This is a genomic window from Pedococcus soli, from assembly GCF_054782575.1.
Genome location: NZ_BAAGSF010000003.1, coordinates 467421 through 580356, shown reverse-complemented (window position 1 = coordinate 580356; position 112936 = coordinate 467421). Strand labels below are relative to the sequence as shown.

112 protein-coding genes and 1 pseudogene (2 of these 113 only partly in view) are annotated in these 112936 nt (G+C 71.9%); 27 read left to right on the top strand and 86 right to left on the bottom strand.

Annotated features, from left to right (window positions below; all coding sequences use genetic code 11):
• Positions 1 to 780 carry the beginning of a TIGR03960 family B12-binding radical SAM protein gene (locus tag ACYVKF_RS05790; RefSeq protein WP_460965464.1) on the bottom strand. 1224 nt of this gene lie to the left of the window's left edge, so only the first 780 of its 2004 coding nucleotides appear in the window; the start codon lies at positions 778 to 780; its stop codon lies beyond the left edge, outside the window.
• Between the two features lie 58 nt (positions 781 to 838).
• On the opposite strand from ACYVKF_RS05790, the gene ACYVKF_RS05785 reads away from it, so the two are divergent.
• From ACYVKF_RS05785 to ACYVKF_RS05775, 3 genes are all read left to right on the top strand, one after another.
• A complete protein-coding gene (locus ACYVKF_RS05785) occupies positions 839 to 1402 on the top strand; it encodes an SRPBCC family protein (protein WP_460965462.1) in 564 nt (187 codons plus the stop codon).
• A gap of 78 nt (positions 1403 to 1480) precedes the next feature.
• Complete coding sequence (locus ACYVKF_RS05780; RefSeq protein WP_255353202.1) at positions 1481 to 1609, top strand: hypothetical protein; 129 nt, start codon at positions 1481 to 1483, stop codon at positions 1607 to 1609.
• 44 nt (positions 1610 to 1653) lie between these two features.
• On the top strand, positions 1654 to 2247 hold the full coding sequence (locus ACYVKF_RS05775; RefSeq protein ID WP_460965460.1) for a protein-L-isoaspartate O-methyltransferase family protein: 594 nt from the start codon (positions 1654 to 1656) through the stop codon (positions 2245 to 2247).
• A gap of 124 nt (positions 2248 to 2371) precedes the next feature.
• Here ACYVKF_RS05775 and ACYVKF_RS05770 read toward each other — a convergent pair whose 3' ends face one another.
• The 9 genes from ACYVKF_RS05770 to rimP all read right to left on the bottom strand — a co-directional run bounded on the left by ACYVKF_RS05770 (position 2372) and on the right by rimP (position 13264).
• The gene (locus ACYVKF_RS05770) at positions 2372 to 4234 is read right to left on the bottom strand and encodes an AMP-dependent synthetase/ligase (RefSeq protein ID WP_056918164.1); all 1863 of its coding nucleotides are present in this window, start codon (positions 4232 to 4234) and stop codon (positions 2372 to 2374) included.
• A 109-nt stretch (positions 4235 to 4343) separates the two neighbouring features.
• Positions 4344 to 5522, bottom strand: coding sequence for a rod shape-determining protein RodA (rodA, locus tag ACYVKF_RS05765; protein ID WP_460965458.1), 1179 nt, complete (start codon positions 5520 to 5522; stop codon positions 4344 to 4346).
• Complete coding sequence (locus ACYVKF_RS05760) at positions 5486 to 6448, bottom strand: bifunctional riboflavin kinase/FAD synthetase (RefSeq protein ID WP_056918439.1); 963 nt, start codon at positions 6446 to 6448, stop codon at positions 5486 to 5488. Before ACYVKF_RS05760 ends, rodA begins: the two co-directional genes overlap by 37 nt.
• A gap of 10 nt (positions 6449 to 6458) precedes the next feature.
• Positions 6459 to 7373: a tRNA pseudouridine(55) synthase TruB gene (gene truB / locus ACYVKF_RS05755; protein ID WP_460965456.1), complete on the bottom strand. Its 915-nt coding sequence runs from the start codon at positions 7371 to 7373 to the stop codon at positions 6459 to 6461.
• The gene (gene rbfA / locus ACYVKF_RS05750) at positions 7360 to 7869 is read right to left on the bottom strand and encodes a 30S ribosome-binding factor RbfA (RefSeq protein ID WP_056915070.1); all 510 of its coding nucleotides are present in this window, start codon (positions 7867 to 7869) and stop codon (positions 7360 to 7362) included. The genes truB and rbfA overlap by 14 nt, the downstream gene beginning before the upstream one ends.
• A gap of 182 nt (positions 7870 to 8051) precedes the next feature.
• Complete coding sequence (gene infB / locus ACYVKF_RS05745; protein ID WP_460965454.1) at positions 8052 to 10964, bottom strand: translation initiation factor IF-2; 2913 nt, start codon at positions 10962 to 10964, stop codon at positions 8052 to 8054.
• Positions 10965 to 11118: 154 nt separating this feature from the next.
• Positions 11119 to 11358: a YlxR family protein gene (locus ACYVKF_RS05740; protein ID WP_235529087.1), complete on the bottom strand. Its 240-nt coding sequence runs from the start codon at positions 11356 to 11358 to the stop codon at positions 11119 to 11121.
• A gap of 137 nt (positions 11359 to 11495) precedes the next feature.
• Positions 11496 to 12656 carry a transcription termination factor NusA gene (gene nusA, locus ACYVKF_RS05735; protein WP_460965452.1) on the bottom strand — a complete coding sequence of 387 codons (1161 nt, stop codon included), beginning with the start codon at positions 12654 to 12656 and terminating at the stop codon, positions 11496 to 11498.
• Between the two features lie 2 nt (positions 12657 to 12658).
• On the bottom strand, positions 12659 to 13264 hold the full coding sequence (gene rimP / locus ACYVKF_RS05730) for a ribosome maturation factor RimP (RefSeq protein ID WP_460965450.1): 606 nt from the start codon (positions 13262 to 13264) through the stop codon (positions 12659 to 12661).
• 102 nt (positions 13265 to 13366) lie between these two features.
• Between rimP and ACYVKF_RS05725 the strand changes: the two genes are divergently transcribed.
• The 3 genes from ACYVKF_RS05725 (at position 13367) to ACYVKF_RS05715 (ending at position 16328) form a co-directional block, all read left to right on the top strand.
• Positions 13367 to 14389 carry a DUF4439 domain-containing protein gene (locus ACYVKF_RS05725; protein ID WP_460965449.1) on the top strand — a complete coding sequence of 341 codons (1023 nt, stop codon included), beginning with the start codon at positions 13367 to 13369 and terminating at the stop codon, positions 14387 to 14389.
• On the top strand, positions 14386 to 15345 hold the full coding sequence (locus tag ACYVKF_RS05720) for an aminoglycoside phosphotransferase family protein (RefSeq protein ID WP_460965447.1): 960 nt from the start codon (positions 14386 to 14388) through the stop codon (positions 15343 to 15345). Before ACYVKF_RS05725 ends, ACYVKF_RS05720 begins: the two co-directional genes overlap by 4 nt.
• A gap of 104 nt (positions 15346 to 15449) precedes the next feature.
• Positions 15450 to 16328, top strand: coding sequence for an LLM class F420-dependent oxidoreductase (locus ACYVKF_RS05715; RefSeq protein WP_460965445.1), 879 nt, complete (start codon positions 15450 to 15452; stop codon positions 16326 to 16328).
• A 7-nt stretch (positions 16329 to 16335) separates the two neighbouring features.
• On the opposite strand, the gene ACYVKF_RS05710 is transcribed toward ACYVKF_RS05715, so the two are convergent.
• Positions 16336 to 17031 (bottom strand): response regulator, encoded by a 696-nt coding sequence (locus ACYVKF_RS05710; protein WP_460965443.1) that lies wholly within the window; start codon positions 17029 to 17031, stop codon positions 16336 to 16338.
• Positions 17024 to 18601, bottom strand: coding sequence for a sensor histidine kinase (locus tag ACYVKF_RS05705; RefSeq protein WP_460965441.1), 1578 nt, complete (start codon positions 18599 to 18601; stop codon positions 17024 to 17026). Before ACYVKF_RS05705 ends, ACYVKF_RS05710 begins: the two co-directional genes overlap by 8 nt.
• Positions 18602 to 18813: 212 nt before the next feature.
• On the opposite strand from ACYVKF_RS05705, the gene ACYVKF_RS05700 reads away from it, so the two are divergent.
• Positions 18814 to 20181 (top strand): cation:dicarboxylate symporter family transporter, encoded by a 1368-nt coding sequence (locus ACYVKF_RS05700; protein WP_056915077.1) that lies wholly within the window; start codon positions 18814 to 18816, stop codon positions 20179 to 20181.
• 156 nt (positions 20182 to 20337) lie between these two features.
• Here ACYVKF_RS05700 and ACYVKF_RS05695 read toward each other — a convergent pair whose 3' ends face one another.
• Together ACYVKF_RS05695 and ACYVKF_RS05690 are read right to left on the bottom strand one after the other, a co-directional pair.
• A complete protein-coding gene (locus tag ACYVKF_RS05695) occupies positions 20338 to 21123 on the bottom strand; it encodes a YqjF family protein (protein WP_460965439.1) in 786 nt (261 codons plus the stop codon).
• Positions 21120 to 22364 (bottom strand): FAD-dependent oxidoreductase, encoded by a 1245-nt coding sequence (locus ACYVKF_RS05690; protein WP_460965437.1) that lies wholly within the window; start codon positions 22362 to 22364, stop codon positions 21120 to 21122. The genes ACYVKF_RS05695 and ACYVKF_RS05690 overlap by 4 nt, the downstream gene beginning before the upstream one ends.
• A gap of 69 nt (positions 22365 to 22433) precedes the next feature.
• Between ACYVKF_RS05690 and ACYVKF_RS05685 the strand changes: the two genes are divergently transcribed.
• Positions 22434 to 23036: a GNAT family N-acetyltransferase gene (locus tag ACYVKF_RS05685; RefSeq protein ID WP_460965435.1), complete on the top strand. Its 603-nt coding sequence runs from the start codon at positions 22434 to 22436 to the stop codon at positions 23034 to 23036.
• On the opposite strand, the gene ACYVKF_RS05680 is transcribed toward ACYVKF_RS05685, so the two are convergent.
• Entirely contained in the window at positions 23027 to 24163 is a 1137-nt protein-coding gene (locus ACYVKF_RS05680) for an FG-GAP-like repeat-containing protein (protein WP_460965433.1), read from the bottom strand. The genes ACYVKF_RS05685 and ACYVKF_RS05680 overlap by 10 nt on opposite strands.
• A gap of 166 nt (positions 24164 to 24329) precedes the next feature.
• On the opposite strand from ACYVKF_RS05680, the gene ACYVKF_RS05675 reads away from it, so the two are divergent.
• Positions 24330 to 26303 (top strand): thioredoxin domain-containing protein, encoded by a 1974-nt coding sequence (locus tag ACYVKF_RS05675; RefSeq protein ID WP_460965431.1) that lies wholly within the window; start codon positions 24330 to 24332, stop codon positions 26301 to 26303.
• Here the strand turns inward: ACYVKF_RS05675 and ACYVKF_RS05670 are convergent.
• The 4 genes from ACYVKF_RS05670 to ACYVKF_RS05655 are packed head-to-tail and all read right to left on the bottom strand — an operon-like array spanning position 26284 to position 29757.
• Positions 26284 to 26901 carry a histone deacetylase gene (locus ACYVKF_RS05670; protein ID WP_460965429.1) on the bottom strand — a complete coding sequence of 206 codons (618 nt, stop codon included), beginning with the start codon at positions 26899 to 26901 and terminating at the stop codon, positions 26284 to 26286. The genes ACYVKF_RS05675 and ACYVKF_RS05670 overlap by 20 nt on opposite strands.
• A 42-nt stretch (positions 26902 to 26943) precedes the next feature.
• Positions 26944 to 27744 (bottom strand): FAD:protein FMN transferase, encoded by an 801-nt coding sequence (locus ACYVKF_RS05665; RefSeq protein ID WP_460965427.1) that lies wholly within the window; start codon positions 27742 to 27744, stop codon positions 26944 to 26946.
• Positions 27741 to 28313: an FMN-binding protein gene (locus ACYVKF_RS05660; protein WP_460965425.1), complete on the bottom strand. Its 573-nt coding sequence runs from the start codon at positions 28311 to 28313 to the stop codon at positions 27741 to 27743. The genes ACYVKF_RS05665 and ACYVKF_RS05660 overlap by 4 nt, the downstream gene beginning before the upstream one ends.
• Positions 28314 to 28323: 10 nt before the next feature.
• Positions 28324 to 29757 (bottom strand): ferredoxin reductase family protein, encoded by a 1434-nt coding sequence (locus ACYVKF_RS05655; protein WP_460965423.1) that lies wholly within the window; start codon positions 29755 to 29757, stop codon positions 28324 to 28326.
• 120 nt (positions 29758 to 29877) lie between these two features.
• Between ACYVKF_RS05655 and ACYVKF_RS05650 the strand changes: the two genes are divergently transcribed.
• Positions 29878 to 30405 (top strand): TIGR03086 family metal-binding protein, encoded by a 528-nt coding sequence (locus tag ACYVKF_RS05650; protein WP_460965421.1) that lies wholly within the window; start codon positions 29878 to 29880, stop codon positions 30403 to 30405.
• Between the two features lie 95 nt (positions 30406 to 30500).
• Here ACYVKF_RS05650 and ACYVKF_RS05645 read toward each other — a convergent pair whose 3' ends face one another.
• The 4 genes from ACYVKF_RS05645 to ACYVKF_RS05630 are packed head-to-tail and all read right to left on the bottom strand — an operon-like array spanning position 30501 to position 34503.
• Positions 30501 to 31181 (bottom strand): nucleoside/nucleotide kinase family protein, encoded by a 681-nt coding sequence (locus ACYVKF_RS05645; RefSeq protein WP_056915086.1) that lies wholly within the window; start codon positions 31179 to 31181, stop codon positions 30501 to 30503.
• A complete protein-coding gene (locus tag ACYVKF_RS05640; protein WP_056915087.1) occupies positions 31178 to 31960 on the bottom strand; it encodes a sulfite exporter TauE/SafE family protein in 783 nt (260 codons plus the stop codon). The genes ACYVKF_RS05645 and ACYVKF_RS05640 overlap by 4 nt, the downstream gene beginning before the upstream one ends.
• The gene (locus tag ACYVKF_RS05635) at positions 31961 to 32719 is read right to left on the bottom strand and encodes an HAD family hydrolase (protein ID WP_460965418.1); all 759 of its coding nucleotides are present in this window, start codon (positions 32717 to 32719) and stop codon (positions 31961 to 31963) included. It abuts the gene before it with no gap.
• Positions 32719 to 34503, bottom strand: coding sequence for a proline--tRNA ligase (locus ACYVKF_RS05630; RefSeq protein WP_056918180.1), 1785 nt, complete (start codon positions 34501 to 34503; stop codon positions 32719 to 32721). Before ACYVKF_RS05630 ends, ACYVKF_RS05635 begins: the two co-directional genes overlap by 1 nt.
• Positions 34504 to 34622: 119 nt before the next feature.
• Here ACYVKF_RS05630 and ACYVKF_RS05625 point away from each other — a divergent pair, with 119 nt between their 5' ends.
• Positions 34623 to 35258, top strand: coding sequence for a pyridoxamine 5'-phosphate oxidase family protein (locus ACYVKF_RS05625; protein WP_460965416.1), 636 nt, complete (start codon positions 34623 to 34625; stop codon positions 35256 to 35258).
• A 13-nt stretch (positions 35259 to 35271) separates the two neighbouring features.
• Here ACYVKF_RS05625 and ACYVKF_RS05620 read toward each other — a convergent pair whose 3' ends face one another.
• From ACYVKF_RS05620 to ispG, 7 genes are all read right to left on the bottom strand, one after another.
• Entirely contained in the window at positions 35272 to 35688 is a 417-nt protein-coding gene (locus tag ACYVKF_RS05620; RefSeq protein WP_056915091.1) for a DoxX family protein, read from the bottom strand.
• Positions 35685 to 35936: a hypothetical protein gene (locus ACYVKF_RS05615; RefSeq protein ID WP_460965414.1), complete on the bottom strand. Its 252-nt coding sequence runs from the start codon at positions 35934 to 35936 to the stop codon at positions 35685 to 35687. The genes ACYVKF_RS05620 and ACYVKF_RS05615 overlap by 4 nt, the downstream gene beginning before the upstream one ends.
• Positions 35936 to 36781 (bottom strand): GNAT family N-acetyltransferase, encoded by an 846-nt coding sequence (locus tag ACYVKF_RS05610; protein WP_056915093.1) that lies wholly within the window; start codon positions 36779 to 36781, stop codon positions 35936 to 35938. Before ACYVKF_RS05610 ends, ACYVKF_RS05615 begins: the two co-directional genes overlap by 1 nt.
• Before the next feature lie 66 nt (positions 36782 to 36847).
• The gene (locus ACYVKF_RS05605) at positions 36848 to 37606 is read right to left on the bottom strand and encodes an amino acid ABC transporter ATP-binding protein (RefSeq protein WP_460965412.1); all 759 of its coding nucleotides are present in this window, start codon (positions 37604 to 37606) and stop codon (positions 36848 to 36850) included.
• Positions 37603 to 38391: an amino acid ABC transporter permease gene (locus ACYVKF_RS05600; protein ID WP_056915095.1), complete on the bottom strand. Its 789-nt coding sequence runs from the start codon at positions 38389 to 38391 to the stop codon at positions 37603 to 37605. Before ACYVKF_RS05600 ends, ACYVKF_RS05605 begins: the two co-directional genes overlap by 4 nt.
• Positions 38392 to 38430: 39 nt before the next feature.
• On the bottom strand, positions 38431 to 39267 hold the full coding sequence (locus ACYVKF_RS05595; RefSeq protein WP_056915096.1) for an ABC transporter substrate-binding protein: 837 nt from the start codon (positions 39265 to 39267) through the stop codon (positions 38431 to 38433).
• A 303-nt stretch (positions 39268 to 39570) separates the two neighbouring features.
• Positions 39571 to 40731, bottom strand: a complete 1161-nt coding sequence (gene ispG, locus ACYVKF_RS05590) for a flavodoxin-dependent (E)-4-hydroxy-3-methylbut-2-enyl-diphosphate synthase (RefSeq protein ID WP_056915097.1) — start codon at positions 40729 to 40731, stop codon at positions 39571 to 39573.
• A gap of 68 nt (positions 40732 to 40799) precedes the next feature.
• Here ispG and ACYVKF_RS05585 point away from each other — a divergent pair, with 68 nt between their 5' ends.
• Positions 40800 to 41741, top strand: a complete 942-nt coding sequence (locus ACYVKF_RS05585; RefSeq protein WP_460965408.1) for a hypothetical protein — start codon at positions 40800 to 40802, stop codon at positions 41739 to 41741.
• Here the strand turns inward: ACYVKF_RS05585 and ACYVKF_RS05580 are convergent.
• The 13 genes from ACYVKF_RS05580 to ACYVKF_RS05520 form a co-directional block, all read right to left on the bottom strand.
• Positions 41738 to 43105, bottom strand: coding sequence for a M50 family metallopeptidase (locus ACYVKF_RS05580; protein ID WP_460965406.1), 1368 nt, complete (start codon positions 43103 to 43105; stop codon positions 41738 to 41740). The two genes, ACYVKF_RS05585 and ACYVKF_RS05580, sit on opposite strands and share 4 nt — an antisense overlap.
• Complete coding sequence (dxr, locus tag ACYVKF_RS05575) at positions 43102 to 44364, bottom strand: 1-deoxy-D-xylulose-5-phosphate reductoisomerase (protein WP_460965404.1); 1263 nt, start codon at positions 44362 to 44364, stop codon at positions 43102 to 43104. Before dxr ends, ACYVKF_RS05580 begins: the two co-directional genes overlap by 4 nt.
• A gap of 31 nt (positions 44365 to 44395) precedes the next feature.
• The gene (locus ACYVKF_RS05570) at positions 44396 to 45049 is read right to left on the bottom strand and encodes a Pr6Pr family membrane protein (protein WP_460965402.1); all 654 of its coding nucleotides are present in this window, start codon (positions 45047 to 45049) and stop codon (positions 44396 to 44398) included.
• A gap of 37 nt (positions 45050 to 45086) precedes the next feature.
• Complete coding sequence (locus ACYVKF_RS05565) at positions 45087 to 46157, bottom strand: DnaB-like helicase C-terminal domain-containing protein (protein WP_056918186.1); 1071 nt, start codon at positions 46155 to 46157, stop codon at positions 45087 to 45089.
• An 84-nt stretch (positions 46158 to 46241) separates the two neighbouring features.
• Complete coding sequence (locus tag ACYVKF_RS05560) at positions 46242 to 47702, bottom strand: NAD-dependent succinate-semialdehyde dehydrogenase (RefSeq protein WP_056915103.1); 1461 nt, start codon at positions 47700 to 47702, stop codon at positions 46242 to 46244.
• Positions 47702 to 48808 carry an agmatinase gene (speB, locus tag ACYVKF_RS05555; protein WP_082552837.1) on the bottom strand — a complete coding sequence of 369 codons (1107 nt, stop codon included), beginning with the start codon at positions 48806 to 48808 and terminating at the stop codon, positions 47702 to 47704. The genes ACYVKF_RS05560 and speB overlap by 1 nt, the downstream gene beginning before the upstream one ends.
• A complete protein-coding gene (locus ACYVKF_RS05550) occupies positions 48805 to 49860 on the bottom strand; it encodes a hypothetical protein (RefSeq protein ID WP_460965399.1) in 1056 nt (351 codons plus the stop codon). The genes speB and ACYVKF_RS05550 overlap by 4 nt, the downstream gene beginning before the upstream one ends.
• A gap of 41 nt (positions 49861 to 49901) precedes the next feature.
• Positions 49902 to 51179 carry a saccharopine dehydrogenase family protein gene (locus ACYVKF_RS05545; RefSeq protein ID WP_460965397.1) on the bottom strand — a complete coding sequence of 426 codons (1278 nt, stop codon included), beginning with the start codon at positions 51177 to 51179 and terminating at the stop codon, positions 49902 to 49904.
• A 28-nt stretch (positions 51180 to 51207) separates the two neighbouring features.
• Complete coding sequence (locus ACYVKF_RS05540; RefSeq protein ID WP_082552918.1) at positions 51208 to 51981, bottom strand: ABC transporter permease; 774 nt, start codon at positions 51979 to 51981, stop codon at positions 51208 to 51210.
• A gap of 113 nt (positions 51982 to 52094) precedes the next feature.
• Positions 52095 to 53012: an ABC transporter permease gene (locus tag ACYVKF_RS05535; protein WP_082552838.1), complete on the bottom strand. Its 918-nt coding sequence runs from the start codon at positions 53010 to 53012 to the stop codon at positions 52095 to 52097.
• Positions 53009 to 54157, bottom strand: a complete 1149-nt coding sequence (locus ACYVKF_RS05530; protein WP_460965394.1) for an ABC transporter ATP-binding protein — start codon at positions 54155 to 54157, stop codon at positions 53009 to 53011. Before ACYVKF_RS05530 ends, ACYVKF_RS05535 begins: the two co-directional genes overlap by 4 nt.
• Positions 54157 to 55404 (bottom strand): ABC transporter substrate-binding protein, encoded by a 1248-nt coding sequence (locus ACYVKF_RS05525; RefSeq protein WP_460965392.1) that lies wholly within the window; start codon positions 55402 to 55404, stop codon positions 54157 to 54159. The genes ACYVKF_RS05530 and ACYVKF_RS05525 overlap by 1 nt, the downstream gene beginning before the upstream one ends.
• Before the next feature lie 61 nt (positions 55405 to 55465).
• Entirely contained in the window at positions 55466 to 56950 is a 1485-nt protein-coding gene (locus tag ACYVKF_RS05520; protein ID WP_460965390.1) for a gamma-aminobutyraldehyde dehydrogenase, read from the bottom strand.
• A 179-nt stretch (positions 56951 to 57129) separates the two neighbouring features.
• Between ACYVKF_RS05520 and ACYVKF_RS05515 the strand changes: the two genes are divergently transcribed.
• From ACYVKF_RS05515 to ACYVKF_RS05500, 4 genes are read left to right on the top strand one after another with little or no spacing between them, the layout of a single operon-like run.
• Complete coding sequence (locus ACYVKF_RS05515) at positions 57130 to 57606, top strand: Lrp/AsnC family transcriptional regulator (RefSeq protein ID WP_200947704.1); 477 nt, start codon at positions 57130 to 57132, stop codon at positions 57604 to 57606.
• Positions 57603 to 59000: an aspartate aminotransferase family protein gene (locus ACYVKF_RS05510; protein ID WP_460965388.1), complete on the top strand. Its 1398-nt coding sequence runs from the start codon at positions 57603 to 57605 to the stop codon at positions 58998 to 59000. The genes ACYVKF_RS05515 and ACYVKF_RS05510 overlap by 4 nt, the downstream gene beginning before the upstream one ends.
• Before the next feature lie 13 nt (positions 59001 to 59013).
• Positions 59014 to 60441: an NAD(P)/FAD-dependent oxidoreductase gene (locus tag ACYVKF_RS05505; protein WP_460965386.1), complete on the top strand. Its 1428-nt coding sequence runs from the start codon at positions 59014 to 59016 to the stop codon at positions 60439 to 60441.
• Between the two features lie 47 nt (positions 60442 to 60488).
• Positions 60489 to 60878: a pyridoxamine 5'-phosphate oxidase family protein gene (locus tag ACYVKF_RS05500; RefSeq protein ID WP_460965384.1), complete on the top strand. Its 390-nt coding sequence runs from the start codon at positions 60489 to 60491 to the stop codon at positions 60876 to 60878.
• A gap of 16 nt (positions 60879 to 60894) precedes the next feature.
• Here the strand turns inward: ACYVKF_RS05500 and ACYVKF_RS05495 are convergent, their stop codons facing one another.
• Entirely contained in the window at positions 60895 to 61893 is a 999-nt protein-coding gene (locus ACYVKF_RS05495) for a phosphotransferase (protein WP_460965381.1), read from the bottom strand.
• A 41-nt stretch (positions 61894 to 61934) separates the two neighbouring features.
• On the opposite strand from ACYVKF_RS05495, the gene ACYVKF_RS05490 reads away from it, so the two are divergent.
• Genes ACYVKF_RS05490 through ACYVKF_RS05475 form a run of 4 tightly spaced genes read left to right on the top strand, consistent with a single transcriptional unit; the run spans position 61935 to position 64811 of the window.
• The gene (locus ACYVKF_RS05490; protein ID WP_460965379.1) at positions 61935 to 63071 is read left to right on the top strand and encodes an LOG family protein; all 1137 of its coding nucleotides are present in this window, start codon (positions 61935 to 61937) and stop codon (positions 63069 to 63071) included.
• Positions 63068 to 63904, top strand: a complete 837-nt coding sequence (locus tag ACYVKF_RS05485) for a YndJ family protein (RefSeq protein WP_460965377.1) — start codon at positions 63068 to 63070, stop codon at positions 63902 to 63904. The genes ACYVKF_RS05490 and ACYVKF_RS05485 overlap by 4 nt, the downstream gene beginning before the upstream one ends.
• Positions 63901 to 64425 carry a DUF1990 family protein gene (locus ACYVKF_RS05480; RefSeq protein ID WP_460965375.1) on the top strand — a complete coding sequence of 175 codons (525 nt, stop codon included), beginning with the start codon at positions 63901 to 63903 and terminating at the stop codon, positions 64423 to 64425. Before ACYVKF_RS05485 ends, ACYVKF_RS05480 begins: the two co-directional genes overlap by 4 nt.
• A complete protein-coding gene (locus tag ACYVKF_RS05475) occupies positions 64422 to 64811 on the top strand; it encodes a VOC family protein (protein WP_460965373.1) in 390 nt (129 codons plus the stop codon). Before ACYVKF_RS05480 ends, ACYVKF_RS05475 begins: the two co-directional genes overlap by 4 nt.
• A gap of 230 nt (positions 64812 to 65041) precedes the next feature.
• Here the strand turns inward: ACYVKF_RS05475 and purU are convergent, their stop codons facing one another.
• Genes purU through rlmN form a run of 3 tightly spaced genes read right to left on the bottom strand, consistent with a single transcriptional unit; the run spans position 65042 to position 68422 of the window.
• Positions 65042 to 65914, bottom strand: a complete 873-nt coding sequence (gene purU / locus ACYVKF_RS05470; RefSeq protein ID WP_460965548.1) for a formyltetrahydrofolate deformylase — start codon at positions 65912 to 65914, stop codon at positions 65042 to 65044.
• Between the two features lie 21 nt (positions 65915 to 65935).
• Positions 65936 to 67159, bottom strand: a complete 1224-nt coding sequence (locus tag ACYVKF_RS05465) for a monooxygenase (RefSeq protein WP_460965546.1) — start codon at positions 67157 to 67159, stop codon at positions 65936 to 65938.
• 48 nt (positions 67160 to 67207) lie between these two features.
• Positions 67208 to 68422 carry a 23S rRNA (adenine(2503)-C(2))-methyltransferase RlmN gene (gene rlmN / locus ACYVKF_RS05460; protein WP_056915118.1) on the bottom strand — a complete coding sequence of 405 codons (1215 nt, stop codon included), beginning with the start codon at positions 68420 to 68422 and terminating at the stop codon, positions 67208 to 67210.
• 94 nt (positions 68423 to 68516) lie between these two features.
• Between rlmN and ACYVKF_RS05455 the strand changes: the two genes are divergently transcribed.
• Positions 68517 to 69500, top strand: coding sequence for a hypothetical protein (locus ACYVKF_RS05455; protein ID WP_460965371.1), 984 nt, complete (start codon positions 68517 to 68519; stop codon positions 69498 to 69500).
• Between the two features lie 27 nt (positions 69501 to 69527).
• Here ACYVKF_RS05455 and ACYVKF_RS05450 read toward each other — a convergent pair whose 3' ends face one another.
• The 3 genes from ACYVKF_RS05450 to pyrH all read right to left on the bottom strand — a co-directional run bounded on the left by ACYVKF_RS05450 (position 69528) and on the right by pyrH (position 71838).
• A complete protein-coding gene (locus ACYVKF_RS05450; RefSeq protein WP_082552919.1) occupies positions 69528 to 70421 on the bottom strand; it encodes a phosphatidate cytidylyltransferase in 894 nt (297 codons plus the stop codon).
• A 44-nt stretch (positions 70422 to 70465) separates the two neighbouring features.
• Complete coding sequence (gene frr / locus ACYVKF_RS05445; RefSeq protein WP_056915120.1) at positions 70466 to 71023, bottom strand: ribosome recycling factor; 558 nt, start codon at positions 71021 to 71023, stop codon at positions 70466 to 70468.
• An 89-nt stretch (positions 71024 to 71112) separates the two neighbouring features.
• Positions 71113 to 71838: a UMP kinase gene (gene pyrH / locus ACYVKF_RS05440; protein ID WP_056917191.1), complete on the bottom strand. Its 726-nt coding sequence runs from the start codon at positions 71836 to 71838 to the stop codon at positions 71113 to 71115.
• A 221-nt stretch (positions 71839 to 72059) separates the two neighbouring features.
• Here pyrH and ACYVKF_RS05435 point away from each other — a divergent pair, with 221 nt between their 5' ends.
• Together ACYVKF_RS05435 and ACYVKF_RS05430 are read left to right on the top strand one after the other, a co-directional pair.
• Entirely contained in the window at positions 72060 to 74021 is a 1962-nt protein-coding gene (locus tag ACYVKF_RS05435; RefSeq protein WP_460965368.1) for a M13 family metallopeptidase, read from the top strand.
• Positions 74022 to 74115: 94 nt separating this feature from the next.
• Positions 74116 to 74616, top strand: coding sequence for an antibiotic biosynthesis monooxygenase (locus ACYVKF_RS05430; protein WP_460965366.1), 501 nt, complete (start codon positions 74116 to 74118; stop codon positions 74614 to 74616).
• A gap of 310 nt (positions 74617 to 74926) precedes the next feature.
• Here ACYVKF_RS05430 and tsf read toward each other — a convergent pair whose 3' ends face one another.
• The gene (gene tsf, locus ACYVKF_RS05425; protein WP_056918195.1) at positions 74927 to 75757 is read right to left on the bottom strand and encodes a translation elongation factor Ts; all 831 of its coding nucleotides are present in this window, start codon (positions 75755 to 75757) and stop codon (positions 74927 to 74929) included.
• A 51-nt stretch (positions 75758 to 75808) separates the two neighbouring features.
• Positions 75809 to 76771 (bottom strand): 30S ribosomal protein S2, encoded by a 963-nt coding sequence (gene rpsB / locus ACYVKF_RS05420; RefSeq protein ID WP_056915124.1) that lies wholly within the window; start codon positions 76769 to 76771, stop codon positions 75809 to 75811.
• A gap of 428 nt (positions 76772 to 77199) precedes the next feature.
• Here rpsB and ACYVKF_RS05415 point away from each other — a divergent pair, with 428 nt between their 5' ends.
• On the top strand, positions 77200 to 78405 hold the full coding sequence (locus ACYVKF_RS05415) for an MFS transporter (RefSeq protein WP_460965364.1): 1206 nt from the start codon (positions 77200 to 77202) through the stop codon (positions 78403 to 78405).
• 6 nt (positions 78406 to 78411) lie between these two features.
• Here the strand turns inward: ACYVKF_RS05415 and ACYVKF_RS05410 are convergent, their stop codons facing one another.
• On the bottom strand, positions 78412 to 78777 hold the full coding sequence (locus tag ACYVKF_RS05410; protein WP_460965362.1) for an SET domain-containing protein-lysine N-methyltransferase: 366 nt from the start codon (positions 78775 to 78777) through the stop codon (positions 78412 to 78414).
• Positions 78778 to 78835: 58 nt separating this feature from the next.
• Here ACYVKF_RS05410 and ACYVKF_RS05405 point away from each other — a divergent pair, with 58 nt between their 5' ends.
• Positions 78836 to 79996, top strand: coding sequence for a pyridoxal phosphate-dependent aminotransferase (locus ACYVKF_RS05405; protein WP_460965360.1), 1161 nt, complete (start codon positions 78836 to 78838; stop codon positions 79994 to 79996).
• A gap of 239 nt (positions 79997 to 80235) precedes the next feature.
• Positions 80236 to 80850 carry a M23 family metallopeptidase gene (locus ACYVKF_RS05400; protein WP_460965358.1) on the top strand — a complete coding sequence of 205 codons (615 nt, stop codon included), beginning with the start codon at positions 80236 to 80238 and terminating at the stop codon, positions 80848 to 80850.
• A 19-nt stretch (positions 80851 to 80869) separates the two neighbouring features.
• Here ACYVKF_RS05400 and ACYVKF_RS05395 read toward each other — a convergent pair whose 3' ends face one another.
• The 10 genes from ACYVKF_RS05395 to rplS form a co-directional block, all read right to left on the bottom strand.
• A complete protein-coding gene (locus ACYVKF_RS05395; protein ID WP_056915127.1) occupies positions 80870 to 81703 on the bottom strand; it encodes a DUF3152 domain-containing protein in 834 nt (277 codons plus the stop codon).
• Positions 81704 to 81860: 157 nt separating this feature from the next.
• Positions 81861 to 82796, bottom strand: coding sequence for a tyrosine recombinase XerC (locus ACYVKF_RS05390; RefSeq protein ID WP_235529051.1), 936 nt, complete (start codon positions 82794 to 82796; stop codon positions 81861 to 81863).
• Positions 82797 to 82858: 62 nt separating this feature from the next.
• Positions 82859 to 83977 carry a DNA-processing protein DprA gene (gene dprA / locus ACYVKF_RS05385; protein ID WP_460965356.1) on the bottom strand — a complete coding sequence of 373 codons (1119 nt, stop codon included), beginning with the start codon at positions 83975 to 83977 and terminating at the stop codon, positions 82859 to 82861.
• Complete coding sequence (locus tag ACYVKF_RS05380) at positions 83974 to 85512, bottom strand: YifB family Mg chelatase-like AAA ATPase (protein ID WP_460965354.1); 1539 nt, start codon at positions 85510 to 85512, stop codon at positions 83974 to 83976. The genes dprA and ACYVKF_RS05380 overlap by 4 nt, the downstream gene beginning before the upstream one ends.
• Positions 85509 to 85895, bottom strand: coding sequence for a YraN family protein (locus ACYVKF_RS05375; protein ID WP_056915141.1), 387 nt, complete (start codon positions 85893 to 85895; stop codon positions 85509 to 85511). The genes ACYVKF_RS05380 and ACYVKF_RS05375 overlap by 4 nt, the downstream gene beginning before the upstream one ends.
• A 105-nt stretch (positions 85896 to 86000) precedes the next feature.
• Positions 86001 to 86318 carry a DUF2469 domain-containing protein gene (locus ACYVKF_RS05370; protein ID WP_056883649.1) on the bottom strand — a complete coding sequence of 106 codons (318 nt, stop codon included), beginning with the start codon at positions 86316 to 86318 and terminating at the stop codon, positions 86001 to 86003.
• Entirely contained in the window at positions 86315 to 87130 is an 816-nt protein-coding gene (locus ACYVKF_RS05365; RefSeq protein WP_460965351.1) for a ribonuclease HII, read from the bottom strand. The genes ACYVKF_RS05370 and ACYVKF_RS05365 overlap by 4 nt, the downstream gene beginning before the upstream one ends.
• 3 nt (positions 87131 to 87133) lie before the next feature.
• Positions 87134 to 88411, bottom strand: a complete 1278-nt coding sequence (lepB, locus tag ACYVKF_RS05360; RefSeq protein ID WP_460965349.1) for a signal peptidase I — start codon at positions 88409 to 88411, stop codon at positions 87134 to 87136.
• The gene (lepB, locus tag ACYVKF_RS05355; protein ID WP_235529053.1) at positions 88408 to 89136 is read right to left on the bottom strand and encodes a signal peptidase I; all 729 of its coding nucleotides are present in this window, start codon (positions 89134 to 89136) and stop codon (positions 88408 to 88410) included. The genes lepB (ACYVKF_RS05360) and lepB (ACYVKF_RS05355) overlap by 4 nt, the downstream gene beginning before the upstream one ends.
• Before the next feature lie 135 nt (positions 89137 to 89271).
• Entirely contained in the window at positions 89272 to 89631 is a 360-nt protein-coding gene (gene rplS, locus ACYVKF_RS05350; protein WP_056915142.1) for a 50S ribosomal protein L19, read from the bottom strand.
• 238 nt (positions 89632 to 89869) lie between these two features.
• Between rplS and ACYVKF_RS05345 the strand changes: the two genes are divergently transcribed.
• Positions 89870 to 90628, top strand: coding sequence for an ABC transporter permease (locus ACYVKF_RS05345; RefSeq protein ID WP_056917195.1), 759 nt, complete (start codon positions 89870 to 89872; stop codon positions 90626 to 90628).
• Here the strand turns inward: ACYVKF_RS05345 and trmD are convergent.
• From trmD to ACYVKF_RS05230, 23 genes and pseudogenes are all read right to left on the bottom strand, one after another.
• The gene (gene trmD, locus ACYVKF_RS05340; RefSeq protein ID WP_460965346.1) at positions 90611 to 91870 is read right to left on the bottom strand and encodes a tRNA (guanosine(37)-N1)-methyltransferase TrmD; all 1260 of its coding nucleotides are present in this window, start codon (positions 91868 to 91870) and stop codon (positions 90611 to 90613) included. The genes ACYVKF_RS05345 and trmD overlap by 18 nt on opposite strands.
• A gap of 10 nt (positions 91871 to 91880) precedes the next feature.
• Positions 91881 to 92429: a ribosome maturation factor RimM gene (rimM, locus tag ACYVKF_RS05335; protein WP_056915144.1), complete on the bottom strand. Its 549-nt coding sequence runs from the start codon at positions 92427 to 92429 to the stop codon at positions 91881 to 91883.
• 94 nt (positions 92430 to 92523) lie between these two features.
• Positions 92524 to 92766 (bottom strand): RNA-binding protein, encoded by a 243-nt coding sequence (locus ACYVKF_RS05330; protein WP_056915145.1) that lies wholly within the window; start codon positions 92764 to 92766, stop codon positions 92524 to 92526.
• A 2-nt stretch (positions 92767 to 92768) separates the two neighbouring features.
• Positions 92769 to 93290, bottom strand: coding sequence for a 30S ribosomal protein S16 (gene rpsP / locus ACYVKF_RS05325; RefSeq protein WP_056915146.1), 522 nt, complete (start codon positions 93288 to 93290; stop codon positions 92769 to 92771).
• A gap of 218 nt (positions 93291 to 93508) precedes the next feature.
• The gene (locus ACYVKF_RS05320; RefSeq protein ID WP_460965343.1) at positions 93509 to 95062 is read right to left on the bottom strand and encodes an SDR family NAD(P)-dependent oxidoreductase; all 1554 of its coding nucleotides are present in this window, start codon (positions 95060 to 95062) and stop codon (positions 93509 to 93511) included.
• On the bottom strand, positions 95059 to 95523 hold the full coding sequence (locus ACYVKF_RS05315; protein WP_460965341.1) for an RrF2 family transcriptional regulator: 465 nt from the start codon (positions 95521 to 95523) through the stop codon (positions 95059 to 95061). The genes ACYVKF_RS05320 and ACYVKF_RS05315 overlap by 4 nt, the downstream gene beginning before the upstream one ends.
• A gap of 56 nt (positions 95524 to 95579) precedes the next feature.
• The gene (locus tag ACYVKF_RS05310) at positions 95580 to 95906 is read right to left on the bottom strand and encodes a TOBE-like domain-containing protein (protein WP_460965544.1); all 327 of its coding nucleotides are present in this window, start codon (positions 95904 to 95906) and stop codon (positions 95580 to 95582) included.
• 30 nt (positions 95907 to 95936) lie between these two features.
• Positions 95937 to 96590, bottom strand: a pseudogene (locus ACYVKF_RS05305) (sulfate/molybdate ABC transporter ATP-binding protein); the annotation flags it as partial.
• The gene (gene cysW / locus ACYVKF_RS05300) at positions 96587 to 97396 is read right to left on the bottom strand and encodes a sulfate ABC transporter permease subunit CysW (RefSeq protein ID WP_056918201.1); all 810 of its coding nucleotides are present in this window, start codon (positions 97394 to 97396) and stop codon (positions 96587 to 96589) included. The gene cysW and the pseudogene ACYVKF_RS05305, both read right to left, overlap by 4 nt.
• Positions 97393 to 98283: a sulfate ABC transporter permease subunit CysT gene (gene cysT, locus ACYVKF_RS05295; RefSeq protein WP_460965338.1), complete on the bottom strand. Its 891-nt coding sequence runs from the start codon at positions 98281 to 98283 to the stop codon at positions 97393 to 97395. Before cysT ends, cysW begins: the two co-directional genes overlap by 4 nt.
• Before the next feature lie 3 nt (positions 98284 to 98286).
• Positions 98287 to 99321 carry a sulfate ABC transporter substrate-binding protein gene (locus tag ACYVKF_RS05290; RefSeq protein WP_460965336.1) on the bottom strand — a complete coding sequence of 345 codons (1035 nt, stop codon included), beginning with the start codon at positions 99319 to 99321 and terminating at the stop codon, positions 98287 to 98289.
• A gap of 351 nt (positions 99322 to 99672) precedes the next feature.
• Positions 99673 to 100758, bottom strand: coding sequence for an amidohydrolase family protein (locus ACYVKF_RS05285; protein ID WP_460965334.1), 1086 nt, complete (start codon positions 100756 to 100758; stop codon positions 99673 to 99675).
• A 75-nt stretch (positions 100759 to 100833) separates the two neighbouring features.
• Complete coding sequence (locus ACYVKF_RS05280; protein ID WP_460965332.1) at positions 100834 to 101685, bottom strand: alpha/beta fold hydrolase; 852 nt, start codon at positions 101683 to 101685, stop codon at positions 100834 to 100836.
• Positions 101682 to 103289: a signal recognition particle protein gene (gene ffh, locus ACYVKF_RS05275; RefSeq protein ID WP_056915153.1), complete on the bottom strand. Its 1608-nt coding sequence runs from the start codon at positions 103287 to 103289 to the stop codon at positions 101682 to 101684. Before ffh ends, ACYVKF_RS05280 begins: the two co-directional genes overlap by 4 nt.
• A 54-nt stretch (positions 103290 to 103343) precedes the next feature.
• Positions 103344 to 105722: a [protein-PII] uridylyltransferase gene (locus tag ACYVKF_RS05270; RefSeq protein WP_056918205.1), complete on the bottom strand. Its 2379-nt coding sequence runs from the start codon at positions 105720 to 105722 to the stop codon at positions 103344 to 103346.
• 178 nt (positions 105723 to 105900) lie between these two features.
• Complete coding sequence (locus tag ACYVKF_RS05265; RefSeq protein WP_056915154.1) at positions 105901 to 106239, bottom strand: P-II family nitrogen regulator; 339 nt, start codon at positions 106237 to 106239, stop codon at positions 105901 to 105903.
• Positions 106236 to 107684 (bottom strand): ammonium transporter, encoded by a 1449-nt coding sequence (locus ACYVKF_RS05260; protein WP_056915155.1) that lies wholly within the window; start codon positions 107682 to 107684, stop codon positions 106236 to 106238. The genes ACYVKF_RS05265 and ACYVKF_RS05260 overlap by 4 nt, the downstream gene beginning before the upstream one ends.
• A 123-nt stretch (positions 107685 to 107807) precedes the next feature.
• Positions 107808 to 108449 carry a maleylpyruvate isomerase N-terminal domain-containing protein gene (locus tag ACYVKF_RS05255; RefSeq protein WP_460965329.1) on the bottom strand — a complete coding sequence of 214 codons (642 nt, stop codon included), beginning with the start codon at positions 108447 to 108449 and terminating at the stop codon, positions 107808 to 107810.
• A 38-nt stretch (positions 108450 to 108487) separates the two neighbouring features.
• Entirely contained in the window at positions 108488 to 109360 is an 873-nt protein-coding gene (locus ACYVKF_RS05250; RefSeq protein ID WP_460965327.1) for a hypothetical protein, read from the bottom strand.
• Entirely contained in the window at positions 109357 to 109818 is a 462-nt protein-coding gene (locus ACYVKF_RS05245; protein ID WP_157598332.1) for a hypothetical protein, read from the bottom strand. Before ACYVKF_RS05245 ends, ACYVKF_RS05250 begins: the two co-directional genes overlap by 4 nt.
• A 135-nt stretch (positions 109819 to 109953) precedes the next feature.
• Positions 109954 to 111063, bottom strand: coding sequence for a hypothetical protein (locus ACYVKF_RS05240; protein WP_460965324.1), 1110 nt, complete (start codon positions 111061 to 111063; stop codon positions 109954 to 109956).
• Between the two features lie 2 nt (positions 111064 to 111065).
• Positions 111066 to 112295 (bottom strand): signal recognition particle-docking protein FtsY, encoded by a 1230-nt coding sequence (gene ftsY, locus ACYVKF_RS05235; RefSeq protein ID WP_460965322.1) that lies wholly within the window; start codon positions 112293 to 112295, stop codon positions 111066 to 111068.
• A 119-nt stretch (positions 112296 to 112414) separates the two neighbouring features.
• Positions 112415 to 112936, bottom strand: partial view of a WD40/YVTN/BNR-like repeat-containing protein gene (locus ACYVKF_RS05230; RefSeq protein ID WP_460965320.1) — the 3' portion only. Its footprint extends 2166 nt past the window's final position; only the last 522 of its 2688 coding nucleotides appear in the window; the start codon falls outside the window, past its right edge; its stop codon occupies positions 112415 to 112417.

Sequence of the window (112936 nt, the reverse complement as noted above, 5' to 3'; positions counted from 1 at the left end):
GTCAAGGTCCATGACGGTGTGCTTCGACACCCGCCACGGGACACCGGTCGCGTCGGCCGACGGGGCGACGCGCTGGATGCGGCCGTCGGGCAGGTAGGACACGTCGTACAGCGACGGGACGTACACACCGCCGGTCCGGGCCAGGCGCAGCAGCAGCTCCCGGCGACCACCCGGCATACCCTGCGCCTTCCAGGCGCCGATCAGGTCGGTGACCGCGAGCACCGCCTCCTCGCCGTCACCGACGATGGCGGCGTCGACGAAGTCGGCGATCGGCTCGGGGTTGAACGCGGCATGGCCGCCGGCGATGACCAGCGGGTCCTCGTCGGTGCGGTCGACCGCGTGCAGGGGGATGCCCGCGAGGTCGAGTGCCGTGAGCATGTTGGTGTAGCCGAGCTCGGTCGAGAACGACATGCCCAGCACGTCGAAGTCGCGGATGCTGCGGTGGGCGTCCACGGTGAACTGGGGCACGCCCTGCTCACGCATGAGGGCCTCGAGGTCCGGCCACACGGCATACGTGCGCTCGGCGAGGGCGTCCGTCCGCTCGTTGAGCACCTCGTACAGGATCATGACGCCCTGGTTGGGCACCCCGACCTCGTACGCGTCGGGGTACATGAGGGCCCAGCGCGTGGTCAGGGCTTCACCGCCGGGCCCGAAACCGCCGCAGTCCCAGTCCTTGACGGTGGAGTTCAGCTCGCCCCCGACGTACTGGATGGGCTTGCTGACCTGCTCGAGCAGCGGCTCGAGGCGGGCGAAGACTGAGGTGCCTGAGGTGTCGGTCATGGTGTGACAAGGGTAACCGCGCAGGCCGCCACCACCGAAAACGACGAGACTCGGGGGCATGGCACCGCCCCCGACCCCCGGTCCCCTCCCCGGCCTCCCCCCCGCCTGGGGTGTGACGGAGCAGGAGTGGGCCACCCCGCTGCCGTGCGACGAGGGCACCGGGCCGGGCTGGGTGCGGCTGATGCGCGGGGTGTCCTCCTCGGCGCCCCCGGAGGCCGTCTGGCCCTGGCTGTGCATGATGCGGGTCGCGCCCTACTCCTACGACTGGGTCGACAACCTCGGTCGCCGGAGCCCGCGCACCCTCGACCCGGCGCTCACCGCGCTGCGCCCCGGGCAGGTCGTGGCGACGGTGTTCACGCTCGAGTCCTTCGTCCCCGGTCAGAGCCTCACGATGACGATGCGCACGGGGCGCGCCACGTCCGCGTTCGGAGACGTGCGGGCCACGTATGCCGTGTGGCCGGCTCCCGGCGGAGGCAGCCGCATCGTGGGCGTCATGCACTGCGCACCGCGGCACTCGGCCCTACGGCGGGTCAGTGGGGTGGCCCTCGACTGGGGCGACCTGGTCATGATGCGCAAGCAGCTGCGGACGTTCGCCGCGTTGGCCGAGGGCGCGACCGGCTGAGGAGGTGGGTTCCGGGGACGCGTCCGGCGTCGCACCGGTCTCAGGGTCTTCTCAGCGCCGGAACCTAACCTGTCGCCCATGCGCGCCTCGACGGTCCGGCTGGTGGCAGCCTTTGCCCTGCTCTTCGTGGTCGCGCTCGCGACCCACACGATCGGCCCCGGGCCGGACGGGCCGAGCCCGACCAGCCACCACGCCGCCCGACGGTGACCTGAGCCGACCCGCACCGAGCCACCTCGTCGCATACTGGAGGGGTGGCGAGCGCGCACGAGCGCGTCGCGGCTGCGCTGGAGGCGATGCCGCGGGCCCGGTTCCTGCCCCGTGACCAGGTGGCCCGTGCCGGGCAGGACACACCGCTGCCCATCGGTCACGGTCAGACCAACAGCCAGCCGACCACGGTCCGCCAGGTGCTCGAGCTCCTCGACGTCCACGAGGGCGACACCGTCCTCGACGTGGGTTCCGGCTCGGGGTGGACCACGGCCCTCCTGGCGCACCTGACCGGCCCGACCGGCTCGGTCGTGGGCGTGGAGCGGGTGCCTGCCCTCGTGACCGTGGGTGCGGCACATCTGGCCGACGCGGGCGTGCCCTGGGCGCGTGTGGAGCCCGCCGCGCCCGGTGTCCTGGGACGCCCCTCAGAGGGCCCCTACGACCGGATCCTCGTGTCGGCGCAGGCCAGCCGGTTGCCCCACGACCTCGTCGCCCAGCTCGCCCCTGAAGGCGTCCTCGTCGTCCCCGTGCGTGGCCGCATGCTCCGTGTGCGCGCCATCGGCGCGGACCTGGTCGTCGAGGAGCACGGCTGGTACCGCTTCGTGCCGCTCGTCGAGGACCGCGCCCCCACCAGCCGCTGAGAGCGCCACCGCCGGGCGGCGTGCGTCGGGCCACGCCGGTCAGCCCGTGCACGCGCGACGCCCCGTCCACCCAGGGGTGGACGGGGCGTCGGCAGAGGGGCCTACCTCGCAGGGACGGGCGGGCTCAACCGGTGTAGTGCGCGTCGAGCACCGTCTGGTACTTCTCGCTGACCGCCTTGCGGCGCAGCTTCAGGCTGGGCGTGAGGTCGCCGTCCTCGATCGTCAGGTCGTGGTCGAGGATCGTGAACTTCTTGATCTGCTCCCAGCGGTTGAGGTTCACGTTGAGGGTGTCGACGTAGACCTGCACCATGTTGTGCGCCTCCTTCGACGTCACGATCTGCCGGTACGACCCGGAGACGCCGTGGTTGGCGGCCCAGTCCTGGATGGCCTCGGGGTCCAGCGTGACCAGTGCGGTGACGAAGTTGTGGTCGGCGCCGTAGACCATGAACTGGCTGACGTAGGGGCAGATGCCCTTGAAGGTCGACTCGATCATCGACGGCGCGACGTACTTGCCGCTCGAGGTCTTGAAGAAGTCCTTCTTGCGGTCGGTGATCTTGAGGTAGCCGCGGTCGTCGAGCTCCCCGATGTCACCGGTGTGCAGCCAGCCGTCGGCGTCCTTGGTCTCCGCCGTCTCGTCGGGCTTGTTGTGGTAGCCCTGCATGACGCCGGGGCCGCGCAGCAGGACCTCGCCGTCCTCGGCGATCCTCGCCTCCGTACCGGGCAGGGCCCAGCCCACGGTGCCGATCTCGTTGGAGGACGGGCGGTTCACGAAGGAGGCGGCACTCGTCTCGGTGAGCCCGTACCCCTCGAGGATGGTCAGCCCGATCGAGTCGAACCAGTTCGCGATGTCGTGGTTGAGGGCCGCGGACCCCGAGATGAAGAACCGGATGCGCCCACCGAACCGGCTGCGCACCTTGTGCAGCACCAGCTTGTCGGCCAGCGCCAGCTTGCTCGCGAGCATGCCGGTCGGCTTCTCCCCACGGGCCCGCATGGCGGCGACGTCGCGCCCCACGCTCACCGACCAGACGAACAGCTTCTCCTTGAGCCCACCCTCCTTGGCCATCATCGTCGTGATCCGGCCGTAGGCCTTCTCGAAGATCCGGGGGGCGGCACCCATGAACGTCGGCTGCACCACGGCGAGGTTGTCGACGATCTTGTCGACCCGACCGTCGATCGCGGTCGGGAAGCCGACCTGCAGCGGCAGCGTCAGCAGGACCTTGCCGAAGACGTGGGCCAGCGGAAGCCAGAGGTACTGCAGGTCGTCGCTGCGCAGGATGCCGATGGCGTCCACGGCGGCGGCCTCGTAGACCCAGGCGTCGTGGGTGAGGCGCACGCCCTTGGGGCGACCGGTGGTACCCGAGGTGTAGATGATCGTGGCCAGCTGGTCCGGGTGCAGCGCGTCGATGCGGTCGTCGACGACGGAGGGGTTCGTGGCGAGCAGCCCGACACCCATCTCCTCCAGCTCGTCGAGACCGATCACCCAGTCACCGTCCGGGGTGCCGGTGAACGTCACCACCCGGGCGACGTCCGGCATGTCGACCCGCCGGTCGCGCAGCTTGGCCACCTGCTCGTCGTCCTCGGCGAAGACGACCAGGCTGCCGGAGTTCGCCGCGATGTACGAGACGTCGGGCGCGATCGTCGTGGGGTAGATCGTCGTGGTGGCACCGCCGGCGCACATGACCGCGAGGTCGGTCAGGGCCCACTCGTAGCGGGTGGAGGAGGCGATCGCGACCCGGTCCTCGGGGCTGACACCGAGGGCGATGAGCCCGGCGGCCAGGCGGTAGGCACGCTCGCGGACCTCGGTCCAGGTCACCGACTTCCACGTCTGCGTCCGCCCTCCCTCGGCGAAGCGGAACGCCTCCGCATCCGGGCTCTTCGCGACGCGGTCACGGAACAGGTGGGCGACGCTCTGGGCGCGACCCTCGATGACGGCGGTGTTCACGTGCTCGTCCAGGGCGGTGGTGCGGTGCTGCGTGTTGGTCGGCATGACCTTCCTCGGCTCGGCGGGGTGGGTTGCCGTGGATAGTGCCACGCCACTTCACCGAGTGGGGCCGATCAGGCGCGATTGTGCCCGAATGGCCACCGCGGCCCGGTGGTCACCGGGGGCGGCTGGACAGGTGCACGTTGTTGACCAGCCCGATCGCCAACCAGCAGGCGAACATGGACGAACCGCCATACGAGAGGAACGGCAGGGGCAACCCGGTGACCGGGGTGAGGCCGAGGTTCATGCCGACGTTCTCGAACACCTGGAAGAGCAGCCAGGTCGCCACGCCGATCGCCATCAGCCGGCCGAAGGCGTCCTGGGCACGGGTCGCCACGAGGACCGCGCGCAGGACGACGAACCCGAGCAGCACGAGCAGCCCGGCCGCCCCCACGAAGCCGAGCTCTTCCCCCGCGACGGAGAACACGAAGTCGGTCTGCTGGAACGGGATGAACCCACCCTGGGTCTGGTGCCCCTCGAACAGCCCCTGCCCCTGCCAGCCGCCCGAACCGATCGCGATCCGCACCTGACGGGTCTGGTACCCGATCCCCTGGGGGTCGGCCTGGGGGTCGACGAAGGCGGTCAGGCGGTCGCGCTGGTACGCGCTGAGCACGGGTGTCGTGAGCGCCACCACGACCGCCGCCGCGACCAGACCGACCGCCAGGGCCAGCCACCGCTTCGGGGTGCCGGCGACGGCGACCACACCGAGGGCCAGCGCCGCGAGGACGAGGGCCGAGCCGAGGTCGGGTTGGAGCAGCACGAGCCCCACGGGGACGGCGGCCACGGCCACCGCCACGAGCAGGTCGCGGACGGTCGGCTCGGCGCCGCGGTCGAGGCGCTCACCGAGGATGATGGCCAGGCCCAGGCAGAGCGCCGCCTTGGCGAACTCCGACGGCTGCACGGAGAACCCGCCCGGCAGCAGGATCCACGAGTGCGACCCGTTCACCGTCGACCCCACCGGGGTGAGGACGAGCAGCAGCCCCCCGACCGACACGAGGTAGAGCAGGGGGGCCAGCGCGCGCAGCAGCTGGTGCCCCATCCGGGTCACCAGGGCCGCGATGGTCAGGCCCACCGCCGTGGTGAACAGGTGCCGGACCAGGTATGCCGCCCCGGCCTCCTGCCGGGTCGCGGACCACACGAGCAGGGCCCCCACGAGTGACAGCCCCAGGGCGGCGATGACCAGGCCCCAGTCGCTGCGGGCCCACAGCGAGGCTCCCCCGCTGGCCCTCGACCAGAACCCGCCCCGGCGGGAGGCGGTCAGGACGGGACGATCGAGGCCAGGACCTGTCGGCACTTCTCGATGTCCCCGGCCATGGCCTCCAGCAGCTCCTCGATGGACTCGAAGCGCAGCGTCGGGCGGATGTGCTCCACGAACTCCACGGTGACCTGCTCGTCGTAGAGGTCGAGGTCGGTGCGGTCGAGGACGTAGGCCTCGACCGTGCGGACGGTGCCGTCGAAGGTCGGGTTGGTGCCGACCGAGACGGCGCACGGCAGGGTGCGCTCGGGGTCCTGGGTGGCCAACCCGGTGCGGGTCAGCCAGCCGGCGTAGACGCCGTCCGCGGGGACGAGGCCGAGCGAGTCGTCGGACAGGTTCGCGGTCGGGTACCCGAGCTCGCGGCCACGGTGCGCGCCGTGGACCACGGTGCCGGTCATCCGGTGCGGTCGACCGAGGATCCCGGCAGCGGCCGCGACCTCACCGGCCGCCAGGTGGCGGCGCACGGCCGAGGACGACCAGCGCTCCCCCTCGCCGAGGTCGTCGAGGACGACGACGTCGAAGCCGTGGGTGGCGCCGAGCTCGCGCAGGGTGCCGACGTCGCCGGTGTAGCCGCGGCCGAACCCACGCGCGTCGGCGCCGACGACGAGCGCGGCGACACCGAGGGTGTCGACGAACGTGCGGACGATGAACTCCTCCGCGGTCTGCTCGGCGAACTCACGGGTGAAGTCGAGCACCAGCAGGCCGTCGAGCCCGGTCTCCGCGAGGAGCTCGTCGCGCAGCCGGCCGGGGGCGATGAGCTCCAGCCCACCCTCGGGGTGGAAGATCTCGGCCGGGTGGGGGTCGAAGGTGACGGCCACGCTCGGCAGGCCGCGGCGCGTCCCCTCCTCGACCAGCCGGCTCAGCACGGCGCGGTGACCGAGGTGGACCCCGTCGAAGTTGCCGAAGGTCGCCACGCTGCGTCGCAGCGAGTCAGGGGTCTGGGCGGGGTCGGTCCAGCGGTGCACGGAGGACACTCTACGAACCCGCGGGGGCGAACACGACGTGCGACCTGGCTTTGTGACCGGACTCATCGAGCATCGCGACCAGGGTGCCGTCGGGGGCGAAGGCCGCCACGGGCTCGGTGCGGCCCGGCTCGGCGGAGTCGATGCGCTGGCCGAAGCCGATCGTGCGCGCCTGCTCCTCGCTCAGCTCGCGCACGGCGAACTGCGCGCGAGCAGCGTCGGCGAGCACCGTGACCGGCACCTCCTCGGGCGAGTCGAGCCGGCCGAGGTCCTCCAGGGTGTGGGCCCGGTCCAGGGTGAACGCCCCGACGCGCGTGCGGCGCAGGGCGGTGAGGTGGCCCCCGACACCGAGGGCGACACCGAGGTCGCGGGCGAGTGCGCGCACATAGGTGCCCGAGCTCACCGTCACCTCCACGTCGACGTCGAGCACGGGTGTGCCGTCGGCGTCGGCGGTACGGGTCGCGACCACCACGAACCGGCTGACCGTCGCCGGTCGGGCGGGGAGCTGGACGTCCTCGCCGGCGCGGACGCGGTGGTAGGACCGCTGGCCGTCGACCTTGATGGCCGAGACGCTGCTCGGCACCTGCTGGATGTCTCCCGTGAGCTGGGCGACCGCGGCCCCCAGCGCCTCCGGGGTGACGCCGTCGGCCGCGGCCGAGGTGGTGACCTCGCCCTCGGCGTCGTCGGTGATCGTGGCCTGTCCGAGCCGGATGGTGGCGGTGTAGTCCTTGTCGCAGCCGACGAGGAAGGTCAGCAGCTTGGTCGCCCGGCCGATGCCGAGGACGAGGACGCCTGTGGCCATCGGGTCGAGGGTCCCGGCGTGACCGACCTTGCGGGTGCCGCACAGGCGTCGGCCGCGGCCCACGACGTCGTGGCTGGTCCAGCCGGCGGGCTTGTCGACGACCAGGAGGCCGTCAGGCGCGGGCATCCGACGCCGTGCCGTCCTCGGTCAGACCGCCCGTGTCGCTGTCGTCGCTGTCGGCCTCGTCGCCCACGGGAGCGTCGTCCTCGTCCTTGCGGTACGGGTCGGCCTCCCCCGCGTACGTCGCACCGGCAGCGGCAGCCGCCACGGCGGCGTCGCGCTCCTTGGCCTCGCGCAGCAGCTCCTCGAGGTGCGAGGCGGTCTCCGGGATGGCGTCGGCGAAGAAGTCCAGGCTCGGCGTCAGGCGGATCTTGATCTGCTGGCCGACGAACGAGCGCAGCCGGCCCTTGTTCTTCTCGAGCAGGGCCGCGGTCCGTGCGCGCTGGGCCTCGTCACCGAAGACGGTGTAGAAGACCGATGCGTGCTGGAGGTCACCGGTGACTCGGACGTCGGTGATGGTGATGAAACCGAGGTCGGGGTCCTTGACGATCGACACGACGTTGGCCGCGATGAGGACCTTGATGCGGTCGGCGATCTTGCGGGCGCGTCCGGTGTCAGCCACGAGCGGTCTCCTTGCTGGGAATCGGTGGGGCGGAGGCGAAGCTGGATGGTGGCGCGCCGCACCGCGAGAGAGCTTGTGAGAGGTGCAAGCGCCATCATCCAGCGAAGCCGCGGGCGACGTCACCGTCGCCCAGCGAGGCCGGGGGCGACCGTTGGGCCGCCCCCGGCTCACGCTGCATACGATCAGGCGCGCGGCTTCTCGCGCATCTCGTACGTGGCGATGAGGTCGCCGAGCTGGAGGTCGTTGTACGACCCCAGGTTGATACCGCACTCGAAGCCCTCGCGGACCTCGGTGACGTCGTCCTTGAACCGGCGCAGGCCGGCGATCTCGACGTTCTCAGAGACGACGACGCCGTTGCGGGTGATCCGGGCGCGGGTGCCGCGCTTGATCTCGCCGCTGCGGACGATCGATCCGGCGATGTTGCCGAACTTGCTGGAGCGGAAGATCTCGCGGATCTCGGCGGTGCCGAGCTCCACCTCCTCGAACTCCGGCTTGAGCATGCCCTTGAGCGCTGCCTCGATCTCCTCGATGGCCTGGTAGATCACCGAGTAGTAGCGGATCTCGACGCCCTCGCGCTCGGCGTAGTCAGCGTTCTGGCCCTCGGCCCGGACGTTGTAGCCGATGATGATGGCGTCGGACGCCATCGCGAGGTTGATGTTGTTCATCGTGATCGCACCGACGCCGCGGTCGATGATCCGCAGGTCGACCTCGTCGCCCACGTCGATCTGCAGGAGCGCGTCCTCGAGCGCCTCGACAGAACCGGACACGTCGCCCTTGAGGATGAGGTTGAGCGTCTCGACCTTGCCGGCCGCGAGCGCCTCGTTGAGGTCCTCGAGGGAGATGCGCTTGCGGGCCTTGGCCAGGGAGGCCTGGCGGTCGGCAGCTTCGCGCCGCTCGGCGATCTGACGGGCCGTGCGGTCGTCCGGGGCCACCACGAAGGTGTCACCGGCGCGCGGGACCGAGGACAGACCGAGCACCTGCACGGGACGGGACGGACCCGCCTCCTTGAGGTTGTTGCCGTGCTCGTCGAGCATCGCGCGGACGCGGCCGTAGGCCGAACCCGTGACGATGGCGTCACCGACGTGCAGGGTGCCGGCCTGGACCAGCACCGTGGCCGTGGCGCCACGGCCACGGTCGAGGTTGGCCTCGATCGCGACACCGCGGGCGTCGCGGTCGGCGTTGGCGCGCAGGTCGAGCGCGGCGTCGGCGGTGAGCAGGACGGCCTCGAGGAGGGCGTCGATGTTCTGCCCGGCCTTGGCCGACACGTCGACGAACATCGTCTCGCCGCCGTACTCCTCGGCCACCAGGTTGTACTCGGTGAGCTGCTGGCGGACCTTGGACGGGTTCGCACCCTCGACGTCGATCTTGTTCACCGCGACCACGATCGGGACGTCCGCAGCCTGGGCGTGGTTGAGCGCCTCGATGGTCTGCGGCATCACGCCGTCGTCGGCCGCGACCACGAGGATCGCGATGTCGGTGACCTTCGCACCACGGGCACGCATGGCGGTGAACGCCTCGTGACCCGGGGTGTCGATGAAGGTGATCGGACGGTCGACGCCCTCGTGCATCTTGTGCACCTGGTAGGCACCGATGTGCTGCGTGATGCCACCGGACTCGCCACCGGCGACGTCCTCGTTGCGGATGGCGTCGAGCAGGCGGGTCTTTCCGTGGTCGACGTGACCCATGACGGTCACGACCGGCGGACGGGCCTCGAGGTCCTCGTCGTCCTCACCCTCGATACCCGTCTCCAGGTCGATGTTGAAGGCGTCGAAGAGCTCCTTCTCCTCCTCCTCGGGGGAGACGACCTCGATGTTGTAGCCGAGCTCGACACCGAGCAGCTTGAAGGTGTCCTCGTCCAGCGACTGGGTGGCCGTGGCCATCTCGCCGAGGTGGAAGAGCACCGTCACCAGCGCGCCGGGGTTGGCGTTGATCTTGTCGGCGAAGTCGCTGAGCGACGAGCCGCGACGGACCCGGATGAGGGTCGTGCCGTTGCCTCGGGGCACGCTGACGCCACCGAGCGACGGCGCCTGCATCTGCTCGAACTCCTGGCGCTTCGCACGCTTGGACTTGCGGCCACGGACCGGACGACCGCCACCGCGACCGAACGCACCCGCGGTCGAGCCGCGACCTGCGCCACCGCGGAAGCCACCGCCACCGGGGCGACCGGCGAAACCGCCGCCACCTGCACCGGCACCGGGACCACCGGGGCCACGACCAGCGGCACCGGGACCACCGGGGCCACGGGCGCCGCCACGGGCGGGACGCTCACCGGGACGACCGACCGCACTGCGGTCGGGCATCATGCCCGGGCTCGGACGGGGACCGCCGGGACGGGGTCCGCCCGGGCCGGCGGTGCCGCCGGGACGCGGACCGGCAGCGCCAGCGCCGCCGGGGCGGCTCTGCGGGCGCGGCATGCCCTGCGACGGGGCGAACGGGTTGTTGCCGGGACGCGTGGACTCGCGCGGGCCACCCTCGCGGGTGCCGCCCTCACGAGTGCCGCCGTCACGACCGGTGCGCATGCCCTGGCTGGGCGCGAACGGGTTGTTGCCGGGGCGCGGGGCACCCGGGCGGGGGGCGGACGACTGGCCACCGGGACGCGGCGCGGAGCCGGGGCGGGGTGCCGACGGGGCGCCACCCTGCCTGTCGCTGTCGCGGGCGGACTGCACGTCGGCCTTGGCAGCCGGCGCCGCGGGGGCCGCCGGGGCCGGAGCCGCGGGGGTCGCCTTGGCGGCCGGAGCTGCCGGCGCGGGGGCCTGGGCAGCAGGTGCGGCAGCCGGGGCCGGTGCGGCGGGAGCTGCGGGAGCAGCCTGTGCCGCCGGGGCGGCGGGCTCGGCAGGAGCCTGCTTCGCCGGGGCCGGCGGGGTGGGGGCTGCCGGAGCGGCAGGTGCGGCAGCAGCCGGCTTGGCCGGTGCAGCCTTGGCGGCCGGGGACTTCTTGTCCTCCGGGAAGGTCTCCGTCGCCTTGCGGACGACGGGGGCCTCGATGGTCGAGCTGGCGGTCTTGACGTACTCGCCGATGCTGTTGAGGTGGGCGATCAGCGTCTTGCTGTCGGTGCCGAGCTCTTTGGCGAGCGCGCTTACACGGACCTTGGCCACGTTTCTCCTGTTCCTGGTCCGTGCCAGGACAGGCGCGGACCGTCGTTACTGCTGGGGGGAGCTCATTGCTGAGTTCTCATCGGGTGCTCATCAGCGGTCAAACCCACTCTCTGTTACGAGTCATGGTCGGTTCCCATAGCGATGGACGGTTGGTTCAAAGGGTGTTCGACGGCTGGTCTGGACCTCGGTCGTCGACCAACCCTCGAACGTGTGCTGCGACGGCTTCGGGGCCGGCCGTGGCGCCGACACGCAGCGCTCGACCGAACGCCCGTCGGCGTAGGGCCTGCTCGAGGCAGTCGCCCGTGGGGTGCAGCCATGCGCCACGCCCCGGCAGGCGGCGCCACGGATCCGGCACCAACCGGGTCTCCCCGGCCTCGTCCTTCTCCGCGACCACTCGCAGGAGTGCCGACCAGCTATCCGTCCCGCGGCACCCCACACACGTCCGGACGGGAGTCCGGGGCGTCGTGCGGGTGGTGTCGTCCTGTGCTGCGGGCTGGGGTCCAGTCCGGTCGGTCACCACCAGTCTATCCCCTACCGGCGCCCGGGTGCGTCATCCGGACCGCGGCGAGGGGCCCCGGAGCCCCCTCGCGGAGCACCGCCACCAGCGGTCCCAGCGGCACCACCAGCCCCGGTGGTGCCGTCTGCCTGGGTGTCGGGACGGATGTCGATGCGCCAGCCGGTGAGCTTGGCGGCGAGCCGGGCGTTCTGGCCCTCCTTGCCGATGGCCAGGGAGAGCTGGTAGTCGGGGACGATGACGCGGGCCGACCGCAGCTGCGGGTCGACGATCTCGACCGACTCGACCCGCGAGGGCGACAGGGCCGCCGCGACGAACGTCCGGGCGTCGTCGGAGTAGTCGACGATGTCGATCTTCTCGCCGTGCAGCTCGGTCATCACCGCGCGCACCCGGGCGCCCATGGGGCCGATGCAGGCACCCTTGGCGTTGAGCCCGGCGACCTTGGAGTGGACGGCGATCTTCGTGCGGTGCCCCGCCTCGCGGGCCAGCGCCGCGATCTCGACGGAGCCGTCGGCGATCTCGGGCACCTCGAGCGCGAACAGCTTGCGCACGAGGTTGGGGTGGGTGCGGGACAGACCGATCTGTGGGCCCTTGGGGCCGCGGCGCACCGAGACCACGAAGCAGCGCAGGCGCTCGCCGTGCACGTACTTCTCGCCCGGCACCTGCTCGGACAGGGGCAGGATCCCCTCGACGGTGCCGAAGTCCACGGTGACGTGGCGCGGGTCCGGGCTCTGCTGGATGACGCCGGCGACGACGTCGCCCTCGCGGCCCTTGAAGTCGCCCATGATGGCGTCGTCCTCGAGGTCGCGCAGTCGCTGCACGATGACCTGGCGGGCCGTGGCGGCGGCGATGCGACCGAACCCCGTGGGGGTGTCGTCGAACTCGGGACCGAACTCGCGGACCGGTCGCTCGGGTGCGCGGACGGGTGCCGTGGCCTCGGCGTCGTCGCCAGGCTCCTCGACGGGCGGCTCCACCGGCTCGGGGGCGGGCAGCTCCTCCTTGGCCCAGACGACGACGTGACCGGTCTTGCGGTCCAGCTCGACGCGGGCGTTGCGGTAGGAGTCGTCAGTGCGGTGGTAGGCCACCAGCAGGGCCTGCTCGATCGCGGGGATGAGGATGTCGAGGGAGATGTCGCGCTCGCGCTCGAGCGCCCTCAGGGCAGCAAGGTCGATGTCCATGGTCAGTTCTCCTCGGTGTCGTCGTCGATGTCGTCGCCGTCGGCGAGGTCGTCGTCGTGCTGGTCGTCGTGCAGGTCACCGGCCAGGTCCTCACCGGTACCCGCGGGGCGCGAGAACTCGACCTCGACCACGGCCCGGGCGATCGCGGCATACGCGAGCTCGACGGTCCGGGCGGGGGTCTTCTTCGCGGCGGGCACCTCGACGGTGACCACGTCCGGCCCGGCGCTGACGACGCGGCCGGTCACGGCCGGGCCCTCGAGCGGGGTGAGGGTGACCAGCCGGGTGACGTTGCGGCGGAAGTGGCGCGGCTCGGTGAGCGGTCGGTCCACCCCGGGCGAGGTGACCTCGAGGGTGTACGGCTGCTCCCCCATCGCGTCGGTCTCGTCGAGAGCTTCGCTCACCGCACGGGTCGCGTCGGCGACCTCGTCGAGGGTGAGGGGGGCGGTGACGGTCGTGGTGGCGTCGGCCGACTCGGGCAGGGCCCGGTCGATCCAGATGCGGACGAGCCGGCGCTTCCCGGCCGGCGTCACGGCGACGTCCTCCACGAGCAGCCCGAGGGCCGCGAGGGGCCCGTCGACTGCGGGACGAATCTGGTCCTTGACGCTCAACTGACTCGTCCTCTCTGAAGTTTGGTGGTCGTGCGGGGCCCACTCTATCCACGCCGGGAGCGGCACGCATGCCAGCGCCGACCCACGTGGCAGGATCGGCGCATGCCCGAGGACCGCACCGGTGTGCCGCCGTTCCCGACCCGGCACCTGACCCGGCGCACAGTCCTCGGCGCGGGCCTGCAGGTCGGGGGCGCGGCCGTCCTCGCGGCATCCCTGGCAGGGTGCGGGATCCGGCTCGAGGACGACGCCCCGCGGCTCCCAGGGCTGCCCACCCGGCAGCCCGTCGCCGGCGAGTCCTTCCTCCTGCTCCTGCGCCAGCACTGCACCGACCTCGCGGCCGAGGCCGAGGCCCTCGGCGGTCCTGCCAAGGCCCTTCCGGCACGGCTCGCCGTGCTGCACCGTCAGCAGGCCGCCGTCCTGGAGAGCGAGCTGCGGCGCCTCGGGGTGCCCCGCACCGTCCTGGACGCACCCGTGGCGACGGCCACCCCGGGAGCCACCGGGACCACCTCCACGGCGCCTGCCACGACCGCCACCGGTGCGGGCGCGGCCGGGCCCGCCACGCTCGCGGCCTCGGAGGCCACCGACCTCGGGCCCTCCGCCATCGCCGCCCTCGCCCGGGTCGTGCCCGGGACCGTGCCCCTGGCCGGTTCGGTGCTCGCCCAGCGGGCCGCCGCAGCCACGCTGCTCGGCCAGCCGGCGACCTGGCCCGACCCGACGTGGTCCGAACCGTCGCTGGCGGCGTCCTACCTCGACAGCACCCGCGCCGCGGCCTACGCCTTCGAGGTCGTGGCCGCACAGTCTCCCGAGGGCGCCCAGCACACCCTGGCCCTGACCACCCTCGGCGCGTTGAGGGCCAGGGCCAGCCAGCAGGAGTCCCTCGCCGGCGACGCCGCGACACCACCCGCCCTCGGGTACCCCCTGCCGTTCACCGTGACGACCCCCGCAACGGCCCGAGCCCTGGCCGTCCGGGTGCTGACCGACCTCCGCGCAGCCGTGGCCCGCGAGCTGGGCTCCGCGGGCGGGGACGTCGGACCGCTCGGCGCGGTCGTGCAGTGGCTGGCCGACACCGAGGTGCTCGCCTCCCGCTGGGGGGTCGCGCTCGCACCCTTCCCCGGCCTGACGTGAGCCCGGGCCGCCCGCTCCGCACGGAGGACGCCGGGGCCCTGGTGCCGGCCGGGTTCCGGACCTCTGTCGGGCAGTTCTCCGCCCAGGACGGAGGCGTCCGCGGTCCGTCGGGCGCGGACTGGGCCGACCGCCTCCCCCGCCTGCTCGCCGACGTCCTCGCCGACTGGGACCTCGAGCTCGCCGGCGAACCGAGGACGGGCTGGACCGCCCTGGTCGTGCCCGTCCGCCGCGACGGCGTGCCGCTCGCCCTCAAGCTGGTCTGGCCGCACATCGAGGCACGGGACGAACCCCTGGTCCTGCGCCACTGGGACGGCCGCGGGGCGGTACGCCTCGTCGCCGCCGACCCCGGTCGCGGCGCACTCCTGCTCGAGGCCCTCGACGCCACCCGTGACCTCGAGTCCGTCGAGGTCGACACCGCCTGCGCCGTGGCGGGCGGGGTGCTCGCGCAGCTGCACCGGCCGGCCCCGGCGGGGCTGCGGTCCCTGTCGGACTTCGCCCGTGACCAGATAAGCAAGCTCGAGGCCGCACAGGGGCTGCTGCCGCGCCGGATGGTCGAACGCACGGCTGGCCTCGTGCGCGAGCTCACCTCCGAATCCGCCTGCGACGCAACGCTCGTGCACACCGACCTGCACTACCGCAACGTCCTGCACAGCCTCCCCGGCTCCGACCGTCCCGACTGGCTGGCCATCGACCCGCACCCCATGGCGGGCCACCCGGGGTTCGAGGTCCAGCCCCTGCTGCGCAACCGCGTCGACGAGCTGGGGACCGGGTCGACGTTCCGCTATCTCGTCCGTCGTCGCCTCGAGATCGTCTGCGAGGTCGCCGGGATCGACGAGGACGAGGCCCTGGCCTGGACGTACGTGCACACCGCCATGGAGGCTCGCTGGGCGGCGGGTGGTGACGACACCCGCGGGGTGTCGTTCAACATCGCCCTGCTCAAGGCGCTCGACGGCTGACGCCCGCGGCGCCCAGCCGTGCCTCATCGCCCAGCCCGCGACGGTGTGCCGCAGGGCCCGGTCCCCGACGAGCAGATCGTGGGTGGGCGTTGCAGACTGCAAGCATGCGCTTCGGATTCCACTTCCTCGACTTCACCCTCCCTGACGGCCCGGCGTCCTACGCCCCGGCCCTGCGCTCGACCGCGGCTGCCGCCGAGGCCGCCGGCGCCTCCTGGTTCACCGTGATGGACCACTACTTCCAGATGGAGTTCTTCCGGACGGCCCACGACCCGATGCTCGAGGCCTACGCCACCCTCGGCTTCCTCGCAGGCGTCACCGAGAAGGTCAAGCTCGGCACCGTGGTGACGGGTGTGACCTACCGCCACCCGGGGCTGCTCGCCAAGATCGGGACGACCCTCGACGTGCTCAGTGGCGGCAGGGCCTTCATGGGCATCGGTGCTGCCTGGTACGAGCGCGAGCACAAGGCCCTCGGCGTTCCCTACCCGCCGTTGGCGGAGCGGTTCGAGCGGCTCGAGGAGGCCCTGCAGATCATCCGCCAGATGTGGAGCGAGGACGAGGGCCCGTTCGAGGGCAAGCACTACCAGCTCGCCGAGACCATCAACGTCCCTGCGAACCTCAGTCGCCCGCACCCGCCCATCGTCATCGGCGGCAGCGGCGAGAAGAAGACGCTGCGCCTCGTCGCCCAGTACGCCGACGCCACCAACCTCATCGTCTCCGGGACCGAGGAGCTGGCCCACAAGCTCGACGTCCTGCGCCGCCACTGCGACGACCTCGGCCGCGACTACGACTCGATCGAGAAGACCGTCATGGGCCCGCAGGGCGACCCGCTCGACGACGTCGACGGCTTCCTGCGGCTGGCCCAGGAGTATGCCGACCTGGGCGTCCAGCACATCCACCTGCGGGCGATGGCCCCCGACCCCGCGGCCGCCGTGACGGCGTTCGGCGAGCGGGTGGCGCCGCGTCTGGTGGAGATCGGCGGCTGACGCCCGGTCACCCGACCCAGCGGTACTCGACCTCGGGACGACCCTGTCCGACGTAGCGGGACCGTCGTGCGACGACCCTTGTCTCGCAGAGGAACTCGGCATACCTGCGAGCGGTGACGCGACTGACGCCGAGCTCCGTACCGAGCTCGGTCGCCGACCACCCGGAGTCCGCAGCCGCGTCGCGCAGGGCGCGGGTCACCCGGCCGAGCAGGTCCTCGCTCATCCCCTTCGGCAGGGACGTCCGCGTGGTCGGCCGGGCGCCGGCGAGGAGCTCGTCGACCTCGGCCTGGCTGTCCACGCGGTCGGTGGCGGGGAGCTGGCGCCGGTACGCGGCATACGCCTCGAGCCGGTCGCGCAGGGTGGCGAACACGAACGGCTTGAGCAGGTACTGCACCACGCCCAACGACACCGCACCCCGCACGACCTCGAGGTCGCGCGCCGAGGTGACGGCGATGACGTCCGCCCGGTGACCGGCGGCGCGCATCGCCCGGATCACGTCGAGACCGTGACCGTCGGGCAGGTTCATGTCGAGCAGGACCACGTCCACGGCCCCGTTCTGGAGCGCCCGCAGGGCCGCCTTCGCGGTGCCGGCGGTCGCCACCACCTCGAACCCGTCGACGCGCCCCACGTATGCCGCGTGGGCCTCGAGCGCGACCGGCTCATCCTCGACGACGAGGACCCGGAGGGCGGTCGCGTCAGGCACCTGCGCCACCGGTGAGGGGAAGGCGGACCGTGAACACCGCGCCGGGGCCGCCGTCGACGGACAGCGATCCGCCGAGCCGGCCCACCACCTGGGCCACGAGGGCCAGGCCGATGCCGCGACGGCCTTCGCCGCCCTGGTCCTTGGTCGAGACCCCGCGCTCGAACGCCCTCGCCACGGCGCCGGGCGGCAGCCCGGGGCCGGTGTCGGCGACCGTGAGGACCAGGTCGCTCCCGTCGCGCCTCGTGTCGACCCGCACCTGCCGCTCGCCGGGGTGACCCGTCACGGCGTCGAAGGCGTTGTCGATGAGGTTGCCGACGATGGTCACGACGTCGCGCGCGGGGAGCGCGTCGACCGGCCACACCGCTCCCTCGTCGATGCGCAGGTCGATGCCGCGCTCCCCCGCCTCGGCCGCCTTGCCGAGCAGCAGGGCCGACAGGGCCGGCTCCTCGATGCCGGCGACCACCCGGTCGGTCAGCAGCTGGGACAGCTCGAGCTCCTCGGTCGCGAACGCCAGCGCTCGCTCGGGGTGGCCCAGCTCGATGAGGGAGACGATGGTGTGCAACCGGTTGGCCGACTCGTGCGCCTGCGACCGCAGCGCCTCCGTCAGCCCTCGCGCCGAGTCGAGCTCGCCGGTCAGGTGCTCGAGGTCGGTCCGGTCCCGGAGCGTGGCGACCTGGCCGAGCACCCGTCCCTCCCAGCGCGCCGGCGCCGTGTTGAGCACGAGGACGCGGGCCGCCGTCACGTGCAGCTCGTCGCCGCGGGGGGTCTCGTCCGTCAGCGCTGCCACGAGCGGCTCGGACAGGTCGAGCTCGTCCACCCGTCGCCCCACCGCACCGTCACCGAGGCCGAGCAGCCGGACCGCCTCGTCGTTGACCAGCCGCAGGCGGCCGTCCCGGTCGATCAGCAGCAGGCCCTCCGTGACCGCGTGCAGGACCGCGTCGTAGTACTCGACCATCTCCCGCAGCTGCCGCTCCCCGAGCCCGTGGGTCTGCCGTCGGACCCGGCGGGCCACGAGCGCCGTGGCCAGGCCGGTGAGGACGGCGGCGGCCACACCGGCAGCGAGCAGGGCGACCAGCTGGCCCTCCAACCGCTGGCTCACCACGGCGTTGCGGATGCCGACCGCGACCAGGCCGACGACGGGCGCGTCGGGAGCATCGCTCGCGCGCACCGCGACGACCGCGCGCCGTGAGGCTCCGAGCGACCCGGTGTAGTCCTCGACCACCGTGCCACCCGCCTGGGCGTCCTCGATGTGACCGACGAACTTCTTCCCGATGAGCGACGTGTCCGGATGGGAGTAACGAATTCCGTTGGGGCTCATGATGACGACGAAGTCGGTCTCGGTCCGGCGGCGGACGTCCTCGGCGAACGGCTGCAGCACACCAGCCCGGTCGTGGTCCTCCACGGCGGCGACGACGTCCGGGCTGCTGGCGACCGTCCGCGCCACTGCGAGTGCGCGCGCCGTCGCCTCTTGCGTGCCCGCCCGCCGTGCCTGCGCGAACGCGGCGCCGGTGCCGATGCCCACCACGAGCAGCGCCACGAGCACCTGCAGGGCGAACGTCTGACCTGCCACGCTCCAGCGCGCCGGTGAGCTGGCCCACCGCCGCCGGCTCAGCGCCATACCCGCGCCGTCGGGTGACCGAGGCGCCGGCCCGCCGGGGCGACACGTCGGAACTCAATGAACACAAGGGTGACCCTAGTCACTCCGCTCGGCATACTCGTGCGGAGTTCACCGCGCCGGGCACCCCCGGGACGGAGCCCGACCACGAGTCCACTGGAGTACACGTGAGCACCGCAGCCGACAACGCCGTCGACCGTCCGGCACCACGCCGCGACAGGACGCACTTCCTCTACATCGCCGTTCTCATCGCCATGGGCCTCGGCATCGCCGTCGGTGTCCTGTTCCCCGACTTCGGCGTGAGCCTGAAGTGGCTGGGCACGGCCTTCGTCAACCTCATCAAGATGATGATCAGCCCGATCATCTTCTGCACCATCGTCCTCGGCATCGGCTCGGTCCGCCGAGCGGCCCAGGTGGGCAAGGTCGGCGGGCTCGCCCTCGGCTACTTCCTCACCATGTCGACCGTCGCCCTGGCCATCGGCCTCGTCGTCGGAAACATCATCCAGCCCGGCGCCGGCCTCAACCTCACCAAGGAGCTGGCCGCCACCGGCCAGAAGCAGGCTGCCGGCGGCAGCGAGTCGACCACGGAGTTCGTCCTCGGGCTCATCCCCGACACCCTGGTCTCGTCCCTGACGTCCGGGTCGGTCCTGCAGACGCTCCTCGTCGCGCTGCTCGTGGGGTTCGCCCTGCAGAAGATGGGTCGGGCCGGTGAGCCGATCCTCGGCGGCATCAAGCACCTCGAGAAGCTCGTGTTCCGGCTCATGTCGATGATCATGTACGTCGCGCCGATCGGTGCGTTCGGCGCGATGGCGGCGGTCGTCGGTGCCACCGGACTGGACGCCCTCAAGAGCCTGGGCCTGCTCATGGTCGCGTTCTACATCACCTGCGCGCTGTTCGTGTTCGTGGTCCTCGGCGGCATCCTCAAGGTCGTCACGGGCGTCAACGTCTTCTCGCTGCTGAAGTACCTCGCCCGCGAGTTCCTGCTCATCCTGTCGACCTCGTCGTCGGAGTCGGCCCTGCCGCGCCTCATCGCCAAGATGGAGCACCTCGGTGTCAGCCGGCCCGTCGTCGGCATCACCGTCCCCACGGGGTACTCGTTCAACCTCGACGGCACGGCGATCTACCTGACGATGGCCTCGCTGTTCATCGCGGAGGCCCTGGACAAGCCGTTCTCCATCGGTGAGCAGATCTCGTTGCTGGTCTTCATGATCATCGCCTCCAAGGGCGCCGCGGGTGTCTCGGGCGCCGGCCTGGCGACGCTGGCCGGTGGCCTGCAGTCGCACCGCCCCGACCTGGTCGACGGCGTCGGCTTCATCGTCGGCATCGACCGCCTCATGAGCGAGGCCCGCGCGCTCACCAACTTCGCCGGCAACTCGATCGCGACGGTCCTCATCGGCCACTGGGTCGGCGAGCTCGACCGGGCCCAGCTCGACCGGGTGCTCGCCGGCGACGCGCCGTTCGACGAGGCCACCATGGTCGACGACCACGAACCCGACCGGGTCGGTGACCCCGACTCGGTGACCGCCGGCCACTAGCCTCCGACCGCCGTAGGGCGACGCAGGGCGGGTCGCTCGGGCGAGCAGGGCGGTCCTCGCTGAATCCGTCACGAATCGCCCTCGCCCGGCCCGGAACAGGGCCATCGTCGACCGATCTGACACGAATGGACCCCGTCGCCACGGGGTCCATTCGTGTCAGAGGCGTTGCGGGAAACCGAAGGTCGTGCGGACACCTTCGGAGAACAGCACGCTGGCCGGTGGCGTCGTGCGTGCGAACGTCCCCAGGCCGGCAGCCGCCACGAGGTCGTCGTCGAGCTCGAGCACCTCGGCCGACCGCAACGGCCAGGGCCCGTGCGTGTTGGGGACCCAGAGCGACCGGCCGGCCACCGCCGTGTGCAGCCCGAACCTCGCCGTGAGGAAGAGGTCGAGCGGAGCGGGTTCGGCGACGGGCTCCCCCACGCGGATGCTGATCCGCGCGCGGGGTCGTCCCGCCCGCCCTACCTGCCCGCGGGTGCCGGGAGTGGCGCGTGTCGCCCGACGCGTCGTGTACGTCAGCACCCGGGCGCCCGCCGCGTCCATGTCGTCGCGCACCCGCATGGAGGCCCACTGGTACGGCACGTTGAACCCGAGTCGGGCCCCGAGGACGACGAGCAGCCGGGACGCCTCGAGCGACAGGAACACGACCCCGTGGCGCCCGGCGTCGTCGACGGAGTACACCCGCACGTTCGTCTCGGGGAACGTCCCGAGCCACGGCACCGGACCGCCACGCAGCACCCCCGCATCCACCATCCGGAACGGGATCAGCCCTACCCAGGCCGACCCGTCGAAGACGTCGGGGCGCACGCCCCTGGGCAGCAGCGGGGCGAGCAGCGCCGGCTCCACCGGCCAGTGGACGAAGGCGATGTCGCGCCACCACTGGCTCATGATCTGGGTCGTCGGCAAGGGCGGCCCCTGCGGGTCCAGGACCGGTCCGCCGCTCATGACGACGCCCCGGGATCAACGCCGAGGTGGGCCGCGACGGCCCGTGCCGCGCGACGACCGGACACCAGGGCCCCCTGGATCGACGAGGTGTCGCGGTGGTCCCCCGCGACGAACCGTCCCCCACCCAGGGCCACCGGCCGGCGCACCACGAGGGGCGGCGGCACGCACGGCAGCGCAGCGCGGACATCGTTTCGTACCAACAGGTCCCATCGTTCGGCGGAGGTCGACCAGAGCCGCCCCAGCTCGCGCCGGACCAGGGTCACGTCGTCCGGTGCGGCCCCCAGCGTGGTCGCCTGGACGAGCCGCCGACCCGGTGGCGCGTAGGACGGCGCCGCGTCGGAGACGACGGCCGTGTTGACGATCGGACCCCTGGCGCCGTCGACGCGCAACCAACGGCTGGTCGGCGCAGGGTCGGTCGTGGAGAACCACCAGGTGCGCAACGCGTTCGTGGGGGCGACCTCGACCACACCGAGGTCGGCCGCCGCCACCACGTCGGTCGCGACGACGACGGCCCTCGCCGGGACCTCTCCGTCGCTCGTGAGGACGACCGTCCCGGCGCCGAGCGTGGCCCGGGTTCCCAGCCTGACCGGGCGCCGCAGCCGCGCCGCCAGCTGGGCGGGCAGCGCGCGCATCCCGTCCCCGGGGAGCCCGGGGGTCCCGAGCAGGAACGACCGCAGCAGCAGCCGCACGAAGGTCGCGGACGTCACCCCCCGGTCGTCGCCGAGCACCCCCGCGAGGAACGGTTCGAGCACCTCGCGGCGCAGCGGCCCGTGCACCCCCGCCGAGTCCAGCGACGCCGCGAGCGAGGCGTCCGGACCGTCGAGGAGCCGGCGGACCGGTCCGAGCGACGGCGCCGCCCACCGGGCCAGGGCGGTGAGCTCGCGCGGTGTCAACAGGCCCGACGCGAGGGTCCTGGGCAGGGCCCGGGGTTCACGGCGAGGGTCGGCCAGCAGGGCGGTCACGCTCCGACCGTCACCGCGAGGGTGCCGCACCTCGACCCCGGCGCCGAACGGCTGCAGGGCCAGGGCGTCCACGTCCACGAGCCGCCGCACGACCGGGTACGCCGGGTTGAGCAGCTGGAACCCGACGTCGCACAGGTGGCCGTCCACGACCTCGGTCCGGACCCGCCCACCGACCTCCTCGGCCGCTTCGAGCACGAGGACGTCGAGCCCTCGTTCTTCAAGCGAGACCGCGCAGGCCAGCCCGGCCAGTCCCGCACCCACCACCACGACGTCATGCATGGACTCACCGTGTCACGCGCGCGGCCGCGCTGCCCACGTGAGTGACGCACGCGTCATACGGTGGGGCCCATGGCCGACCCGACCACGACTGCCACCACACCCACCGAGCTGCACACCGACCGCCTCGTCCTGCGCGAGTGGCGCGCCGAGGACCGCGCACCGTTCGCCGCGCTCAACGACGACCCGGCCGTCATGGAGCACTTCCCCGAGCACCTCACGCGGGCGGCGAGCGACGCGATGGCGGACCGCATCGAAGCAGCCCTGACGCAGCACGGATGGGGCCTGTGGGCGACGGAGGTGGCGGAGACCGGGGAGTTCATCGGCTTCGTGGGGTTGTCGATCCCGCGGTTCGAGGAGCACTTTACCCCGTGCGTCGAGATCGGCTGGCGCCTCGCGCGGTCGTCGTGGGGTCGTGGCTACGCCCCGGAGGGTGCGCGCGCGGCCCTCGCCCACGCGTTCGGCCCGCTGGGCCTCCGCGAGGTGGTCGCCATGACCATCCCCGCCAACGACCGCTCCCAGTCCGTCATGCGCAAGATCGGTATGGCGCGGGACGAGTCCGCGGACTTCGACCACCCCCTGATCCCCGAGGGTGACCCGACCCGCCGCCACGTCCTCTACCGGATCAGCCGCGACCAGTGGCTGGCCCAGCAGGCTGGTTCGGCTCAGAAGTAGCGCCGCCACCCCGTCCCGACGACCTTCGGCGAACGCACGTGGCCCCTGCCGTCGCCGGCGTAGACCCGCAGCGTCCCGTCGTTCGTGACGCCGAGGAGGTCGGCCCGACCGTCGCCGGTGAAGTCGCCGACAGGTCCCACCATGGCCAGACCGGCCCAGCCGGTGCCGACCTTCGTTCGGGCACCGCGGAAGCCGCCTCTGCCGTTGCCGGGGTACAGCCACAGCGCACCGGAACGGTCGACGGCCAGCACGTCCCGGGTGCGGTCGCCGTTGAAGTCAGCGGTGGCGAACATGCCCACGAAGCTCCCCCAGCCGGTCCCGATCCGGCGTCCGGCGGCGACCTTGCCGTGACCGTTCCCGGCATAGAGGTTGAGCTCGCCCTTCGCGTTGACGGCGAGGACGTCGGAGCGGCCGTCGCCCGAGAAGTCACCGCCACCCGTGATGAACCGCATGCCGCCCCAGCCCTTCCCGACGAGGATGGGGTCGGTGAGGAAGCCCTGGTACCCGCCGAGGTAGAGGGTGAGCCGTCCACCGTTGTCGGTCAGGAGGTCGGGCCGCCCGTCGCCGTTCATGTCGCCAGCGGGGAGGACGCGGCTCGCCGGGACGACGTCCGCGACAGGGTGTCCCCCGCCCGAGATGCCGCCCCTGCCATTCCCCCAGTAGGCCCGGGTGTGCTCGATGGTCCGGTCGAAGGCGACGAGGTCGCCGTGGCCGTCCTTGCTGAGGTCACCCACCCCGATGACCGAGGCGGTCAGCAGCGGGGTGGTGGTGAACGTCGCTGCCGGGCCCGGTCCGGCAGCGCTCAGGGCTCGGACGGAGACCGTGTACGTCCTCCCTGCATCGAGCCCGTCGATGATCCCGGTGTAGATGTTGACCCCCGTGAGCTCCTTCACGTGGTGACCCGGCTCGGCGACGATCTCGTACCCGGTGATCTCGCCGATGTCGGGCGAGGAGCCGAACGAGATCCTGGCACCGTGCGGCCACGGCCTGCTCGTGATCGACGGTGCCTGCGGCACGTGACCGGACGTGACGCCCGCCTCTGCAGGCGCGGCGACCACGACCCCTCCCACCGTTGCCAGTGCGGCGACGAACGCGCCGACGTACCTGCCACTCCCGAGATGCACCATGAGATCCCCACCGTCCTCTGTGTCGTCCGGGCGGATCGTAGAACTCCAAGTGCACTCCCCGGCCCCGATCCGGCGGAACTGCGTGCACACGCAACACCACCGGGCTCGTCCGCCGTAGGGGGGGACGCTCGTACCCCGCCCGGCCGCGCCGCATACGGTGGTGGGCATGGCCAACCGCCTCGCGAACTCGACCTCCCCGTACCTCCTCCAGCACCAGGACAACCCCGTCGACTGGCAGGAGTGGGGTCCGGACGCCTTCGCCGAGGCCCGTCGCCGCGACGTGCCGGTCCTGCTCTCGGTCGGGTATGCCGCCTGCCACTGGTGCCACGTGATGGCCCACGAGTCGTTCGAGGACGAGGACGTGGCCCGGGTGGTCAACGCCGACTACGTCGCCATCAAGGTCGACCGTGAGGAACGCCCTGACATCGACGCCGTCTACATGGCCGCGACGACCGCCCTGACGGGCCAGGGCGGATGGCCGATGACGTGCCTGCTCACACCGGACGGCGACCCCTTCTTCGCCGGGACCTACTTCCCGAGGCCGCAGTTCCTGCAGCTGCTCGCGGGCGCCACGGCGGCCTGGACCGACCAACGTGCCAGGGTCCTCGAGAGCGGGAGCCACATCGCCGAGACCCTGCGCGGTCTCTCCGCCCCCACGACGCCGCACGCTCTCGGTGCCGACGTCCTCGACGCCGCCGTCGACACCCTGCGGGGCCAGTTCGACCACGGCGCAGCAGGTTTCGGTGGCGCACCGAAGTTCCCGCCGTCGATGGTGCTGGAGTTCCTGCTGCGCAACCATGCCCGGACCGGCGACGACGATGCCTTCGCCATGGCCTCCCGCACCTGTCACGCGATGGCCCGCGGCGGGATGTACGACCAGCTCGGAGGCGGCTTCGCGCGCTACTCCGTGGACGCCCGGTGGGTGGTCCCCCACTTCGAGAAGATGCTCTACGACAACGCCCAGCTGCTTCGGGTCTACACGCACCTGTTCCGCAGCACCGGTGACGCCCTCGCCCGCCGGGTCGTCGTGGAGACCGCGGAGTTCCTGCTGCGCGACCTCCGCACGGAGCAGGGCGGGTTCGCGTCGGCGCTGGATGCCGACACCGACGGGGTGGAGGGGCTGACGTACGCGTGGACCCCTGCCCAGCTCGTCGAGGTGCTGGGCCACGAGGACGGGACCCGGGCTGCGGCGCTGCTGTCCGTCACGGCCCGGGGCACGTTCGAGCACGGCTCGTCCACGCTGCAGCTGTTGACCGACCCCGACGACGCGTCCTGGTGGGCGGCAGCGCGCGCTCGCCTGCTCGAGGCGCGCGACCGGCGACCGCAGCCGGCTCGCGACGACAAGGTGGTCACGTCATGGAACGGCCTGGCCATCGCGGCCCTGGCCGACGCCGGTGCCCTGCTCGACGAACCGGCGATGCTGGCCGCGGCCGAGGTCTGCGCCGAGTTCGTCGTGGGAACCCACGTCGTGGAGGGGCGACTGCGCCGAGCCTCCCGGGACGGCGTGGTCGGGGGCGCGGCCGGTGTCGCCGACGACTACGGCAACCTCGCCGAGGGCCTGCTCGCGCTGCACCAGGCGACCGGGCGCGCCCGGTGGCTCGAGGTCGCCCGGACGTTGCTGCGGACGGCGACCGAACGTTTCACCGCCGAGGACGGCGGCTTCCACGACACGGCCGACGACGCGGAGGCGTTGTTCACCCGCCCGCGCAGCGCCGCCGACAACGCCGAGCCGTCAGGGCAGTCCGCCCTCGCGGGTGCCCTGCTGACCTGCTCAGCCCTCGTCGGTGACAGCGGGATGCGTGAACGTGCCGAGGCTGCGCTCGGGGCGTCCGGGCAGCTCGCGGCCCGCGACCCCCGCTTCGGCGGCTGGGCCCTCGCCGTCGCCGAGGCATCCCTGGCCGGACCGCTCCAGGTGGCCGTCGTCGGCAGCGGCCCGGACGCGGCAGCCCTGGCGGCGACGGTGCGCCGGTCCACGTCGCCCGGCCTCGTGACCGTCGCTGGTCAGCCAGACGCCGACGGGATACCGCTGCTTGCCGAGCGGCCCCTCGTCGGTGGCCGCTCGGCGGCCTACGTCTGTCGCGGGTTCGTCTGCGACGCGCCGGTGACGGACGTCGACGCCCTCACCGCAGCGCTGCGCTGACCACCGCCAGGAGCTGCGCCGCGTCCCAGCCCAGCTCGGCGCCGGGGCGCGCCGTGAGGTAGTCCGTGATGGCGTGCGCACCGAGGCCGTGGCTCTCCCGCAGGCCACGGGCGATCATCTCGACGTATGGCCGGGTGGGCGTGTTGCGTTGCAGCGAAACAGGATCCGGCGTGGTGAACGTCAGGACGGGGTGGCCGTCGAGCTCCCCGACGAGGTGAAGGGACTCGTAGCGGCCGGGACCCAGGTCGTGACGTGACTCGTCCAGCACGGTCGTGAGGTCGAGGTCCTCCCCCGGCTCGCGGTGCATCTCCTGGGCGGCGACGTCGGCGAACTGCTGCTCGGTCAGGAGGTACGCCCGGGCGAGCGCCGTCCCGGTCGCGGTCGCGTCGTAGAAGGCGATGCCTCCACCCCAGGTGGGCGACTCCCAGGCGAAGAACACCTCCCCGGGAAGGGTCATCGGACGGTCGTCCGCCGGGGCGGTCGTGTCGCGAGCGCCCGGGTAGGTCCGCGTCGCACCGGGTGGCCGACCCCCCTGCAGGTAGCAGAGGAACCGGTCGCGGGCGAGGTTGCTGCCGTAGCTCGCGTACCAGACCTGCACGCGGACCACTGTGCCAGAGGGGTCGCCGGACCACGCCCGCGCTCAGAGGACGAACGTTCGGTACTGCGGGTCGTTCACGGCCAGCGCCTCGCGCCCCGCCACGGGGTCGACGAACAGGGCCGTGGCCCAGACGTCGGCCCACAGCAGGCTCGGACCCCACACGGTCGCCGAACCCGTGCGCTCGACGGCTCCGCCCGAACGCGGGTCGGCGATGTGCGCCCCGCGGGCCGCCGTGCCCGAGGTGGCCAGTCCACCCGTGTCCAGGTCCAGGGTGGCGGCCACGGTGCCCGGCCGCGCAGGGTCCTCGATGCCGACGCGCCAGGTGGACGGCCTGGTGTCCCGGCCCGCGCCCGCGACCAGGTCGCCACCGGCGTTGAGGCAGAACGAGATCCCGGGCACGTTGGCCAGGTGCGCAGCCGCCTTCTCCACCGCCCACCCCTTGACGAGGCCGGTCGGGTCGTAGCCCCCGGCGCCGGGGTAGGACGCCGTGAACAGGCCCGCGGTCCGGCGCTGCGCCTCAGCACACAGGAGCGCGACCTCCTCGTGCCACGGGTGCGCCAGGGCACCGTCGAGCTCGCCACGGCGCAGGCGCATCAGCTCGCTGTCGGCACGCCAGGTGCTGAACAGGGCGTCGACCTTCTGCAGGGTCGACCACACCTGGCCGACCGCCGCCTCGACCTCGGGCGTGTCGACCCTCCCCCGCACGTGCGCCGACACCGACAGGCCCATGACCTGGGTGACGAACGCCCGGCGAGGGAGCGCGGCGTCCGAGCCCGACCGCGTGGGCGGCTCCGAGGTCGCCCCGGTGGCGCCGCCGGGCCGCTCCAACGTCGGGGCGCTCACAGGTGGGCCTGGTCGATGGCGGACTGCAGCGACTGGATGTAGCCGTCGGAGGTGTAGGTCGCACCGGACACCACGTCGATGGTCGAGCTCTGGGACGCGACGGCCTCCCGGTTGAGGATCGGCACGGCGTAGGAGTTGATCTCCTGGTCGCGGTGGTCGTTCCACGGGACCTGCAGCACGGCAGAGGCCGTGATCTTGCCGCCCTTCACGGTGATCTGGACCTGGACGTCGCCGTACCGCGTGCTGACCGCGTCACCGGCGTACGTCTTCGCGGCCGAGGACGACGAGCTGGACGACGAGCCGGTCGGCGAGGACGACGAGCTGGAGGAGCTCGGGGTCGAGGTGTCGCTCGGGGTGTCCGACGCGGTGCCGGAGGACCCGGAGGAGGTCGAGTCGCCGCCGTCGGTCGAGGTCGTCGTCTCCGGGGTGGGGACGGCTGCCGGCGTGGCCGCCTGGGCGATGACGGGGGCTCCCACCGTCGAGCCCTTGCTGGAGGTCGACGTGTGGTAGCTGAACAGCAGGACCAGCGTGGTGAGGGTGGACAGGCTCCACAGGGTGATGCGTCGCACTTCAGGTCTCCTAGTACTCGAACAGCTCGAGGTGGATGTGGTCGGACGGGACACCGCAGTCGAGGGCGGCGTTGCGAGCCGCGTCCATCCACTTCGGTGCGCCGCAGAGGAAGATGTCGCGCTCCGCCACGTCCGGGACGAGCTGGCTCAGTGCCTGCGCGTCGCTGAGGTGGGCCGCGGAGGCCGGCAGCCAGGAGTCTCGACCCAGGACGCGAGCGCCCTCGACGGTGACGTACCGAGCACCCTTCTCGCGAGCCAGCTCGAACAGCTCGGCGGCGAAGACGAACTGGTCACGGCTGTGGGCCCGGTGCACGACGACGACGTCGCCGGGGTCCTGCTCGAGACCCTCGAGCAGGGCGCGGATCGGGGTGATGCCGATCCCCGCGCCCATGAGCAGGACCTTGCGGCGGGTGCGCACCCCCGGGTGCAGGCGCCCGTACGGTCCCTCGATGAGCACCCGGGTGCCGGGCGCCATCGTGGCCAGGCGGGCGGTGCCGTCGCCGACCTCGGCCGCCGTGATCCTCAGGGACCGGCCGTCGGGGGCCGCGGACAGGGAGTAGGGGTGGGCGCGGCTCCAGCCCGGACCGTCGAGGAAGCGCCACTGGAGGAACTGCCCGGGCTCCACGTCGAGCTTCTCGACGCCGCGGCCGGTGACGACCACGGAGGTGACCCCCGGCCCCTCGTCGACGACCGAGTCGACCCGCAGCGGGGCCCGCAGCGAGCGCCAGGCGGGCACGCCGATCCGGTAGCCGAGGACGGCCGCCGCGCACACGGCATACAGGGTCCACCAGAAGACCGTCGAGGCGGTGGAGGCCAGGAACTCCCGCCCGGTCCACAGCTGGTGCGGCAGGGCGAGGCCCGCGCCGAGGTAGCCGTAGAGGTGGATGAGGTGCCACGACTCGTAGCGCAGCCGGCGCCGGGCCCTGCGCACCGAGGTCACGACGACCATGCACAGCGCGATGGTGCCGGCCGTGGCCAGGAGCATGCCCGGGTAGTGCAGCACCAGGTCGACGAGCGTCCCCCAGATCCCCGTGGGGGTCCCGGCGGCGTAGCCGAGGGTGATGAGCACGATGTGCGCCCACAGCAGGTTGAACGACGTGAACCCGACCAGCCGGTGCGTCCTCGCGAGCTCGTCCTGGCCCCACGCCTGCTCGAACCACGGCACCCGTGCCATGAGGAAGACCTGCACGAGCAGCAGCGCCGAGGCGATGAGTCCGGTGAGTCGGCCGGTGCTGGTGAGGGCCCCCGCGACCGAACCGAGGTCCTGGATGCCGCCGTTGGCGACCCAGAGCGCGGTCACCCACAGCAGCACGAGCCAGAAGGCGGCCGCCGAGGCGTCGCGCCACCAGCGCGGGACGGTCCGGACCGCACGGCTCCGGTATGCCGCCGGGGCGGCCGGGGAGGGGGCGGGCGCCATGGGGGCCGGCACGTCGATCGTGGTCACAGGAGAACTGTGCGGCCGAAGTCTAGGAGTTTGCTGTGGACAGCCCGTGACGTCGGTTTGGCTTTCCCGACCTGCCCGAAAGGTCTTGTCTGGACGGAGTTGGAGTGGTTGCGTGGCGGGATGGACACCTCACGAGACGACCTCTCGACCCTGGACCGTGGCCTCACCCAGCTCGGCACCCTCGTGGAGTCGGTGCAACCTGCCGACCTCGACCGGCCGACGCCCTGCTCCGACTGGACCGTGCGCGAGCTGCTCGGCCACGTCGTCCAGGGACCGGCCAACTTCGCGACCTCGGTGCGCGGCGGCAAGCCGGACTGGTCCGCCGGGAGCGAGCTGCCCGACGACTGGGCCGACACCTTCCGCACGCACGCCGACGACCTCCGCGCCGCCTGGGACGAGAACCCCGACGCCGAGGGTGGAGCGGGATTCCAGACCGCCGAGCTGGCCGTGCACGCCTGGGACCTGGCGACCGCCCTGGGCAAGGACAGCGGTGAGCTCGACGCCGGGGTGGCCGAGGCCGGGTACGCGACGATGTCGCAGGCCCTCACGCCAGAAGCCCGGGGCCAGGCCTTCCGGCCCGAGCAGGACGCCCCGGAGGACGCCGGCCCGTACGAGCGATTGGCCGCGTTCGCCGGCCGCTCCGTCTGATCCCGCAGTCCTTGAGTGGTCCGACCGGTCCTGGCCCGCCGGACCACTCAACGACCGGAGCGCGCGACGGGAGGGCGCGGACGGGGCGGGTGCGGTCAGTCGACCACGAGGCCGTCGACGACGACCACGTCGGCCCGGTCGCGCCCGGTGACGACGAGCCGGGCGTTGGCCTCGTCGGACCGGTCGACCCACGCCTCGGCGTCGTCGACCTCACGCCCGGTGAGGACGTGCCGGTCGACCAGGCGGGCCCGCCGCTGCTCGGCCGCCAGGTCGCAGAACCACACCTCGTCGAGCTCGGCGCGGACCGTCGGCCAGCCACCGTCGGGCAGCAGCAGGTAGTTGCCCTCGGTGAGGACGAGGTCGGCGCCCACGGGGACCTCGATCGAGTCGGGCTCCGGTTCGCCGACACCGTGGTCGAAGCTCGGGGCCCACAGCGCCGCTCGCGGGGTGGCCCGGGCGGTGGTGAGGGTCGCGGCATACGCCTCCACGTCGAAGGTGTCCGGGGCGCCCTTGCGGTGCCGGCGCCCCAGGCGGTCCAGCTCCGCGTTGGGCAGGTGGTAGCCGTCCATCGGCACGTGGGCGACACGTCCCGCAAGGCGAGGGTCAGCCGCGGCAGCAGCGAGCACAGCGAGGACGAGCGTGGTCTTGCCCGCGCCGGGCGCCCCGCTGATGCCCAGGACCCGTCGGCGTCCCTCGAGGGTGGCGGCCTCCACGAGGACGGCGCAGCGGTCGAGCAGCCGGGGGTCCGGGCGCAGCACCGGTCCCGCGGCCGTCATGCCCACACCCCCAGCACCGAGCCGCCGATCCGGACGATGAACGCGACGAGGACGACGACGAAGACCACGCGCACGAACCTACTCCCCCGGGCGACGGCGGTCCTGGCCCCGACGTACCCCCCGACGATGTTGGCGACCGCCATGACGGCACCGATGGTCCACATGACGTGCCCGCCGGGGACGAAGACCGTCAGCGCCCCGAGGTTGGTGGCGAAGTTGGCGATCTTGGCCTTGGCGCTGGCCTCGAGGAACGCGTACCCCATCAGGCCGACGAGGGCGAAGACGAGGAACGACCCGGTGCCCGGCCCCAGCGCGCCGTCGTAGACGCCGATGACGAAACCGGTGAGCATCGCGACCACGGTGTGGCGGTGGCCGTCGAACCGCAGCGCCGTCTCGTGCCCGAGGCGCGGTTTGGCGACGGTGTAGGCACCGACGACCACGAGCATGACCAGGATGACCGGGTTGAACGCCGCCTTGGGGATGTGCAGCCCGAGGAGCGCCCCGCCGACCGCCCCGACGTACGCGACCGCTGCCATGGGCAGGGCCGTGCGCAGGTCGGGACGGACCCTGCGCCAGTAGGTGATCGAGCTCGTGGTGGTGCCGAAGATCCCGGCGATCTTGTTGGTCGCCAGCAGCTGCGCCGGGGTCGCCGACGGGAAGCCGAGGAGCAGGGCCGGGAGCTGCACGAGCCCACCGCCGCCCACCACGGCGTCGACCCACCCCGCGCCGAACCCCGCCAGGGCCATCAGCAGGACCGTGGTCAGGTCGAGGTCGGGCACCTACCGACCCAGCCAGCCGTCGACGATGTCCAGGATGTCGAGCAGCTCGTAGGCCTCGGCGTCGGGCGTGACGTCGACCGTGACCCGCTGGCTCTCCGGGATGTCGCTGTGCGGCACCCAGATCGCGCGCATGCCGACCTGCTGGGGGCCGTGCACGTCCTCGTACGGCCGGTCGCCGACGTAGACCGCTGCCTGCGGCTCGACACCGACCGCGGCGCAGGCGGCGAGGAACGCCTCGGGGTGCGGCTTCACGACGTGGATCTCGGAGGAGTACACGTCACCGTCGACGAGGTCCAGGACGCCGTCGCGCTGGAACACCTCGCGGTGGTAGGCCCGCGTCCAGATCGTGTTGGACAGCACGCCCACCTTGAGCCCGCGGTCGTGCAGCCCCTCCCAGAGCGGGCGGACCTGTGGGTCCGTGTGGGTGTGCGGCTCCCAGAACCTCCGGTATGCCGCCAGCGCCAGGTGGTGCCGGTCGTGCTCGGCGTCCACCCCCGCGTCCGCGAGGATCTGCTCGATCGACGCGCTCTCGTGGCTCTCGCGTCCCCGGGACCACGCGCGCTCCTCGGCGGCGTGGATCCGCATCGCGAGCGAGTCGGCCTCGGCAAGGTCGTCGGCCGGCATGTCGGGATCCTCGACGGGCAGGCCGTGGACCTCGCGCGCGAAGACCCGCCACTGCTTCGGCAGGTCGACATCGTGCCAGGGCGTCAACGTGCCGCCCCAGTCGAAGATGACCGCCTGCAGGGGCACAGCCCCCATCAGCCGGCCGAGCCGTTCACCGCGGCCAGGACCGCTGCGACGACGCCGTCGACCGGGACCTCGGTGCGCTCCCCGGTGGCGCGGTCCTTGACCTCGACGATGCCGTTCTCGAGCGACTTGCCGACGACCACGATGGTCGGGATGCCGATGAGCTCGGAGTCCTTGAACCGCACGCCGGGGCTGACCTTCTGCCGGTCGTCGAACAGCACCGTCAGGCCCGCGGCCTCGAGCTCGCGGACGAGCTCCTCGGACTTCGTGAAGACCTCGGGGTCGCGGTTCATGTCCTTGCCCGCGGCGACCAGGTGGACGTCGGCGGGGGCGATCTCGCGCGGCCAGCGCAGGCCGAGCTCGTCGTGGTTGCCCTCCGCGACGCAGGCCACCGCCCGCGAGACCCCGACGCCGTAGGAACCCATGATGACCGTCTGGAGCTTGCCGTTCTGGTCCAGCACCTTGAGGTCGAGGGCCTCGGCGTACTTCGTGCCGAGCTGGAAGATGTGGCCCATCTCGATGCCGCGGGCCGACTCGAGGTCGTGGCCGCACGAGGGGCAGGCGTCGCCGGGGCGGACGTCGGCCGCCTCGATCGTGCCGTCGGCGGTGAAGTCGCGGCCGGCGACGAGGTCGATGACGTGCTTGCCGGGGACGTCGGCACCGGTCACCCAGCGGGTGCCCTCGACGACGCGGGGGTCGAGCAGGTAGCGGATCCTCGACGACGACTCGGAGCCGAGGGCGCCCGGCCCGATGTAGCCCTTGGCGAGGGCGGGGTTGGCCGCGAAGTCCTTCTCCTCGAACGCCTCCACCTCGGCGGGCTCGACCTGGGCGCCCAGGCGCTTCTCGTCGATCTCGCGGTCGCCGGGCACCCCGATGGCGAGGGGCTCGCGGGTGCCGTCGGGGTGCACGAGCACGACGAGGACGTTCTTCAGGGTGTCGCTCGCGGCCCAAGGACGGTCCTCCCGGGGGAAGGCCGCGTTGAGGTGGTCGACCAGGGTCTCGATGGTCGGGGTGTCGGGGGTGTCCTCGGCGTGCGCGGCAGGCGCGTCGTCGTAGGGCAACGCGTCGGGGACGGGCACCTGCACGGCCTCGACGTTCGCGGCATACCCGCAGTTGCGGCAGTGGACGTAGGTGTCCTCGCCGTTCTCCGCGGTGGCGAGGAACTCCTCGCTCTTGGACCCGCCCATGGCGCCGGCCATCGCCTGGACGATGACGTAGTGGAAGCCGAGCCGGTTGAAGATGCGGACGTATGCGTCACGGTGCAGCTGGTAGCTCTTGTCGAGCCCGGCCACGTCGATGTCGAACGAGTAGGAGTCCTTCATGATGAACTCGCGGCCGCGCAGGATGCCGGCGCGCGGACGCGCCTCGTCGCGGTACTTCGTCTGGATCTGGTAGATCGACAGGGGCAGGTCCTTGTAGGACGAGTAGAGGTCCTTCACCGTGAGGGTGAACATCTCCTCGTGCGTCGGGCCGAGCAGGTAGTCGGCACCCTTGCGGTCCTGGAGGCGGAAGATGTTGTCGCCGTACTCGGTCCAGCGCCCGGACGCCTCGAAGGGCTCCTTGGGCAGCAGGGCGGGGAAGAGCAGCTCCTGGGAGCCGATCGCGTCCATCTCCTCGCGGACGATCTTCTCGACCTTGCGCAGGACCTTCAGGCCGAGCGGCAGCCAGGTGTAGATGCCGGGGCTGACGCGGCGGATGTAGCCGGCCCGGACGAGCAGCCGGTGGCTCGGCACCTCGGCATCGGCCGGGTCCTCGCGAAGGGTTCGCAGGAACAGGGTCGACATGCGCAGTGCCACTTCGGACTCCTCAGGTGGTGGACAACCACCAGAGGATATCGGTGCGTGTGCCGCGGGCTCACCCCAGTTGTGCCGGCGGAGGGCCGCACGGGTCCGGACGGCGCTGGCACACTGGCGGCATGAGCTCCGACGCCACCGTGGACGACCACCGGATCGAGACCGCCGACCAGCTGCGGGAGCTCGTCGGCGACCCGCTCCCCCGGGTGCGGGACAAGGTCAGGACGTCGCTGCACGAGCTCGACCGGGACTGGATCGCCGCGTCACCGTTCTGCGTCGTGTCGACCTCGGACGCCCGGGGACGGTGCGACTCCTCGCCGAAGGGCGACCCGGCGGGGTTCGTCAAGGTCCTCGACGACACGACGCTCGCCGTCCCCGAGCGAAAGGGCAACAAGCGGGTCGACGGATACCTCAACGTCCTGGAGAACCCGCACGCCGGCCTGATCTTCCTCGTCCCCGGCCGCGGTGACACGCTGCGTGTCAACGGCCGCGCCCGGCTGGTCTCCGACGCCCCGTGGTTCGACGACATGGAGGTCAAGGGCCACCGCCCCGTGCTGGCACTCGTCCTCGACGTGGAGGAGGTCTTCTTCCACTGCGCCAAGGCGTTCATGCGCAGCAAGCTGTGGCACCCGGCGACCTGGGACCCGATGGCCGTCGGCTCCCGGCCGGAGATCGCCAAGGCCCTGGAACGACCGGAGGACTCGGTCGAGGAGCTCGAGAGGTACTACGGCGAGCAGTACTCGACCGGCCTGTACTGACCGGCACGCCTCGTCAGCGGCCGGCGGCCCGGAGGGCGGTGCGGATCAGCGGGAGCTGGAGCGGCAGCCGCGCCACGGTGCCGGCGAACATCGCCCTGGCCCCGGTGGTCTGCCGGCGCTGGGCGCGCTTGCCGTGGTTGACGCTCATCTGGACGTTGCCCGGCAGGATCGCCACCAGCAGGGCGGCGCTCCCCCAGCCGGCGAGGCGACGGGTCCGCGGGTGGAGCAGGCCGGCGGCACAGACGAGCTCGGCGACACCGGACGCGTAGACCAGCTCGCGTCGTCGCGGGAGCGAGTTCGGCACGAGCGGCTCGAACACCTCCGGCTTGGTCAGGTGGGTCACCCCCGACGTGAGGAACAGCGCCGCCAGCCCGGCGACATCCTTGCTCAGGGGCGGGGTGGTGTCGCGAACGGCGCGCAGGGAGGTCATGGGTCCATCCTGTCCGGCTCGGCCACCCGGTGCGCGGCGAGGTACCGCAGCCGGGCCCGCAGCGCCAGGGCGAAGGTGACCCCACCGAGGGCGACCAGCACGAGGCCGACCCAGAGCCAGGTGCGCCCCTCGGGCTGCACCCCGGGCACGAGCGCGACGAACAGGCCGAAGGCGAGCACGGAGCCGGTGAGCCACAGCAGGGCGTTGCCCGCGGCCGGGTCGTCCTCCCGGGGCGCGTCCTTCTGCATCAGAGCAGGACGGTCGAGAACGAACCGACGTCCTCGAAGCCGACCTTCGTGTAGGTCGCACGCGCGCTGGTGTTGAAGTCGTTGACGTACAACGTGACCCACTTGGCCCGCGTGGCCATCACCTGCTCGACGACGGACGCCATGAGCGGCACGGCCAGCCCCTGCCCGCGCAGGTGCGGTGCCAGCCACACGCCCTGCAGCTGGGCGCACCCGAGGGCCACCGACCCGACGTCGGCCTTGAAGATGACGGCACCGTCCTCGACGACGACGAAGGTGTGGCCCCGGTCGATGAGGGCCAGAAGCGCAGTCCGGTATGCCGCGCCGGACCCCGAGTAGGGCGGGTAGCCGATCTCCCCCTCGAACATGTGCGCCGCGGCCGGCATCACGAGGTCGACCTCGTCGGTCGTCGCGGGGCGCACGCGCGGGTCGAGGTCGACCCCGAGGGACGACGGCAGGTCCATCGCGCTCATGAGGGGCTGGTCGGCACGCACCGCGCGCGCGGGACCCCACGCAGGGGCGAGGTGGCGCCACAGCTCGGCCACCTGGTCGGCCGGGCCGAGGATCGACGCGCAGTGCCGTCGCCAGCGACGGACCCGGTCGGCGAAGAAGGCGATGTCGGCCTCGTCGGCCTCGACGGGGACGAGGTTGGCGCTGGACCAGCACAGCGACTGCAGGCGTCCGTCGACGCGGTGCCCGAGGACGGTTCCCGGCTGCGTCGTCAGCACCCCTTCGAGCAGGCGGGCGGCGACGAAGACGTTGGCCGGGAGGTTGCGGGCGCACACCTCGAGGGCGTCGTCGCGGTCCGCCGCCGTCAGGGCGTGGACCGGGTTCCGGGTGCGCAGCACGCAGTCAGCCTAGGCCGTGCGTGACGTCTGCGCGCCGCTATCGACCGACGACGCGGGCAGGACGGCTCACAGCACCTGGGAGAGGAACCGTCGGAGCCGGTCGCTGCGGGCGTCCTCGAACACCGTGTCGGGCGAACCCGACTCGACGACGACACCCCGGTCCATGAACAGCACCTGGTCCGCCACCGAACGGGCGAACCCCATCTCGTGCGTCACGACGAGCATCGTCATGCCCCCGGAGGCGAGGTCGGCCATGGTCGCGAGGACCCCCTTGACCAGCTCTGGGTCGAGGGCCGAGGTGGCCTCGTCGAAGAGCATCACCTGGGGCTGCATCGCGAGCGCCCTGGCGATGGCGACGCGCTGCTGCTGGCCTCCCGACAGGGTCCCGGGCCGGACGTCGGCCTTGTGCCGCAGTCCGACCCGGTCGAGCTGGGCGAACGCCTGCTCGACCGCCTCGTCCTTCGAGAGGCCGCGGAGGCGGGTGAGCCCCAGGGTGATGTTGTCGCGGACCGTCTTGTGCGGGAACAGGTTGAAGTGCTGGAACACCATGCCCACCCGTTGCCTCAGCTGGTCGGGGTCGTCGGCGAGCACGCTGCGGTCCTCGAGGAGGACGTCACCGGAGTCGGGTTCCAGCAACCTGTTCACGACGCGCAGCAGCGTCGACTTGCCGGATCCCGACGGCCCGATGACACAGGTCGTCGAGGCCGCAGGAACCGCGAGGGTGACGCCACGCAGGACGTGGTTGGTGCCGAACGACAGGTGGACGTCGCGCGTGGCGACCGACACCCCGGTGGTGGCCGTGGGCGGTGCGGCGGTGGTGCTCATCGGTGGCCTTCCTGGGCGAGGGCGAGGGACGGGGCGGCCGGGTCGGTGGGTTCGTCCTCGACGCGCTCCGCGCCGTCGGCGCGACGGCCGTCGCGCAGCCGGCGGTCGATGGCGTTGACGACGTGGGTGAGCGGCACCGTGATGAGCAGGTAGAACAACCCGGCCAGCAGGAGCGCCGACTCGTTGCCGGTGTTGGCGGCGGCGTCCTGGCCGATCCGGAACAGGTCGCGCTGGCTGGCGAGCAGCCCGAGGAAGTAGACGAGCGACGACTCCTTGATCAGCGCGATGAACTGGTTGACCAGGGCGGGCAGCACCCGCCGGATCCCCTGCGGGATGACCACCAGCCGCATGCCGCTCGGGCGTGAGAAGCCGAGCGCGCGGGCGGCCTCGAGCTGTCCTGCGTCGACGCTCTGGATGCCGGAGCGGAAGATCTCACCGATGTAGGCGCTGGCGATGAGCGAGAGCGCGAGGATGCCGAGCGGGTACGGGTTCGGGCCCCAGATCTGCAGCCCGACCGGCGACAGGCCGACGCCGATCAGCAGGATCGTCACCGCGGCGGGGAGGCCGCGGAAGACGTCGGTGTAGACCCGCGCCGGCCAGCGCAGCCAACGGCTGCCGGACAGGCCGGCGACGGCCAGGACCATGCCGACGACGGTCCCGATGACCGCCGAGGTGAGGGCCAGGATCAGGGTGTTGGGCAGTCCGACCTTGATCAGCTCGGGCAGGGCAGTGCGCATGGCGTCGACGTCGAAGAACGTCTGCCACAGGGTGCTCAGGACATCCATCCCTGGCCCTCCTCTCGGTGGTGGTGGTGGTGGTGCTCGTTACCGGGCAGCGCCGATGGCGACCGAGCCGCTGCCCGGCGTGAAGTCGGCCGGGATCTCGCGGCTGGGGTAGTACTGCTTCTGCAGCTTGGCCCAGGTGCCGTCGGCGATGACCTCGTCGAGGGCCTTGTCGACGGCCTTGCGCAGGGCGTCGTTCTGCTGGTTCACGGCGAACGCCGTGCCACCCGGGTCGAGCTGCTTGGCGACGGCGAGCACCTTGCCACCGGAGTCGGTGGCCGTCTTCTCGCCGATCTCCGCGGGGGTCACCCACGCGTCGGCCGTACCCGCCTTGAGCTGGTTGAGGGCGGCGTTGTAGTCGGGCACCCGCACGGGGTCGAGGTTCTCGCGCGTGGCGAAGTCGTCCTGGACGGTGCCCTGCACGACGACGACCCGCTTGCCGGACAGCTGGTCGAACGACGTGATCGGCGAGCCCTTCGGGACGTCGAGCCCGAGGAAGCCGAAGTCGTACTTGTTGGAGAACGCCACGGTCTTCTTGCGCGCCTCGGTGATGCTGATCGAGGACGACCCGAGGTCGTACTTGCCGGTCTTGACCTGGGCGAGCAGCGAGCTGAACTCGGTGCCGACGAACTGGACCTTGAGGCCGAGCTTGGCGGCCACGGCCGAGAGGAGGTCGTTGTCGAACCCGGTGAACTTGCCGTCCTTGAGGAAGACGTTCGGCGGGGCGTCGGTCAGCGTGCCGACGCGCAGCGTGCCGGGCTGCTGGAGCTTGTAGGGGTTGGACTCGGCGGAGCTGCTGCTGCCCCCACCGCACGCGGCGAGGGAGAGAGCGAGCGCTGCGGAGGTGGCGAGGACGAGGGCGCGACGGCGCACGGACATGGTGATCGGTTCCTAGGGTCGTGAGGGCTGGGCAGGGTCGGCGCTGACCCGGGCGCGGGCATGACGGAACCCGCGCGGTGCTGGTGTGTCGGAAGGACGTTGACGAGGGGGCGGGCCGCACGCGGGCGCCGGGCAGGCGCCATACGGGTGCGGCTAGGGACAGGCCCGACGGGCCGGGCGGACACCGGGGACCGGTGCCGTGCGGCCGCTCAACGTGAACACATCAGAAAGTTATCCCACCCATAACTTCGGGTGATAACCGGGGTGACTCTTCGCCCACGATGTGGGACGGGGCTGGACAGGTCAGCCGACGGTGACGCTGGGGGCCCCGGCACTGGCCTCGTCGACGGGCTCGCCCATCTCCTCGGCGATGCGCATGGCCTCCTCGATGAGGGTCTCCACGATCTGGCTCTCGGGCACGGTCTTGACGACCTCACCCTTGACGAAGATCTGGCCCTTGCCGTTGCCGGAGGCGACGCCGAGGTCGGCCTCGCGGGCCTCACCGGGGCCGTTGACGACACAGCCCATGACGGCCACGCGCAGCGGCACGGTCATGCCCTCGAGGCCGGCCGTGACCTCGTCGGCGAGCTTGTAGACGTCCACCTGGGCCCGGCCGCACGACGGGCACGAGACGATCTCGAGCTTGCGGGGCTTGAGGTTGAGCGACTGGAGGATCTGGTTGCCGACCTTGACCTCCTCGACGGGAGGAGCCGACAGGGAGACCCGGATGGTGTCGCCGATGCCCTTGGACAGGAGCGCCCCGAACGCGGTCGCCGACTTGATCGTGCCCTGGAACGCCGGGCCCGCCTCCGTGACGCCGAGGTGCAGCGGCCAGTCGCCCCGCTCGGACAGCATCTCGTAGGCCTTGACCATGACGACCGGGTCGTTGTGCTTCACCGAGATCTTGAAGTCGTGGAAGTCGTGCTCCTCGAAGAGCGACGCCTCCCAGACGGCCGACTCGACGAGCGCCTCGGCGGTGGCCTTGCCGTACTTCTCGAGCAGGCGCGGGTCGAGCGATCCGGCGTTGACCCCGATGCGGATCGAGACGCCCGCGTCCTTGGCGGCCGCGGCGATCTGCTTGACCTGGTCGTCGAACTTGCGGATGTTGCCGGGGTTCACCCGGACCGCGGCGCAGCCGGCGTCGATCGCGGCGAAGACGTACTTCGGCTGGAAGTGGATGTCGGCGATCACCGGGATCTGGGACTTGCGGGCGATCGCAGGCAGGGCGTCCGCGTCGTCCTGGCTGGGGCAGGCCACGCGCACGATGTCGCAGCCGGACGCGGTGAGCTCGGCGATCTGCTGCAGCGTCGCGTTGATGTCCGTCGTCGGGGTCGTGCACATCGACTGCACGGAGATGGGCGCGTCACCGCCGACCTCGACCTTGCCGACCTTGATCTTGCGCGTCTTGCGCCGCGGCGCGAGGACGGGCGGGGGCAGTGCCGGCATACCGAGTCCAACAGTCATGGCCCAAGTATCGCCCACCTGTGGTTTGATCCCCGACCATGGGGGTCACCGGGGGACATGGGGACGACGTGCGCCGCGCCGACGAGGCGATCGCCGAGGCGGCTCGCGCCGCCCACGAGCACGCCACCGCGACGGCGCGGCTCGGCTCGCTCGAGCGCGAGGTGGCCCGGCTGACCGAGCTGGTGTCGAGCCGACGCGCTGGGCTGGCGCAGGAGGAGCAGGACGTCGCGAGGCTCGAGTCCTACTCGCTGGCGCGCATCGCCTCCGCGTTGCGCGGCAACCGTGACGCGGACCTCGACCGCGAGCGGGCCGAGGCCCAGGCGGCGCAGTATGCCGTCGCCGACGCCGAGCGTGCGCTGGCCCGGGCACGCCAGGACGAGGCCTCCTGCCGCGCAGACCTCGACGGCGCGCCCTCCCCCAAGGCCCTGATGGCGCGGGCCGTGGCCGCCAAGGAGGCCGCCCTGTCCGCCGACCCCGTGACGGCAGCCCGGCTGTCGGACCTCGCCGCCCGTCGCGGCGTGCTGGCGGCACAGCTGAAGGAGCTCGACGAGGCGGCTGCCGCGGGTGCGCAGGCACGCGCCGACCTCGACCGCGCGGCGGGGCTGCTCGACAGCGCCGACACGTGGTCGACCTACGACACCTTCCTGGGCGGCGGGCTGATCAGCTCCGTGGTCAAGCACGACCGGCTCGACCAGGCCGCTGCGTTCATCCGCACGGCCGGGGAGGCCCTGGCGAGGTTCAGCCGGGAGCTCGCCGACGTCGACCTCGAGGGTCCCGCGGGGCCCGAGGTGTCGGACCTGCTGCGCGGCATGGACATCTGGTTCGACAACGTCATCAGCGACCTCATGGTGCGCTCCCGCATCAAGGACTCGTCGCACGCCGTCGCCGTCGCACTGACCGAGACCGGGCGGCTGCTCGGCGTGGTCGCGGAGCGCAGCACGCAGGCCCGGCAACGGGCCGAGGACCTCGAGCAGGAGTACCGCGACCTCGTCGGCGCCCCTCGCTCCTAGCCGCCGAGGCTGATCGGCTTCACCAGGTCGGCGTAGATGAGCAGGACCGACATGACGATGAGCACCGAGGACACGGCATACGCCACGGGCAGGGCCTTGGCGACGTCGACGTGACCGGGGTCCGGGCGGTGGCGCAGCCTGGCGACCCCACGCTTCGTGCCCTCCCACAGCGCTCCCGCGACGTGGCCACCGTCCAGCGGCAGCAGCGGGATGAGGTTGAAGACGAACAGCGCGAGGTTGAGCGAGGCCATCAGCATGAGCAGGAAGACGAACGGGTTCATGCCGTTCTCCCCACCGATCCACGGGATCTTGCCCGAGGTGGCCTCGCCCGCCATGCGGCCCACGCCGACGACCGACACGGGCCCGTTGGGGTCGCGTGCCCCGGAACCGAACGCGGCCTGCACGACACCGACCATCTTCTGCGGGATCTTGAGGACCACGCCGGCGGTGGCCAGCAGCTGGTCCCCCACGACCCCGGGGACGGCGGACAGGGGCTGCGCCTCGTAGCCGACGATCCCCTCGGAGGAGACCCCGAGGAACCCGGTCTCCTGCGTGATCGGCTGGCCGTCGGCGTCGACGAGCGGCGTGCCGTCCGGGCCGACCTGCTGGACGGAGTTCTTGATGGGGGTGGCGGTCAGCGTCTGCTCGACCCCGTCGCGCTTGACGACGATCGGCACCGACTGGCCCACGCGCGGACGGATGAGCTTGCCGACGTCGGCCGTCGTCCTGATCGGCTGCCCGCCGACCGACACGATCTCGTCACCGGGGCGGATCCCGGCGGAGTAGGCAGGGGTCCTGGGGTCGCTGGCGGCACACGTGGTCTTGGTCGCGGCCTCCTGGGCGGGCACGACGCACTCGGACACGCTCGCGACGCGGGCACCGTCCTGGAGGGTCGCGACGCCGTACGTCGTGAGCACCCCGGTGAGCAGCACCACGGCGATGAGGAAGTTCATCGTCGGGCCGCCGAGCATGACGATGACCTTCTGGTGCACCGGGAGCTTGTAGAACACCCGCTCCTCGTCGCCCGGCTGGACCTCCTCGAGGCTGAGCTGGCGGGCCTCGTCGGCGAGCTGCGAGAAACGGCCGGTGCTCGACACCCGCAGGGTCCCCGGCTTGTCCCCGGGCCGCGGCGGGAACATCCCGATCATCCGGATGTAGCCGCCGAGCGGGATCGCCTTGATGCCGTACTCGGTCTCGCCGCGCTTGCGTGACCACAACGTCGGGCCGAAGCCGACCATGTACTGGGTCACCTTGACGCCGAACTTCTTGGCGGGGACGAGGTGGCCGATCTCGTGCAGGCCGATGGACAGCCCCACCCCGAGCACCACGAAGAGCACTCCGAGCACGAACAGCAGCACGGTCATCGGTGGAGCGCCCCCTCGGCGTCGGTCAGTGGTTCGTCGGTCTGGTGTGCGTGGGGCAGCCCCAGCACGGTGCGGGCCTGCTCGCGCGCCCACCTGTCGGCGCGCAACACGTCCTCAACGGACAGTGTCGCTGATTCGATCCCCCCGTGGAGCGCGTTCGCGTGGTCAGCGTGGTCAGCGACCACCCGGTCGATGGTGTCGACGATGTCGAGGAACCCGATCCGCCCCTCGTGGAACGCGTCGACCGCCACCTCGTTGGCCGCGTTGTAGACCGCGGGGTAGGTGCCCGCCGCCTCGCCGACCTGTCGGGCGAGCCGCACGGCCGGGAACGCCTCGTCGTCCAGCGGCTCGAACTCCCAGGTCTGCGCCCTGGTCCAGTCGACCGGCACGTCGACGTCGGCGAGGCGTTCGGGCCAGGACAGGCCGAGGGCGATCGGCACGAGCATCCGCGGCGGTCCCGCCTGGGCGATGGTCGAGCCGTCGACGAACTCCACCATGGAGTGGATCAGCTGCTGGGGGTGGACCACGACGTCGATGCGGTCGAAGGGGATGCCGAACAGCAGGTGCGCCTCGATCACCTCGAGCCCCTTGTTGACCAAGGTGGCCGAGTTCGTCGTGATGACCCGCCCCATGGAGAAGTTCGGGTGGGCCAGCGCCTGGTCGGGCGTGACCTCACGCAGGGACTCCCGCGAGCGCCCCCGGAACGGCCCACCGCTGGCCGTGACGACGAGGCGCCGGACCTCCTCGGCGCGCCCTCCCCGCAGGCTCTGCGCGATCGCGGAGTGCTCGGAGTCCACGGGCACGATCTGCCCCGGCTTCGCCGCGGCCTTGACCAGCGGGCCGCCGACGATGAGGGACTCCTTGTTGGCCAGGGCCAGGACCGACCCCTGTGCCAGCGCCGCCAGCGTGGGCCGCAGCCCGATCGCGCCGGTGATCCCGTTGAGGACGACGTCGGCACCGGACCCGGCCGCGGTCACCGCGGCCTCGTCCCCGACCACGATCTGGGGCCGGTATGCCGCGCGGCCGGCTCGCGCGGCATACGCGGCGATCGCCTCGGCGACCTGCTCGGCGGTGCCGCCGGCGACCGCGACGAGGTCGACGTCGAAGGCGACCGCCTGCTCGGCGACGAGGTCGATGTTGGACCCGGCCGACAGCGCGGTGACGCGGAACCGGTCGGAGTTGCGCGAGACCACGTCGAGCGCCTGGGTCCCGATGGATCCGGTGGAGCCGAGGATGGCGACGGAGCGCGGAGAGGTCACCCCTGCATTGTCGCAGCCCGCGCCGAGGGGCTCACCCGTCGGACTGCCGGCGCCGCGCCAGCGCCCGGTCCGCGGCGACGAAACCGAGGCCGACCACGGCGAAGAGCACGGCGATGGCCGCGAGGTTGAGCAGCACCCGACCCCAGCCGAGCGTGTCGACGTTCATGAACGGGTAGGGCCACCAGTCGGCGACCACCCCCCGCACGAGGGTGTAGAGCCCCCACAGGAGCGGCCAGCCGAGCGAGGGCAGCACGGCGGACCGCACGGCCTGGCCGCGTGGTCCGGCGACCGCCCACGCCACGAGCGCGAGGATCGGCACCACCACGTGCAGCAGCTTGTCGACGACGTAGCTCGCGCCGTGCAGGTCGAGGATCGGGCGCAGGAAGAACCAGTGCACCAGGCCGGTCACGGTGATGCCCTCGATCGTGGCCAGGCGCACCACCCGCCAGAAGGTGCCGTCGTGGTCCGGGTCGCGGGCCAGCGTGAGTGACACGTAGGCCACGAGGAGGTTGGACAGCACCGTGAAGTAGGAGATGAACTCCACGAGCCGGGTGCCCAGCGGCTTCGCGGCAGTCTCGTCGAGGACCGCCTCGCCGTTGACGATGAGGACGAGCTGCCACAGCACGGCCGCAAGCGTGACGGCAGCGACGACGCCGTGGACGGCGCGGCGATGGGTCGGGGTCACCCCCACCACGCTAGCCCCGACGGCGGCGGACGACCCGTCAGTCGCGGAAGACGCGCTCCTCGATGAGCTGCTCCTCGACGAGCCGGCCCTCGGGCTCGAAGCGGCCCTGCTCGAACCGCTTGCGGAACTCCAGCGAGACGTGGTCGACACCGCTGCGGTTCTTCTCGATGGACATGATCACCCACTGGCGGAAGCGCTCGGCGTTCTCGAGGTGGTAGACGAGGTGGTGCTTGGCGACGACGTCGTACTTGTCGTTGAGGATGAGGATGACGTCGGACTCGTACGCGAGGGCCGACGAGCCGCGCAGGTCGTTGACCCGCATCCGCTTCCCGGCGACCAGGCTGCCCTTGTCGGCCGCCACGATCGCGAGGATCGGCACCTGGAACTCGAGGGCGAGGTCCTTGAGCCGCTCGACGACGACGGCGACGCGCTCCTCCTCGCTGCCCGAGAACTGCGCGACGGGCACCTTCTGGAGGTAGTCCACGAGGACGAGGGGTGGCTGGCTCTCCTGGCTCACCACCTGCTCGATCGCGGTGCGGATCTCGTCCAGCGTGGTGTGCAGGCCGCTGGAGGTGTGCACGTGCAGGTGCTCGCCGTACCGCTCGAGGGCAGCGACGGCCTCGGCCCCACCGGGTGCGTTCGCGAAGCGCTCGCTCATGGAGTGGGCGTTGCTGTGGCGGGCCTCGAAGCGCTGTCGGATCTTGGTCAGGCTGATGCCGTCCGAGCCGGCGATGGCTCCTGCCTCGATGGCCAGCAGGCGCTCGAGCACGCTGTGGGCGTCGTGCTCGTAGGAGAAGAACACCGCCGAGCGGTTGGCGGAGACCGCGTTGCGCAGCATCTGCAGTGCCATCGCGGTCTTGCCCAGGCCCTGGGGGCCGCCGAGCAGGATGAGCTCCCCCGAACGGAAACCACCCGTCAGCGCGACGTCCAGGCTGTCGAAACCCGTGGGCCACACCCGCGCACCGGCCGCGCGGCCGGTGCGCATCTTCTCGTCGGTCTCGGCGAGGACGTCAGTGAGGGAGCGAAGCCGCGGCGCCGTGCGTCCGGGCGGGGTCGCCGGCGCCGAGGCAGGCTCGGCCGAGGCCTCGTGCGACTCGACGGTGGTCATGAGAGCGATTGAATACCCATTGCCCGTCGTACGGGGACAGTTCGGCCAACTTCGTCCGGGGGAACTACGGGACAGACCCGCCGATCAGGGGGCGATGCCGACGTACGTCGTCTCGAGGTACTCCTCGATCCCCTCGAAGCCACCCTCGCGCCCGAAGCCGGAGGCCTTGACCCCTCCGAACGGCGCTGCGGGGTTGGAGATGATCCCCTGGTTGATGCCGATCATCCCGTACTCGAGCGCCTCGCTGACCCGGATGACACGGCCCAGGTCGTTCGTGAAGACGTAGGACGCGAGTCCGTACTCCGTGCCGTTGGCCAGGTCGATGGCCTCCTTCTCGGTCCGGAAGGAGGCGATGGGCGCGACCGGCCCGAAGATCTCCTCGCGCATCATCCGGGCGTCCTTCCGGACGCCGGTGATGACCGTGGGCTCGTAGAAGTAGCCGCGCCCCGGGACGGCCTTGCCGCCGGTCACGACCGTGGCGCCCTGCGAGCGAGCGTGCTCGACCAGCTCGGACACCCCGTCGCGGGCCTTGCCGTCGATGAGCGGGCCGACGTCGACGCCCTTCTTGGTCCCCTTGCCGAGGGTGAGCCCACCCATCCGCGTGGCGAGCTTGGCGGAGAACTCCTCGACGACGCTCTCGTGCACGTAGAACCGGTTGGCCGCCGTGCAGGCCTCACCGATGTTGCGCATCTTGGCGAGCATGGCGCCGTCGACGGCGCGGTCGAGGTCGGCGTCCTCGAACACGAGGAAGGGGGCGTTGCCGCCGAGCTCCATCGACACGCGCAGGAGCTGCTCGGCCGACTGCTCGACGAGGCGGCGACCGATGTTGGTCGAGCCGGTGAAGGTGAGCTTGCGCAGGCGCGAGTCCCGGATGAGCGGCTCCATGACGTCACCGGTCCGCGAGGTGGTCACCACGTTGAGGACCCCGTCCGGCAGGCCGCACTCACGCAGCAGCTCGGCCAGGGCGAGCATCGTCAGGGGGGTCTGGCTCGCGGGCTTGACGACCATGGTGCACCCGGCGGCGATGGCCGGGCCGATCTTGCGGGTGCCCATGGCCAGCGGGAAGTTCCACGGCGTGATCATCAGGGTGGGCCCGACCGGCTTCTTCATCGTGAGGAGCCGGGTCGCACCGTTCGGGGCCGTCGACCAGCGGCCGCTGATCCGTACCGCCTCCTCGGAGAACCACCGGAAGAACTCGGCGCCGTAGGTCACCTCGCCCCGCGACTCGGCCAGGGTCTTGCCCATCTCGAGCGTCATGAGCGTGGCGAAGTCCTCGGCGCGCTCGGTGATCTTCTCGAAGGCCGAACGCAGGATCTCGCCACGGTCGCGCGGCGGCGTGCTGGCCCAGTCCCCTTGTGCCGCAACGGCGGCATCGAGGGCCGCCTTGCCGTCAGCGACCGACGCGTCAGCGACGTGCGCGAGCGTGGCGCCGCTCGAGGGGTCCTCGACGGCGATGGTGCGGCCGTCGCTGCCGTCGCGCCACTTCCCCGCGATGAACAGGCCCTTCGGGACGGATTCGACGAGCGACTTCTGCGTGGTGGCCATCAGGACTTTTCCTCCGTGGGTGCGTGGTCGTGCTGGTCGTGGGTCTCGTGCGTGTGGTGGTGGGAGGGGATGTGTCCCTCCGGTATGGCGCCGGCGCGACCGGCGAGGAGCGGCTGCGCCGGGTCCCAGCGGGTGCCGTCCCGCTCGTCCCGGCGACGGCGGGCGATGGCCGACAGCGCCTCGAGGACGACGCGGTTCGCGAGCGCCGCGGTGATGTCGGCGTGGTCGTAGGGAGGGCTGACCTCGACGACGTCGACACCGACGACGGGCAGCTCGAGGCAGATCCGGCGCACCGAGTCGAGCAGCTCGCGGGCCGACAGGCCGCCGGGCTCGGGCGTGCCGGTGCCCGGTGCGTGGCCGGGGTCGCAGACGTCGATGTCGACGGAGAGGAAGACCCCCTCACACTCGTCGGTGGCGATCGCGAACGCCTCGGTGAGGCACTCCTGCAGCCCCCGGTGGACGATCTCGGTCATCTCGAACGAGCGCATCTGCTGGCCGGCCATCCAGTCGAGCGTCTCCGGCGGCGGCCAGTAGCCGCGCAGCCCGACCTGCAGGAACCGGTCCCCGCGCAGCGCCCCGGACTCGATGAGCCGACGCATCGGCTGGCCGTGGCCCCAGAGCGACCCGAACTCGATGTCACCGGTGTCGGCGTGCGCGTCGAAGTGGATCATCGACACGCGGCCGTGCCCGAGGACGTTCGCGACCCCCTTGGCGTCAGGGAACGCGATGGAGTGGTCACCACCCAGGACCACCGGTATGGCGCCGGCCCGGGTCACCTTCTCGACCGCAGCCTCGAGCTTGGGCAGGGACCGCTCGATGTCGCCGGAGTACATCTCCACGTCACCGGCGTCGACCACCCGCAGGTCCACCAGGCCGTCGGTGCGCAGCGCCAGCGAGGGCCGCGAACCGTCGTGCGGGAGGTAGTCGGTCATGCGGATCGCCTGCGGCCCGAACCGGGTTCCCGGTCGGTGGGAGGTGCCGCCGTCGAACGGTGCACCGAGGATCACGACGTCCGCGTCGGCATACGTGCTCTCGTCGTCGAGGTCGCACCGGTCCACGCCGAGGAAGGTGAAGTCGGGGCCGTACTGCTGCCCGTATCGCGTCATGAGCCGACCCTAGTCCCGTTGCCCCCGAAGGTTTCACGGCCCCGGTGACTCAGGATCGCGGCGTAACCCAGCACCCCGAACCCGAGCAGTCGCACGATCGGTGGGGTCGGGTCGACACCGCCGTCGGGCCACCACGGAAGCAGGCCCACGAGGACGAGGATCGCACCAACGACGACGAGTCGGTGCTCCCGCCGCAGGAACCACGCGGCCACGACAGCCAGCACGGCCGCGACGACGGCGACACCCCCGGGGTCGGCGAACGCCCAGGGACTCGAGGAGCCGTGCGGCGTCGACCCGGTGAACTGCGCGATGGCCACCGTGACGGTCTCCGGCTCCTCCACGAGTCCCGCCGGTCGGGCCAGGGCGAGGACCTGCGCGTGCACGCCCTCGACGGAGGCCTGCGCGAGCAGGGCGAGGTGCAGCGCACCGGCCGCCAGCACCACCGCCCAGGCCGCACCCACCAGGTCGCGGCCAACGCCTGTCGTCGCTGCCGGGTGACCGGCCCGGGCGGCAGGTCCGGCGACGGCGCAGACGACCAGCACCGCGACCGCGACCCAGAGCACGGCAGGGCGCGTCTCGTGGAGAGCTGATCCGGGGCCCACGACCAGGGCCGTGACCTCCGTGACCGCGAGCAGCGACCCGACCGCCACGCCCGCCCAGCGGACGGGGGTGGACTTCGAGGCCCGGCCCGCCGCCCCGACGAGCACGGCCGTGGCCAAGCTCCCGGCCGCTGGTCCCCACCACAGCGGCCCGATGAGCACCGAGGCGAGGGCCAGCAGCACACCGAGGACGGCCAGGCGACTGCTGCGGCGGACCGCCACCGCGACCACGAGGACCATGACCGGCAGCACCGCGTCCACCTTGGGGTCGTAGACGAGGCGCGCGTAGTCGTCGTAGCCGGGGATGTCGCGACCGAACCAGGCGTACGACCCGTCCGGCACGGTGGCGAGGGCGTCCGCCGAAGGCGAGGCGAGCGACAACCGGGTCAGGTGCGCCTGCAGGGCGAGGATGCCCGCGAGCACCACCCACCACGCCCGGGTCCACCCCGTCATCGCCATGCCCCTCGCTGCCACGGCCGAGCCGCCCTGCGGCGTCAGCGGTCCTCCATGCCCCACGGAGAACCGTAGCCGTCGGGCTTGGGCGCCTTGAGCAATTCGAGGAACGGCACGGCGTCGAACGCCTCCGGACCGAGGACCCCGTTGCCGGCCCACGTGCCGTTGGCGAGCAGCTCGAGCGCGACGACCGGGTTGACGGCGGTCTGCCACACGACGCACTGGGCGCCGTACTCGCGCATCGTGTCCTCGTTGTCCGACACGTGGTAGAGGTACGTGCGGCGAGGCTGACCGTCCTTGCCCGTGCCGGTGACCCAGAGGCCCGCGCAGGTCTTGCCCTTCATCTGCGGACCGATCGTCGCGGGGTCGGGCAGCACCGCGGCCACGACGTCCCGCGGCGAGACCTGGACACCCTTGACCGTCACCGGGTCGGTGCGGTCGAGGCCGAGGGTGCGCAGGGTCTTGAGGATGGTGATGAGCTCCTCGCCGAGGCCGTACTTGAAGGTCACCTTGTCGGCATCGACCCAGCGGGGCATGAGGAGCACCTCCTCGTGCTCGACGTGGACGCACTCGACCGGGCCGATGCCCTCAGGGAAGTCGAACACCTCGGGCTCGGCGAACGCCGGCAGCGTCGAGAACCCCGCCTCCACATCGCCACCTGCCGCCTCGGCGCGGGACCTCTCCCACACCACCGGCGGGTTGAGGCACTCCTCGATGATCGTCCACATCGAGAAGCCGGGGGCGAAGGTCTCGTTGCCGTCGGCGTCGAGGACGGCGAGGTTCGCGCCGTCCCTGGTGCCGAGCTCCTCGATGTGCGAGAAGAGGTGGTCGGAGGCGTACCGCGCGAACACGTCCGACAGCCCGGGCTCCACGCCCATCCCCACGAGGGCGAGCTGGTTGGACGCCTCCCACTCCCCCGCCATGGCGAACTGCTCGTCGCCGAGCTTGACGTGCGCCTTGGCGTACGGCTCCTCGGGGTGGCGTTGCGACAGGCTCATGGCCATGTCGAGGTAGCCGGCACCGGCCACCAGCGCCCCACGGAAGATCGGCATGACGAACCGCGGGTCGACGGCGTTGAAGACGTGCGTGACCGCGTGCTTGAGGGCCAAGGCGGCCACGGCAGCGCCGTCGGAGGCGTCCACCACCTCGGCGACGAGGCGGTCCTCGCCCGGGCGCCGGGCGGTGGCGTGGGCGACGGTCGCCTCCGCCCTGGACAGGTCGTAGTCGGCGACGACGAGCAGCTCGAAGAAGTCGCGCTCGACGGCGATGCGCGCGGCAGCGTCACCGACGCCACCGGCGCCGATCATGAGGATCCGCATGGGGGGTCGTCCTTGGTGGGGTCGGGGGTCAGCGCTTGCGCGCGTTGCCGATGAGCTGGCCGGCCACCACGAGGAGCACCGCGATGACGAACATCGAGAAGCCGATCACGTTGGCCTGGGCCGGGATCCCGCGCAGGTAGGACACGTAGACGAACTTCGGGAAGGTCGTCGCGTCACCCGACACGAAGTTGGTGATGATGAAGTCGTCGAACGACAGCGAGAAGGCCAGCAGCGCGGCGCCGACGACACCCGGGAGCACCAGCGGGAAGGTGACCCGCCAGAACGTTGCCCCGGGACCGGCGAACAGATCCTGCGCCGCCTCCTCGAGCCGTGGGTCGAGGCTCTGCAGGCGGGCCTTGACCGTGACGACCACGAAGCTGATGCAGAACATCACGTGCGCGATGACGATCGTCCAGAACCCCAGCTTGAGGCCGAAGCGGGAGAAGCCCTGCACGAAGATCGTCAGCAGGCTCGCGCCGAGGACGATCTCCGGCGTCGCCATGGGGACGAAGACCAGGACGTTGCTGGCCGCGCGGCCCCGGAACTTGTGCCGCACCAGGGCGAACGCGAGCATCGTGCCGAGCACCGTCGCGACGACGGTGGCGATGACGCCCACCTGGATGGAGGTGACCAGCGCGTCACAGACACCGGGGGCGCCACAGGGGTCCTTCCAGTGCTTCAGCGTCGGACCGGCCGCGGAGTTCCAGACGATGTTGGACTTGCGGTAGTCGTTGAACGAGAAGGCGAACGTGTAGGCCACCGGCACGAACAGGTAGACCAGCACGGCCAGCGCCGCGATCATCGAGACGTGCGTGCCGAGCCACGTCTTCACCCGTGCCAGGGGGGTCGGACCCGCGACGGACGAGCGGGTCGGTGGCGTGGGCCCACCGGTGCGGGGGCGTGAGGCGGTGGCGGTCACAGGAGCTCCTCCGTGCCGAACTTGCGGATGTAGACGAACACCATCGCGAGGATGATCGCCATGAGGGTGAAGCTGAGCGCGGCCGCTGTCGGGAAGCCACCGAGGACCCGGAAGAACTGGCTCTCGATGACGTTGCCGACCATCTTGGTGCTGCGGTCGGACCCGAGCAGCTCGGCGTTGACGTAGTCACCGGCTGCCGGGATGAACGTGAGCAGCGTGCCGGCGATGACACCGGGCAGGCTCATCGGGAGCGTGACCTTGCGGAACGTGGTGAGCCCGTTGGCGTACAGGTCGCCACCCGCCTCGATGACCTTGGGGTCGGCGCGCTCGAGGGAGGCGTAGATCGGCAGCACCATGAACGGCAGGAAGTTGTAGGTCAGGCCGGCCACGACCGCGACCCACGTCTCGGTGATGCGTCCGCCGGGGAGCAGGTGGAGGAACTTCAGCGTCTCCGCCACCGGACCGTTGTCGGCGAGGATCTGCCGCCAGGCGATGGTCCGCAGGATGAAGGACGTGAAGAACGGCGCGATGACGCAGATCATCATGACGTTGCGCCACTTCCCCGCCTTGAACGCCATGGCGTACGCGAGGGGGTAGGCGAGGACGAACGCGAAGAAGGTGGCCAGCCCGGCATACAGCAGGGACCGCCCGAAGTGCGGCGCGAACTCGGTGATCGCGTCGAGGTAGTTCCCGAAGTTCACGTCCCGGTAGTAGTAGCCGGGGAAGCCCGGGAAGCCGCTCTGGAGGGAGACCGTGAACAGCTGCAGGAGCGGGAACACGAAGAACACCAACAGCCAGATCGTGCCCGGGATGAGCAGCAGGTATGGCGCCCACGAGCGTCCGCCGCGCTCCTGCGGCGGACCGTCGTCGGGTGCCCCCGGTGTCCCCCCGCCCACGTGGGCGAGGGCGCTCACGACGCGACCTGGGCTTCGGCGGCCGCGGCCTCGTCCACCTCGACCCCGAACGCGTGCCCGGAGTCCCACTCGAGCCACACCGGGTCGCCCGGGCGCAGGGTGTTGCGCTGGACGTCGAGGTTCTGCTCGTACACGGCCCACGTGCTGCCGCTGGGGACGGTCACGAGGAACTGCGTGGCCACCCCGGTGAAGGAGACGTCGACGACCTGGGCCTTCACGTCGTTGCCGGCACCGGTGGGCTGGTCGCTGCTGATGCGCACCTTCTCGGGACGGACGCCGAAGGTGATCCGCCCGCTGTGGACGGCGGAGCGCGCCTTCGGGATGCGGACCGTCGTGCCCGCCACCTCGACGACGAGGTTGTCGCCGTCGGTGCCGGTGACGTCGCCGACACCCAGGTTGGACTGGCCGACGAAGTTGGCCACGAAGGACGTGCGCGGCAGGTCGTAGAGCTCCTCGGGGTGGCCCATCTGCTCGATCCGCCCGGCGTTCATCACGGCTACGGTGTCGGCCATGGTCATGGCCTCCTCCTGGTCGTGGGTCACGTGGATGAAGGTGAGGCCGACCTCGGTCTGGATCCGCTTGAGCTCCACCTGCATCTGCCGGCGCAGCTTGAGGTCGAGGGCGCCGAGGGGCTCGTCGAGCAGCAGCACCTCCGGGCGGTTGACCAGCGCGCGCGCCAGGGCGACACGCTGCTGCTGGCCGCCGGAGAGCTGGGCCGGCTTGCGCGAGGCGAAGCTCGACATCTGCACGAGCTCGAGGGCGTCCTCCGCGGCCTTGCCCGCGTCGGAGTCACCCCGGCGCCGGGGACCGAAGGAGACGTTGTCCCGGATCGTGAGGTGCGGGAAGAGCGCGTAGCTCTGGAACACGGTGTTGACCGGGCGCTCGTACGGCCGGGAGCCGGTGAGGTCGGTGTCGCCGATGAGGATGCGTCCGCGCGTCGGCTGCTCGAGCCCGGCCACCATGCGCAGCGTCGTCGTCTTGCCGCAGCCCGACGGGCCGAGGAGGGCGAAGAACGAGCCGCGGGGAACCGTGAGGCTGAGGTCGTCGACGGCGGTGAAGTTGGCGAACTGCTTGGTGACCGACTCGAGGTTGAGGTCGCCCTTGGCCGCGCGGAAACCGGCTCCGCCAGAGGAGAAGAGTGCCATCAGTTACCGACCACCTTTGCCCAGATGCTGCTGTAGTCGGCGTCCTCCTGTGGGGAGAGCGCCCGGAACCCCTTGACGTTGTTGTCCTTGATGTAGGACTCGCTCGGGAAGATGAACGGGCTCTTGGCCAGCTCGGGGTCGATCTTCTCCATCTCCGCCTGTGCACCCTCGACGGGGCACACGTAGTTGACGTAGGCGGCGACTTGGGCCGCGACCTCGGGCTGGTAGTAGTAGTCCATCAGCGCCATGGCGCTCTTCCGGTGCCGCGACGTGATCGGGATCATCATGTTGTCGCTCCAGAGCGTGCCGCCCGACTCGGGGATGACGAACTGCCAGTTGTCGTTCTCGGTCTCGGCCCGCAGCACGAACAGGTCACCGCTCCAGACGATGCCCGCGATGGCGTTGCCGCTCTTGAGGTCCTCGAGGTAGCTGTTGCCCTTGACGCGGCGGATGTAGCCGTCGCTGATGCGCTTGTCGATCTCCGCGACGGCCGCCTCGAACTGCGCCTTGCCGAAGCCCTTGGAGATGTCGACGCCCTGTTGGAGCATGACCAGCCCCAGGGTGTCGCGGAACTCGCTGAGGACCACGATCTTGCCCTTGAGCTCGTCCTGCCACAGGTCGTCGAGCGACTTGAGCTCGCGGCCGACCTTGGACTTGTCGTAGCCGATCCCGGCGAACCCGCTCTGCCAGGTCAGGGACTTCTGGCGACCCGGGTCGAACGAGACGTCCTTGAGCGAGTCGAGCAGGTTGGCCGCGTGCGGCATGCGGATCAGCTCGAGCGGCTGCACCAGCCCGTCGCGGATGACGCGGTTGGCCATCCAGTCGGTGAACACGAAGATGTCGCGGTCGATGTCCTGCTTGGCCCGCAGCTGCGGCGCGATCTTGTTGAAGTAGGAGTCGTTGTCGTCGACGTCCTCGCTGTAGGTGACCTGGATCCCGGTCTTCTTGATGAAGGCCTCGAGCGTCGGGTACTTCTTGGTGTCCTCGTCGTAGTCGAGGTAGGCGGTCCAGTTCGCCCACTTGAGGACCTTGTCGGTGGCCGACACGTCGGTCGGCAGCTGCACGGCGACGGCGCCCGCTGCCGGAGGCGTCGGGGGTGCACAGGCCGACAGCGCTGCCGCAGCACCACCCATGAGGGAGGCCCCGAGGAGTCCCCTTCTGGAGAAGGAGCGATCTCGGGTGGAGGACATCGCGGCGCGGACCAGGCCACGGGCGACGGGGTCTGCGGGAGGTCGCAGGGGTTTCATCGGCACTCGCTAGGGGTTCGGCCGGCTGCCGCCCGAGGACGGCTGCCGGGTGGGACGGGGGTCAGCTGTCGATGTTGGCCATCACGTGCTTGATGCGCGTGTAGTCCTCGAAGCCGTACATGGACAGGTCCTTGCCGTAGCCGGACTTCTTGAAACCGCCGTGCGGCATCTCCGCGACGACAGGAATGTGGGTGTTGATCCAGACGCAGCCGAAGTCCAGCGCCTTCGAGACGCGCATGGCGCGGCCGAAGTCCTTGGTCCAGACGCTGGAGGCGAGGCCGTAGTCGACGTCGTTGGCCCAGCGGACCGCCTCCTGCTCGTCGGTGAACCGCTGCACCGTGATGACCGGGCCGAAGATCTCGTCCTGGATCGCCTCGTCGTCCTGGCGCAGCCCGGACAGCACGGTCGGCTCCAGGAAGAACCCGTCGCCGAGTGCGTCCATCCGGTGCCCACCGGCCGCGACGCTGGCGTGGTCGGGCAGCCGCGACAGGAAGCCCTGCACGCGCTCGAGCTGGTTGCGGTTGTTCACCGGGCCGAGGAGTGCGTCCTCGTCCTCGGGCAGGCCGACCTTGACCGAGGTCCTGGCGTACTCGGCCAGGGCCGCCACGAAGTCGTCGTGGATGTGCGGCGCGGCGAGCACGCGGGTCGCGGCGGTGCAGTCCTGGCCCGCGTTGAAGTAGCCCGCGGTGGCGATGCCCTCGACGGCGGCCTCGATGTCGGCGTCGTCGAAGACGATGACGGGCGCCTTGCCGCCGAGCTCGAGGTGGACGCGCTTGAGGTCGCGCGCAGCGCTCTCGGCGACCTGCATCCCGGCACGGACGGAGCCGGTGATCGCCACGAGCGCCGGCGTCCGGTGCTCGACCACCGCGCGGCCCGTCTCGCGATCGCCGGTGACGACGTTGAAGGTGCCGGCCGGCAGGAACTCCGAGGCGATCTCCGCCATGAGCAGGGTCGTCTCGGGCGTCGTGTCGGACGGCTTGAGGACGACGGTGTTGCCCGCCGCGAGGGCCGGGGCGATCTTCCAGGTGGCCATCATCATCGGGTAGTTCCACGGGGTGACCTGGCCGACGACGCCGATCGGCTCGCGCCGGATCCAGCTCGTGTGGCCCCGCATGTACTCCCCGGCGGAGCGCCCCTCGAGCACGCGGGCCGCACCGGCGAAGAAGCGGATCTGGTCCACCATCGGCGGCATCTCCTCACTCGCGGTGAGGGCGTGCGGCTTGCCGGTGTTCTCGGACTCGAGGCGGACGAACTCGTCGGCCCTGCGCTCGATCGCGTCCGCGAACCGGAGCAGGGCGGCCTGGCGTTCGCCGGGGGTGGTCTGCCCCCACTCCTCGAAGGCGCGGCTGGCCGAGGCGTAGGCCGCGTCGACGTCCTGGGCCGTGGACACCGGGGCGGTCGCGACGACCTGGGCCGTCACGGGGCTGACGATGTCGGCCGTCGCGTCGGTGGTGGCGTCGACGTACTCGCCGCCGACGAAGTTGCGCAGCACGCGCGGCGAGGCCGTGGTGCCGGTGGTGGCGGGGCCGGCGGTCGTGGCGGTCACTGACTCTCCCAGGGAGCTCGGGTACGGATTCCGGTGGTTGGCACTGTAGCCCCAGCACCACGGATTTCAATAGGTTCTCGGCACTTGGATGCGGAAATCAACACCGATTTAACAAATCAGCAACCGATTCCGTCGCGAGGGGACTTGCGCCAAACGAGATCCAGCGACACCATGGCCGCGTGACCCGCACTCCCAGCAACGGCACCGACGTGCGCCTCGACGACGTGTCGAAGGCGATCATCGAGCAGCTGCAGGAGGACGGGCGGCAGTCCTACGCCACGATCGCCAAGCGCGTCGGGCTGTCGGAGGCGGCGGTGCGCCAGCGGGTGCAGCGCCTCCTCGACCAGGAGGTCATGCAGATCGTCGCCGTCACCGACCCCCTGCAGGTGGGGTTCAGACGCCAGGCGATGATCGGCATCCGCGTCGACGGGGACCTGACGCCTGTCGGTGACGCGTTGTCGGCCATGGCTGAGGTCGACTACGTCGTCACCACGGCGGGGTCCTTCGACATCCTCGCTGAGGTCGTCTGCGAGGACGACACGGAGCTGCTCGAGCTCCTCACCAAGCGGATCCGGACCCTCCACGGGGTCCAGTCGACCGAGACCTTCGTCTACCTGAAACTCAACAAGCAGCACTACAACTGGGGTACCCGATGAGCATCGATTCCACGTCCACGACGCCGGCCGGCACCGCATACGCGGACGCTGCCCGGGACCACCTGTGGATGCACTTCACCCGCCACTCGACGTACGAGGAGGGCGGCAAGGTCCCCGTCATCGTGCGCGGCGAGGGCCACAAGATCTGGGACGACCACGGCAAGGAGTACATCGACGGGCTCGCGGGCCTGTTCGTCGTGCAGGTCGGGCACGGTCGCCAGGAGCTCGCCGACGCGGCGGCCCGGCAGGCCAAGGAGCTCGCCTTCTTCCCGCTGTGGTCCTACGCCCACCCCAAGGCCATCGAGCTCGCCGAGCGCCTCGCCGCAGGCGCACCGGGCGACCTCAACCGCGTCTTCTTCACCACCGGTGGTGGCGAGGCCGTCGAGACCGCGTGGAAGCTGGCCAAGCAGTACTTCAAGCTCACCGGCAAGCCCACCAAGCACAAGGTGATCAGCCGGTCGGTGGCCTACCACGGCACCCCGCAGGGCGCCCTCTCGATCACGGGGATCCCGGCCGCCAAGGAGATGTTCGAGCCGCTCGTCCCGGGCGCGTTCAAGGTCCCCAACACCAACCACTACCGCGCGCCTGAGCACCTGCGCGACGACGAGAAGGCGTTCGGCCGCTGGGCCGCCGACCGCATCGCCGAGGCCATCGAGTTCGAGGGCCCCGACACCGTCGCCGCCGTCTTCCTCGAGCCGGTGCAGAACTCCGGGGGGTGCTTCCCGCCCCCGCCCGGGTACTTCGAGCGCGTCCGCGAGATCTGCGACGAGCACGACGTGCTCCTGGTCTCCGACGAGGTCATCTGCTCGTTCGGCCGCATCGGGTCGATGTTCGCCTGCGACGACTTCAACTACGTCCCCGACATCATCACCTGCGCCAAGGGCATGACCTCCGGGTACTCCCCCATCGGCGCGATGATCGCCAGCGAGCGCCTCTTCGAGCCGTTCAAGAAGGGCACGACGAGCTTCCCGCACGGCTACACCTTCGGTGGCCACCCGGTGAGCTCGGCGGTGGCGATGGCCAACCTCGACATCTTCGACCGCGAGGGCCTCAACGACCACGTCAAGGAGAACGCCCCGAAGTTCCGGGCGACCCTCGAGAAGCTGCTCGACCTGCCGATCGTCGGTGACGTCCGCGGAGCCGGGTACTTCTACGGCATCGAGCTCGTCAAGGACAAGGAGACCCGCGAGACGTTCAACGACGCGGAGTCCGAGCGGCTGCTGCGTGGCTACCTCTCCAAGGCCCTGTTCGACGCCGGCATCTACTGCCGCGCCGACGACCGCGGGGACCCGGTCATCCAGCTCGCGCCGCCGTTGATCATCGGGCAGACCGAGTTCGACGACATCGAGAGCCGCCTCCGGTCGGTCCTCAAGGACGCCGAGAAGCACCTCTGAGCCGGCCGCCCTCGTGACCCAGCCACTCTGGTCCGAGGCAGCGCAGCGGGAGGGCTCGAGTGCCGCGTCGTCGGCGCACGAGCCCTCCTCGCCGTCCGTGCCCGGAAGCTCCTCGTCCCCCGCGTCCTCCCCGCCCCCTGCTCCCCTGCCCGCCCGAGCCGACGTCGTCATCGTCGGTGCCGGCTTCACCGGGCTCTGGACGGCGCACTACCTGCTGCTGGCGCAGCCCTCGCTCGACGTCGTCCTGCTCGAGGCCCGGCACGCCGGGTTCGGGGCCAGCGGACGCAACGGCGGGTGGGTCTCCGCCCTGTGGCCGGTCGGACCCGACACGCTCGCGCGACGCTCGGGCAGGGCGGCGGCGGAGGCGATGCTGGCCGAGCTGCGGCACACCGTCGACGAGGTCGGCACCGCCGCGGAATCTGCGGGGATCGACTGCGGATTCCGCAAGGGCGGCACCCTCGGTCTCGCCCGTTCCGAAGCCCAGGTGGTCCGCGCCCGCGCCGAGGTCGCGCACTCGGCCTCGTGGGGCACCGGCACCCGGTGGCTCGACGCGGCGGAGGCGACCGAGCGGCTCGCGGCCGAGGGCGTCCTCGGTGCGACGTACAACCCGAGCTGCGCGCGGGTGCACCCGCGGCGGCTCGTCGACGGACTGGCTGCCACGGTCCGCGGGCAGGGAGGCCGGATCCACGAGGGTGTGCGCGTCGAGGCCATCGAGCCCGGGCTGGCCCGGCTCGACGACGGCCGCACCGTGCGCGCGCGGCACGTCATCCGTGCGACGGAGGGCTTCACCCCCGTCCTGGCGGGGCACCGTCGCACGGTCGCGCCCGTCTACTCGCTCATGGTCGCCACCGAGCCGTTGCCGGCGCAGCTGTGGGAGCAGATCGGGTTGGCGCAGCGCGAGACCTTCGCCGACCACCGCCACGTCATCATCTACGGCCAGCGCACCGACGACGACCGGCTCGCCTTCGGTGGCCGGGGCGCGCCGTACCACTTCGGGTCACGGGTCAGGCCCGAGTTCGACCACGAGGCAACGGTTTTCGCCGACCTGCGCGCCACCCTTCGCGACCTCCTCCCGCAGATCCGGGAGGTCGAGTTCACCCACGCGTGGGGCGGCCCCCTCGGGATCGCCCGCGACTGGCACCCCTCCGTCGGCCACGACCCTGCCACCGGGCTCGGCTGGGCCGGTGGTTACGTCGGTGACGGCGTCGCCGCCAGCAACCTCGCGGGCCGCACCCTCGCCGACCTGGTGCTGGGGCGCCATACGGCCATCACCGACCTCCCGTGGGTCGGGCACCGCAGCCGGCGCTGGGAACCGGAACCCGCTCGCTGGGTCGGGATCAACGCCGGGCTGCGCCTGGCCCACGCCGCCGACCGCGAGGAGGCGCGCACGGGACGCCCGGCCCGGATCGGGCGGCTCCTCGAGGCCCTCACCGGCCACTGAACCGGCACGCCCCGGCGCCGGCGGCGGGTCGCTGGCAGACTTCGAGGGTGTCCACGCCCCCCGCAGAGCTGTCCGCCGCCGCCCTCGAGTTCGTCACCGTCCGCCACCTGGCGACCCTGACCACGCTGCGCCCCGACGGCAGCCCGCACGTCGTCCCCGTCGGGTTCACCTGGGACCCCGAGGCCCTCGTGGCCCGGATCATCACCAGTGGGGCGAGCCGCAAGGCGCGCAACGCCGCGGCCGGCAGCCGGGCGGTCCTGTGCCAGGTGGACGGGCGGCACTGGCTGTCCTTCGAGGGACCGGCCCGCGTCCGCACCGACCGCGAGTCCGTGGCGGACGCCGAGCAGCGGTATGCCGCCCGCTACCGCGTGCCCCGCGAGAACCCCGAGCGCGTGGTGATCGAGGTCGCCGTGGACCGGGTTCTCGGCAACGTCTGACTCCTCGCTGCCGACGTCAGGGGCCTTGCTCCGGGTCCTTCGGCGGAAAGGGCTCGTGGGTGAGGCGCAGGTAGTACAGGGGTGAGTCGCCCCACTCGGCGAGCTCGTCCGGCTGGGCACCACGGATCGCTCCCAGCCAGGTGAACGACCGGTTCACGGCGTGGGTGACCATCGCCGGGCCCATCAGCGACTCGAGGGAGTCGCGGTCCAGCACGTCCGCCCACACTCGCGCGTACGCGTCGAGGAGGGCGTCCCACGGGTGGTGCGTGACCCGGGTCGAGTAGCCGTAGGGAACGGCGAGCACCTCGAGCACATGGGCCCACTGCGCGTCGCCGAAGTCGAAGAACCGCAACGCCCCGTCGACGACGAAGACGTTCCGCGGGTGCAGGTCCCCGTGCTCGAGGCTGGACGGCAGGGGGCCTGCGACCAGGGCGGCGACAGCGGCCTCGACGTCACCGATCCGCGAGCGCAGGGAGCCCGCCTCCTCGGCCGTCAGGTGGGAGGGGTGGCCGTCCGGGAGGGCGGCGAGCTCGTCGACCAGCCACAGGTACCGCGCGGGGACCGTGGGCGGGGAACAGTCGGGTAGGCCGGCGCCGACCAGCTCGTCACGGTGGGCTGCCGTCCGGCGCTGCACCGTCGCGGCTGCCGTCAGGAGCCCCTGCCAGTCCTCGAGCGTCGCGTCGCGGCTGTCCCCGAGCGTGGCCCCCCGGTCCGCGGTGATCATCCAGCCGCGGCCGGCGTCCACGGCCAGCGGTGCCTCGACCTCGGTCGGCTCCAGCCGGGCCAGGGCACGGTGCACGGCGGGTTCGAAGGCGGCGGAGGCACAGTTGGCCTTGAACCACACCCTCCCCCGGTCCGTCGGCACCACGAGCTGCGTCGACCACGGCCGGATCCTCGGCTGCTCGAGCGGGCCCGTCACGCGGCGACCGACGCGACGCAGCTCCTCCTCGACCCAGCGGGTCGCCTCGCCCCGCCAGGCCCCACCCGCGACGCGCGTGGAGAACAGCTCGCCCATGCCGCGACTCTAGACAACGACCGGCCGTCTAGAGTCGCAGCATGGTCCGGCGCGAGGTGGAGTCGCTCCCCGCGCTCGAGGCCCTGCTCGCCTCCGGCAAGCCGCTCACCGGGGTCCGGCTGCAGGACCTCGACCTCACGGGTCACGAGGCGCAGCTCCTGGGGCGCACCGACCTCACCGGCCTCGTCGTCCTCGGGGGTCGACTGTCCCCCGAGCTCGACGCGCACCTGCGCGCCCACCGTGCGCTCGTCTTCCCCACCGACCCGCACGCTCCGGTGGATCCCTACCGGGCCACCCTCTACTCACCCGCCGAGCTGTATGCAGGCCTGTCCGAGCACGGCTACGACGCCACCCCGGATTTCCGCGCGTACCGGTGGGCGCGTGACGGCAGCAGGCACCACGACGCCTTCGCCACGCTCCTGCGCGCCATCCACGACGACTCCATCAGCGACGCCCTCGACGAGTTCGTGGACTGCCGCCCGCTCGTGGGGGTGATGGGTGGCCACGCGCTCGACCGCGGCCGCACGGCATACGCCGAGGCAGCGCTGGCCGGCCACCGCCTCGCGCGGCTGGGGGTCATCGTGGCCACCGGCGGAGGACCGGGCGCGATGGAGGCGGCCAACCTCGGTGCGTTCGCCGACGACGAGCAGGCCCTGGAGAGTGCCCTCCGGCGGCTCGCGGCCGTCCCCTCGTTCCGCCCCGACATCGGTGCCTGGGCGTCGCTCGCGCTCGAGGTGCGCCAGGAGCTGCGCACGGACGTGCGGGCCGACGACACCGGCGCCCGCAGCCTCGGCATCCCCACGTGGTTCTACGGCCACGAACCACCGAACGTGTTCTGCGACGGCATCGGCAAGTACTTCTCGAACGCCATCCGTGAGGACGGCCTCCTCTCGCGCGCCACCGCCGGGGTGGTGGTGCTCGAGGGCGCGGCAGGGACGGTGCAGGAGGTGTTCCAGGCGCTGACCCCGTCGTACTACGCCGCCGACGACGAGACCCTCGCCCTCCCGCCGGTCGTGCTCGTCGGTCAGGAGTACTGGACGGACACCGTCCCGATCTGGGCAGCCGTGCGTGCCCTCGGGCAGGGGCGGGCCCTCGGCGACGCCCTGCACCTCGTGGACACCGTGGACGAGGCGGTCGCCGTCATCGCCTCCGCACCGGGGCGGGAGGCTGTCCGGTGACCGTGGTCGTCAACCTCGTCGTCACGCTCGGCATGCTCGTGATCGTCCCGTTGGGGCTCCGGCTGCTGCCCGTGGCCGGCACCCTCGCGCTGGCCCGTGCCTACCCCGTCTTCGCCGTGCCCGGCGTCGTCGCCCTCTGGCTCCCCCGCGGCGTCCTCTCCACGACGCTGGCCGGCTGGTACGGCGTCGGCACGTTGCTGCTGGCGTTCCTCGGCGTCCGCCACGGGTGGAACTGCTTGTCCCGCAGGACCCTCCGCGGCGCAGATGCCGCGGCCGTCACGGCACTGGTGTGCCCGGCGATCGCGGCGTTCGCCCTGGTGAGCGAGCGCGCGTCGACCGAGGTGTTCGGGTTCAGCCTGAAGATCCTCGCCCTCACCGTGCCGCACTTCCACTTCGCGGGGTTCGCCGCCGCCCTCGTCGCCCACCTCGTGGCGACCACCCATCCGAGCCCGGTGACGACGGCGGCGGCCTGGTCCGTGCCGTCCGGCACCCTCGTCGTGCTGCTCGGCTACTTCGTCAACGACGAGGTCGAGCTGCTGGGGGCGGTGATCCTCACCGCCGGCATGTGGCTGGTGGGCTGGACCCTGTGGACCCGGGGACGGGCCGGGACCAGGGACTCGCGCACCCGGCTGCTCCTCGGGGTCAGTGCCGTCACCCTCGTCCTGACGATGCTGCTCGCCCTCGACTGGGCCCTGGGCCACGTCGTCGACGCCGTGCCGCACCTGCCCATCGAGTGGATGGCCTGGACCCACGGGCTGGCGAACGCCGTCGGCTTCGCCCTGTGTGCCGTCTGCGCCCTCGCGCGCCCGACCCGGATCGAGAGCCGACCATGAAGCTGACCGACCTCGCCCACCTGCCCCTCACCTACGAACCGCGCGGGCTGACCCTCGACGGGCCGATGCCGCAGGGTTTCCACCACCTCGAGGTGGAGCGCCGGCTGGGAGCCGGCGACGCGGCATACGCCCGGGCGGCGGAGGCGCTCATGGGGTGGGCGCCGCAGCGCGGGATCGGTCTGCGTCCGGTGGCGACGGCACCCCGCGCTGCCGAGGGCGTCGAGATCCTCAGCCACCTCGTGGTGCTGCCTGTTCCGTGCCGGGTCGTGTGGACCGTGGAAGGACCGGAGCGCACGGGGTTCGGGTACGGCACGCTGCGCGGCCACATCGAGAGCGGCGAGGAGGGCTTCCTCGTCGAACGCCGCGGCGACGAGGTGTATGCCGTGATCCGCGCCTACGCCCGGGCGGCGACGCTCCTGGCCCGGCTGGGTGGACCCGTGAGCTGGCAGCTGCAGAGAGTTGCGGCGCTGGGGTACCTGCGCGCCCTGCAGCGAGCCGCGGACGGCAGGATGGCACCATGAGCCAGCGTCTGAACCTCGTCACCCTGCTCGTCCGCGACTACGACGAGGCCCTCGAGTTCTACTGCGGCGCAGTCGGGTTCGAGCTCGTCGAGGACACCGACCGGGGCGACGGCACGCGCTGGGTCGTCATCCGTCCGGCCGGCTCGGAGGGTACCCAGGTCCTGCTCGCCCGCGCCAGCACCCCCGAGCAGGTCGCCCGCGTCGGCGACCCCGGGGGCGGACGGGTCATGCACTTCCTCGGCACTGACGACTTCGCCGCCGACCACGCGCGGATGGTCGCGGCCGGGGTGCGCTTCCTCGAAGAGCCCCGCCACCAGGACTACGGCGACGTCGCGGTCTTCGAGGACCTCTACGGCAACCGCTGGGACCTCATCCAGCCCCGCTGACGTCCCCACTCTCCACCCGACCACCCGGCCTCGACACCCCGCCCCCGACACCCCCGCCCCCGCGCCCGACACCCCCGCGCCGCACGCAAAGCGGGTGTCGTTCGGCGACCCGGGACTTATTTGTCGGTGCCTTGCGGAACGACACCCGCTTTGCGCGTGTCACGGTGGGCGTCGAGAGCCCCGCCGCGAGCCGCGGGGCAGACGCGCGGCCGACTGGCTGGCCGGCTGGATCAGTCGAAGACGATGGTGCGGCGGCCGCGCAGGACGACGCGGTGCTCGGCGTGCCAGCGGACGGCTCGCGCCAGGGCCATGGCCTCGAGCTCCTGCCCCACCGAGGCCAGCTGCGCCGGGCTCATCCGGTGGTCGACCCGGCGGAAGTCCTGCTCGATGATCGGCCCCTCGTCGAGGTCGGCCGTCACGTAGTGCGCCGTCGCTCCGATGACCTTGACGCCGCGGTCGTGCGCCTGGGTGTACGGCTTGGCACCCTTGAAGCTCGGCAGCAGCGAGTGGTGGATGTTGATGATCCGCCCCGGCAGGTCGGCGCAGAGGTCGGCGGACAGGATCTGCATGTACCGCGCCAGGACGATGGTGTCGGCCCGGTGCTCGGCGATGAGGTCACGCAGCTGCTGCTCCGCAGCGGGCTTGGTGTCACGGGTCACCGGGACGTGGTGGAACGGCACCCCGTGCCATTCCGCGAGACCCCGGAAGTCCTCGTGGTTGGACACGATGGCCGGGACCTCGACGGGCAGCGACCCGCTCTCGACACGGAACAACAGGTCGTTGAGGCAGTGTCCCTGCTGGCTGACCATGACGAGGACGCGCCGCCGCTGGGACAGGTCGTGCACGGCATACTCCATCGCGAACTCCGCCGCCACGGACGCCAGTCCGGCGTCGACCTCGGCCACCGGCAGGGCCGCCCCCTCGCGCACGAGGTGCATGCGCAGGTGGAACTCCCCCGAGGTGGCGTCCGCGAACTGCTGGCTGTCGAGGATGGTCATCGCCAGGTCGAGCATGACCCCCGAGACGGCGTGGACGATGCCACGGCGGTCGGGGCAGGAGACGGTGAGGACGAACTCGCGGCCGCTCTCGGCGGACGCCGGCATGGACTGGTGCACCCGGACAGCCTAGGGGCGGGTCAGCAGCACGATCCCCAGGCACATCTCGTCGGTCGTCCCCTCGCCCCACACGACGTACCGCTCGGGCACGCCGGCGAGCGCGGGCAGCTGGTCGCGCAGGCCCTGGTCGTGCCGGCAGGTGACGGTGAGGGTGTCGCCGGCCTTCACCCTGACCGCGGGCGTCACCGGCTTGCTCCCCTGGTTGTCGAAGTCCCAGATGGGCAGGTCGAGGATGGTGCGCTCACCCTTCTTGCCCTGGTTCACCACGACGGAGATGCTGCGCCCCAGCAGGTGCATGTGCCCCGCGACCGCCCGTATGGTGCCCGGCTGGGTCACCGGACGGGTGCACGACTGCGTGGGCGTGGCCTTGATCGGCCCGCACAGCAGGTGCAGGAGGTTCGCGGTCGAGCCGGCCGCGGCGCCGAACCGCTGCTGCACGTCGGCCACGGCAGCCTGACGCGCACACAGGGGTCCGGTGTGTCCGGGGCGGCACGGCAGCTCGACCGGGCCCGGGAGCAGGACGGTCTCGAGGGTCTTGCGGGTGCCGTCGTCGGCCGCGACCCGCAGCCGGGCTGCCGAGGTGTCCGGGGAGTCACCCGCGAGCAGGTTGTAGTGGACCTGCATGACGATGCGGGTCCCCGGTGCCAGGGGCATGCCCAGGTCCTTGGCCAGCAGGCTCTCGCCGCCGCCGGGTGCCCACGCCCCCAGCCACGGTGCGTCGTCGAGGGTGCTGCCCTGGCTCTCGACGCCGGTGCCACCGAAGCAGGTCCAGCCCTGCCCGGGCTCCGCCGCGTCCTTCGCCTGGGCCACCGCCACCTTGTCCGGCGGGATCCGGAACAGGATGACGTGGTGGACGACGTCCGGGTTGCCCGGCAGGACGTTGATCCCCGTGACCACGGACTTCGCGGTGAGGTGTGGGTCGAGCAGGAAGCAGCGGTAGTCGTCCGTCCCCGGGGCGGCCGGCGCCTTCGGTGTGTATGCCGCCGGCATCCGCAGCGTGACGAACCGTTCGCCGGTGCGCAGCGGCGCGACCGGCTTGGTGGTGGCCGGGCCGTGGGCGGCGTGCCCGGACGTCGTCGTGGCGGTGGCTGCCGGTGTCGTCGTGGCCGGCGGTGCCGCGGTCGCTGCGGACCCGGCTGTCGACCCTCGGCTGGCGCAGGCCGTGAGCACGAGGGCTGCGACCGCGGCCATGGCGCACCCAATGAGGGCGCGACGGACGGGGCGGCGGTGCATCACCTCATGAGTGTAGGCAGCGCCGGCGTTCCGGGAGGTGGTTCGGCCTCAGGCGGTCGAGGCGGCGAGCTGGCCGCAGGCTCCGTCGATGTCCTGGCCACGGGTGTCGCGGATCGTCGTCGGGATGCCGTGCGCCCGCAGCCGTTCGACGAACTGCTGCTCGACGCCGGGGCGGGAGGCCGTCCACTTCGAGCCGGGAGTCGGGTTCAGCGGGATCGGGTTGACGTGCACCCAGCCGCGACCGCGGGCGTTGAGCTTCTTCCCGAGCAGGTCGGCCCGCCAGGCGTGGTCGTTGATGTCCTTGATCAGGGCGTACTCGATGCTGACCCGGCGACCGGTTGCCTCGTAGTAGCGGTAGGCGGCGTCGAGCGCCTCGTCGACGCTCCAGCGCGTGTTGATCGGCACGAGCTCGTTGCGCAGCTCGTCGTCGGGGGCGTGCAGCGACAGGGCGAGCGTCACCGGGATGCCCTCGGCCGCGAGCTTGTCGATGGCCGGCACGAGACCGACCGTCGACATCGTGATGCCGCGGGCCGACATGCCGAGGCCGTCGGGCGCCGGGTCGGTCATCCGGCGGATGGCGCCGATCGCGGCCTTGTAGTTGGCCAGCGCCTCACCCATGCCCATGAACACGACGTTGGAGATGCGGGTCGGGCCGCTCACCTCCGGGGCGCCGTCCTCGTCGCCGAGCTCGGCGGCGTCGACCGCCCCCTCGGTGGTGACCGACGCGGCGAGCTCCCCGCTGCGCAGCATCCGGGCCGCCTGCACGACCTGCTCGACGATCTCACCGGCCGACATGTTGCGGGTCAGACCCGCCTGTCCGGTGGCGCAGAACGGACAGTTCATGCCGCAGCCGGCCTGGCTGGAGATGCAGATGGTGACGCGCCTGGGGTACCGCATGAGGACGGACTCCACGATGGCCCCGTCGTGCAGCTTCCAGGCCGACTTGATGGTCATGCCGTCGTCGGCGGTGCGCTGGACGTGGGGCGTCAGGAGTGTGGGGAGCAGGTCGGCCACGAGCTGGTCGCGGACCCCCTTGGGCAGGTCGGTCATCTCCTCAGGCGAACCGACGAGGCGCTCGAAGTAGTGCGTCGACAGCTGCTTGGCACGGAATCCCTTGTGCCCCAGCGCCTCCACCGCTTCCTTGCGCTCGGCCGGCGACAGGTCGGCGAGGTGGCGCGGGGGCTTGCCCCGTCGCGGCGCGGTGAACGTCAGGGCTCCGGGGGCGGGGCGCTGCGCGGTGGGCTCGGGGAGGGAGGTCGTCATGGCTCCCCCAGTTTCGCAGCCACCCACCGGAACTGCCCAATCGCCGGGGCACCGGCCTAGGGTGGGGCGCACCGACCAGGGGAGGAACTGCGCCGTGGGGCTGTTCTCACGCAGGAAGGGTTCGCCGGGCCCGGACGAGCCGTCGCGCCCGGGTTCGGGCGGCCACAGCGGCCCACGGCGGGTCGACGACGCCCTGACGATGTTCGAGGAGTCCGATGCCGCCACCTTCCGGTCCACGGTCCGCGAGACGCTCGCGGAGATGGGTTTCGAGGTCACTGTGCTCGCGGACCACGTGACGACCGACGACGGCCGCCAGTGGGGCCTGTGGAACCTCGGTGCCGGGTGCGCCGGCACCCCTCACGACCAGTGGCCGGCCACCGTCCGCGCGCACTTCACCACGGTCATGGCCGGCGCCGACGACGAGCCCCTCACCGCGGCATACCTCGATGCGCACGTCGTCAGCCGGCTGATGGAGGAGGACGGCCTGCGCCAGACCCCGGACTGGGTCGACCGCGGGCTGGAGTGGGCCCCGGGGGTGCGGCAGGTGGTCGTCGTCGACACCCCGGAGACGGTCCAGGTCCTGCCGCCGGCCGCGTTCGAGGAGTTCAGGCCGCTGGGACCGTGGTTCGACCGTGGGCTGGCCAACCTGCGGGCCCAGCTCGACACCGAGACGTTCCAGCTCGAGGCGGTCACCCATGGCGACTCGACGTTCTGGTGCCTGCTCGGCGACAGCGTCTACACGGCCAGCCTGGCCCTGCTCCTGCCGGACGTGGTGCAGCGGTATGCCGCGCAGCCCTTGTCGGACAAGGGCGTCCTGTTCGCGATCCCGTTCCGTCACCAGCTCGCGTTCCACGTCGTCGACGAGCCGCAGGCCGCCCTGAACGCGCTGATGGTGATGCCGCAGTTCGCCGCAGCGGGGTTCCTGGAGGGCAGCGGACCGGTGAGCCCGAGCGTCTTCTGGTGGCAGGAGGGCCGAGTGCGTCAGGTCTCCACGATGACCGCCGACCGGCGGCTGTCGGTCACGCCCGGCCCCGAGCTCGAGGTGCTGCTCGGGATGACCCGCGGCGACGAGGCCTGAGCCCACGAGACGCAGCCTGACCGCGCCTCAGACGGGGACGAGCCAGGCGAGCAGCGCCCACGCGACCGGAGCGACCAGCACGAGCGAGTCGAGGCGGTCCATGATGCCGCCGTGCCCGGGGAGGATGTTGCTCATGTCCTTGACGCCGAGGTCGCGCTTGACCGTCGACTCGGTGAGGTCGCCGACGGTCGCCGCCACGGCCACGCAGGCACCCAGCAGCGCGCCACCCCAGGCAGGGCCGTCGAGGAGCAGGACCACGGTGATCGCCCCACCGGCGACGCACGTGATGACCGAACCGGCGAAGCCCTCCCACGACTTCTTGGGGCTGACCGACGGAGCCATCGGGTGCTTGCCGAAGATCACGCCGAAGACGTAGCCACCCACGTCGCTGAGCACCGTGACGAGGATGAAGGCGACGACCCGGCGCGACCCGTCGTCCGGCCGCAGCATCAGGGCCGCGAACCCGGCGAGGAACGAGGGGTACACCGCGACGAAGAAGCCTCCGGCGAGGTCGCGGACGGCGTCGAGCACCCCGTCGGCGATGCGCCAGAGCAGGATCCCGACGCAGGTGAGGCCGAGGGTGAGGACCAGCGCCTCGCCACCGCCGATGTAGGCGGAAAGGATCATGCTCACGCTGCCGACGACGCTGGGCACCAGTGGGACGGCGATGGAGACCTGCAGCAGGGCGCGGCGCAGCTCCCAGACGCCCACGGCGACCGCCGCGACCACGATGACGAGCATCAGCTCCTTGAGCAGGAGCAACGAGCCGACGATGAGGATGCCGAGCCCGACCCCCACCGCGATGGCCGCCGGGAGGTCACGGCCCGCGCGCGACGGCTTGGTCACGGGCGCGCCGGAGTCCGCGTCGTCCGGGACGTCACGGCGTTGACGGCGCGCACTGCGGGAGGAGGGAGCGGACATGTCGGACGTGAGCGAACGTCCTCGGGTGGTGGTCGGCGGGCGCCTCACACCTCGAGGAGCTCGGCCTCCTTGCCCTTGAGCAGCTCGTCCACGCTGTCGACGTACTTCTTCGTCGTGGCGTCGAGCTCCTTCTCGCCGCGGGCGCCGTCGTCCTCGCCGATGTCGCCGTCCTTGACGAGCTTGTCGATCTCGTCCTTGGCCTTGCGGCGGATGTTGCGGATCGACACCTTGGCGTCCTCGCCCTTGGTGCGGGCGAGCTTGATGTAGTCCTTGCGGCGCTCCTCGGTGAGCATCGGGAGCACGCAGCGGATGACGTTGCCGTCGTTGCTGGGGTTCACGCCGAGGTCGGAGTCGCGCAGGGTCTTCTCGATCTCGCTCATCGCCGACTTGTCGAACGGGGAGATGAGGATGGTGCGCGCCTCGGGCGTCTGGAAGGAGGCGAGCTGCTGCAGGGGGGTCGGGGCCCCGTAGTAGCTGACCATGAGCTTGTTGAACATGCCCGGGGTCGCGCGGCCGGTGCGGATGCCGGCGAAGTCGTCCTTGGCGACCTCGACGGCCTTGTCCATCTTCTCCTCGGCCTCGAGGAGAGTCTCTTCAATCATGTTCCGGCTCCTTCTCGGGCGGTCCCGGTGGGGGCCGCCGGTGGTGTGTGGTCAGTCGTGGGTCGGGCAGGTCGCGGTTGTGGGCCGACTCACCCAGGGATGACCAGCGTCCCGATCCTCTCACCGCGCAGCGCCTTGACGACGTTGCCCTCGCCCTCCATGCCGAAGACGACCATGGGCAGCTTGTTGTCCATGCAGAGGCTGAACGCTGCCGTGTCCACGACCCGCAGCCCGCGCTGCATGGCCTCGGTGTAGGTGATCTCGTCGTACTTGGTGGCGGAGGGGTTGGTGCGGGGGTCGGAGTCGTAGACCCCGTCGACCCCGTTCTTGCTCATGAGCACGGCGTCGCACTTGATCTCGAGCGCACGCTGGGCCGAGACGGTGTCGGTGGAGAAGAACGGCATGCCGGCGCCGGCGCCGAAGATGACCACGCGGCCCTTCTCGAGGTGCCGGATCGCGCGGCGCGGGATGTACGGCTCCGCGACCTGACCCATCGTGATCGCGGTCTGCACGCGCGTCTCGATGCCCTCCTTCTCGAGGAAGTCCTGCAGCGCGAGGCAGTTCATCACCGTGCCGAGCATGCCCATGTAGTCGGCCCGGGTGCGGTCCATGCCCTGCTGCTGCAGCTCGGCGCCGCGGAAGAAGTTGCCGCCGCCGATGACCACGGCGACCTCGATCCCCCCACGCACGGACTCGGCGATCTGGCGGGCGATCCCGCGGACGACGTCGGGGGCCAGGCCGACCTTGCCGCCACCGAACACCTCGCCCGAGAGCTTGAGCAGCACCCGGCGGCGCAACCCGGGAGACCCGTCGATGGACGATCCGGTTGGGGTCTGCTCGGGGGCAGAAGTCACGACAGATCCTCCTGAAGCTGTACTGGCGGTCACCGCATACTTCCACACCTCCCGTGATCCTCCGCCTCGGCGGTCGTCCCCGGGTTGGGCTCGTGGACCCCGCGCGTGGCAGGGTTGGCCGAGGTGGGCCCCGAGCGTGGGCACGCCCACCCACGGCACAGCAGGCAGCGAAGGAGACGCACATGAGGTCAGGCATCCTCCCCGGGCACCGCGACGACGCGGTCCGGCCCCAGGACGACCTGTTCGGCTACGCCAACGGCACGTGGGTGCGGGAGACCGAGATCCCCGGCGACCGCGGCCGCTACGGCACCTTCGACATGCTGCGCGAGCAGTCCGACGAGCGGGTCCGCCGCCTGATCGACCGCGCGGCGGCCGACACCAGCGCCGAAGCCGGTTCGCCCACCCGCAAGGTCGGCGACCTCTACCGCTCCTTCATGGACGAGGAGAAGGTCGAGTCGCTGGGGCACACGCCCATCGACGCCGACCTCGCCGACATCGCCAAGGTGACCGGCACCGACGAGCTCTTCCGCACGATGGGCCGCCTGCAGCGCCAGGGCGTCCCCGGCGTGCTCGGCTTCTACGTCGCCCCCGACGCCAAGAACCCCGACGAGTACACCCTGTACCTCTCCCAGGGCGGCCTCGGCCTCCCCGACGAGTCCTACTACCGCGAGGAGCGGCACGCAGCCGTCCTCGCGGCATACCTCCCGCACGTCGCCCGCATGCTCGACCTGGTGGGCATCGGCGGGGGCGCCACCGACCCCGACTCACCCGCCGCGCGCGTGGTGGCCCTCGAGACGACCCTCGCCAGCCACCACTGGGACAACGTCGCCACCCGCGACGCGGTGAAGAGCTACAACCCGTACGGCCGCTACGACCTCGAGGACCTCGGGCCCGAGGTGATGTGGTCGGACTACATCCGCGGGCTCGACGCCCAGGGCGCGTTCGAGAACGTCGTGGTGGGCCAGCCCAGCTTCCTCGACGGCCTGTCGGTGGCGCTGGACGAGATCGGGATCGACGACTGGAAGGCGTGGCTGTCCTTCCACCTCGTCAGCTCGGCCGCCCCGCTGCTCAGCCGCGAGTTCGTCGACGCCGAGTTCGACTTCTCCGGACGCGTCATCAGCGGGCTGCCCGAGAACCGCGAGCGCTGGAAGCGTGGCGTCTCCCTCGTCGAGGGAGCCATCGGCGAGGCCGTGGGCCAGCTGTATGCCGCGGAGCACTTCCCGCCGGAGGCCAAGGACCGGATGCTCACCCTCGTCGGCAACCTCGTCGAGGCGTTCCGGCGCTCCTTCGACGGGCTCGACTGGATGGGACCGGAGACGCGGACCCAGGCGCTCGAGAAGCTGGAGTCGTTCACCCCCAAGGTCGGCTACCCCGACGTGTGGCGCGACTACTCGGCCCTCGAGATCGACGACGACCTCGTGGCGAACGTCCGGCGGGCCAACGAGTTCGAGTTCGAGCGGGAGCTGGCCAAGCTGGGCGGCCCGATCGACCGCGACGAGTGGATGATGCTCCCGCAGACGGTCAACGCCTACTACCACCCGATGCTCAACGAGATCGTGTTCCCGGCCGGCATCCTCCAGCCGCCGTTCTTCGACCTGGACGCCGACGACGCCGTCAACTACGGCGGCATCGGTGCGGTCATCGGTCACGAGATCGGCCACGGCTTCGACGACCAGGGCTCGCGGTACGACGCCCGGGGCGCGCTGCGCGACTGGTGGACCGAGGAGGACCGCGCCCGCTTCGACGAGCGGACCCAGGCCCTCATCGCCCAGTTCAGCGAGCTGTCCCCCCTCGCGGCACCGGACGACAAGGTCAACGGCGCACTCACCGTCGGCGAGAACATCGGCGACCTCGGCGGCCTCGCGATCGGCTACTCCGCCTACCGCATCGCCACCGAGGGCGAGCAGGTCGCCGAGCTCGACGGCCTCACCGGGCCGCAGCGGTTCTTCGTCGGCTGGGCGCAGGTGTGGTCGGGCAAGGCGCGGACCGAGGAGGCCAAGCGACTGCTCGCCATCGACCCGCACTCCCCCATGGAGATCCGGGCCAACGCCGTGCGCAACTGCGACGAGTTCCACGAGGCGTTCGACGTCCGCGAGGGCGACGGCATGTGGCTCGCGCCGGACCAGCGCGTCCGCATCTTCTGAGCACCTCGATGCCCGACACCCTCCGCGACGACCCGCCGGTCACCGTCGCCATCACCCGGCGGGTCCGTCCGGAGGACGAGCAGCTCATGCAGGCGTGGGTCGAGGCCGGGACCTCGCTCGCGCAGAACTTCCCGGGATCCTCGGCACCGGCTGGCTGCGGCCCGGCCCCGGGTCGCGTGAGTGGCACATGCTCTACCGCTTCGACTCCCGCGCGAGCCTGCTGCTCTGGGAGGAGTCACGCGAGCGCACCATGTGGTTGCGCTCGGCCCAGGACCTCGTGCAGCACACCCGCGTGGAGCACCGCACCGGCATCGAGGGCTGGTTCGACGAACCCCAGCACCGCCCCGCGGACGACGCGGGCGACCCCGTGCCCCCTGCACCCCCTCGCTGGAAGCAGGCCGTGACGATCTGGACGGCGTTCTTCCCGACCAACCTGCTGTTCACGTGGCTGCTGGTGCCGTTGACGCACGCGTGGCCGCTGGCGCTGCGGGTCCTGTTCATGACCCTGCTGCTCACCCCGGTCATGACCTACCTCGTGCTGCCGCAGGTCACCCGGCTCCTGCAACCCTGGTTGGTCAGAACCCGGCGTTCCTGAGCATGAACTCGGTCTCGGTGTCGCGCCCGCCCCGCGGGTCCGGACCGGGGTCGACGTCCTGGGTCGTCGTCATCTCCTCCCGCGGGACACGCTCCGGCAAGTGCGTGAAGTCCCGCGGTTCACGGGTGCGTGGCGCCTTCGCGGTGGTCCTGCGTGCTCTCCCCATACCTCAGTATGCCGCGGACCTGCCGCGCGCACGCGCCATCCGCCCGGGCACGCGCCCTAGGCCGCCCACGCGCGAGGCCCGCCCCCCGAAGGGGACGGGCCTCGTGAACTGCGGTGGGCCTGAGGGGCCCGGGTGGAGCGGGTGTCAGCTGCCGACGCGGAAGCGGGCGAACGACGTCGCGGTCGCGCCGGCCTCCTCGAGCACCTTGGCGACGGTCTTCTTGGCGTCCTTGGCGAACGGCTGCTCGAGCAGGACGTTCTCCTTGAAGAAGCCGTTGACGCGACCCTCGACGATCTTCGGGAGGGCGGCCTCGGGCTTGCCCTCCTCCTTCGCCGTGGCCTCGGCCACGCGACGCTCGTTCTCGACGGTGGTCGGGTCGACCTCGTCGCGGCTGAGCACCGTGGGGCTGAACGCCGCGACGTGCATCGCGACATCGCGGACGACCTGCTCGTCGCCACCGTCGGCGCCGACGAGGACACCGATCTGCGCGGGCAGGTCGGGGCTGGTCTTGTGCAGGTACGACACGACGACCGGGGCCTCGACGCGAGCCACGCGCTTGACCTCGATCTTCTCGCCGATGGTCGCGTTCGCGTCGTCGAGCAGCTGCTTGACGGTACGACCGTCCTCGAGGCTGCTCGCGAGCAGCGCGTCCGCGTCGGAGACGCCAGACGCCACGGCCTGCGTGAGGACCTGGTCGGCGAGGGCGATGAACTTCTCACCCTTGGCGACGAAGTCCGTCTCGCAGAGGACCTCCACGAGGGTGCCCGTGCCGGCGCCGGAGCGGGCCGTGACCAGCCCGTTGGACGCGGTGCGCCCCTCGCGCTTGGTGACGCCCTTCTGGCCCTTCACCCGAAGGATCTCGGTGGCCTTGGCGCGGTCGCCGTCAGCCTCGTCGAGGGCCTTCTTGACGTCGAGCATGCCGGCGCCGGTGGACTCACGCAGCGCCTTGATGTCAGCGGCGGTGTAGTTCGCCATGTGTGTTTCTCAGCTCTTCTCTGTCAGCAGTGCGGTCGGTGGGACGAGTGCTCAGGCCTTGGCGTCGGCGTCGGCCTCGGCCGGAGCCTCGGCAGCAGCGTCGGTCGCCTCGGCGGCAGGCGCCTCGGTGGCCTCGGCGACGGGCGCCTCGGTCGTCTCGGCAGCTGCAGCCTCGGGAGCGTCCGCGGCAGCGGTCTCGCCGGCCTCGGGGGCCACCGCGTCAGCGGTCTTGGCGGCGTCGCCACCGAGGAGCTCGCGCTCCCACTCGGCCAGCGGCTCGTCGGTCGCGACGACACCCTCGGCCTGCTCGCCGGACTTGCCGGCGGAGCGGGACATGAGGCCGTCGGCCACGGCGTCGGCGATGACGCGGGTCAGCAGCGTGACGGAGCGGATCGCGTCGTCGTTGCCGGGGATCTTGTAGTCGACCTCGTCGGGGTCGCAGTTGGTGTCGAGGATCGCGATGACCGGCAGGCCGAGCTTGCGCGCCTCGTCGACCGCGAGGTGCTCCTTCTTGGTGTCGACGATCCACACGGCCGAGGGGACCTTGGCCATGTTGCGGATGCCGCCCAGGGTCTTCTCGAGCTTGTCGCGCTCGCGCTTGAAGATCAGGAGCTCCTTCTTCGTGAAGCCGGAGGCCGCGACGTTGTCGTAGTCCAGCTCCTCGAGCTCCTTGAGGCGCGTGAGGCGCTTGGAGATCGTGTTGAAGTTGGTGAGCATGCCACCGAGCCAGCGGTGGTTGACGTACGGCATGCCGACGCGGGTCGCCTGCTCGGCGATGGGCTCCTGGGCCTGCTTCTTCGTGCCGACGAAGAGGATGGAGCCGCCGTGGGCGACGGTCTCGCGGACGAACTCGTACGCGTTGTTGATGTACGTCAGCGACTGCTGCAGGTCGATGATGTAGATGCCGTTGCGCTCGGTCATGATGAAGCGCTTCATCTTGGGGTTCCAGCGACGGGTCTGGTGCCCGAAGTGGACGCCGCTCTCGAGGAGCTGGCGCATGGTAACGACGGCCATGCCGTGTCTCCTATGTGTCGTTGTCAGTTTCGTCGGACCCGCCATGGGGGCGTGGTCCTGCCTGGCGTCTGGCCGCACCCCACCGGCACCCTGGCCGGACTGCTGTGGTGCGCCCCGGGTTCGGAGGAAACCTCGTCACCCGGCGAGAAGACGCGCGAATTAGGCCTCCGCGTGCGAGCACACGGTGACCGTCGTCCATCGTACGTGCTGGGCGGGGTGATCGAGAAATCCACCGCCCCGGCCCGGTCCCGGCCCGGTCCCGGCCCGGTCCCGGCCCGCGTCGCCCGGTGACACGGGGGAAATGGGGGCGACGACGCGCCCCGCCCGGCGTAGGGTGCCCGACTTGTGGCTCCCCTCCTGTCCCGCCTCGGTGAGTGGGTCGCACCTGCGCGGATGGGCGTCCCGTTCCGCTGGAACCTCGCGTCGTCGTGGGTCGGCCGCTGGGGGACGGCATCGCCCTGGCCGCCGGGCCCCTGCTCGTCGCCTCGCTGACCCGCGACCCCAGCCTTATCGCCGCCGCGGCGATGGTGCAGAACCTCCCGACCCTCCTGCTCGGCCTGTATGCCGGCGCCGTCGCCGACCGCGTCGACCGGCGGCGGCTCGTGCTGGCGGCCAACCTCGTGCGCGTGGTCGTGCTCGCGGTCCTGGCTGCGACGATCGCGACCGGCACGGTGTCGATCACCCTGCTCCTGGTGACGCTGTTCGTCGTGGGCGTGGCCGAGCTGTTCGCCGACACCGGGTGGCGGGCCGTGCTCCCGATGATCGTGCCCAAGGCGGACTTGGGCATCGGGAACGCCCGGCAGATGTCGGGGTTCCTCGTGGCCAACCAGTTCATCGGTCCGGCCGTGGGGGCCAGCCTCTTCGCGCTGGGCTCCGCCGTGCCCTTCGGGGTCCAGGGCTGCGCCCTGCTGTTCTCCGCAGCCCTCTTCACCAAGGTCCGGCTGCCGCGGGAGGACGACACGGTCCGCCCGGAGCAGCACATCGGCCACGACATCCTCGACGGCCTGCGCTGGATCGCGGGGAACGCCCCCATCCGGACCCTGACGCTCATCATCTTCATCTTCAACGTCACCTGGGGCGCTCCGTGGGGCGTCCTCGTCTACTGGGCCCAGGAACGGCTCGGTGTGGGAGCGGTCGGGTTCGGCCTGCTCACGACGTGCTCGGCGATCGGTGGGGTCACGTCCGTCCTGCTCTACGACCGGCTCGAGGCGAGGGTGCCGCTGGCCAGGCTCATGAAGATCTGCCTGGCCCTCGAGGTGCTGACCCACCTCGCACTGGCCCTGACCACCGTGGCCTGGGTCGCGATGGTGGTCATGGTCGTCTTCGGTGCGTACGCGTTCGTCTGGGGGTCGCTCTCCTCGGCGGTCCGGCAGCGCGCCACCCCCAACGAGCTTCAGGGCCGCGTGGGGAGCGTGTACTGGCTGGGCCTGATCGTGGGGCTGCTCGTCGGGCAGCTGCTCGGTGGCCTCATCGCCCGGCACTTCGGGGCGGCAGCACCGTTCTGGGTCGCGTTCGTGGGCGCCGGGGTCACGCTGCTCGCCGTGTGGCGCCAGCTCGACCACATCGCCCACGTCGACGGCGCACGGTCGGAGCCGGCGTCCGGGGAGGCACCCGTCGAGGCGACCGAGGACTGAACCGGCTCAGGCCGTGGCGTCGACCGCCCGCTGGACCACCGGGGCCAGGTGGCCGGCGTAGCGCCGCTGCACCTGGGGGATGCGCCAGTCGTCACCGGTGACGAGCTGGCGGCAGCGGTAGGTCTCGCAGTGGCAGCGCACGACCATCTCGGGGTCGATCGAGCCCGTCGCGTAGTCCAGGGTGAGCTCCTCCCCCGGTTCGACGTCGCGGAAGGCCACGACGCGCTCGCCGTCGGCCGCCCACGCCAACGTCGGGTCGCACGAGTGGTTCAGGGCCGCGACGTCCACCGCGACCGCCTCGCCCCGGGCCAGTCCCCCGGTCGTGAACCACCCGCGCCCGGCGATCGTGGACGGCTGCCGTTCGATGGCCATGGCCGCAGGGTACGCGCGGCGGCCTGCGAACCCGGCGCAGGCGGCATACCGTCGGCGCATGGCTTCTCCCCTCGTCGCCCGCATGCACGGTTTCGGGACCACGATCTTCGCCGAGATGACCGCGCTCGCCACCGAGCACGGCGCGGTGAACCTCGGGCAGGGCTTCCCCGACACCGACGGTCCGCGCGAGATGCTCGACGCCGCCAAGGCCGCCATCGACGGCGGGCGCAACCAGTACCCGCCCGGCCCCGGCGTCCCCGAGCTGCTCGACGCCGTGGCGGCGCACCAGTCCCGGTTCTACGGCCTCGAGGTCGACCCGCGCTCGGAGGTGCTCGTCACCGTCGGTGCGACCGAGGCGATCGCCGCCACCATCCTGGCGCTGTGCGAGGTGGGCGACGAGGTGGTCACCTTCGAGCCCTACTACGACTCGTACGCCGCGTCGATCGCCCTCGCGGGAGCGGTACGCCGTACCTCCGTGCTGCGGTTCCCGGACTTCGCCGTCGACGAGGCGTCGCTGCGCGCCGCGTTCTCGCCACGGACGCGGCTGGTCCTGCTCAACACCCCGCACAACCCGACCGGCAAGGTCTTCACCCGGGCCGAGCTCGACCTGATCTGTTCCCTGGCAAGGGAGTTCGACGCGTGGGTCGTCACTGACGAGGTCTACGAGCACCTCGTGTTCGGGGACGCGGCGCACGTCCCGGTGGCGACGTTGCCAGGCATGCGCGAGCGCACGCTGACGATCTCCTCGGCGGGCAAGACGTTCTCGGCCACGGGCTGGAAGGTCGGCTGGGTGTCCGGTCCGGCGCAGGCAGTGGCGGCGGTGCGGACGGTCAAGCAGTTCCTCACCTTCGTCGGCTCGGGTCCCTTCCAGCCGGCCGCCGCCGTCGCCCTCGCACTCGGCGACGACGTGTATGCCGCGTTGTCCGGCTCGCTGGAGGCCAAGCGCGACCTGCTCGTGGCGGGGTTGCGGGGAGCCGGGCTCGAGGTGTCCGTGCCGGACGGGACGTACTTCGTCGTGGCCGATGCGGCACCGCTGGGGGCCACCGACGCCCTGGCGTTCTGCCGCGAGCTGCCCGCACGGGCCGGCGTCGTGGGTGTCCCGGTCTCGGTGTTCCACGATGACGTGGCGGCCGCCCGGACGTTGGTGCGGTTCGCCTTCTGCAAGCGGGACGAGGTGCTGGCCGAAGCGGTCCGGCGGCTCGCGGCCCTGCGGGACTGAGCGGCCGCCCTCGGCGCTGCGGGACCGGGCAGCCGCTCGCGGTCCTGCGGGAACCGGGCAGCCGCTCGCGGCCCTGCGGGACCGGGCAGCCGCTCGCGGTCCTGCGGGAACCGGGCAGCCGCTCGCGGCCCTGCGGGAACCGGGCAGCCGTCCACAGGCGGGCCGTGCGTCCGTCCCGCGTCCACAAGCCGGCCGGACGGTGCTGGCCGGCCCCGCCTGCGGCGCGCACGGTCGAGGGCATGAGATCGCTCGCCTCCGTCCTGCTGCCTGCCGCGGCCGCGGCCCTCGCCGTCACGACCGTGTCGACCGTGGTCGCTCCTGCCCGCACGTCCGTGGAGCCACCGCAGGTGGCGACGGGCAGCGCGCCCGCGCCACCCGTGCACAACACCCACGCCGCGCTCGCCGCGCCCACCGGCGACGGGCCCGTCCCGCAGGTGGCTCCCCGGGGTCGGTGGATGTGGCCCCTGACGCCCCGCCCGAGCGTCGCACGACCCTTCGTGCGGCCCGCGACGACCTGGGGAGCCGGTCACCGGGGAGTCGACCTGACCAGCTCGCAGGGCAGTGCCGTGCGCGCCGTCGACGCCGGCGTCGTCGCGCACGTGGGGGTGGTCGCGGGACGCGGAACCGTGACGGTGCTGCACCGGTCGGGTCTGCGCTCCACCTACGAACCCGTGGACCCGGCCGTCGCCGTCGGTGACGAGGTCGGCCGGGGCCAGGTGATCGGCACGGTCTCGGCAGGAGGGCACTGCCTCCCCTCCACCTGCCTGCACCTGGGTGCCCTGCGGGGGACCCGCTACCTCGACCCGATGACCTTGCTGGGCTCCTCCCGCGTCAGGCTGCTGCCGCTGAGGTGAGTCGGCCGGGGCGTCGGCGTCAGGCGCCGCTGGGGTACGGCCAGGGCGTGCAGCCCTGCAGGCTCAACGTCTGCTGGACCATGACCGGAGCCCGGTCGCCCTTCGCGGGGCAGCTGCGGTGCTGGTGACCGAGCCCGTGGCCGACCTCGTGGTTGACCTGGTACTCGCGGTACCGGGCGACATCGGTGCCGTAGCTGTCGTCGCCGAGGACCCAGCGCCGCAGGTTGAGGACGGACCGCTCGCCGTTCCAGCAGGACACCTGCGACAGCGTCTGCATCGGCGCGCAGAGCTTGTCGGTGAGGCCGGGACTGGCCAGCGTCACGCGGATGTCGACATGAGCGCCCTGCTTGGCCTCTGCAGGGGTGACGTTGACGAACCTGATGCCGTCGACCTTCTGCCAACCGCGGCTGTCCAGCAGGACCGACTGGATCGTCGCCGCGACCGTCGTCGGGTCCACGCCGAGGCCACCCTCGATCTCGACGGTGTAGCGCACGGTGCGGCCGGAGGTGGCCGGCTTGACGGCCGGCACGGGGACGACGGTGATGGCGCCGGTGCCATGCTGCGGGACGGACTTGGCGTCGGGTGCCGTGGTCTCCGTCGACGGGGACCCGTCCTCGGAGCTGGTCGTGGTGGTCGACGGCTTCGCCGTGGCGCGCGTCGTGGACGGAGCGGACGCCGAGGCCTTGACCGCCTGGACGGGAGCGGGGTCGTCCTTGGTCAGCTGACGGTAGGCGATGCTGCCGACCAGGACCAGGGCGATCGTTCCTGCGAGGGTGCGCCGCAGCCGCACCTTCCGGCTGGCGCGCCGACGGTGGCTGCTGGGCCGCTGGGCGGCCGGGCCTGGGGTGCTCACGTGCTCGGTCCGGACCTCTCCTGGGGGATCGGTGGCAGGGGCGCCACCTGGTGGGGTGGCAGGTCACGACGGGACACCATTGTCGCCCCTGCACGCTCCGCGGGGTGGGACGGCACGCCCGAGCGGGCCGAAGGGGTGAACCTCGACTCGGTCGTCCTCATGCGCGCGGATGGGCCTGGCGGTAGGACTGCTTGAGGCGGTCGACCGACACGTGGGTGTAGATCTGCGTCGTGGCCAGGGACGCGTGCCCGAGCAGCTCCTGCACGAGCCGCAGGTCGGCGCCGCCCTCGAGCAGGTGCGTCGCTGCGCTGTGCCGCAGCCCGTGCGGGCCCACGTCAGGCGCATCCGGCACGTGGGCCAACAACGTGTGCACCGCGGAACGGATCTGACGGGGGTCGGCCCGGCGACCTCGGCGGCCGAGCAGCAGGGCGGGGCCGCTGTCCTGCGTCACCACCTGGGGTCGGCCGAGCTCCAGCCAGGCCACCACGGCGTCGCGGGCGGGGGCCCCGAACGGCACGGTGCGTTCCTTGCCGCCCTTGCCCATGACCCGGACGACTCCCCTGTCCAGGTCGACGTCGTCGACGTCGAGGGCAGTGAGCTCACCCACGCGGATCCCGCTGGCGTAGAGCAGCTCGAGGGCGGCGCGGTCGCGCAGGTGCAGCGCGTCCTGGTCGTCACTGGCCACGGCCGCGATGTCGAGCAGCGCGGTGGCATCGGCCTGGCGCAGGACCTCGGGCAGGTGGCCCCCGCGCTTGGGTGCCGCAAGGCGCAACGAGGGGTCGAGCGCGATCCGGCCGGTCCGGGTCGCCCACCCGAGGAAGGTGCGAGCGGCCGCCGACCGGCGCGCGATCGTGGCCCTGGCCGCCCCCGCCTGCGCCTGCGCCGCCAACCACGCCCTCAGGTCCTTCAAGGTGACGTCCGCGGGGCCGTCGATGCCGGCCTCCCCGAGGAAGCGGACGAGAGTGCGGACATCGCCGAGATAGGCCCGCACGGTGTGCTCCGAGCGCCCGCGCTCGCTGCGCAGGTGGCGCTCGAAGGAGGCGACGGCCTCCGCCCAGGCGTCCACGTCGTCCACCCCCTGTGCCTTTTCCACGTCGCCACCGTCGCAAAGCCCCACGCCGTGCACAAGCCGCCACCCCGCCGGACGCTCCACCACTACGCGCGTGCGCGACGAGGCACGCGGCGGTACCCGTCCTCGTCGTGGCTCACGAGCCGGGTGAGCCCGAGCACCCCCAGCGCACCGACGACCTCGCCCTCGCTCATCCCGCAGAGCCTGGCCAGCCTGCTCGGCGTGGTGGAACTACCCACCCGCAGTGCGGCCAGGACCACCCGGTGGGAGGGGTCGAGGTCGTCGCCCGGGTCCTGCCGGCCGCGCTTCACCGGCGCGAGCTCCCCGATCGGACCCACCGCCTCGAGCACCTCGGCCGTGTCGGTGACGAGCAGGGCGCCGTCGCGGATGAGCACGTGGCACCCGGCCGACACCGCTGATGTCACCGGCCCGGGTACCGCACAGACCACGCGCTGGTGCTCCAGGGCGGTCTTCGCCGTGTTGCGCGAACCCGAACGCAGCCCCGCCTCCACCACGACGGTGCCCCGGCTCATCGTCGCGATCACGCGGTTGCGGCTGAGGAACCGCCAGCGGGTCGGAGCCGAACCGGGTGGCACCTCGCTGACGACGGCTCCGGCGTCGGCGACCCGGGCCAGCAGTCCGGCGTGCCCGGCGGGGTACGGCCGGTCCACGCCGCCCGCGACGACCGCGACGGTCACCCCGTCGACGGCCAGGGCCCCCTCGTGGGCCGCGCCGTCGATGCCGTACGCAGCACCCGAGACCACCGTCCAGCCGCGCTCGGCCAGTCCGGCCGAGATCTCCTTGGCCTGGTGCAGGCCGTACCCCGACGCCGCCCTGGCGCCGACCACGGACACGCTGCGCTCGCACACCTCGTCCAGCTGCACCGGACCGCGGACCCACAGGCAGAACGGCGGGTTGGCGAGGAGGTTGAGCCCCGTCGGCCACTCGTCGTCGTCGGGCACGACGATGCGGGCGCCCAGGGCGGCCGCGATCTCGAGGTCGCGCTCGACGTCGAGGTCCGGCACCCGCACCGCCATCTGCTGACCCAGGGTGCTCGAGGGATCCACCCCGTGCAGCGCGGCCTCGGCGCCCACCGCCGAGATCAGCCTCGCGGCAGCCGGGTCGCCCGGCTCGACGAGGCGGGCCCAGGCGAGACGGGCCGCTCGATCCCCGGACGGGATCCCGGCGAGCGCGAGCGGACTCATGCCGCCACCGGTCCCTGGTTGCGCAGCGTGAGGGCCGTGCCGAGGTCGTCGCGGGTCGGGCTCGGTCGACCGGCCAGGTCGGCCACCGTCCAGCCCAGGCGCAGCACGCGGTCGTAGCCGCGCAGGGTGAGGTGGCCGCGGTCGAGGGCTCGGTCGAGGTCGGTGGTGATCGACCGGGGCAGCCGGCGCGGACCTCGGCGCAGGAAGGCTCCCGGCACCTGGCTGTTGAGCCGCCACGACGTCTCGCGCCACCGGTCGGCCTGCACCGCCCGGGCCCGGGCCACCCGCTCGGCGACCACCGCGCTGGACTCCCCCGGCGCGCTGCCGAGCGAGGAGAAGGTGACCGGCGGGACCTGGACCTGCAGGTCGACCCGGTCCAGCAGGGGTCCGGACAGCTTGGCGACGTAGGCGCGCTTGGCCATCGGGGTGCACGTGCACCCGATCCCCTTCCCGAACCCCAGACCGCACGGGCAGGGGTTGGCCGCCATGACGAGCTGGAACCGGGCCGGGAAGCGCACCGCAGTCCGCGCCCGGGACACGACGACCTGCCCCGACTCCAGCGGCTGCCGCAGCGCCTGGAGCGCGCCGGTGCGGAACTCGGGGGCCTCGTCGAGGAAGAGGACGCCGTGGTGGGCCTGGGAGATCGAGCCCGGGCGCACGGCACCGCTGCCGCCGCCGATGATCGCCGCCTGCGTCGCGCTGTGGTGCGGCGCGATGAACGGTGGCACGAACTCGACCCCGACCTCGGCGGCCTCGAGGCCGAGCAGGGACTTCACCGCAAGGACGTCGATCGACTGCTCCCGGGTCAGCCTCGGCAGGATCGAGACCAGCCGCTCGGCCAGCATCGTCTTCCCCGAGCCGGGCGGCCCGAGCAGGAACAGGTGGTGCCCGCCCGCAGCAGCCAGCTCGAGCGCCGTGCGGGCCTCGGGCTGACCGGCGACGTCGGCGAGGTCCGGGCCCGGCGCCTGCGGCGTCGCCGGTCGGGGCGCCGTGTCGGGGACCCCGAGCGCCAGGCGGTCGCCGCCGTCGCCGTAGGCGGTCACCAGGTCGTGCAGGTGGTCGACGGCGTGCACCGCGATCTCGGGGACCAGCCGCGCCTCGGCAGCGTTGGCGACCGGCACGACGACATCGCGGCAGCCGGCACGGGCGGCCGCGAGCACCGCGGGCAGGACGCCCCGCACCGCCCTGATGGTGCCGTCCAGCCCGAGCTCTCCGAGGTGGACGACCTCGCGGACCCGCGGTGCCGGGACCAGCCCCAGCGCCGCCAGCACCGCCACCGCGATCGGCAGGTCGAACCCGCTGCCGTTCTTGGGGATCGAGGCGGGCGACAGGTTGACGGTGAACCGCTCCTGGGCCAGGGACCGGCCGATGCTCGCCGTCGCTGCCTTGACGCGGTTGGGCGACTGCGCGCACGCGGCGTCCGGGAGCCCACCCAGCATGAACGCCGGCAACCCACCGGACCGGTGCGCCTCGACGTCCACCACCGTGCCGACCAGCCCTTCGAGCGCCACCGACCGGGTGCGCCCGAAGGTCATGACCCGACCCCCACCAGGTGCCGCAGCTGGGCCCGCCCCGCCTGCGGTCGCAGGATCCCGATGACGTCGATCCGCACCCGGCCGGCGCGCTCGTCGTGGCACTGGAGCCAGGCCGCCACCAGCCGTCGCAGCCGGGCGGCCTTGCGGTGGTCCACCGCCTCGATCGCTCCCCCGAAGCGCTCGGTCGTGCGCGTCTTGACCTCGCAGAAGACCAGGCAGTCGCCGTCACGGGCGACGAGGTCGATCTCGCCGTGCGCGCACCGCCAGTTGCGGTCCACCACCCGCCACCCCTGCTCGGTGAGGTACCTCGCAGCGAGCTCCTCGCCATACCTCCCCAGGATCCTGCGTGGATCGTCACCCGGCTGGGCCGTCGTCTCTGGCATGGCCCCAGCAAAGCCGGGGGGCGGACCGTGGGACGAGCCGCGGCCACCCGCCCTGTGGACGGGGCGCGCTGGAGCGCGCGGCTGTGGACGGCGAGCGGCTGGGACCTAGAAGCCGGAGTCCTTCGGGAGCTCCAGCTCGCTCTTGGCGAGCTCCTCGACGTTGACGTCCTTGAACGTCACCACGCGCACCTGCTTGGCGAACCGGGCAGGACGGTAGATGTCCCAGACCCAGGCGTCCTGCATCGTCACGTCGAAGTAGACCTCGCCGCCGTCGCTGCGGACCTTCACGTCGACGGAGTTGCACAGGTAGAAGCGTCGCTCGGTCTCCACGACGTGCGAGAACAGGCCGACGACGTCGCGGTACTCGCGGTAGAGCGCGAGCTCCATCTCGCTCTCGTACTTCTCGAGGTCCTCAGAACTCATCGCCTGCTCATCTCCGGTTCGTGCGCGGTCGCGGTCGTGCTGTCCTCGCCATCATGGTCGGTGACCGGCTCCGGGTCACGCTCGACCCCGGGAAGTCGCTCGGGAAGTCGCTCGGGAAGTCGCTCGGGAAGTCGCCATGAACGACGGTGCAGCACGCTGGCGCCGTGGGTCTCGAGGGCAGCCATGTGCTCCGGCGCGGCATAGCCCTTGTTGACCTCCCAGCCGTAGACGGGGTGGTCGGGGGCGTGCGCGACCATGATGTCGTCGCGCTCGACCTTGGCGAGGACGGAGGCCGCGGCGACCGACGAGCACTTCAGGTCGGCCTTGATCATCGTGGTGACCGGCGGGGTGACGGGGGTGCCGCCGTCCGCGAAGGCGAACAGTCCCACCTCGTCCGGCGAGGTCAGCCAGTCGTGGTTGCCGTCGAGGATGACCAGGTCGGGGCGGACGTCCACCGCGGCGAGCGCACGGCAGCCGGCCAGCCGCAGGGCTGCGATGATCCCGATCTCGTCGATCTCGGCGGGCGAGGCGTGACCGACGGCGTACGCCAGGCACCAGCGCTGGATGCGCGGCACCATGGCGACCCGTGCCGCCGGGGTGAGCAGCTTGGAGTCCTTGACCCCGGTCGGTGCGCTGCGGCTGGTCTCGTCGATGAGGACGACCCCGACCGTCACCGGTCCGGCGAGCGCTCCCCGGCCGACCTCGTCCATCCCGGCGAGGACCCGGTGCCCGTCACGCTGCAGGGCGCGTTCGACCCGCAGGCTGGGCTTGCGGCTCCCGGTCCGCGCAGCGACTCGTCGTGGTGCCGGCACGGCTCAGCCGCCTGCGCCGCCGTCGCCGCCGGTCACCTCGGCGCCACCGGTCTGCGAGCTCGGGTCGCCCTGTGGCCCGCTCGACGGCGAGTTCGAGGGCTTGGAGGTGTCGCCGGCCGTCGGGTTGGGGACCTTGGCGAACGTCGCCGTGGGGTTCGACAACCAGGTCATGTGGTCCAGCGGCCAGACCAGCGCCACGGCCCGTCCGACGATGAGCCGTTCGTCGACCGACCCCTGGCTGCCGTCGTTCTCGGGGGCGTCGTGGGCCCGGGAGTCCGCCGAGTTGGACCGGTGGTCACCCATGACCCAGACGCGGCCCCGGGGCACGGTGATGTCGAACTCCTGGTCGCTCGCGGAGTCGCCGGGCTTGAGGTACGGCTCCTTGATCGCCGTCCCGTTGACCGTGATCCGGCCCCCTTCGTCGCAGCAGACGACGTGGTCGCCGGGCAGGCCGATGACGCGCTTGATGAGGTGGTTCTCGGAGTTGTCGGGCAGCAGGCCGACGAAGGTCATCGTCTCGCGCAGGGCACTGACGACCTTGCCGTGCGGGACGGTCGGGGTGGCCTCGAGCCACTCGCCCGGGTCGGCGAACACGATGATGTCGCCGCGCTTGAGGTCGATCGGTCCCGGGGTCAGCTTGCTGACGATGACGCGGTCGTTGAGGACGAGGGTGTCCTCCATCGACCCCGAGGGGATGTAGAACGCCTGGAGCAGCCAGGTCTTGACGATGAACGACAGCACGAGGGCCATGCCCACGACGATCGCGAACTCCTTGATGGCGGCGCCCGCCACCGCGGCCAGCCCGGCCTCCTCCTCGACGTCGGTGCCCTCGTCGCGGGGGCCGGTGGCCTCGTCGCGCGGGCCGCTGGCCTCGACCTCGGCGGCGTGGACCTCGGACGCCTCCGCGTCGGACCCGGACCCCCTGGGGGGCTCCTCGCCGTGGGGTTCGCCGCCGGCAGGCACGGGCTCGGGTGCCGTGCCGCCGGCCGGGTCGCTGTGCTGCACGGTGGGGGGCTCCTCGGCGAGGGTCGGGGGGACGCCGGTGTCGTGGTCGGCATCGGGTCGGTCGGCGGGCACGGCGAGCTCGGGGTCGAGCCAGGCAGGGTCACGGCCAGTGGCGGGGTCCGGGTCGGTGGCGGCCTCGTGCCGCAGCCAGGGACTGGGCGCGGCTTCGGTCTCGGCGCCGGGGCGAGCGGTCTCGGCGCCGGTGCGAGCGGTCTCATCGGCGGTGCGGTCGTACCCGAGCCAGCCGCGGTCCGGGGTGCCGGACGGCGGCGTCACCGGGTGCCTGCCGCAGGGATGGTCGCGAGCGAGCTCGGGCGGTCGAAGCCCCCGATGCGGTTCAGCGGCCAGAAGGTGGCGCTCGCGCGACCCACGACGTCGCGGGTGCGGACCGTGCCTCCGCCGGGGTCACCGAGGTGGGCGCGGGAGTCGGCGCTGTCGCTGCGGTGGTCACCCATGACCCACAACCGGCCTGCGGGGACGGTGATGTCGAACGTCAGGTCGCTCGGCACGTCACCGGGGTAGAGGTAGTCCTCCGTCACCGGGACGCCGTTGACCGTGAGCTTGCCCTGGGCGTCGCAGCACACGACGTGGTCACCGGGCAGGCCGATGACGCGCTTGATGAAGTCCTGCTCGCCGAGGTCGACCCCGACGAGCGAGGCGGCCCCGGCCAGGGCGCGGCCCACCAGGCCGTCGTCCTGGTGCGGGCTGCGGTCGGCGGCAGCGAAGGTCGTGGTGCCGTCGAAGACGACCACGTCGCCGCGCTGCACGTCGTCGCCGGACACGAGCTTGTTGACCAGGACGCGGTCGCCCGGCTCGATCGTCGGCTCCATCGACCCCGACGGCACGAAGAACGACTGCACGAGGAAACCCCGGACCACGAGCATGACCAGCAGGGCGGCGCCGACCAGCACGAGCCACGAGGGGCCACGTCGCCGGGGGTGACCGGACTGCGCCGCGCCACGCCCGCTGGCGTGGTCGTCGGCAGTCGCGGAAACGGCCACCGCGTCAGCGTGCGCTGACGGGGTGGCCGGATCCTGCTGGGGTGCTTCGGGTCCGGGGTTCATCGCTTCCGGAGCCTAACCCTCGAGGCTGGGTCGGAGCGTGCCGGGACACCCGAGGGTCGAGATGAGATCGCCCTACTTGGCGGGGATCGTCTCGCGCTTCTCCTTGATCTTGGCGGCCTTGCCGCGCAGGTCACGCAGGTAGTACAGCTTCGCGCGACGGACGTCACCGCGGGTGACGACCTCGATCTTGTCGATGATCGGGGTGTGCAGCGGGAAGGTGCGCTCCACGCCGACGCCGAAGGAGACCTTGCGGACGGTGAAGGTCTCGCCGATGCCCCCACCGTGGCGACGGATGACGACGCCCTTGAAGACCTGGATGCGGGAGCGGGTGCCCTCGACGACCTTGACGTGCACGTTGACGGTGTCACCGGCGCGGAAGGCGGGGACGTCGTCGCGCAGGGAGGCCTTGTCGATCTCGTCGAAACGCTGCATGGCAGATTCGCTTTCTTCTCGGCGCCACAGGTCGCCCAGGCTTGTCGGTCGTGCGTGATGTGTATGGCGCGTGCTGCGCGGGCCGCGTACGTGGCGGTCAGGCCGTGGGCACCGGAACCGGTGCCGCCGTACTCCCCCTGTGGCAGGGGCGCTGGTCGTGCAGACGCAAGGAGTCATTCTGCCACGAGGAGACCCCACCCCTGAAATCGTGACCCACGCCCCGGACTACCGTGTGCGCGTGAGCATCGACCCCGGCTGGCCCGTCGCCCTCGCGCTCGTGGTCCTGCTCGGCATCGCCGTCGGCGCCCACCGGCTCAACGGCTACGGCCTCGAGAAGCCGGCGCTGGTCGCTGCCGCCCGCTCGATCGCCCAGCTCGGCGTCGCCGCCCTGCTCATCACCTCGGTGGTCGAGCACCTGTGGCTGTCGGTGCTGCTCGTCGTGGTCATGTTCGCCCTGGGGGTGCTGACCACCTCGCGCCGGGTCGACGCACCCGGGTCCTGGCCCGCCGCCGCGACCGCCATGGCCGCGGGCGTGGTCCCTGTCCTCGTGGTGGTGCTGGCGACGGGCACCATCCCGCTCGAGGGCATCGCGATCATCCCGATAGCGGGCATCATCGTCGGCAACGCCATGACCGCCCACACCCTGGTGGGGCGTCGGGCCTTCTCCGCCCTGCGCGACGAGCACCCGCAGTACGAGGCGGCTCTCTCCCTCGGCCTCCTGCCCGCGCAGGCGATCCGGGAGATCGTCCACCGTCGCGCACCGGAGGCCCTGCTCCCCGGGCTCGACCAGGTCAAGACCACCGGTGTCGTGACGCTGCCGGGCGCCTTCATCGGGGTGATGCTCGGCGGCGGTTCACCGGTCCAGGCCGCGACCGCGCAGGTCCTCGTGCTCTTCGGGATCATGGCCGCCCAGACCATCACCGTGGGCGTGGCCGAACGGCTGGTGGCCGCCCGTCGGCTGGTGTCGCCGGACCTGCGGTCAGCCCTCGTCGACTGAGCCGCGCCGCGCCTTGGTCAGGTCCACTGTCCCGGGGTACGAACCCTCGCCGGGGACCGCGCGGTACCCGGCCTTGCGGTAGGTGCGCAGGTTGCGCTCGCTGCCCTGACCCGTGTTGATCCAGTAGGTGACGACGTCCGCCGGTGCCGCGGCCTCCGCGTGGGCGAGCAGGGCCCGGCCCAGCCCCCGGCCCTGCAGGTCGGGGGCGACCATGAGGCGCCCCACCTGCCAGGTGGCGGGGTCCTCGGGGTCGCGGCGACCACGCACCGAACCCACCAGCCGCCCCTCGGAGCGGACCATCCACGTGAGCCACTGCGTGAGCCCGTAGACGACCTCCTCCAGCGTCTCGACGAGCGGCGGGATCTCGAACGAGTCGTTGGCCCGGCCCTCGGTGACCCAGCAGGCCCGGCTCAGCGTGAGCAGCTCGGGGGCGTCGGCCGGCGTCGCCAGGGCGACGTCGAAGCCGTCGAGCGCGTTCGTCGCCCGGCCACCGGGCGCGGCCGGCGCGGCCTGCGAGGCGTGCAGCAGGTCGGGACGCCGGGCGGCGGTGCGTTCGAGCCGCTGCTGGTGCCGCCAGGCGGCGATCCGACCGTGGTCCCCGGACAACAGCACCGCGGGGACGTCGCGACGGACGCCGGGGGCCGACTCCCAGGACGAGGGCTTGGTGTAGACGGGGTACTCGAGCAGACCGTCCTCGTGCGACTCCTCGACGAGGGACTCGGCGTTGCCGATCACGCCGGGCAGCAGTCGGGCGACGGCCTCGACGATGGCGAGCACCGCCACCTCCCCCCCGTTGAGCACGTAGTCGCCGAGGGACACGACGGTCACCTCGAGGCCGAGGTCCTGCGCGGCGTGCTCGTGGACCCGCTCGTCGATGCCTTCGTAGCGACCGCAGGCGAAGGCGAGCCACGGCTCGTCCGCGAGCTCGCGCGCCAGGGCCTGGGTGAACGGCACGCCACCGGGTCCGGGGACGATGAGCCGCGGTCGTGCAGCGGTCGGCACGGACGCCGGAGCCGAGCCGGCGACGTGCGCCAGCGCCTCGGCCCACGGCTCGGGTTTCATCACCATGCCGGCGCCACCGCCGTAGGGCGTGTCGTCGACCGTCCGGTGGCGGTCGTGGGCGAACTCGCGCAGGTCGTGCACCTGCAGGTCGAGCAGGCCCTCGCGCCGGGCCTTGCCGATGAGCGACAGGTCGAGGGGCGCGAGGTACTCGGGGAAGATCGAGACGACGTCGAGGCGCATGGTCAGGCGGTCACTCGTCGGCGAGCTCGAGCAGGCCGGGCGGCGGGTCGATGACGACGCGGCGTGACTCCATGTCCACCTCGGGCACGATCGCCTCGACGAACGGCACCAGCGCCTGGCGGCCACCGGTGAGGGTCACGACCAGCAGGTCCTGGGCAGCCCCGGTCTCCAGCCCCGCGACCTCCCCGACGGTGGCCCCTGCCGTGTCGACGACCGTGAGCCCGACGAGCTCGTCCTCGTACCAGCCGTCCTCGTCGTCGTCCACGGCGTCGATGACGTCGCCGAGGGCGACGAAGAGCCGGGTGCCGCGCAGGCCCTCGGCGCCGGTGCGGTCGGGGATCTGTTCGAACCCCAGCAGCCAGACCTTCTGGTGCAGGCGTGCGGTCGCGAGGGTCAGCGCGCGCGGGACCCCGGAGCCCTCGGGGGCCTCGGTGGCGAAGACGACGCCGGGGATGAAGCGGCGCTCCGGGTCGTCGGTGTGGGCCTGCACGGTGACCTCACCGCGCAGGCCGTGGGGCTTGCCGATGCGGGCGACGAGCAGCTGGTCGGTGGCGGGCATGGCCACGATCCTCTCAGGGTGGGTGGTGACATGCCGAGGGCCGCCGGGATCGTGATCCCAGCGGCCCTCGGAACGACCGGTTGTCGGTGCGCGGTCAGCGGACCTTGTCGGTGTCGACGATGTCGACCCGGACGGTGTGCCCGCCGGCCAGCGCACCCATGACGGTGCGCAGGGCGCTCGCGGTCCGGCCGGAACGACCGATCACGCGCCCGAGGTCCTCGGGGTGGACCCGGACCTCGAGCACCTCACCGCGGCGGAGCTCCTTGCGTCGAACGGCAACCTCGTCCTTGTGGTCGACGATGCCCTTCACGAGGTGCTCGAGCGCCTCTTCCAGCACGGTCAGGCCTGGTCCGCGGCGTCGGCCTCGGCGGCCGGGGCCTCCGCGGTCGTGGCCTCGTCAGCCTTGGCCTCTTCGACCTTGGGCTCCTCGACCTTGGGCTCCTCGGCGGGGGCCTCGTCAGCCTTCTTGGCGGCCTTCTTCTTCGGGGTGGTCGCCGTGTCGGCGCCCGCGTCGGACTTGCCGGCGGCGGCGATGGCCGCGTCGTAGAGCTCCTTCTTGGACGGCTTCGCAGCCTTGACCTTGAGGGTGCCCTCGGTGCCGGGCTCGCCCTTGTACTTCTGCCAGTCACCCGTGATCTTCAGCAGGGCGGCGACGGCCTCGGTCGGCTGCGCACCCTGGCCGAGCCAGTACTGGGCGCGGTCCGAGTTGATGTCGATGAGCGACGGCTCCTCGGTGGGGTGGTACTTGCCGATCTCCTCGATGGCACGGCCATCGCGCTTGGCGCGCGAATCCATGACGACGACGCGGTAGAACGGTGCACGGATCTTGCCCATGCGCTTCAGACGGATCTTGACGGCCACGGTGGTGGTGTCTCCTTGTTCGTGTTGTGAGCACGGCGAGACCGCGCACGGTTCGCGCGGGGTGCCGGAACCCGGTGTAGGCGTTCCAGAGCCAGGAGGCCCGGTCCGACGGGCGAAGCGGTGCTCCGCGCCATACGGGGGCCCGTGCCTGGACGGGTACAGCCGCCCATTCTGCCAGATCGCCGGGGGTGCCCCGGACCACGGCGTTCAGGTGTCGGTCACCACGGGCTGGGCCGGTAGTCCTTGACGAAGCAGCCGTACACGTCCTCGCCCGCCTCACCCCGCACGATCGGGTCGTAGACACGGGCCGCGCCGTCGACGAGGTCGAGGGGTGCGTGCCATCCCTCTGCGGCGATCCGCAGCTTCTCGTGGTGGGGGCGCTCGTCGGTGATCCAGCCGGTGTCGACGGCGGTCATGAGGATCCGGTCGGTCTCGAACATCTCCCCCGCGCTGGTGCGGGTCAGCATGTTGAGCGCGGCCTTGGCCATGTTGGTGTGGGGGTGACCCGCGCCCTTGTAGCGGCGCGAGAACTGGCCCTCCATCGCCGAGACGTTGACGACGTAGGCCCGTCGGGCGCCGGCGGCGACCGCCGCCCGCATGGCGGGCCGCAGCCGCGACACGAGGATGAAGGGCGCGGTGGCGTTGCAGAGCTGCACCTCGAGCAGCTCGAGGGGGTCGACCTCCTCGACCTTCTGGGTCCACGAGTTGTTGACCTGGGTGTCGGGCAGCAGCCCCCCGGCGTCGAGCGCGGTCCCGGCGAGGTGGGCGTCGAGGCTGGCGTGACCGGCCGAGAGGGCCATCGCGGTCATCGAGGCTGCCGACCGCGCCGCGAGGACCTCCTCCGCGTGCTCGGGCGACTCTCCCTCGTGGTGGGCGACCTGGTGCTCGCGCAGGGTCCCGATGAGGTTGGCCGGGTGGGCCTCGCTGATCCGGTCGAACGTCACGAGCTCCGGCAGGTCGACGCCCTGGGGCAGCGGCGCGTTCTCGCCGTCGACGAGGTGTCCGTACGACCCCGGCGAGCGCCGCACCGTCTGCGCGGCGTTGTTGATGAGGATGTCGAGCGGACCGGCAGCCGCGACCTCGTCGGCGAGCGCGACGACCTGGGTGGGGTCGCGCAGGTCGATGCCGACGACCTTGAGCCGGTGGATCCAGTCGCCCGAGTCCTCCTGGGCCGCGAAGCGCCTCGCCGCGTCGCGAGGGAACCGGGTGGTGATGGTCAGGTGCGCACCGTCGCGCAGGAGGCGCAGCGCGATGTACATGCCGATCTTCGCCCGACCACCGGTGAGCAGCGCGCGACGACCCGTGAGGTCGGTGCGCTGGTCGCGCTTGGTGTGGCTCAGCTCGGCACAGTCCGGGCAGAGCCAGTGGTAGAACGCGTCGACGAGGGTGTACTCCGCCTTGCAGATGTAGCAGCCGCGGGACTTCATCAGCTCACCCGCATGGGCGCCACGGACGCTGGAGACGAGCGGGATGCCCTTGGTCTCGTCGTCGATCCGCATCGGCGATCCGGTGGCCGTCGCCGCGATGATCGCCTCGTCGTGCTCCACCTGCGGCTGCAGGGCCGCGCGGCGGCGCGACTTGCGGACGCGCTTGTACATCCGTCCCGTCGCCCGCTTGATCGTCTCGATGTCGGGGTGGCCCGCGTCCAGCTCGGGCAGCAGCTCGAGGACCTTGAGCGCGGTGGCCAGGTCGGCGGGGTCGATCTGGTCGAGCTCGGTGGGCGACGTGGTCGGGTCCTGCTCGGACACCGGCCCGCGGGTCGGTTCGCTCATCGGGCGCGCCACGCGTCCGGGTCGGCGGCGAGCGCGGAGACGCGCTCGGGCAGCTCGCCGGAGAGGACGTCCGCCAGGCTGGTCTCGTCGAGCACCGAGCGCAGGCTGGCTCGCACGGCGACCCACACCGTGGGCAGGTGCTCGGCCACGCCGTCGTACCGGGTCTCGTGCGGGCGCAGGCCGCGGACCTCGGCGAGGGGTCCGTCGACGGCACGGAACACGTCACCGAGGCTGATGTCGCGCGGCTCGCGGGCCAGGGCGTAGCCGCCGCGGGCGCCTCTGGTGCTCTTGACGAGGCCGGCGGTCCGGAGGTCGGCCGCGATCGCCTCGAGGAACTTGCGCGGGAGCGTCTGCCGGTATGCCAGCGTCTCCACGCTCACCGGGGCCGCTGCGGTGGTCGCCGCCTCGGCGAGGATGAGCATGGCCCGGACGGCGTACTCCGTGCGCGCCGAGATGTCCACGGGCGCATTGTGTCGCACCCGGAGGGTATGCCGTGCAGCGGGCGTCCTGCGCCGGCTCAGATGGCGAGGGCGGGGTCGAGCTCGTAGGCGTCGGGGCCGTGCGTGGCGCGGGCGTAGACGGTCTCCCCCACCTGGAGGCCGAGGACGTCGGCCTGTCCGCGGGTCACCTGCGCCGCGAACCGCTGCCCGGAGTCCGCCCGCAGGTCGATGCGGACCTCGAAACCCAGCCGCACGACCCGCTCGACGACCGACTCGACGACCCCGCCGGCGGTGCCGGTCAGGGCGTCGGCGGCGACGGCCCGGTCACGGTTGCGCTCGAGCGCGATGTCGTGCGGGCGGACCAGCTGGCCGCCGAGGCGGGCGACCGAGCCCAGGAACGACATGACGAAGTCGTTGGCGGGGCGGTCGTAGAGGGAGACCGGGTCCCCGACCTGCTCGATCCGGCCCTTGTTGAGGACGGCGATCCGGTCGGCGACGTCGAGCGCCTCCTCCTGGTCGTGGGTGACCAGCACCGTGGTCACGTGGACCTCGTCGTGCAGGCGGCGCAGCCACTGGCGCAGGTCGGCCCGAACCTTGGCGTCCAGGGCGCCGAACGGCTCGTCGAGCAGCAGCACCTCCGGGTCGACGGCGAGCGCGCGCGCGAGGGCCATGCGCTGGCGCTGCCCACCGGAGAGCTGGGCCGGGTAGCGGTGCTGGAAGCCGTCGAGGCCGACGATCTCGAGCAGGTCGTCGACCTTCTTCGCGATCTCCGCCTTGGGACGCTTGCGGATGCTCAGGCCGAATGCCACGTTGTCGCGCACCGTCATGTGCTTGAACGCGGCGTAGTGCTGGAAGACGAACCCGATCCCCCGCTTCTGCGGCGCCACACCGGTGACGTCGCGGCCGCCGATGACGATCGAGCCCGCGTCGAGGCGCTCGAGACCGGCGATGGAGCGCAGCAGGGTCGACTTGCCCGAGCCGCTCGGCCCCAGCAGCGCGGTCAGCGTGCCCGCGGGGATGTCGAGCGTCACGTCGTCGAGCGCGGCGAAGTCTCCGTAGTTCTTGCGGGCTCCGGTCACGGTGATCATGTCGTGCTCCTCTTGCGGTCGAGCAGGGTCATCAGCAGCAGGGTGAGGACGGCGAGGCCCATGAGCAGGGTGGCGGCGGCGTACGCGCCATACGTGTTGTGGTCGTCGATGTAGCGGGAGTGGACGAGCAGCGTCAGGGTCTGGGACACCCCGGGGAAGCCGGAGCTGACCATGATCACCGCCCCGAACTCGCCGAGGGCACGGGCGATCGTGAGCACGACCCCGTACGTCAGGCCCCACCGGATGGCGGGCAGCGTGATCCGCCAGAACGTCTGGGCCGAGCTCGCCCCCAGGGTCGAGGCGGCCTGCTCCTGCTCCGTGCCGATCTCGTGCAGGACCGGTTCGACCTCGCGGACGACGAACGGCAGCGTCACGAAGATCGTCGCGATGACCATGCCGGGAAGGCCGAAGATGACGCGGACACCGAGGTTGTTCTCGATGCCCCCGAACCAGCCGCTGGAGCCCCACAGCAGGATGAGCGAGACGCCCACGACGATCGGCGACACCGCGAACGGCAGGTCCACGACCGCCTGGATCAGGCCGCGGCCACGGAACCGCCCGCGCACGAGCGCGAGCGCCGTGCCCACGCCGAAGACGACGTTGAGCGGCACGGTGATGGCCACGATGAGCAGGGAGAGGTTGAGCGCCGAGATGGCGGCCGGGGTGCGGATCGACTCGAGGAACGTCCCCACGCCCTCACCGAAGGTGCGCCACAGGATGAGGACGATCGGCACCCCGATGAGCAGGACGAGGTAGCCGAGGGCGACGGTGCGCAGGCTGAGGCGGGCAGCGGTCGAGGTCCTCATGCCGAGTCCTCCTCGCGCCGCTGGCTGCGTCCGGCGAGGACGCGCAGGACGAACAGGGTGACGAACGCGATCGCGAGCAGGGCCACCGAGACCGCGGCGGCGTTGACCGGCCGGTCGATCTCGATCTGCTGCTGGATGTACTGCGAGGCCACCTGCGTCTTCCGGGGAATGTTGCCGCCGATGAGGACGACCGAGCCGTACTCGCCGATGGCACGGGCGAACGCGAGGCCGGTGCCCCCGATGACGGCCGGTGCCAGGGTGGGCAGCACGACCCGGCGGAACGTCGTCCAGTTCGACGCACCCAGCGAGGCCGCGGCCTCCTCCACCTCGCGGTCGGCCTCGATGAGGACCGGTTGCACCGAGCGCACCACGAACGGCAGCGTCACGAACGCCAGGGCGACGAGCAGACCGGGCTGGGTGGCGTTGAGGTGGATGCCGACCGGGCTGTTGGGGCCGTAGAGGGACAGCAGGACGATGCTCGCGACGATGGTCGGCAGGGCGAACGGCAGGTCGATCAGCGCGTTGACGACGCGCTTGCCCCGGAAGTCGTCACGCACCAGCACCCAGGCGATGAGGGTGCCCATGACGGCGTTGACGAGGGCGACGACGGCCGAGACCGCCACCGTGACGCGCAGGGAGGCCAGGGCCACGGGCGCGGTGACCGCGTCCCAGAAGCCCGACCAGCCCTCGCCGAACGAGGTCACCGTCAGCGCCGCGAGCGGCAGCAGCACGATGATGCTGAGCCAGAGCCCGACCAGCCCGACTCCGAGGGGGCGGCCGACGCGGCGGCCGAGTCCGCTGCGCGGCGGCGCCGGGCGCGCCGGCAGGGACGACACGTCGGTGTCGTCCCTGCCGGCGCCCGTACGAGGGGTGAGGGTCGTCGTCATGGGTTACGACGTCGCCTTGTCGTAGATCAGCGCGATGGAGCCGGTCTCCTTCTTGAACAGGGTGCCGTCGACCGTCTTCCACCCACCGAGGTCGTCGATGGTCCACAGCTTCTGCGGCTGCGGGAAGTCGGCCGCGAACTCCTTCGCCACGGTCGGGTCGACCGGGCGGAACCCTGCCTGCGCCCACAGCTTCTGCGCCTCGGGCGTGAACAGGAAGTCGTTGAAGGCCTTGGCCTTCGCGAGGTTCTTGCTCTTGCTGATGACGGCCGTCGGGTTCTCGATCTTGAACGTGGTCGGCGGGGTCACGTGCTCGACCGGGTCACCGCTGCGCTCGGCGAACAGCGCCTCGTTCTCGTAGCTGAGCAGGACGTCGCCGGTGCCCTGGAGGAACGTCTCGGTCGCCTCACGACCCGACTTCGGCTGCACCTTGACGTGGTCGCCGACGAGCTTGGAGATGTAGGCGAGGCCCGCGGCCGGGTTCTTGCCACCGTCGCTCTTGGCGGCATACGGGGCCAGCAGGTTCCACTTGGCGCTGCCGGAGCTGAACGGGTTCGGCGTGACGACCTCGATCCCGGGCTTGAGCAGGTCGTCCCAGTCCTTGATGCCCTTGGGGTTGCCCTTGCGGACGACGATCGTGACGACCGAGCCGAACGGGATCCCCTTGTACTGGTTGGCGTTCCAGTCCTTGTCGACCAGGCCGGCGTCCACGAGGCGAGTGATGTCGGGCTCGACCGAGAAGTTGACGAAGTCGGCCGACGCACCCGCGGCGACCTTGCGCGACTGGTCGCCGGAGGCGCCGTAGGACTGCTGGAACTGCACGCCCTTGCCCGCCGCGGTCGCGTTGAACGCGGGGATGAGCTTGTCGTAGCCCACCTTCGGGACGGCGTACGCGTAGAGGTCGATGGTGCTGGTGGCGGCACCCGCGTCGGCGGCCGACGCACCGACCGTGTCGCTCGCGCCTCCCCCGGCACAGGCCGTCATCACCATCGCGCCGACGGTCGCGACGGCGGCCAGGGCGAGGCGGGGGTGACGGTTCATCGTGGGCTCCTTCGGTGCCAGCGGTGCCGGCCGTGGTCACCGGCCGGGCGGCGGGTGATCTCCTATGTGACACCTAGGATTTTGGATAGCGTCGCGTTATCGGTCAAATAACGTGCGCTTATGTCTCGCATCGTGGATGTGGTGATACCGCGCCTTTCGGGACGGGTCGCCCACCCCGCAGCAATGGGCCGCGCAAGCACCGTCTCGGTGAGCGCCAGCTGTCGCCATCGCGGACGGAATGGCGACAGGTCCTGCTCACCGCGCGCGCCCTGGCGGTGTGCCCGGGGCTGAGCCGGGGTATGCCGGGGTGTGCCGGGGGTGTGCCGGGGGTGTGCCGGGGGTGTGCCGGGGTCAGACCTCGGTGCCGCGGAGCACGATGTGCTCCGGCGCGGCTAGGGCCCGGATCTCGCGGCGCGGGTCGGTGGCGTAGACGACGAGGTCGGCGTCCGCCCCCTCCTCCAGCCCGGGGCGACCCAGCCAGGCGCGCGCGCCCCACGTGGCGGCATACAGGGCCTCTGCGTTGCTCAGCCCCGCCTTGGTGAGCTCGTGCGCCTCATCGGCGACGAGCCCGTGGCGCAGGGAGCCGCCGGCGTCGGTGCCGAGGTAGATCGGGATCCCGGCGTCGCGGGCGGCACCGATGGTGGCGTAGCGACGCCCGTGCAGGGCCAGCATCCGCTGGTGGTAGGCGGGGTACTTCTCCTTGGCCGGCTCCGCGATCGCGGGGAAGGTCGCGATGTTGACCAGCGTGGGCACGATGGCGATCTGCTGCTCGGCGAACTGCGCGATGGTCTCGGGCTCGAGCCCGGTGGCGTGCTCGATGCAGTCGGTGCCCGCGGCGGCGAAGTCGTAGAGCGAGGCCTCACCGAAGCAGTGCGCCGTCACCCGCGCCCCCTCTTCGTGGGCGGCCGCGATCGCGTCGCTGAGGACGTCGACGGGCCAGCAGGTCGACAGGTCACCGGTGTCGCGGTCGATCCAGTCGCCGACGAGCTTGACCCACCCGTCGCCCGCCTTCGCCTCGAGCCGGACGCGTTCGACGAGCTGGTCGGGCTCGATCTCGTGGGCGAAGTTGCGGATGTAGCGGCGGGTGCGGGCGATGTGACGGCCGGAGCGGATGACCTTGGGGAGGTCGTCGCGCTGGTCGACCCACCGGGTGTCCGCCGGCGACCCGGCATCACGGATGAGCAGCGTGCCGGCCTCCCGGTCGGCGAGCGCCTGCGCCTCCGCGGTCGCGTCGTCCACCGCCCCGTGGGCGTCGAGGCCGACGTGGCAGTGCGCGTCCACGAGCCCCGGCAGCACCCAGCCACGCAGGGTCTGGACGTCGCCACCGGCTCCCGTCGGCCGCTCGAAGGTCAGCCGTCCACCGACCACCCACGCCTCGGGACGGACGTCCTCCGGGCCGACGAGGATCTCACCCTGCAGGTGCAGCACCGTTGCCATGGAACGACCCTAGCGACGGGCGGCCACGATCTCGCGGGAGCCGGCCGCGTCCGGGTACGGGAGGTGGACCGACGGTCAGGAGGTCTCGGCGAGCGGTCGCACGAACCGGCGCAGCGCCTCCACGACCACCTCGGGGGCGTCCGTGTGCACCCAGTGGGAGGCACCCTTGACCGTCAGCTGTCGCACCTTCGGGAAGAGGGCCTGCATCGCGGGCAGGTCCTCGTCACGGATGTACTCGGACTCGGACCCGGCGATCCAGAGCACCGGGCCGTCGTACGGCGCCAGGTCGGCGGCCGCGTCCGGCCAGCCGGCGATGACCGAACCCGTCCCCTTGGCTGCGTCTGCCGAGAAGAGCCCGAGGTTGGCCTGCCAGTGCCAGGTGTCGCCGTCGCGCCGCAGGTTCTGCATGAGGAACGCCTTGACGCCACGGTTCGGCTCCTCGAACCGCGTCTCGGCGTCACCGCGGCTGGTCAGCTCGTCCAGCGGCAGGCGTTCCATCTCGGCGATGTAGCCGCTGAACCGGTCGAGGCTGCCGTAGGACTTCGGCGCGATGTCGACGACGACGAGGCGCGCGACGAGCTCCGGGTGCCGGAGGGCGAGCAGCATCGCGGTCTTGCCGCCGAGCGAGTGCCCGACGACCATCCAGCGCGCATCCGCGTCGATGCCGCGCAGGGTCGCCGCCACCGCATCGGCGTAGGCCGTGAACGAGAACTCCTCCGTCCACGGGGAGCGCCCGTGGTCGGGCAGGTCGACCAGCGTCGAACGGGCGCCGTCGCCGCCGGGCCCGGCGAGGGCCTTGGCGATCTGTGACCAGTTGCGGCCCTGGCCGAACAAGCCGTGCAGGAACGCCACCCGCGGCCCGGCGGTGCCGACCGACAGGGTGTGCAGCGACGGCCCGCGCCCAGACGGCTGCGCGCCGTCGCTCACCGGCCGAGGAACTTCTCGAAGCCTGCGGGCAGCTGGCTCGGGTCCATGTCGGCGGGCGCCCCACCGGTCGCACCGGCGCCGAAGGCAGCGCCGCCTCCGGTCCGCGGCGCCGTGGACTTCTCCGCGGCGGCACGCTCCTCGGCGGCCCGCTTGGCCGGGTTGCCGGACTTGGACTTCTTGCGCTGGGGCTGCTGCTTGCCGCGCTTGCCGGCGCCGCCACCCATACCGGGGATGCCCGGCATGCCGGGGATGCCACCGCCCCGGGCGAGCTGCTTCATCATCTTCTGCGCCTCGGTGAAGCGCTCGAGCAGGCCGTTGACCTCGGACACCTCGACCCCCGAGCCCTTGGCGATGCGCAGGCGGCGCGACCCGTTGATCTGCTTGGAGTGGGTGCGCTCGAACGGCGTCATCGATCGGACCATCGCCTCGATGCGGTCGAACTCCCGCGGGTCGAGGTTGTCCAGCTGGGCCTTCATCTGGCCCATGCCCGGCATCATGCCGAGCATCGACTTGAGGCCACCCATCTTCTTCAGGGCGGCCATCTGGTCAAGGAAGTCGTCGAAGGTGAAGTCCTCCTCGGCGAGGAACTTGCGCTGCATCTCCGCCTGCTGGCGGGCGTCGAACGCCTTCTCCGCCTGCTCGATGAGGGTGAGCACGTCACCCATGTCGAGGATGCGCGAGGCCATCCGGTCGGGGTGGAAGACCTCGAAATCCTTCACGCCCTCGCCGGTGCTGGCGAACATGATCGGGCGACCGGTGACCGACGCGACCGACAGCGCGGCGCCACCACGGGCGTCACCGTCGAGCTTGGACAGGACCACGCCGGTGAAGTCGACGCCCTCCTGGAACGCGAGCGCGGTGTCGACGGCGGCTTGGCCGATCATCGCGTCGATGACGAAGAGCACCTCGTCGGGCGAGATGGCCGAGCGGATGTCGGCGGCCTGCTGCATGAGGTTCGCGTCGACGGCGAGGCGTCCGGCGGTGTCGACGATGACGACGTCGTGCTGGTTGCGGCGGGCGTGCTCGATGCCGGCGCGGGACACCCCGACCGGGTCACCGAAGGAACGGGTGCCCTCCCCCGTCGGGCCGACCGCGTCGTGGCCACCGATGTTGCCGCGCTCGGGCGCGTAGACCGGGACCCCTGCCCGCTCTCCGACGACCTCGAGCTGGGTCACGGCGTTCGGGCGCTGGAGGTCGGCGGCGACGAGGATCGGGGTGTGGCCCTGCTCCTTGAGCCAGCGAGCCAGCTTGCCCGCGAGGGTGGTCTTACCGGCGCCCTGCAGACCCGCGAGCATGATGACGGTGGGCGGGTTCTTGGCGAACTGGATCGTCCGCGTCTGCCCGCCGAGGATGCCGACGAGCTCCTCGTTGACGATCTTGACGACCTGCTGGCCGGGGTTGAGCGCCCCGGAGACCTCCGAGCCGAGCGCCCGGTCGCGCACCGCGGAGGTGAACTGCTTCACCACGGGCAGCGAGACGTCGGCGTCGAGCAGGGCGAGCCGGATGTCGCGCACGGTGGCGTTGACATCGGACTCGGACAGCCGCCCCTTGCCCCGGAGGTTCTTGAAGGTGGCGGTCAGGCGGTCGGAAAGTGACGTGAACACGGCCCTCAGACTAATCGGTCGAACCGGGCCGCACCGACACGACCACCAGCAACCTCACGAGCCGGTGGTCGCGCCGTCGCAGATGTCGATGACCATCGCCACGGTCTGGGCCACCTTGGCCGGCGGCAGCAGGCGCCCACCGAACTCGGTGACGTAGAACGTGTCGAGCGTCTGCCCGGCGTAGGTGGCGATGTGCGCGGACCGCACGGACAGACCGGCCTTCGCGAACCCCATACCGAGCTCGTGCAGCAAGCCTGGACGGTCCTGGGCCCGCACCTCGATCACGGTCGCCTCCTCCGAGGCGTGCGGCACCACGAGGGCGCGCGCCTGCCCGGGTGACCCGGTCCCCGCTTCCGCGCTCGGTCGCGCCGCGAACTGGCGGCGGCGGTCGAGCAGCCCCAGCGGGCCCCGGTCACCCTGGGCGAGACGCTCCAGCCCGCGGACGATGCGCTGCTCGTCCGGGGGTTCGGTGCTCGGGCTCTCCACGTGCCACTCGTTGGCCGCCACCCCGTCGACCGTCCGCAGGATGGCCGTGCGGACGACGAGCCCGTATGCCGCGAGCAGGCCCGCGGTGTCGGCGAACAGTCCCAGCCGGTCCCGGTCGAAGACGTCGATGCGGTAGGAACCGCCCTGGGGGCGGACGATGACGCGCGGCTCCCCCGCGGCGACGGACTCGAGGTCCGCGGCGTCCACGGTGGTGCCCTCGGCGGGCGGTGGCATGGTTCCTTCCTCCCACCCGGTCCGGGCGGCGTCGGCGAGCTGGCGCAGCAGGGTGGCGCGCCAGTCGGTCCAGGCCTGCGGCCCGGCGGCCGAGGCGTCCGCCTCGGTGAGGGCGACCAGCAGGTCGAAGACCTCCCGCGCCCCACCGACCGCCTGGCGGGCGGCGGTGACCGTGCCGGGGTCCTGGTGGTCGCGACGGGTGGCGAGGTCGATCAGCGTGAGGTGCTCGCGCACGAGGGTCGTCACGACGTCGACGTCGGCCGGCGGGTAGCCCAGCCGGATGGCGATGGCCCGGGCCAGCGGGGCGCCGGTCGCGGAGTGGTCGTGGGCGCCGGGCACCTTGCCGATGTCGTGCAGCAGCGCGGCCAGCAGCAGCAGGTCGGCGCGGCTCACCCCCCGGACGAGCCCACCGGCGATGACGACGGTCTCGATGAGGTGGCGGTCGACCGTGTGGCGGTGCACCGCGCTGCGCTGCGGGCGGGAGCGCACGGCCGCCCACTCGGGCAGCCAGCGGTCGATGATGCCCGCCTGGTCCAGGCCCTCCCAGACGCCGATGAGGCCCGGGCCGGTGGCGAGCAGGTCCGCGAACAGGTCGCGGGCGATCTCCGGCCAGGGCTCCTCGAGCCGCGGCGGCTGGCCGGCAAGGTTGGCCAGGGTGGTCGGGGCGATGGGCAGGTTGTTGCGCGCAGCGACGACGGCCGCGCGCAGCGGCAGGAGCGGGTCGGTGGACAGGGTGCTGCGCGGACCGAGGACGACCTCGCCGTCGTGCTCGAACATCCCGAACCCGAGCGGGTTGAGCTGCGGGCGGCGGGGACCGACGCGCAGGGTGCGCGCGCGCTGGGACTGTCCGGCGCGCCGTACCGTGCCGTCGAGGGCGTAGGCGATCGTGCGCCCGGCGGTCGCGACCGAGGTGAGCATGTCGTCCGCGTCGGAGTGCCCGAGGAGGGCCGCGACCGCGTCGTGGTCCTCACGGGTGAGTCGGTCACGGCCCTTGCCGGTCACCACGTGCACGGCATCGCGCACGTCGAGGAGCACGCGGTGCGCCTCGTCGACGGTCTCGTGCGGGCGGTCGGTGAGCCAGGCTGCGACGAGCGCGTTGAGGACCGTCATGTCCCGCAGCCCGCCGTGCGCCTCCTTGAGGTCCGCCTCCAGGCTCTGGGCGAGGTCACCGTGGCGGGAGTGCCGCGCGCGCAGGCCCTCGATGAGCTGCGGCAGGCGGCGCCGGGCGTTCGCGCGCCAGTCGTGCGCCACCGTGGACCGCGCTGCGGTGACGACCTCGACATCACCCGCGACGCACTGCAGGTCGAGCAGCCCCACGGCAGCCGTGAGGTCGCCCGATGCCACGGTGCGGCACTGGTTGACGGTACGGACCGAGTGGTCCAGGCGGACCCCTGCATCCCAGACGGGGTACCAGATGCGGTCGGCCAGGCCACGCAGGTCCTCCCCCGACAGGGAGCGGCCGTAGTGGAGCAGGACGAGGTCGACGTCGCTCAGGGGTCCTGCGTCACCCCGGGCGAGGCTGCCCACGGCGGCCAGTGCCACCCCTTCGGGCCGGCGCGACCCGAGGGCCTCCTGCCACACCGTCGTGAGCCAGTCGCGGGTCAGGGCGGCGATGGCGTCACGGCGCGCCTGCCCCGCACCGGGGGCGTCGAAGCCCCGGGCGCCGGCCAGGTCCAGGCGGCGAGCCGCCAGGTCGGTCTGCTCGATCGTCATGGCAGTCACTGTGCCCTTTCGTCATTTCGCGCAGTGCGCACGCGTGTTACGGCTGTGTTAGCGCGTCGGCACGTCACAGGCCGACACCCGGGACGGGGGGATCGTCCCGGGTGTCGGCCGGTGGGTGCTCCGTCGGGGGCCGGAGCGTCAGGGGTGTGGTCAGGCGGGCTCGACTGGGTCAGAGGGCGTCGACGCCGCGCTCGCCGGTGCGGACCCGGACGACGTCCTCGACCGGGATGGTCCAGATCTTGCCGTCGCCGATCCGACCCGTCTGGGCCGACTTGAGGATGACCTCGGCGACCGAGCTGGCGTCGATGTCGTCGACGAGCACCTCGACCCGAACCTTCGGCACGAAGTCGACGGTGTACTCCGCACCGCGGTAGACCTCGCTGTGGCCACGCTGGCGGCCGTAGCCGGACGCCTCGCTGACGGTCATGCCGGAGATTCCGTAGGCCTCCAGGGCCTCCTTCACCTCGTCGAGCTGGTGGGGCTTGATGATGGCGGTGACGAGCTTCATGCCTTTGCTCCCTCGTGGGTCTTGGCGGTGGGCGCCGTGGTCGAGATTGCTCCGGACGAGCCGAACCGTCCACCCGACAGGCCGCTCAGGTCGTAGGCGCTCTCAGCGTGCTCGGACAGGTCGACACCCTGGGACTCCTGGGTCTCGTCGACGCGGAAGCCCATGGTCTTGTGGATGGCCAGCCCGATCAGGTAGGTCATGACGAACGAGAACACGAGGACCACGAAGGCACCGAGCGCCTGGGCGCCGAGCTGGGAGAACCCGCCGCCGTAGAAGAGGCCCTCGTTGACGTCCAGGCCGGCGGCGCCGGTCGGGCTGCCCTTGGTGGCCAGCAGGCCGATGAGCAGGGTGCCGATGAGGCCACCGACGAGGTGGACACCCACGACGTCGAGGCTGTCGTCGAAGCCGAACCGGAACTTCAGGCCGACCGCGAGGGCGCACCCGGCACCGGCGACGAGACCGACGATGAGCGCACCGATCGGGGAGACCGTGGCGCAGGCCGGGGTGATGGCGACCAGGCCGGCGACCACACCGGAGGCGGCGCCGAGCGAGGTCGGGTGACCGTCGCGGAACTTCTCCACGACCAGCCAGCCGAGCATCGCCGTGCAGGTGGCGGCGAGGGTGTTGACCCAGACACCGGCGGCCTGCGTGCCGGCGCCGAGGGCGGAACCGGCGTTGAAGCCGAACCAGCCGAACCACAGGATGCCGGCACCGATCATGACCAGCGTCAGGTTGTGCGGACGCATGGGCTCCTTGGCGAACCCGATGCGCTTGCCGAGCACGATGGCCAGGGCCAGGCCTGCCGCACCGGCGTTGATGTGGATCGCGGTTCCACCCGCGAAGTCGTAGGCCGCGGCGCCGCCGAACAGCAGCCCGTCAGCCTTGTTGGCGATCCAGCCACCCGTGTCGGCGGCGTAGCCGCTGAACGCGAACACCCAGTGGGCGGCCGGGAAGTAGACCAGCGTCGACCACACGACGGTGAAGACCGTCCAGGCCGTGAACTTGGCCCGGTCGGCGATCGCGCCGGAGACCAGGGCCACCGCGATGATGGCGAAGACGACCTGGAAGGCCACGAAGGCCGGGGCGGGGATGCCGCCCGCGGCGGCGGTGCCGGCGGCGGCGTCCGCGGGGACGTAGCCGTAGATCTGGTCGAGAATTCCCTTCAGTCCGAAGTGGGTGAAGGGGTTGCCCAGCAGTCCGCCGCCCAGGTCCGGGCCGAAGGTCTCGCTGTAACCCCAGAGGATCCACACAGTGCCGACCGTGCCCATGGTGATGAAGCTCATCATCATCATGTTCAGCACGCTCTTGGTCCGAACCATGCCTCCGTAGAAGAGGGCCAGGCCCGGTGTCATGAACAGCACCAGGGCCGCCGCAGCAAGGACCCAGGCGGTGTTCCCGCTGTCGGTGAACGGCACGTCGGCCGTCACGAAGGTAGTAGCGCTCATGCGGAGAACCATGCCGGTGCGGGATTTCGAGGAAGGCCGCGCTGTGTTACGGCTGTGTTAGCGGATCCTCACGTCGGTAAGCATCAGGTAAAGGGCGGGTCATCGTCTCGGATGGTGGAGGGGTCAGAACGCCGAGACCGACGACGGTGCCCGCTGCGGACGGCTCAGGGCCCGGACGACAGCCGTCGCGCCGTGGCGGTCGGCCGCGACGGCGGCCAGGAGCCCGACGACGGGCACGACAGCCCCCTCCGGGAAGGTCGGGGCCTCGGTCCCGACGCTGGCTGCGAGGTCGTCGGCGTGCACGAGCATCTCCATCATGCGCGTCGTCAGGAAGTCGTCCGTCGTCAGCGACCACCCCTGCCAAGGGATGAAGATGGTGTCGGGGTCGCGCGGCCGGGCCAGCAGGTCGGCCACCGCGTCGGTGTGGGCCGCTGCCCCGGCGAGGACCGCATCAGGACCCGCGAGCGCCGCCTCGTCGTCCCGCACGTTCTGTTCGGGGTCGCTCTGCCCTGCTCGGGACGCGGCCACCCACGGTGCCCGCCGGTAGTGCTCCAGGACGGCGATCGTCTCGCCCTGGGCCGGGGACGACAGCCCCTTGGCGACGGTGACGCCCTGGTTGAGCAGGTGGTGGGCCAGACCACCCACGCTCATGCCTGCACAGGCGCTCTCCTGCCCCCACGCAGCGCGCACGAGGTCCGAGCCGGCCAGGTCGCGGGAGATGCGGACCGACTCGAGGAAGGCCTGGCGGTGGTCGCTCACGTCCATGGACCGACCCTAGCCCCGGCCCACGAGGGAGCAACGGCTCACGCGCGCACCTCCTGCCGCTCCTGACCGGCCCGGGTCGGTCGTTGACGCGCCCAGCGGCCACGGAGCCACGCGGCGCCCCTCTCGAGGGGCGGGAACGCGAGCATCATCACCAGGTGCGGCCAGAACGCGATCGTGATCGCGGCATACGTCATCGCGTGGAACACGAACCACCCCGCCACCACCCGGCGGCGCCAGCGCTCGGTGAGCAGGAAGATGACCGGGGCGGTGAGCTCGGCGGCGAACAGCACCCACTGGAAGGCGTGCAGCGTCCACGGCACCTCGAGCAGCCACTGCGCCATCGGGGTGCCCCGTCGCACGACGGCCCGGACCATCGTGGCGGAGTTGACCCAGTCCCAGCCGCCGAAGCGGATCTTGGCCCACGCCGACAGGAAGTAGGTCGCGACCGCCGCGAGCTGGATGGCGCGCAGGGCGAACCCTGCGGCCTCGCTGCGCCGCCGGTCGGACAGGTGCGCCAGCCCCACGGTCGGCAGGAGGGCGAGCGCCACGACGAAGTCCGCCCGGTCGTGGTCGACCTTGCCGTAGGAGAAGGCGACGTACTGGTACCAGACCCAGCCGACGGCGACGGTCCACCCGAGGAGGCGGGGAGCCCGGCCGGTCATTGCCGCGAGCGCCGCGGCGACGCAGCCCCACTTGAGCGTCTGCACGAGCAGGACGGTGGCGGCAGGCAGGTGCAGCGCCTGGCCCATCACCAGCGGCTCGTACCAGACGGGGTCGGCCCACCCGTGGTACCAGCCCGAGGTGTGCAGGCCGAGGACGTCGACGACGACGAACGCGAAGACGAGCAGCCGCAGGACGGCGACCCGCGCCAACGGCATCGGCGTGAACAACCACGCCCCCAGGCGGGTCACCTCGCCTCCCACTGCGCGAGGACGCTGGTGCGGACCTCGCCGGTCGGCTTGCGGTCGACGACGACGATCTGGCGCCGCACGACGCGCAGCGCGGTCCACTCAGGGGCACCCGGTCGCAGCTCGGCGTGGCTGCGGGCCAGGGTGCCGAGCCGCTGCGGGTCGGCGGTGATCTGCGGGATCCGCCCCTCGATCTCGGCGCGGTTGAGCCCGGTGTTCTCCGGCGTGAGCGGTGCCGGCACCCACGTCCCGGGGGCGTTCGCGGTCTGCACCTCGATCCCCGTGGAGATGACCGACCCGGTCGCGGCCTGGGACGTCGAGAACATCCGCCACGGGCTGAACGGCCACCAGTGGTCGTCCCCGACGAGCGAGCCGGCGCAGAACATGACGGTGAGCCCGAGGACGACGACGGCCCGCCACGACTTCGCGGCGGCACCCAGACGCACGACCCCCGGTTCCACGCCCACAGGGTATGCCGCGGGCGGTGGTCTCCAGCCGGCCTCCCCCCGGCGAGTTTGAAGCGTTGGGCGCGCCCTAGCGCCCGGAACGCTTCAAACTCGCGCGGTTCTGCCTCAGGGGTGTGCAGCGCTGGCTGGTCAGCGGCGTTGGGCGCGTCGGGAGACCCACGTGGCGAGCAGGGCGAGGAGGACGAGCCCCGCGGCGGCGGAGAGTCCCGCGACCAGCTGGGTGCGGTCCGCCTCCGGCGATGCGGCGGAGCTGCCGGTCCGCGCCGACCCGCTTTCCGCCGAGGCCGTCGGGGCGGGTGCCGGTGAGGACGCCGTCGTCGTCGAGGACGCCGTCGTCGTCGAGGACGGGGTCGGCGCCGCCAACGCGGGGACGGGGACCCGGCGCACCGGCGACTGCTCGCCCTCGCTCCCGACCAGGAGGCCGGCGCCGTCGGGGGCCAGCGCCACCGTTTCTCCCTGGCGCATCAGGGGCAGCACCGACGACACGAGGGGGCGCCACGAGGTCGGGTCGAGCAGCACGAGCTGGGTGTAGGTCCGCACGGCCAGGGCCGACCCGTCGGTCAGGAACACCGCGTCAGTGGCCGTGGGCGGCGCGTCCGCCAGCCGTTCGAGGCGGTTGACGCCCCGACGGCTGGGCTTCTCGGGGAGCGCGTAGACGGCGCCGTCGGCACTCTTGGTGACGACCAGGACACGTCCGGTGCGCGGGTCGACCGCGACCGACTCGGCGTCGTGCGGACCGTCGGGGTAGGACAGCTCCCACGACGCCCAGGACCCGTTCGTGTCACCGAGGGCCGGCTCGTCGAACCAGAAGATGCGGACCACCTCACGGCTCCTGGCGTTGTCACCGATGTCGGCGACCAGCACGCGTCCCCTGGGCGTGATGGCCAGCGCCTCGACGTCGGTGACGGGAGCCCCGAAGGTGTGGACCCCGGTCGTCCGCCCGGTCCTGGTGTCGACCGCGAAGATCCGGGCCGAGTCGCCGGAGTCGTTGGTGGTCCAGACGGTGTGCGGGTGGGCACGGCTCAGGGCCAGCCCCGAGGACTCGGCGACCCGGTCGTCGAGGATCTGGAAGCCACCATCGGCGGCGACGGTCGCGCCCGCCGAGGCGTTCGCACCGGTGAAGGAGACATTCGCACCGGTGAAGGCGACGGCCGAGCGGGCGGAGGCGGACGCCATACCGATGGCCACGGCGGTGAGCAGGGCAGCGGCCAGCAGCCGACGCGGTCCCGGGGTGGGCACCGTCAGTCGAGCAGCGCGTCGACGAACGCCTCGGGGTCGAAGGGCGCCAGGTCGTCAGGGCCCTCGCCGAGGCCGACGAGCTTCACCGGCACGCCGAGCTTGCGCTGCACCGAGACGACGATCCCGCCCTTGGCCGTGCCGTCGAGCTTGGTGAGGACGATGCCGGTCACGTCGACGACCTGGGCGAACACCTCGGCCTGACGCAGTCCGTTCTGGCCGGTGGTCGCGTCCAGGACGAGCAGCACCTCGTCGATGGGGCTCTGCTTCTCGATGACCCGCTTGACCTTGCCGAGCTCGTCCATCAGGCCGACCTTGTTGTGCAGGCGACCGGCGGTGTCGACCAGGACCACGTCGGCCTCCATCTCCATGCCGGCCTTCACTGCGTCGAAGGCGACCGCTGCGGGGTCAGCGCCGTCCCGGTCGGAGCGCACGGTGGGGACACCGACGCGGGCCCCCCAGGTCTCGAGCTGGTCGGCGGCGGCGGCCCGGAAGGTGTCGGCGGCACCGAGCACGACGTCCTTGTCCTCGGCGACGAGGACGCGGGCGAGCTTGCCGACGGTGGTCGTCTTGCCCGTGCCGTTGACGCCCACGACGAGGACCACGGCCGGTCGCTCACCCACCCGGCTGCTCGCCACACGGCGGTCGAGGCCGGGGTCGACGAGGCGCAGCAGGTCCTCGCGGAGCCAGCCGCGGACGGTGGCCTCGTCCGTCGTGCCCTCGACCTTGACCCGGGCCCGCAGGCTGTCGACGAGCTCGGTCGTCGCCTCGACGCCGAGGTCGGAGGCGATGAGGGTGTCCTCGACCTCCTCCCAGGCGGCCTCGTCGAGGCGTCCCCGGGAGAGCAGGGCGAGCAGGCCCTGGCCGAGCGCGGAGTTGGAACGGGACAGGCGGGCCCGCAGGCGGGTCAGGCGGCCCTGGGCGGAGTCCGGGCGCTCGACGGCAGGGGCCGGCGCGGGCTCGGGCAGGGTGTCCGGCGCGGGCAGCGTATCTACGCCGCCACCGACGTTCTCGACCGAGCGCTTCGGGGCGTCGCGCGGGTCGCTGGCGTCGTCACCGACCCCCGGCAGCACCTCACTCGTGTCGGTGCGTGGCGCCGGTCGAGGCGCCTCCTTGGTGCTCGCACCCCGGCCGCTCCGGCCGCGCACGAGCCCGAGCAGCACACCCCCGAGGACGACGAAGATCCCGACGGCGATGGCGATCCATTCCCACAGCTGATCAATCACGCGCGCCATCCTCCCCCATCACGGCCGTCGACCACGATTCGGCACCGGTCCTCGACACCGTGACGCCGAGGTGGGCGGCCCGGGTTGTCCCGGACCGCCCACCTCGACCACGCACTGGACCGCGACGACTACGGCGTCGGGATGCTCCAGATGCCTCGACCGTGGGTCGCGGCGTAGAGGTTGCCGTCCGGCCCGGACTCCAGGTCCATGACCACCGTCAGCGGCAGGCCGGAGCCCAGCTGCTGCCAGCTCGTCGCCCCCGGTGCCCGGTAGAAGGCGGCCAGGTCGGTGCCGAGGACCGTCGCACCGTTCGCGAGCTGCTTGACGCTGCTCGCCGGGACGTCGGGCAGGTTCGCGCTCGTGTCGGTCCACGACGCTCCCCCGTCCCTGGTCTCGTACAGGTGGCCGACGCCGGCGCCCGGACCCTCGGTGAACCGGCGCGAGAAGCCGTTGATCGCGGCATACGCGTGCCGGGTGTTGGTCGGGTCGATGGCCAGGCCCTGGACGAACCGGTTAGGGAAGCTCGACGCCAGCGTGAGCTGGTGCCACGTGCCGCCGGCGTTGGTCGCGATGCCACGGGCGAAGCCCGCGTTGTTGCACGGACCGCACCAGGAGACGTACGAGACCCCGTTGTGCATCGACACTGCGGT

Bases quoted from the DNA above. Each gene is read 5' to 3' on its own strand.
- ACYVKF_RS05465 (WP_460965546.1), bottom strand. From the start codon at position 67,159: ATGCACCGCCGCCCCGTCCGTCGCGCCCTCATTGGGTGCGCCATGGCC.
- ACYVKF_RS05785 (WP_460965462.1), top strand. From the start codon at position 839: ATGGCACCGCCCCCGACCCCCGGTCCCCTCCCCGGCCTCCCCCCCGCC.
- ACYVKF_RS05615 (WP_460965414.1), bottom strand. From the start codon at position 35,936: ATGCAGAAGGACGCGCCCCGGGAGGACGACCCGGCCGCGGGCAACGCC.
- ACYVKF_RS05600 (WP_056915095.1), bottom strand. From the start codon at position 38,391: ATGGATGTCCTGAGCACCCTGTGGCAGACGTTCTTCGACGTCGACGCC.
- ACYVKF_RS05435 (WP_460965368.1), top strand. From the start codon at position 72,060: ATGAGGTCAGGCATCCTCCCCGGGCACCGCGACGACGCGGTCCGGCCC.
- truB (WP_460965456.1), bottom strand. From the start codon at position 7,373: ATGCCCGCGCCTGACGGCCTCCTGGTCGTCGACAAGCCCGCCGGCTGG.
- ACYVKF_RS05450 (WP_082552919.1), bottom strand. From the start codon at position 70,421: ATGTCCGCTCCCTCCTCCCGCAGTGCGCGCCGTCAACGCCGTGACGTC.
- ACYVKF_RS05690 (WP_460965437.1), bottom strand. From the start codon at position 22,364: ATGCATGACGTCGTGGTGGTGGGTGCGGGACTGGCCGGGCTGGCCTGC.
- ACYVKF_RS05580 (WP_460965406.1), bottom strand. From the start codon at position 43,105: ATGACCGTGCTGCTGTTCGTGCTCGGAGTGCTCTTCGTGGTGCTCGGG.
- ACYVKF_RS05405 (WP_460965360.1), top strand. From the start codon at position 78,836: ATGGCTTCTCCCCTCGTCGCCCGCATGCACGGTTTCGGGACCACGATC.
- ftsY (WP_460965322.1), bottom strand. From the start codon at position 112,295: ATGGCGCGCGTGATTGATCAGCTGTGGGAATGGATCGCCATCGCCGTC.
- rlmN (WP_056915118.1), bottom strand. From the start codon at position 68,422: ATGACGACCTCCCTCCCCGAGCCCACCGCGCAGCGCCCCGCCCCCGGA.
- frr (WP_056915120.1), bottom strand. From the start codon at position 71,023: ATGATTGAAGAGACTCTCCTCGAGGCCGAGGAGAAGATGGACAAGGCC.
- cysW (WP_056918201.1), bottom strand. From the start codon at position 97,396: ATGAGGACCTCGACCGCTGCCCGCCTCAGCCTGCGCACCGTCGCCCTC.
- ACYVKF_RS05270 (WP_056918205.1), bottom strand. From the start codon at position 105,722: ATGACGATCGAGCAGACCGACCTGGCGGCTCGCCGCCTGGACCTGGCC.
- ACYVKF_RS05550 (WP_460965399.1), bottom strand. From the start codon at position 49,860: ATGACGGGGTGGACCCGGGCGTGGTGGGTGGTGCTCGCGGGCATCCTC.
- ACYVKF_RS05605 (WP_460965412.1), bottom strand. From the start codon at position 37,606: ATGAGCACCACCGCCGCACCGCCCACGGCCACCACCGGGGTGTCGGTC.
- ACYVKF_RS05510 (WP_460965388.1), top strand. From the start codon at position 57,603: ATGAGCATCGATTCCACGTCCACGACGCCGGCCGGCACCGCATACGCG.
- ACYVKF_RS05495 (WP_460965381.1), bottom strand. From the start codon at position 61,893: ATGGGCGAGCTGTTCTCCACGCGCGTCGCGGGTGGGGCCTGGCGGGGC.
- ACYVKF_RS05490 (WP_460965379.1), top strand. From the start codon at position 61,935: ATGGTCCGGCGCGAGGTGGAGTCGCTCCCCGCGCTCGAGGCCCTGCTC.
- ACYVKF_RS05410 (WP_460965362.1), bottom strand. From the start codon at position 78,777: ATGGCCATCGAACGGCAGCCGTCCACGATCGCCGGGCGCGGGTGGTTC.
- ACYVKF_RS05525 (WP_460965392.1), bottom strand. From the start codon at position 55,404: ATGAAACCCCTGCGACCTCCCGCAGACCCCGTCGCCCGTGGCCTGGTC.
- ACYVKF_RS05480 (WP_460965375.1), top strand. From the start codon at position 63,901: ATGAAGCTGACCGACCTCGCCCACCTGCCCCTCACCTACGAACCGCGC.
- trmD (WP_460965346.1), bottom strand. From the start codon at position 91,870: ATGCGCCTCGACGTCGTCTCGATCTTCCCCGAGTACCTCGCGCCCCTC.
- ACYVKF_RS05675 (WP_460965431.1), top strand. From the start codon at position 24,330: ATGGCCAACCGCCTCGCGAACTCGACCTCCCCGTACCTCCTCCAGCAC.
- ACYVKF_RS05685 (WP_460965435.1), top strand. From the start codon at position 22,434: ATGGCCGACCCGACCACGACTGCCACCACACCCACCGAGCTGCACACC.
- ACYVKF_RS05695 (WP_460965439.1), bottom strand. From the start codon at position 21,123: ATGAGCGGCGGACCGGTCCTGGACCCGCAGGGGCCGCCCTTGCCGACG.
- ACYVKF_RS05265 (WP_056915154.1), bottom strand. From the start codon at position 106,239: ATGAAGCTCGTCACCGCCATCATCAAGCCCCACCAGCTCGACGAGGTG.
- ACYVKF_RS05320 (WP_460965343.1), bottom strand. From the start codon at position 95,062: ATGAGCGAACCGACCCGCGGGCCGGTGTCCGAGCAGGACCCGACCACG.
- ACYVKF_RS05725 (WP_460965449.1), top strand. From the start codon at position 13,367: ATGCCCGAGGACCGCACCGGTGTGCCGCCGTTCCCGACCCGGCACCTG.
- tsf (WP_056918195.1), bottom strand. From the start codon at position 75,757: ATGGCGAACTACACCGCCGCTGACATCAAGGCGCTGCGTGAGTCCACC.
- ACYVKF_RS05310 (WP_460965544.1), bottom strand. From the start codon at position 95,906: ATGTCGTTCCTGGGCTCGGTCGCCCGCCTCGGCGGCCAGCTGGTCCGC.
- ACYVKF_RS05560 (WP_056915103.1), bottom strand. From the start codon at position 47,702: ATGGCCACCACGCAGAAGTCGCTCGTCGAATCCGTCCCGAAGGGCCTG.
- rplS (WP_056915142.1), bottom strand. From the start codon at position 89,631: ATGCAGCGTTTCGACGAGATCGACAAGGCCTCCCTGCGCGACGACGTC.
- ACYVKF_RS05475 (WP_460965373.1), top strand. From the start codon at position 64,422: ATGAGCCAGCGTCTGAACCTCGTCACCCTGCTCGTCCGCGACTACGAC.
- ACYVKF_RS05620 (WP_056915091.1), bottom strand. From the start codon at position 35,688: ATGACCTCCCTGCGCGCCGTTCGCGACACCACCCCGCCCCTGAGCAAG.
- cysT (WP_460965338.1), bottom strand. From the start codon at position 98,283: ATGACGACGACCCTCACCCCTCGTACGGGCGCCGGCAGGGACGACACC.
- ACYVKF_RS05635 (WP_460965418.1), bottom strand. From the start codon at position 32,719: ATGGGGGCTGTGCCCCTGCAGGCGGTCATCTTCGACTGGGGCGGCACG.
- ACYVKF_RS05645 (WP_056915086.1), bottom strand. From the start codon at position 31,181: ATGACGGCCGCGGGACCGGTGCTGCGCCCGGACCCCCGGCTGCTCGAC.
- ACYVKF_RS05290 (WP_460965336.1), bottom strand. From the start codon at position 99,321: ATGAACCGTCACCCCCGCCTCGCCCTGGCCGCCGTCGCGACCGTCGGC.
- ACYVKF_RS05715 (WP_460965445.1), top strand. From the start codon at position 15,450: ATGCGCTTCGGATTCCACTTCCTCGACTTCACCCTCCCTGACGGCCCG.
- ACYVKF_RS05650 (WP_460965421.1), top strand. From the start codon at position 29,878: ATGGACACCTCACGAGACGACCTCTCGACCCTGGACCGTGGCCTCACC.
- ACYVKF_RS05370 (WP_056883649.1), bottom strand. From the start codon at position 86,318: ATGAGTTCTGAGGACCTCGAGAAGTACGAGAGCGAGATGGAGCTCGCG.
- ACYVKF_RS05530 (WP_460965394.1), bottom strand. From the start codon at position 54,157: ATGGCACTCTTCTCCTCTGGCGGAGCCGGTTTCCGCGCGGCCAAGGGC.
- ACYVKF_RS05255 (WP_460965329.1), bottom strand. From the start codon at position 108,449: ATGGACGTGAGCGACCACCGCCAGGCCTTCCTCGAGTCGGTCCGCATC.
- dprA (WP_460965356.1), bottom strand. From the start codon at position 83,977: ATGAGTCCGCTCGCGCTCGCCGGGATCCCGTCCGGGGATCGAGCGGCC.
- ACYVKF_RS05400 (WP_460965358.1), top strand. From the start codon at position 80,236: ATGAGATCGCTCGCCTCCGTCCTGCTGCCTGCCGCGGCCGCGGCCCTC.
- purU (WP_460965548.1), bottom strand. From the start codon at position 65,914: ATGCCGGCGTCCGCCGAGAGCGGCCGCGAGTTCGTCCTCACCGTCTCC.
- ACYVKF_RS05540 (WP_082552918.1), bottom strand. From the start codon at position 51,981: ATGATCGCGGCGCTGGCCGTGCTGGTCTACCTGTTCGTGCCGGTGGCC.
- nusA (WP_460965452.1), bottom strand. From the start codon at position 12,656: ATGGACATCGACCTTGCTGCCCTGAGGGCGCTCGAGCGCGAGCGCGAC.
- speB (WP_082552837.1), bottom strand. From the start codon at position 48,808: ATGACGCGATACGGGCAGCAGTACGGCCCCGACTTCACCTTCCTCGGC.
- ACYVKF_RS05625 (WP_460965416.1), top strand. From the start codon at position 34,623: ATGAGCTCCGACGCCACCGTGGACGACCACCGGATCGAGACCGCCGAC.
- ACYVKF_RS05545 (WP_460965397.1), bottom strand. From the start codon at position 51,179: ATGCGGATCCTCATGATCGGCGCCGGTGGCGTCGGTGACGCTGCCGCG.
- ACYVKF_RS05565 (WP_056918186.1), bottom strand. From the start codon at position 46,157: ATGACCACCGTCGAGTCGCACGAGGCCTCGGCCGAGCCTGCCTCGGCG.
- ACYVKF_RS05780 (WP_255353202.1), top strand. From the start codon at position 1,481: ATGCGCGCCTCGACGGTCCGGCTGGTGGCAGCCTTTGCCCTGCTCTTC.
- rimM (WP_056915144.1), bottom strand. From the start codon at position 92,429: ATGCCCGCCACCGACCAGCTGCTCGTCGCCCGCATCGGCAAGCCCCAC.
- ispG (WP_056915097.1), bottom strand. From the start codon at position 40,731: ATGACTGTTGGACTCGGTATGCCGGCACTGCCCCCGCCCGTCCTCGCG.
- ACYVKF_RS05260 (WP_056915155.1), bottom strand. From the start codon at position 107,684: ATGAGCGCTACTACCTTCGTGACGGCCGACGTGCCGTTCACCGACAGC.
- ACYVKF_RS05595 (WP_056915096.1), bottom strand. From the start codon at position 39,267: ATGTCCGTGCGCCGTCGCGCCCTCGTCCTCGCCACCTCCGCAGCGCTC.
- ACYVKF_RS05680 (WP_460965433.1), bottom strand. From the start codon at position 24,163: ATGGTGCATCTCGGGAGTGGCAGGTACGTCGGCGCGTTCGTCGCCGCA.
- ACYVKF_RS05285 (WP_460965334.1), bottom strand. From the start codon at position 100,758: ATGGCAACGGTGCTGCACCTGCAGGGTGAGATCCTCGTCGGCCCGGAG.
- ACYVKF_RS05380 (WP_460965354.1), bottom strand. From the start codon at position 85,512: ATGACCTTCGGGCGCACCCGGTCGGTGGCGCTCGAAGGGCTGGTCGGC.
- ACYVKF_RS05375 (WP_056915141.1), bottom strand. From the start codon at position 85,895: ATGCCAGAGACGACGGCCCAGCCGGGTGACGATCCACGCAGGATCCTG.
- ACYVKF_RS05770 (WP_056918164.1), bottom strand. From the start codon at position 4,234: ATGCCGACCAACACGCAGCACCGCACCACCGCCCTGGACGAGCACGTG.
- rpsB (WP_056915124.1), bottom strand. From the start codon at position 76,771: ATGGCCGTCGTTACCATGCGCCAGCTCCTCGAGAGCGGCGTCCACTTC.